The organism is Aquipseudomonas alcaligenes (genome assembly GCF_003205495.1).
GTDB classification, from domain to species: domain Bacteria; phylum Pseudomonadota; class Gammaproteobacteria; order Pseudomonadales; family Pseudomonadaceae; genus Aquipseudomonas; species Aquipseudomonas alcaligenes_B.
Genome location: NZ_QJRX01000001.1, coordinates 57,238 through 166,760 on the forward strand (window position 1 = coordinate 57,238; position 109,523 = coordinate 166,760).

106 protein-coding genes and 2 tRNA genes (2 of these 108 only partly in view) are annotated in these 109,523 nt (G+C 68.2%); 51 read left to right on the forward strand and 57 right to left on the reverse strand.

From position 1 onward, the window contains the following. Nucleotides 1-487 carry the final stretch of a bifunctional diguanylate cyclase/phosphodiesterase gene (locus DMO17_RS00255; protein ID WP_110680315.1) on the forward strand. 3,245 nt of this gene lie to the left of the window's left edge, so the window shows 487 of its 3,732 coding nt (coding positions 3,246-3,732); its start codon lies beyond the left edge, outside the window; it ends in the stop codon at nt 485-487. Between the two features lie 17 nt (nt 488-504). Further along, a tRNA-Ile gene (locus DMO17_RS00260) sits at nt 505-581 on the forward strand. 93 nt (nt 582-674) lie between these two features. On the opposite strand, the gene DMO17_RS00265 is transcribed toward DMO17_RS00260, so the two are convergent. Next, on the reverse strand, nt 675-1,979 hold the full coding sequence (locus DMO17_RS00265) for a diguanylate cyclase domain-containing protein (RefSeq protein ID WP_110680316.1): 1,305 nt from the start codon (nt 1,977-1,979) through the stop codon (nt 675-677). Between the two features lie 77 nt (nt 1,980-2,056). After that, nucleotides 2,057-3,847, reverse strand: coding sequence for an alkyl/aryl-sulfatase (locus DMO17_RS00270; RefSeq protein WP_110680317.1), 1,791 nt, complete (start codon nt 3,845-3,847; stop codon nt 2,057-2,059). Between the two features lie 99 nt (nt 3,848-3,946). Here DMO17_RS00270 and DMO17_RS00275 point away from each other — a divergent pair, with 99 nt between their 5' ends. Continuing rightward, a complete protein-coding gene (locus DMO17_RS00275; protein ID WP_110680318.1) occupies nt 3,947-4,861 on the forward strand; it encodes a LysR family transcriptional regulator in 915 nt (304 codons plus the stop codon). Between the two features lie 58 nt (nt 4,862-4,919). On the opposite strand, the gene DMO17_RS00280 is transcribed toward DMO17_RS00275, so the two are convergent. The 4 genes from DMO17_RS00280 to DMO17_RS00295 all read right to left on the reverse strand — a co-directional run bounded on the left by DMO17_RS00280 (nt 4,920) and on the right by DMO17_RS00295 (nt 8,946). Next, nucleotides 4,920-5,387, reverse strand: a complete 468-nt coding sequence (locus DMO17_RS00280) for an OsmC family protein (RefSeq protein WP_110680319.1) — start codon at nt 5,385-5,387, stop codon at nt 4,920-4,922. Between the two features lie 71 nt (nt 5,388-5,458). Beyond that, nucleotides 5,459-6,169: a substrate-binding periplasmic protein gene (locus tag DMO17_RS00285; RefSeq protein WP_110680320.1), complete on the reverse strand. Its 711-nt coding sequence runs from the start codon at nt 6,167-6,169 to the stop codon at nt 5,459-5,461. After that, entirely contained in the window at nt 6,156-7,835 is a 1,680-nt protein-coding gene (locus DMO17_RS00290; RefSeq protein WP_110680321.1) for an ABC transporter substrate-binding protein, read from the reverse strand. Before DMO17_RS00290 ends, DMO17_RS00285 begins: the two co-directional genes overlap by 14 nt. Nucleotides 7,836-7,887: 52 nt before the next feature. Beyond that, nucleotides 7,888-8,946: an NAD(P)H-dependent flavin oxidoreductase gene (locus DMO17_RS00295; RefSeq protein ID WP_110680322.1), complete on the reverse strand. Its 1,059-nt coding sequence runs from the start codon at nt 8,944-8,946 to the stop codon at nt 7,888-7,890. Between the two features lie 115 nt (nt 8,947-9,061). On the opposite strand from DMO17_RS00295, the gene DMO17_RS00300 reads away from it, so the two are divergent. From DMO17_RS00300 to DMO17_RS19650, 4 genes are all read left to right on the forward strand, one after another. Continuing rightward, nucleotides 9,062-10,981: a putative nucleotidyltransferase substrate binding domain-containing protein gene (locus DMO17_RS00300; protein WP_110680323.1), complete on the forward strand. Its 1,920-nt coding sequence runs from the start codon at nt 9,062-9,064 to the stop codon at nt 10,979-10,981. Next, nucleotides 10,978-11,670: a 3'-5' exonuclease gene (locus DMO17_RS00305; RefSeq protein WP_110680324.1), complete on the forward strand. Its 693-nt coding sequence runs from the start codon at nt 10,978-10,980 to the stop codon at nt 11,668-11,670. Before DMO17_RS00300 ends, DMO17_RS00305 begins: the two co-directional genes overlap by 4 nt. A gap of 97 nt (nt 11,671-11,767) precedes the next feature. After that, entirely contained in the window at nt 11,768-12,895 is a 1,128-nt protein-coding gene (locus DMO17_RS00310) for a PepSY-associated TM helix domain-containing protein (protein WP_110680325.1), read from the forward strand. Beyond that, complete coding sequence (locus DMO17_RS19650) at nt 12,892-13,050, forward strand: hypothetical protein (protein ID WP_181418705.1); 159 nt, start codon at nt 12,892-12,894, stop codon at nt 13,048-13,050. The genes DMO17_RS00310 and DMO17_RS19650 overlap by 4 nt, the downstream gene beginning before the upstream one ends. Nucleotides 13,051-13,058: 8 nt before the next feature. Here DMO17_RS19650 and DMO17_RS00315 read toward each other — a convergent pair whose 3' ends face one another. Next, nucleotides 13,059-13,436, reverse strand: coding sequence for a hypothetical protein (locus DMO17_RS00315; RefSeq protein ID WP_110680326.1), 378 nt, complete (start codon nt 13,434-13,436; stop codon nt 13,059-13,061). 411 nt (nt 13,437-13,847) lie between these two features. On the opposite strand from DMO17_RS00315, the gene DMO17_RS00320 reads away from it, so the two are divergent. The 4 genes from DMO17_RS00320 to dctM all read left to right on the forward strand — a co-directional run bounded on the left by DMO17_RS00320 (nt 13,848) and on the right by dctM (nt 17,444). Then, entirely contained in the window at nt 13,848-14,243 is a 396-nt protein-coding gene (locus tag DMO17_RS00320; protein WP_110680327.1) for a YkgJ family cysteine cluster protein, read from the forward strand. Between the two features lie 225 nt (nt 14,244-14,468). Then, complete coding sequence (gene dctP / locus DMO17_RS00325; RefSeq protein ID WP_110680328.1) at nt 14,469-15,464, forward strand: C4-dicarboxylate TRAP substrate-binding protein DctP; 996 nt, start codon at nt 14,469-14,471, stop codon at nt 15,462-15,464. A 67-nt stretch (nt 15,465-15,531) separates the two neighbouring features. Then, nucleotides 15,532-16,164, forward strand: coding sequence for a TRAP transporter small permease (locus DMO17_RS00330; protein ID WP_110680329.1), 633 nt, complete (start codon nt 15,532-15,534; stop codon nt 16,162-16,164). Next, the gene (gene dctM, locus DMO17_RS00335) at nt 16,161-17,444 is read left to right on the forward strand and encodes a C4-dicarboxylate TRAP transporter large permease protein DctM (RefSeq protein WP_110680330.1); all 1,284 of its coding nucleotides are present in this window, start codon (nt 16,161-16,163) and stop codon (nt 17,442-17,444) included. The genes DMO17_RS00330 and dctM overlap by 4 nt, the downstream gene beginning before the upstream one ends. Nucleotides 17,445-17,499: 55 nt before the next feature. Here dctM and cptA read toward each other — a convergent pair whose 3' ends face one another. From cptA to DMO17_RS00355, 4 genes are all read right to left on the reverse strand, one after another. Further along, entirely contained in the window at nt 17,500-19,218 is a 1,719-nt protein-coding gene (cptA, locus tag DMO17_RS00340; protein WP_110680331.1) for a phosphoethanolamine transferase CptA, read from the reverse strand. 90 nt (nt 19,219-19,308) lie between these two features. Then, the gene (locus DMO17_RS20165; RefSeq protein ID WP_110680332.1) at nt 19,309-21,369 is read right to left on the reverse strand and encodes a methyl-accepting chemotaxis protein; all 2,061 of its coding nucleotides are present in this window, start codon (nt 21,367-21,369) and stop codon (nt 19,309-19,311) included. A 194-nt stretch (nt 21,370-21,563) separates the two neighbouring features. Further along, nucleotides 21,564-22,340: a LytR/AlgR family response regulator transcription factor gene (locus DMO17_RS00350; RefSeq protein WP_110680756.1), complete on the reverse strand. Its 777-nt coding sequence runs from the start codon at nt 22,338-22,340 to the stop codon at nt 21,564-21,566. Further along, nucleotides 22,337-23,401 (reverse strand): sensor histidine kinase, encoded by a 1,065-nt coding sequence (locus DMO17_RS00355; RefSeq protein WP_110680333.1) that lies wholly within the window; start codon nt 23,399-23,401, stop codon nt 22,337-22,339. The genes DMO17_RS00350 and DMO17_RS00355 overlap by 4 nt, the downstream gene beginning before the upstream one ends. A gap of 220 nt (nt 23,402-23,621) precedes the next feature. On the opposite strand from DMO17_RS00355, the gene DMO17_RS00360 reads away from it, so the two are divergent. Both DMO17_RS00360 and DMO17_RS00365 read left to right on the forward strand, forming a co-directional pair. After that, complete coding sequence (locus DMO17_RS00360) at nt 23,622-23,954, forward strand: hypothetical protein (protein WP_110680334.1); 333 nt, start codon at nt 23,622-23,624, stop codon at nt 23,952-23,954. 110 nt (nt 23,955-24,064) lie between these two features. Next, a complete protein-coding gene (locus tag DMO17_RS00365) occupies nt 24,065-24,877 on the forward strand; it encodes a hypothetical protein (protein ID WP_110680335.1) in 813 nt (270 codons plus the stop codon). Between the two features lie 142 nt (nt 24,878-25,019). Here the strand turns inward: DMO17_RS00365 and typA are convergent, their stop codons facing one another. Next, the gene (gene typA, locus DMO17_RS00370) at nt 25,020-26,837 is read right to left on the reverse strand and encodes a translational GTPase TypA (RefSeq protein ID WP_110680336.1); all 1,818 of its coding nucleotides are present in this window, start codon (nt 26,835-26,837) and stop codon (nt 25,020-25,022) included. A 133-nt stretch (nt 26,838-26,970) separates the two neighbouring features. Beyond that, a complete protein-coding gene (gene thiI / locus DMO17_RS00375; RefSeq protein WP_110680337.1) occupies nt 26,971-28,428 on the reverse strand; it encodes a tRNA uracil 4-sulfurtransferase ThiI in 1,458 nt (485 codons plus the stop codon). Between the two features lie 330 nt (nt 28,429-28,758). On the opposite strand from thiI, the gene glnA reads away from it, so the two are divergent. Then, nucleotides 28,759-30,165, forward strand: coding sequence for a glutamate--ammonia ligase (gene glnA, locus DMO17_RS00380; protein WP_110680338.1), 1,407 nt, complete (start codon nt 28,759-28,761; stop codon nt 30,163-30,165). Between the two features lie 262 nt (nt 30,166-30,427). On the opposite strand, the gene DMO17_RS00385 is transcribed toward glnA, so the two are convergent. Beyond that, complete coding sequence (locus DMO17_RS00385) at nt 30,428-31,387, reverse strand: HlyD family secretion protein (RefSeq protein WP_110680339.1); 960 nt, start codon at nt 31,385-31,387, stop codon at nt 30,428-30,430. A 1-nt stretch (nt 31,388) separates the two neighbouring features. Next, nucleotides 31,389-31,775: a DUF3302 domain-containing protein gene (locus DMO17_RS00390; protein ID WP_110680340.1), complete on the reverse strand. Its 387-nt coding sequence runs from the start codon at nt 31,773-31,775 to the stop codon at nt 31,389-31,391. A 164-nt stretch (nt 31,776-31,939) separates the two neighbouring features. Here DMO17_RS00390 and DMO17_RS00395 point away from each other — a divergent pair, with 164 nt between their 5' ends. The 8 genes from DMO17_RS00395 to DMO17_RS00430 all read left to right on the forward strand — a co-directional run bounded on the left by DMO17_RS00395 (nt 31,940) and on the right by DMO17_RS00430 (nt 42,800). After that, nucleotides 31,940-32,308: a DUF5064 family protein gene (locus tag DMO17_RS00395; RefSeq protein ID WP_110680341.1), complete on the forward strand. Its 369-nt coding sequence runs from the start codon at nt 31,940-31,942 to the stop codon at nt 32,306-32,308. A 57-nt stretch (nt 32,309-32,365) separates the two neighbouring features. After that, nucleotides 32,366-34,171 (forward strand): sensor histidine kinase, encoded by a 1,806-nt coding sequence (locus DMO17_RS00400; protein ID WP_110680342.1) that lies wholly within the window; start codon nt 32,366-32,368, stop codon nt 34,169-34,171. Continuing rightward, nucleotides 34,168-35,526 (forward strand): sigma-54-dependent transcriptional regulator, encoded by a 1,359-nt coding sequence (locus tag DMO17_RS00405; RefSeq protein WP_110680343.1) that lies wholly within the window; start codon nt 34,168-34,170, stop codon nt 35,524-35,526. The genes DMO17_RS00400 and DMO17_RS00405 overlap by 4 nt, the downstream gene beginning before the upstream one ends. A gap of 432 nt (nt 35,527-35,958) precedes the next feature. Further along, nucleotides 35,959-37,386: an arginine-ornithine antiporter gene (arcD, locus tag DMO17_RS00410; RefSeq protein ID WP_110680344.1), complete on the forward strand. Its 1,428-nt coding sequence runs from the start codon at nt 35,959-35,961 to the stop codon at nt 37,384-37,386. A gap of 16 nt (nt 37,387-37,402) precedes the next feature. Continuing rightward, nucleotides 37,403-38,653 carry an arginine deiminase gene (arcA, locus tag DMO17_RS00415; protein WP_110680345.1) on the forward strand — a complete coding sequence of 417 codons (1,251 nt, stop codon included), beginning with the start codon at nt 37,403-37,405 and terminating at the stop codon, nt 38,651-38,653. 67 nt (nt 38,654-38,720) lie between these two features. Beyond that, entirely contained in the window at nt 38,721-39,731 is a 1,011-nt protein-coding gene (locus DMO17_RS00420) for an ornithine carbamoyltransferase (RefSeq protein WP_110680346.1), read from the forward strand. Between the two features lie 52 nt (nt 39,732-39,783). Beyond that, nucleotides 39,784-40,710 (forward strand): carbamate kinase, encoded by a 927-nt coding sequence (arcC, locus tag DMO17_RS00425; protein ID WP_110680347.1) that lies wholly within the window; start codon nt 39,784-39,786, stop codon nt 40,708-40,710. 206 nt (nt 40,711-40,916) lie between these two features. After that, a complete protein-coding gene (locus DMO17_RS00430) occupies nt 40,917-42,800 on the forward strand; it encodes a beta-ketoacyl synthase (protein ID WP_110680348.1) in 1,884 nt (627 codons plus the stop codon). Between the two features lie 46 nt (nt 42,801-42,846). Here the strand turns inward: DMO17_RS00430 and DMO17_RS00435 are convergent, their stop codons facing one another. The 3 genes from DMO17_RS00435 to nudE are packed head-to-tail and all read right to left on the reverse strand — an operon-like array spanning nt 42,847 to nt 44,693. Then, a complete protein-coding gene (locus tag DMO17_RS00435) occupies nt 42,847-43,296 on the reverse strand; it encodes a YiiD C-terminal domain-containing protein (protein ID WP_110680349.1) in 450 nt (149 codons plus the stop codon). Between the two features lie 15 nt (nt 43,297-43,311). Continuing rightward, entirely contained in the window at nt 43,312-44,133 is an 822-nt protein-coding gene (gene cysQ / locus DMO17_RS00440) for a 3'(2'),5'-bisphosphate nucleotidase CysQ (RefSeq protein WP_110680350.1), read from the reverse strand. After that, entirely contained in the window at nt 44,130-44,693 is a 564-nt protein-coding gene (gene nudE, locus DMO17_RS00445) for an ADP compounds hydrolase NudE (RefSeq protein WP_110680351.1), read from the reverse strand. Before nudE ends, cysQ begins: the two co-directional genes overlap by 4 nt. An 82-nt stretch (nt 44,694-44,775) precedes the next feature. Here nudE and yrfG point away from each other — a divergent pair, with 82 nt between their 5' ends. Further along, on the forward strand, nt 44,776-45,450 hold the full coding sequence (gene yrfG / locus DMO17_RS00450) for a GMP/IMP nucleotidase (protein ID WP_110680352.1): 675 nt from the start codon (nt 44,776-44,778) through the stop codon (nt 45,448-45,450). A 150-nt stretch (nt 45,451-45,600) separates the two neighbouring features. Next, a complete protein-coding gene (locus DMO17_RS00455) occupies nt 45,601-46,074 on the forward strand; it encodes a hypothetical protein (RefSeq protein ID WP_110680353.1) in 474 nt (157 codons plus the stop codon). A gap of 58 nt (nt 46,075-46,132) precedes the next feature. Here the strand turns inward: DMO17_RS00455 and DMO17_RS00460 are convergent, their stop codons facing one another. The 5 genes from DMO17_RS00460 to DMO17_RS00480 form a co-directional block, all read right to left on the reverse strand. Then, the gene (locus DMO17_RS00460; RefSeq protein WP_258371022.1) at nt 46,133-47,479 is read right to left on the reverse strand and encodes a DUF1329 domain-containing protein; all 1,347 of its coding nucleotides are present in this window, start codon (nt 47,477-47,479) and stop codon (nt 46,133-46,135) included. 154 nt (nt 47,480-47,633) lie between these two features. Then, nucleotides 47,634-48,353 carry a tRNA (guanosine(46)-N7)-methyltransferase TrmB gene (gene trmB / locus DMO17_RS00465; protein WP_110680355.1) on the reverse strand — a complete coding sequence of 240 codons (720 nt, stop codon included), beginning with the start codon at nt 48,351-48,353 and terminating at the stop codon, nt 47,634-47,636. Between the two features lie 13 nt (nt 48,354-48,366). Further along, entirely contained in the window at nt 48,367-49,158 is a 792-nt protein-coding gene (locus DMO17_RS00470; protein WP_110680356.1) for a thiazole synthase, read from the reverse strand. 17 nt (nt 49,159-49,175) lie between these two features. Continuing rightward, nucleotides 49,176-49,376, reverse strand: coding sequence for a sulfur carrier protein ThiS (thiS, locus tag DMO17_RS00475; protein ID WP_076582406.1), 201 nt, complete (start codon nt 49,374-49,376; stop codon nt 49,176-49,178). Between the two features lie 79 nt (nt 49,377-49,455). Then, nucleotides 49,456-49,833, reverse strand: coding sequence for a DUF423 domain-containing protein (locus DMO17_RS00480; RefSeq protein ID WP_110680357.1), 378 nt, complete (start codon nt 49,831-49,833; stop codon nt 49,456-49,458). A 65-nt stretch (nt 49,834-49,898) separates the two neighbouring features. Between DMO17_RS00480 and mtgA the strand changes: the two genes are divergently transcribed. Then, the gene (mtgA, locus tag DMO17_RS00485) at nt 49,899-50,642 is read left to right on the forward strand and encodes a monofunctional biosynthetic peptidoglycan transglycosylase (protein ID WP_110680358.1); all 744 of its coding nucleotides are present in this window, start codon (nt 49,899-49,901) and stop codon (nt 50,640-50,642) included. Here mtgA and DMO17_RS00490 read toward each other — a convergent pair. The 6 genes from DMO17_RS00490 to ftsY all read right to left on the reverse strand — a co-directional run bounded on the left by DMO17_RS00490 (nt 50,578) and on the right by ftsY (nt 56,033). Then, entirely contained in the window at nt 50,578-51,264 is a 687-nt protein-coding gene (locus DMO17_RS00490) for a lysoplasmalogenase (protein WP_110680359.1), read from the reverse strand. The genes mtgA and DMO17_RS00490 overlap by 65 nt on opposite strands. A gap of 88 nt (nt 51,265-51,352) precedes the next feature. After that, nucleotides 51,353-51,934: a hypothetical protein gene (locus DMO17_RS00495; RefSeq protein ID WP_110680360.1), complete on the reverse strand. Its 582-nt coding sequence runs from the start codon at nt 51,932-51,934 to the stop codon at nt 51,353-51,355. 59 nt (nt 51,935-51,993) lie between these two features. Then, nucleotides 51,994-52,848, reverse strand: coding sequence for an RNA polymerase sigma factor RpoH (gene rpoH / locus DMO17_RS00500; RefSeq protein WP_110680361.1), 855 nt, complete (start codon nt 52,846-52,848; stop codon nt 51,994-51,996). Between the two features lie 115 nt (nt 52,849-52,963). Then, the gene (gene ftsX / locus DMO17_RS00505) at nt 52,964-53,974 is read right to left on the reverse strand and encodes a permease-like cell division protein FtsX (RefSeq protein ID WP_110680362.1); all 1,011 of its coding nucleotides are present in this window, start codon (nt 53,972-53,974) and stop codon (nt 52,964-52,966) included. Further along, nucleotides 53,974-54,642: a cell division ATP-binding protein FtsE gene (gene ftsE / locus DMO17_RS00510; RefSeq protein WP_110680363.1), complete on the reverse strand. Its 669-nt coding sequence runs from the start codon at nt 54,640-54,642 to the stop codon at nt 53,974-53,976. Before ftsE ends, ftsX begins: the two co-directional genes overlap by 1 nt. Continuing rightward, nucleotides 54,639-56,033 (reverse strand): signal recognition particle-docking protein FtsY, encoded by a 1,395-nt coding sequence (gene ftsY, locus DMO17_RS00515; protein WP_110680364.1) that lies wholly within the window; start codon nt 56,031-56,033, stop codon nt 54,639-54,641. The genes ftsE and ftsY overlap by 4 nt, the downstream gene beginning before the upstream one ends. 372 nt (nt 56,034-56,405) lie before the next feature. On the opposite strand from ftsY, the gene DMO17_RS00520 reads away from it, so the two are divergent. The 6 genes from DMO17_RS00520 to DMO17_RS00545 all read left to right on the forward strand — a co-directional run bounded on the left by DMO17_RS00520 (nt 56,406) and on the right by DMO17_RS00545 (nt 61,689). After that, entirely contained in the window at nt 56,406-56,840 is a 435-nt protein-coding gene (locus DMO17_RS00520; protein WP_110680365.1) for a BLUF domain-containing protein, read from the forward strand. Between the two features lie 118 nt (nt 56,841-56,958). Continuing rightward, nucleotides 56,959-58,323 carry a M16 family metallopeptidase gene (locus DMO17_RS00525; RefSeq protein ID WP_110680366.1) on the forward strand — a complete coding sequence of 455 codons (1,365 nt, stop codon included), beginning with the start codon at nt 56,959-56,961 and terminating at the stop codon, nt 58,321-58,323. After that, on the forward strand, nt 58,320-59,798 hold the full coding sequence (locus DMO17_RS00530) for a M16 family metallopeptidase (protein ID WP_110680367.1): 1,479 nt from the start codon (nt 58,320-58,322) through the stop codon (nt 59,796-59,798). The genes DMO17_RS00525 and DMO17_RS00530 overlap by 4 nt, the downstream gene beginning before the upstream one ends. Beyond that, the gene (rsmD, locus tag DMO17_RS00535) at nt 59,798-60,385 is read left to right on the forward strand and encodes a 16S rRNA (guanine(966)-N(2))-methyltransferase RsmD (RefSeq protein WP_110680368.1); all 588 of its coding nucleotides are present in this window, start codon (nt 59,798-59,800) and stop codon (nt 60,383-60,385) included. Before DMO17_RS00530 ends, rsmD begins: the two co-directional genes overlap by 1 nt. Nucleotide 60,386: 1 nt before the next feature. Next, nucleotides 60,387-60,623: a hypothetical protein gene (locus DMO17_RS00540; RefSeq protein WP_258371028.1), complete on the forward strand. Its 237-nt coding sequence runs from the start codon at nt 60,387-60,389 to the stop codon at nt 60,621-60,623. A gap of 82 nt (nt 60,624-60,705) precedes the next feature. Then, a complete protein-coding gene (locus DMO17_RS00545; protein ID WP_110680369.1) occupies nt 60,706-61,689 on the forward strand; it encodes a hydrolase in 984 nt (327 codons plus the stop codon). On the opposite strand, the gene DMO17_RS00550 is transcribed toward DMO17_RS00545, so the two are convergent. The 5 genes from DMO17_RS00550 to DMO17_RS00570 form a co-directional block, all read right to left on the reverse strand. Continuing rightward, nucleotides 61,686-62,726, reverse strand: a complete 1,041-nt coding sequence (locus DMO17_RS00550; protein WP_110680370.1) for an efflux RND transporter periplasmic adaptor subunit — start codon at nt 62,724-62,726, stop codon at nt 61,686-61,688. The two genes, DMO17_RS00545 and DMO17_RS00550, sit on opposite strands and share 4 nt — an antisense overlap. Nucleotides 62,727-62,733: 7 nt before the next feature. Further along, complete coding sequence (locus DMO17_RS00555; protein WP_110680371.1) at nt 62,734-64,791, reverse strand: TolC family protein; 2,058 nt, start codon at nt 64,789-64,791, stop codon at nt 62,734-62,736. A 1-nt stretch (nt 64,792) separates the two neighbouring features. Next, nucleotides 64,793-66,121, reverse strand: a complete 1,329-nt coding sequence (locus tag DMO17_RS00560) for a glycosyltransferase family 2 protein (RefSeq protein ID WP_110680372.1) — start codon at nt 66,119-66,121, stop codon at nt 64,793-64,795. Nucleotides 66,122-66,124: 3 nt separating this feature from the next. Continuing rightward, the gene (locus DMO17_RS00565; protein ID WP_110680373.1) at nt 66,125-67,519 is read right to left on the reverse strand and encodes a TackOD1 domain-containing metal-binding protein; all 1,395 of its coding nucleotides are present in this window, start codon (nt 67,517-67,519) and stop codon (nt 66,125-66,127) included. 135 nt (nt 67,520-67,654) lie between these two features. Further along, on the reverse strand, nt 67,655-68,320 hold the full coding sequence (locus tag DMO17_RS00570) for a TetR/AcrR family transcriptional regulator (RefSeq protein ID WP_110680374.1): 666 nt from the start codon (nt 68,318-68,320) through the stop codon (nt 67,655-67,657). A 141-nt stretch (nt 68,321-68,461) separates the two neighbouring features. Between DMO17_RS00570 and DMO17_RS00575 the strand changes: the two genes are divergently transcribed. The 7 genes from DMO17_RS00575 to ggt all read left to right on the forward strand — a co-directional run bounded on the left by DMO17_RS00575 (nt 68,462) and on the right by ggt (nt 75,207). Further along, the gene (locus DMO17_RS00575) at nt 68,462-69,892 is read left to right on the forward strand and encodes a coniferyl aldehyde dehydrogenase (RefSeq protein ID WP_110680375.1); all 1,431 of its coding nucleotides are present in this window, start codon (nt 68,462-68,464) and stop codon (nt 69,890-69,892) included. Between the two features lie 9 nt (nt 69,893-69,901). Next, a complete protein-coding gene (locus DMO17_RS00580; RefSeq protein WP_110680376.1) occupies nt 69,902-70,447 on the forward strand; it encodes a twin-arginine translocation pathway signal protein in 546 nt (181 codons plus the stop codon). Nucleotides 70,448-70,602: 155 nt separating this feature from the next. Next, complete coding sequence (locus DMO17_RS00585; protein ID WP_110680377.1) at nt 70,603-72,195, forward strand: GMC family oxidoreductase; 1,593 nt, start codon at nt 70,603-70,605, stop codon at nt 72,193-72,195. 3 nt (nt 72,196-72,198) lie between these two features. Further along, nucleotides 72,199-72,570, forward strand: a complete 372-nt coding sequence (locus DMO17_RS00590; RefSeq protein WP_110680378.1) for a phosphopantetheine adenylyltransferase — start codon at nt 72,199-72,201, stop codon at nt 72,568-72,570. Between the two features lie 68 nt (nt 72,571-72,638). Then, nucleotides 72,639-73,118 carry a pantetheine-phosphate adenylyltransferase gene (coaD, locus tag DMO17_RS00595; protein WP_110680379.1) on the forward strand — a complete coding sequence of 160 codons (480 nt, stop codon included), beginning with the start codon at nt 72,639-72,641 and terminating at the stop codon, nt 73,116-73,118. 103 nt (nt 73,119-73,221) lie between these two features. Next, nucleotides 73,222-73,473: a YfhL family 4Fe-4S dicluster ferredoxin gene (locus DMO17_RS00600; protein WP_110680380.1), complete on the forward strand. Its 252-nt coding sequence runs from the start codon at nt 73,222-73,224 to the stop codon at nt 73,471-73,473. 63 nt (nt 73,474-73,536) lie between these two features. Further along, a complete protein-coding gene (gene ggt / locus DMO17_RS00605) occupies nt 73,537-75,207 on the forward strand; it encodes a gamma-glutamyltransferase (protein WP_110680381.1) in 1,671 nt (556 codons plus the stop codon). Nucleotides 75,208-75,256: 49 nt separating this feature from the next. On the opposite strand, the gene DMO17_RS00610 is transcribed toward ggt, so the two are convergent. The 4 genes from DMO17_RS00610 to DMO17_RS00625 all read right to left on the reverse strand — a co-directional run bounded on the left by DMO17_RS00610 (nt 75,257) and on the right by DMO17_RS00625 (nt 79,103). Beyond that, the gene (locus DMO17_RS00610; protein WP_110680382.1) at nt 75,257-76,705 is read right to left on the reverse strand and encodes an NAD(P)(+) transhydrogenase (Re/Si-specific) subunit beta; all 1,449 of its coding nucleotides are present in this window, start codon (nt 76,703-76,705) and stop codon (nt 75,257-75,259) included. Nucleotide 76,706: 1 nt separating this feature from the next. After that, on the reverse strand, nt 76,707-77,021 hold the full coding sequence (locus DMO17_RS00615; protein WP_021700956.1) for an NAD(P) transhydrogenase subunit alpha part 2: 315 nt from the start codon (nt 77,019-77,021) through the stop codon (nt 76,707-76,709). Nucleotides 77,022-77,032: 11 nt separating this feature from the next. Continuing rightward, entirely contained in the window at nt 77,033-78,154 is a 1,122-nt protein-coding gene (locus tag DMO17_RS00620; protein ID WP_110680383.1) for a Re/Si-specific NAD(P)(+) transhydrogenase subunit alpha, read from the reverse strand. 421 nt (nt 78,155-78,575) lie between these two features. Continuing rightward, entirely contained in the window at nt 78,576-79,103 is a 528-nt protein-coding gene (locus tag DMO17_RS00625) for an Mpo1 family 2-hydroxy fatty acid dioxygenase (RefSeq protein WP_110680384.1), read from the reverse strand. A gap of 84 nt (nt 79,104-79,187) precedes the next feature. Here DMO17_RS00625 and DMO17_RS00630 point away from each other — a divergent pair, with 84 nt between their 5' ends. Further along, nucleotides 79,188-79,880, forward strand: a complete 693-nt coding sequence (locus DMO17_RS00630; RefSeq protein WP_110680385.1) for a Crp/Fnr family transcriptional regulator — start codon at nt 79,188-79,190, stop codon at nt 79,878-79,880. Between the two features lie 7 nt (nt 79,881-79,887). Here DMO17_RS00630 and DMO17_RS00635 read toward each other — a convergent pair whose 3' ends face one another. Next, the gene (locus tag DMO17_RS00635) at nt 79,888-81,105 is read right to left on the reverse strand and encodes an HDOD domain-containing protein (protein ID WP_110680386.1); all 1,218 of its coding nucleotides are present in this window, start codon (nt 81,103-81,105) and stop codon (nt 79,888-79,890) included. Nucleotides 81,106-81,250: 145 nt separating this feature from the next. Next, nucleotides 81,251-81,811: a TetR/AcrR family transcriptional regulator gene (locus DMO17_RS00640; RefSeq protein WP_110680387.1), complete on the reverse strand. Its 561-nt coding sequence runs from the start codon at nt 81,809-81,811 to the stop codon at nt 81,251-81,253. 84 nt (nt 81,812-81,895) lie between these two features. Here DMO17_RS00640 and DMO17_RS00645 point away from each other — a divergent pair, with 84 nt between their 5' ends. Together DMO17_RS00645 and DMO17_RS00650 are read left to right on the forward strand one after the other, a co-directional pair. Beyond that, nucleotides 81,896-82,624, forward strand: coding sequence for an SDR family oxidoreductase (locus DMO17_RS00645; protein ID WP_110680388.1), 729 nt, complete (start codon nt 81,896-81,898; stop codon nt 82,622-82,624). Nucleotides 82,625-82,696: 72 nt separating this feature from the next. Continuing rightward, complete coding sequence (locus DMO17_RS00650; protein ID WP_110680389.1) at nt 82,697-83,293, forward strand: 2-hydroxychromene-2-carboxylate isomerase; 597 nt, start codon at nt 82,697-82,699, stop codon at nt 83,291-83,293. 257 nt (nt 83,294-83,550) lie between these two features. Here the strand turns inward: DMO17_RS00650 and gabT are convergent, their stop codons facing one another. The 3 genes from gabT to DMO17_RS00665 form a co-directional block, all read right to left on the reverse strand. Then, nucleotides 83,551-84,828 carry a 4-aminobutyrate--2-oxoglutarate transaminase gene (gabT, locus tag DMO17_RS00655; protein WP_110680390.1) on the reverse strand — a complete coding sequence of 426 codons (1,278 nt, stop codon included), beginning with the start codon at nt 84,826-84,828 and terminating at the stop codon, nt 83,551-83,553. Between the two features lie 202 nt (nt 84,829-85,030). Beyond that, on the reverse strand, nt 85,031-86,482 hold the full coding sequence (gene gabD / locus DMO17_RS00660) for an NADP-dependent succinate-semialdehyde dehydrogenase (RefSeq protein ID WP_110680391.1): 1,452 nt from the start codon (nt 86,480-86,482) through the stop codon (nt 85,031-85,033). A gap of 330 nt (nt 86,483-86,812) precedes the next feature. Continuing rightward, nucleotides 86,813-87,820, reverse strand: coding sequence for an AraC family transcriptional regulator (locus tag DMO17_RS00665; RefSeq protein WP_110680392.1), 1,008 nt, complete (start codon nt 87,818-87,820; stop codon nt 86,813-86,815). A 134-nt stretch (nt 87,821-87,954) separates the two neighbouring features. Here DMO17_RS00665 and DMO17_RS00670 point away from each other — a divergent pair, with 134 nt between their 5' ends. From DMO17_RS00670 to DMO17_RS00685, 4 genes are all read left to right on the forward strand, one after another. After that, the gene (locus DMO17_RS00670; RefSeq protein ID WP_110680393.1) at nt 87,955-89,010 is read left to right on the forward strand and encodes a fatty acid desaturase; all 1,056 of its coding nucleotides are present in this window, start codon (nt 87,955-87,957) and stop codon (nt 89,008-89,010) included. An 83-nt stretch (nt 89,011-89,093) separates the two neighbouring features. After that, entirely contained in the window at nt 89,094-89,813 is a 720-nt protein-coding gene (locus tag DMO17_RS00675) for an NAD(P)H-dependent oxidoreductase (protein ID WP_110680394.1), read from the forward strand. After that, the gene (locus DMO17_RS00680; protein WP_110680395.1) at nt 89,810-89,974 is read left to right on the forward strand and encodes a rubredoxin; all 165 of its coding nucleotides are present in this window, start codon (nt 89,810-89,812) and stop codon (nt 89,972-89,974) included. The genes DMO17_RS00675 and DMO17_RS00680 overlap by 4 nt, the downstream gene beginning before the upstream one ends. Nucleotides 89,975-90,029: 55 nt before the next feature. Next, nucleotides 90,030-90,106: transfer RNA gene (locus DMO17_RS00685), tRNA-Arg, on the forward strand. Nucleotides 90,107-90,192: 86 nt separating this feature from the next. On the opposite strand, the gene desA is transcribed toward DMO17_RS00685, so the two are convergent. Further along, nucleotides 90,193-91,383 (reverse strand): delta-9 fatty acid desaturase DesA, encoded by a 1,191-nt coding sequence (desA, locus tag DMO17_RS00690; RefSeq protein ID WP_110680396.1) that lies wholly within the window; start codon nt 91,381-91,383, stop codon nt 90,193-90,195. Between the two features lie 170 nt (nt 91,384-91,553). Between desA and dibA the strand changes: the two genes are divergently transcribed. Next, nucleotides 91,554-93,824, forward strand: a complete 2,271-nt coding sequence (gene dibA, locus DMO17_RS00695) for a phosphodiesterase DibA (RefSeq protein ID WP_110680397.1) — start codon at nt 91,554-91,556, stop codon at nt 93,822-93,824. Nucleotides 93,825-93,836: 12 nt separating this feature from the next. On the opposite strand, the gene DMO17_RS00700 is transcribed toward dibA, so the two are convergent. The 7 genes from DMO17_RS00700 to DMO17_RS00730 all read right to left on the reverse strand — a co-directional run bounded on the left by DMO17_RS00700 (nt 93,837) and on the right by DMO17_RS00730 (nt 99,534). Then, nucleotides 93,837-94,052 (reverse strand): TOBE domain-containing protein, encoded by a 216-nt coding sequence (locus DMO17_RS00700; RefSeq protein ID WP_021699106.1) that lies wholly within the window; start codon nt 94,050-94,052, stop codon nt 93,837-93,839. A gap of 104 nt (nt 94,053-94,156) precedes the next feature. Next, the gene (gene ssuB, locus DMO17_RS00705; protein ID WP_110680398.1) at nt 94,157-94,957 is read right to left on the reverse strand and encodes an aliphatic sulfonates ABC transporter ATP-binding protein; all 801 of its coding nucleotides are present in this window, start codon (nt 94,955-94,957) and stop codon (nt 94,157-94,159) included. After that, nucleotides 94,954-95,748 (reverse strand): aliphatic sulfonate ABC transporter permease SsuC, encoded by a 795-nt coding sequence (gene ssuC / locus DMO17_RS00710; protein WP_110680399.1) that lies wholly within the window; start codon nt 95,746-95,748, stop codon nt 94,954-94,956. Before ssuC ends, ssuB begins: the two co-directional genes overlap by 4 nt. Before the next feature lie 137 nt (nt 95,749-95,885). Further along, nucleotides 95,886-97,034 carry an FMNH2-dependent alkanesulfonate monooxygenase gene (gene ssuD, locus DMO17_RS00715; protein ID WP_110680400.1) on the reverse strand — a complete coding sequence of 383 codons (1,149 nt, stop codon included), beginning with the start codon at nt 97,032-97,034 and terminating at the stop codon, nt 95,886-95,888. A gap of 185 nt (nt 97,035-97,219) precedes the next feature. Continuing rightward, nucleotides 97,220-98,188 carry a sulfonate ABC transporter substrate-binding protein gene (locus tag DMO17_RS00720; protein ID WP_110680401.1) on the reverse strand — a complete coding sequence of 323 codons (969 nt, stop codon included), beginning with the start codon at nt 98,186-98,188 and terminating at the stop codon, nt 97,220-97,222. Between the two features lie 104 nt (nt 98,189-98,292). Continuing rightward, nucleotides 98,293-98,886, reverse strand: a complete 594-nt coding sequence (ssuE, locus tag DMO17_RS00725) for an NADPH-dependent FMN reductase (protein ID WP_110680402.1) — start codon at nt 98,884-98,886, stop codon at nt 98,293-98,295. 9 nt (nt 98,887-98,895) lie between these two features. After that, nucleotides 98,896-99,534: a peroxiredoxin gene (locus tag DMO17_RS00730; protein WP_110680403.1), complete on the reverse strand. Its 639-nt coding sequence runs from the start codon at nt 99,532-99,534 to the stop codon at nt 98,896-98,898. Between the two features lie 205 nt (nt 99,535-99,739). Here DMO17_RS00730 and DMO17_RS00735 point away from each other — a divergent pair, with 205 nt between their 5' ends. Continuing rightward, nucleotides 99,740-100,735 (forward strand): sulfate ABC transporter substrate-binding protein, encoded by a 996-nt coding sequence (locus DMO17_RS00735; protein WP_110680404.1) that lies wholly within the window; start codon nt 99,740-99,742, stop codon nt 100,733-100,735. A 43-nt stretch (nt 100,736-100,778) separates the two neighbouring features. On the opposite strand, the gene DMO17_RS00740 is transcribed toward DMO17_RS00735, so the two are convergent. Further along, nucleotides 100,779-101,180 carry a hypothetical protein gene (locus tag DMO17_RS00740; protein ID WP_110680405.1) on the reverse strand — a complete coding sequence of 134 codons (402 nt, stop codon included), beginning with the start codon at nt 101,178-101,180 and terminating at the stop codon, nt 100,779-100,781. Nucleotides 101,181-101,305: 125 nt separating this feature from the next. Between DMO17_RS00740 and DMO17_RS00745 the strand changes: the two genes are divergently transcribed. Both DMO17_RS00745 and DMO17_RS00750 read left to right on the forward strand, forming a co-directional pair. Beyond that, the gene (locus DMO17_RS00745) at nt 101,306-102,100 is read left to right on the forward strand and encodes an MmyB family transcriptional regulator (RefSeq protein WP_110680406.1); all 795 of its coding nucleotides are present in this window, start codon (nt 101,306-101,308) and stop codon (nt 102,098-102,100) included. 68 nt (nt 102,101-102,168) lie between these two features. After that, entirely contained in the window at nt 102,169-102,789 is a 621-nt protein-coding gene (locus DMO17_RS00750) for a LysE family transporter (protein WP_110680407.1), read from the forward strand. Nucleotides 102,790-102,836: 47 nt separating this feature from the next. Here DMO17_RS00750 and DMO17_RS00755 read toward each other — a convergent pair whose 3' ends face one another. The 4 genes from DMO17_RS00755 to DMO17_RS00770 all read right to left on the reverse strand — a co-directional run bounded on the left by DMO17_RS00755 (nt 102,837) and on the right by DMO17_RS00770 (nt 106,788). Then, nucleotides 102,837-103,556, reverse strand: coding sequence for an ABC transporter ATP-binding protein (locus DMO17_RS00755; protein WP_110680408.1), 720 nt, complete (start codon nt 103,554-103,556; stop codon nt 102,837-102,839). Nucleotide 103,557: 1 nt separating this feature from the next. Continuing rightward, complete coding sequence (locus DMO17_RS00760) at nt 103,558-104,388, reverse strand: ABC transporter permease (RefSeq protein ID WP_110680409.1); 831 nt, start codon at nt 104,386-104,388, stop codon at nt 103,558-103,560. A gap of 6 nt (nt 104,389-104,394) precedes the next feature. Next, nucleotides 104,395-105,384, reverse strand: a complete 990-nt coding sequence (locus DMO17_RS00765) for an aliphatic sulfonate ABC transporter substrate-binding protein (RefSeq protein WP_110680410.1) — start codon at nt 105,382-105,384, stop codon at nt 104,395-104,397. Nucleotides 105,385-105,462: 78 nt separating this feature from the next. Further along, a complete protein-coding gene (locus tag DMO17_RS00770) occupies nt 105,463-106,788 on the reverse strand; it encodes an OprD family porin (RefSeq protein WP_110680411.1) in 1,326 nt (441 codons plus the stop codon). A 343-nt stretch (nt 106,789-107,131) separates the two neighbouring features. On the opposite strand from DMO17_RS00770, the gene DMO17_RS00775 reads away from it, so the two are divergent. Next, nucleotides 107,132-108,106 carry an aliphatic sulfonate ABC transporter substrate-binding protein gene (locus tag DMO17_RS00775; RefSeq protein WP_110680412.1) on the forward strand — a complete coding sequence of 325 codons (975 nt, stop codon included), beginning with the start codon at nt 107,132-107,134 and terminating at the stop codon, nt 108,104-108,106. After that, nucleotides 108,096-109,322, forward strand: coding sequence for an acyl-CoA dehydrogenase family protein (locus DMO17_RS00780; RefSeq protein ID WP_110680413.1), 1,227 nt, complete (start codon nt 108,096-108,098; stop codon nt 109,320-109,322). Before DMO17_RS00775 ends, DMO17_RS00780 begins: the two co-directional genes overlap by 11 nt. 67 nt (nt 109,323-109,389) lie before the next feature. On the opposite strand, the gene DMO17_RS00785 is transcribed toward DMO17_RS00780, so the two are convergent. Continuing rightward, a protein-coding gene (locus DMO17_RS00785; protein ID WP_110680414.1) for a sigma-54-dependent transcriptional regulator crosses the window boundary here: on the reverse strand, nt 109,390-109,523 show its final stretch. It continues 772 nt past the right edge of the window; only the last 134 of its 906 coding nucleotides appear in the window; the start codon falls outside the window, past its right edge — the gene reads right to left on this strand; it ends in the stop codon at nt 109,390-109,392.

Below are 109,523 nucleotides of genomic sequence, written 5' to 3' on the forward strand. Positions count from 1 at the left end.
CCAGCTGACCGAACGCATCGCCGGCACCCTCAGCGACTTCGGCCTGAATGCCGACAAGCTGCAACTGGAGATCACCGAAAGCTTCATCATGACCCAGGCCGAAGAGGCGCTGGTGATCCTCCATGAGCTCAAGGCACTGGGCCTGCAGCTGGCCATCGACGACTTTGGCACCGGCTACTCATCGCTCAGCTACCTCAAACGCCTGCCGCTGGACATCCTGAAGATCGACAAGTCCTTCGTCCGCGGCCTGCCCGGCGACTCGGACGATGCCGCCATCACCCGCGCCATCATCGCCCTCGGGCGCAGCCTGCAGATGACGGTGATCGCCGAGGGCGTGGAGACCAAGGCCCAGGAAATCTTCCTCACCAGCGAAGGTTGCGAGCAGATCCAGGGCTACGTGGTCAGTCGCCCCCTCGACGCAGAGGCCTTCGCCAATAATTTCCTCGGGCCGCTGGCGATTGGCAGCACGGAAAAGGCGTCGGTATAATCCGCCGCTCCTTCTGAGGGCCTATAGCTCAGTCGGTTAGAGCAGAGGACTCATAATCCTTTGGTCCACGGTTCGAGTCCGTGTGGGCCCACCAAATCGATTCAGCATCCAGACCAGCCATGGCGCTGGTCTTTTTGTTTGCGGCCAGGCCACACCTGTATCGCCAGCGATTCAGCGCCAGGCCCGATCACTCGCCAAGCTCGAACGCCTGTCCGGCACGTTTCTCGCGATACATCGCGGCATCGGCATGCTTGAGCAGGGTTTCCAGCCGATCACCATCTTCGGGGTAGTGCGCCAGGCCGATGCTGGGGATGATGCGCAGCGGGTGGCCGTCGATGCACAGTCCGCGCCCCAGCTCCTGGCGCAGCTTGGCGGTGACCCGCTCGACACTTGCCAGATGTTCGACATCCTCCAGCAGCAGCACGAACTCATCGCCGCCGATGCGGGCCACCGAGTCGGCCTCGCGCACGCACTGCAGCAGGCGGCGAGCAACCTCCTGCAGCAGGCGGTCGCCGACGGTATGACCGTAGTTGTCATTGACCTGCTTGAACTTGTCCAGATCGAGGAACACCAGGCTGAACCTGCCGCCACTGCGTCGGGCGCGGGCCAGCGCGCTCTCGATGCGGTCATGCAGGAATGCGCGATTGAGCAGCCCGGTCAGCTCGTCGTGGCGTGCCATGCGCTGCAGACGCTCATACAGACGTTTGCGCTCGATCGCCGTCGCCACCTGGGTCGAGACGAAACGCAACAGTTCTCGACTGCTCTCACTGTAGCGAGCCTGGCCACAGGGGCTGCGCAACACCAGGGCACCGATCACCCCGGCTTCAGCGAGCAAGGGCGCGCCCAACCAGCTCTGCCCGGCCTCGGTTGCCAGCAATACGGGCTGGCCGGTGCTGAGCAGCTCGCGACAAAGCTCCACCGGCGGGCTCAGAGCAGCAGCTGGGCTGGCTCGACTGTCGACATGGTAAGGGAACTCCAGCCGGTCGCCATGGGGGTCGTACAGGGCCACACAAAACTCTGTCGCAGGCAGCAGCTGGTCGACGATCTGGTGAATCTGGCAGAACAGTGCCGGCAGGTCCCGGGCCGTGTGCGCCGCCTCGGAAACACGGTAGATGGCGGCCTGCAAGGCTTCCGCCTGCTTGCGTGCACTGATGTCGCGGGCCACGCCGATGCGCAGCTGATCGGCTTCCGACCAGCGCGCCGACCACATGATGTCGACCAGGCGACCATCCTTGTGCACGTAGCGATTCTCGAAATGCGCCTGCGCCTGCCCCGCCATCACCGCCTTTGCCGTGGCCAGGGTGCGCTCGATATCGGCGGGTGCGACGAAGTCGAGCATGCGCCTGCCGATCATTTCTTCCGGCCGATAGCCGAAGATGCGCTCGCAGGCCGCGCTGACGAAAACGAAGCGGCCCCTGCCATCGACCATGCAGACCGCGTCCAGGAGCAGATCGAGTGCATCGGCGGGAAAGGTCGGGATGTGATTGTTCATGGCCTACTACGGTGGCATGGGAGCACGCTGTCACTGACGGACAACTTAGCACGCGCCCATGCCTGATCGTAGCCCGGTCAGCGCAGGGTCAGCCCGAAGGGTTCATCGGCAAAGTCGAAGCAGGCAAGAAAGGTCTTCAGATCCAGCAGACTACCCTCGACCTCGACATCCCCCAGCAGCACGCCCTTGAGCAGGCCGCTGTCGCCGGTCAGCAGGCGCTCCATGAACACCTTGTCCATGCTCAGCCTGAGCGTGGTTCCCGCGGGAATGCCGCGGTGCAGCTGGGCCACGCCGCGGCGCACCTCCAGCGCCCACTGCTCGCCGATGTCGGGGAAGTCGAAGCCGAGGGTCAGCTGCACCTCGCCGGCCTTGTCCGGATCGACGCGAGTGATCCAGTTGTTGAGGAAGATCTGCGGGGTGAAGTTCCTCGCCATCTCCGGCGACAGCAGCACCCCGCGCAATACCTGGGCCTGCTCGCGCACGTCGTCGCCATCGAAGCGCCCCTCCAGCTCCATGGCGCTGCTCAGGTACCAGTTGCGCCAGTTGATGTTCATGCTGGCGTAGCCCAGCTTGCGCAGGCTGCGCGCCTTGATGTCGCGCGCCAGCTCATCCTCGCGATCGATGCGGATGGCATAACCGGCCAGTTCGGCGGCCCACTGGTAGTCGCCCTTGAGGTAGGCCTCGCCGGCCGCCAGCAGCACCTTCTCGCGGCCCCCCATCAGGGTGATCAGGCGCTGCGCTTTTTCGCGCGGCGGGAGCGGGTCGAGGTCCACCGGGTCGCCCTGGAACCAGCCCAGGTAGCCGTTGTAGATCTGCCGCACGCTGTGCTTGACGGTGCCGTAGTACTCGCGCAGGTAGGGCGTATAGCCGGCCAGGTGCGGCGGCAGCTTAACCTTCTCCACCAGCTCGTCCGGGGTCAGGCCCTTGTTCATCCAGCGCACCGTCTGGTCGTGGATGTAGGCGATGCCGTCGCGGGTCATGCGCAGCACTTCCTCCACCTGCGCCGCGCCGCTCACCGGGCGGCCGTGCAGCGGCACCATGTGCTCGGCCTGCAGCGAGCGCAGCAGGTCGAGGCTGGCCACCCACAGCACCGGGTCGCGGAACTTGGTGCCGCGCAGGGTGTGGATGTTCGGCAGGGTCGGCCCCTGGTCGACCTCGGCACTGATCAGCACGCGGTTGTCCGGCAGGTACAGGACAATCTCGTCCGGCGCCTCGCTGAGCGCGTGGAGCAATTGCACCGGCAGCCCGGCGATGCGGGTGTCCAGACGCTCCTTGAAGGTGATGGTCGGGGCGATGAAGGTGGACGGCTCGGCCTTGGCCAGCGGCCCTATGCCGGCGTTCATGTCGCGATTGTCGGCGGGCTCGAGGAAGGTGCCGAAACTGTAGGCCGAGCGCACGCCGAGAATCGGCCCGACCAGCGCGCCCTGCGCCACCACGTTGGCCAGCAGGCTCTCGTGGGCGTAGATCTGCACCTCGCCGCTGGCCACCTGCTCGGGGCTGACGAAGGCCTGCACACCGTTGATGTGATCCGGGTGGAAGTGGGTGTAGACCACCGCCTTGACCGGCTTGCTGCTGACCTTGCGCAGCTCGTCCATGATCTTGCGCGACTCGCTGACCGACTCGCCGGTGTCGACGATGATCAGCCCCTCGGGTGCGTCGATCGCCACCACGTTGCCGAGCTGCCAGCCGACCGCCGACCAGACGTTGTCGGCCACCTTGTACAGTTTCTGGGTGAAGTGCGCGGTGTGCTGCTTCAGCTCCGGGTGGATGCTCGGCTCGATGCGCTCGTCGGGCAGTTGCGCCAGGGCGGAAAACGGCAGGGCGGCGGCCAGCAGCAGGCCGCCGAGTCGGCAGGGGAACAGGGTCATGGGCACGGCTCATTGCAGTTATTGTCATGCTGTGCAGACTGGCCGAGCCCTGCTAATAATTCCAATGCATTCCAATCAACACTTAAATGCATTGCACGCATGAACGATCTACGCCAGCTCCGCCACTTCGTCGCCCTCGCCGAGCACGGTCACTTCGCCCGCGCCGCCGAAGCCGTGCACCTCAGCCAGCCGGCGCTGAGCCGCAGCATCCAGGCACTGGAAGCCAGCCTCGGCTGCGTGCTGGTCGACCGTCACAGCCGCGGCATCAGCCTCACCGCCCACGGCCGGCTGGTGCTGGAGCATGCCCGTCGCCTGCTGGCCGGCAGCCAGGCGCTGAGCAATGCGGTGGGCCAGCTGGGCAACCTGGCCAGCGGCGAGCTGCGCCTGGGGGCCGGCCCCTACCCCGCCGCGCGCCTGGTGCCCAGGGCTCTGGGCGTGTTCGCCGAGCGCCATCCGGGGGTGCGCCTGCAACTGCTGATCGACAACTGGCAGCAACTGCACCAGCGCCTGCTGGATGACCAGATCGAGATCTTCGTCGCCGACAGCCGCGAGCTCGAAGGCGATGCGCGCCTGCGCATCGAGCCACTAGCCAGTCACCCCGGCGTGCTGTTCTGCAACCCTGACCACCCGCTGCTGCGGCGCCAGCCGCTGCGGGTGGAAGACCTGCTCGACTACCCGCTGGCCGGCACCCAGCTGCCGGCCCAGGTGGCCGCGGAGCTGCGCCGGATGAGCGGCCGCGAACAGCCGCTGAGCATCGAGTGCGACAACTTCATGGTGCTCAAGGAGCTGGTCGCGCACAGCAGCGTACTGAGCATGGCGCCCTGGGACGTGGTGGCCGCCGACGTGGCCGCCGGCCGCCTGGCCGTGCTGCAGCTGCCCGGCGAGCGGCTGACCGCGCATTCGGCCTACGGCATCGTCAGCCGCGCCGGCCACAGCCTGTCGCCGGGCGCGGAGCGCTTCCGCCAGCTGCTGCTCGATCCGCGGCTCGATGCAGCCATGACGCCCTCTGGCTGAAAACACGACTGCATCGGCCGCCGCTGCACAGGCGGCTGCCCGTCCCGGCCGGGCGAGCTCAGTCCGGGTAAACCGGCTCGCAGAGCACCTCGGTCCGGACCGAGTTGGCGATGAAGCACTCCTCATGCGCCTCGTGGTGCAGGGCATCCAGCTGCTCGCGGCCCGGCGCGGCACCGGCGAAACTCACCGCCGGGCGCAGGGTGACACGGGTCATCGCCATCCGCCCCTCTGGGTTGCGCCCCATGCGCCCCTCGGCCAGGTCGTGGTAGCTGTCCACCCGCCAGCCATCACGCGCCGCCAGGGACAGGAACCACAGCATGTGGCAGCTGGACAGCGCGGCGACGAAAGCCTCTTCCGGATCCACCGCGTCCTCGCGTGACTGCGGCAGGGGCACCACGTGCGGCGAGGATGAGCCAGGTACCGTCACGCCGCCATCGAAACGCCACAGGTGACCCCGGCTGTACTGGTTGTCGAGAAAGTCCTGGCCATCGCGCGACCAGAGAATTTCGGCGGTATAGCACGCCATCACGAACCTCCTCTCATGGGCATGGCCGACCAGCATACCCAAGGGCGCAGCCGAATGGCTGCCCCTGCCAATCACTCCAGGGTCAGGCCATGCCGCTGGTACAGCCCCTGCACCCAACCGTCGCGGTACATCTGCAACAGCGCCTCGCGCAGGCGCTGCAGCTGCGCGGCGTCCACCTCGGGATGGCAGGCGATGTCCTCCATCAGGGTGAGGAAGGGCAGCACCTCGCGCGGCGCCGGACCGCCCTCGACGGCGGCGACCACCGCCGCGCTGGTCGCCCACAGGCGCGCGCGGCTGCGCTGCAGCATGCTCAGGTTGAGCGACTCCTTGTTCGAATAGATCACCTGCAGGCCGACCCCTTCCAGGTACTCGCCGGCACCCGAGCCCTGGTGGCTGAGGATGCGCAGGCCGCGGGCCTGTTCCAGGCTGCTCAGGCGCAGGTCATCGTCGGCCTTGGCATACAGCCCCAGGCGCGACACCAGCAGCGGGCCGACCCAGACATAGCGCGGTTCACGCTCCTGCTGGCGCTCCACCAATAGCACGCAGCTGCGTTCCTGCTGCTGGACCCGCAACAGGGCCCGCTGCAACGGCAGGAAATCGAGGCGGTAGGCGATGCCGGCGCGGCGGAACAGCTCGTCGGTCAACTCGGCCACCAACCCGCTGGCGCCGCCATCCTGGCGCTGCTGCATCAGCGGCGCGCGCTCCCAGGCGAACAACTGCAGCTCGGCGGCCGCCACCGGCATGCCGAGCAGGGCCAGCCACAGCAGGCTAATCCCACGCATGCAGCGCCTCCCGGTACGGCAGGGTGCGCCCCGGCGGCCGCTCGTTGTCCAGCTGCGGCCAGGGCGCGCCCGGCTGTGCCAGCCAGTGCTGGGCGCCGCGCGACGGATTGAGCTGCGGCGCGCAGGGGTGGCGCTGGCGCCGGCCGACCTGCTCCAGGTGGCGGTCGAATTCCGCCGCCAGGTTGCCCAGGGCCTGGCTGGCGCTGAGGCGCCCGGCCACCGCCGGGTGCAGCTGGCGCCACCACAGGCTGGCCATGCCGCTGTAGTCCGGCACGTTGGCGCCGGTGGGGGTCCAGCGGCGCGCCGCCGGGCTGCGGTAGAACTCCACCAGCCCGCCCAGGCGCGGCGCCGCGGCCAGCAGGGCAGGCGAATCGAGGTCGGAGCGGCGGATCGGCGTCAGCCCGACCAGGGTCTTGCGCAGCGACACGCTGCGCGAGGTGACGAACTGCGCGTACAGCCAGGCGGCCTGGCGCTGGCGCAGCGGCGTGGCCTTGAGCAGGGTCCAGGCGCCGACATCCTGGTAGCCGGACTTCATGCCGTCCTGCCAGTAAGCGCCGCGTGGCGACGGGGCGACCCGCCACTTCGGCCGGCCCTCGGCGTCCACCACCGGGCTGCCCGGCTTGGTGTAGTCGGCGGTGAAGGCGGTGTACCAGAAGATCTGCTGGGCCACCTGGCCCTGGGCGGCGACGTTGCCGGCCTGGTTGAAGCTCATCCGCTGCGCCTCCGGCGGGGCGTAGCGCTGCAGCCAGTCGACGTACTGCTGCACGGCGTAGACCGCCGCCGGGCTGTCCAGCGCACCACCACGGGCGACGCTGGCGCCGGCCGGGCGACAGCCTTCGACGCGGATGCCCCAGTCGTCCACCGGCAGGCCGTTGGGCAACCCCGGGTCGGCCACCCCGGCCATGCCCAGCCAGGCGTCGGACAGGCGCCAGCCCAGCGAGGGGTCGAAGCCGCCGTAGTCCATGTGGCCGTAGACGCGCTGGCCGTCGATCGCGCCGACCTGCTCGGTGAAGAAGGCGGCGATGTCCTCGTAGGCCGTCCAGTTCTGCGGCACGTCCAGCTCGTAGCCGTAGCGCTGGCGGAAGGCCTGGCGCAGCTCGGGGCGGGCGAACCAGTCCTGGCGGTACCAGTAGAGGTTGGCGAACTGCTGGTCGGGCAGCTGGTAGAGCTTGCCGTCGGGAGCGGTGACGAAGGGCAGGCCGATGAAGTCGTCCAGCTGCAGGGTCGGCGAGGTCACACCGGCGCCCTCGCCGGCCATGAAGTCGGACAGCACCAGCACCTGGTCGTCGCGGAAATGCTGGCCGAGCAGGTCGCTGTCGCTGACGTAGGCGTCGTACAGCGGCAGGCCGGTCTGCTGCTGGGTGCGCAGCTTGTTGACCACGTCGTCCTCGCCGCTGATCTCGTGGATCACGCGGATGCCGGTGAGGCGGCTGAACAGCGGCGCCAGCACCGTGGCCTCGTACCAGTGGGTGGGGATGCGCTCGGCGATCACCCGCACCTGCACGCCGGCGAACGGCTGCCCGGCCGCGGCGAACCAGGCCAGCTCGGCGCGTTGCTCGGTGAGGCTCAGGGAACTGGGCTGCAGCTCGGCCATCGCCTCCTGCAGCGGATCGGCAGCGTGCGTGGCCGCGCTCAGCAACAGGCCGAGCAAAATCGCAGCGCGCATCAAGGACTCCTTATTGTTGTCTGCAGAGTCTAGGCGGCGCCGGCAGATCGGCCTAGCGCGGCGCGGAAAAATCGCCGGCTTCCGCCACCAACGCCGCCAACAGCTCGGCCGCCGGCAGCTCGCGGGCCAGCGGCGCGCCCTGGCCGGCCCAGTGCGCGGCGAAGTCGTGGCAGCCCTGGGTGCTGGCCGCGGCATGCAGGGCCTTGGCCGCGTCGTAGGCGATCGGATAGTCCGGCAGGGCCGCGCCGAGGTCGCCATACAGGCGGTTGGGCAGGCCGCGCGCCGGGCGCCCGGAGATATTGGCGGTGATCTCGGTACGGGCCGCCCGTTCACCCTTCAATGCAGCGCGGTAGGCGGCGTTGGCGGCGGATTCCGGGCACAGCACGAAGGCGGTACCCAGCTGCACGCCGGCCGCGCCCAGGGCCAGGGCGGCGCGGATGCCGGCGCCGTCCATGATGCCGCCGGCGGCGATCACCGGCAGGCGGCTCTGCCGCACCAGCAGGCGGACCAGCGCCAGGGTGCCGAGGCCGGCATCGCCCTGCTGCGGATCGAACACGCCGCGATGGCCGCCGGCCTCGATGCCCTGGGCCACCAGCGCGTCGACCCCGGCCGCCTCGGCCAGTTTCGCCTCGGCCACCGTGGTGACACAGGCCAGCAGGCGGATGCCGGCGTCCTTGAGGCGCTCGATCCAGGCCTGCGGCGGCAGGCCGAAGTGGAAGCTGAGCACCGCCGGGCGCTGCTCCAGCAACAGCTCGAGCATGCCCGGGTCGGCCAGGAAGCTCGGGTAGATCTCGCGCAGCGTCGCCGGCGGCGCTGCGCCGAACTCGGCGAACAGCGGGCGCAGGCGTTCGCACCAGGCCGCCTCGCGCGCCGCGTCGGCCTGCGCCGGGGCATGGCAGAACAGGTTGTAGTTGACCGGCAGGCTGGTCAGCGCGCGGGTCTGCGCGATCAGCTCGCGGGCCTGCGCCGGGCTGCTGGCGCCCAGGCCCAGCGAGCCGAGGCCGCCGGCCGCGGATACCGCGGCGGCCAGCGCCGGGGTGGAGACCCCGACCATGGGCGCCTGGATGATGGGATGGCGGATGCCTAGCAGAGAGCAGAGGGCGGCGGACATGCGGGACTCCTGAGCCAAGGGTGCGCGCCATTATCGACGGCCTGCGACCTAGGTCCAATGGCCCGTGGCAGGTACGTGGCTAAGATGGAAGAACTCGAGCAGCGGAACCCCACCCATGTCGACCACCGCCGCGGGCAAGACGGCCGTGCTGCAGAACATCCATGGCACCATGGAGTTCCTGCGCAAGCACCCGCCGTTCAACCAGATGGAGAGCGCTCACCTGGCGTTCCTGGTGGAGCATTGCCAGCTGCGTTTCTACGCCGCCGGCGAGAGCATCCTCAAGCCCGGCGACGGCCCGGTGCAGCACTTCTTCATCGTCAAGCAGGGCCTGGTGGTGGGTGAGCGCCCGCACTCGGCCAAGCGCGGCAGCGAGACCACCTTCGAGATCGCCAGCGGCGAGTGCTTCCCCCTGGCCGCCCTGCTCGGCGAACGCGCCACCCGTACCGAGCACCTGGCCGGCGAGGACACCTTCTGCCTGCTGCTGCCCAAGGACGCCTTCGTCCGCCTGTTCGCCCAGTCCGCGCCATTTCGCGACTTCGCCCTGCGTGGCGTGTCCAGCCTGCTCGACCAGGTCAACCAGCAGGTGCAGCTGCGCGCGGCGGAGAACCTCGGCGCGCAGTACTCGCTGGACACCCCGCTGCACGAGCTGGCCATGCAGCAGCCGGTGGCCTGCGCCGCCGACCTGGCGCTGCGCGAGGCGGTCAGACGCATGCACGAGCAGCATGTCGGCAGCATCGTCATAGTCGATGCGGCGCAGCGCCCGCTGGGCATCTTCACCCTGCGCGACCTGCGCCGCGTGGTGGCCGCCGGCGAGTCGCTGGAGCAGCCGATCGCCGCGCTGATGACCCAGCGCCCCTTCCACCTGCCGCCCAGCGCCAGCGCCTTCGACGCCGCCCTGGCGATGACCGAGCGGCACATCGCCCACGTCTGCCTGGTCGAGCACGAGCGCCTGGTCGGCGTGGTTTCCGAGCGCGACCTGTTCTCCCTGCAGCGCGTCGACCTGGTGCACCTGGCGCGCACCATCCGCCATGCCGGGCGCATCGAGACCCTGGTGGCGCTGCGCAGCGACATCCGCCTGCTGGTCGAGCGCATGCTGGCCCACGGCGCCAGCTCCACGCAGATCACCCAGCTGATCACCCTGCTCAACGACCATACCGTGTGCCGGGTGATCGAGCTGGTGCTGGAGGAGCTGGGCGACCCCGGCGTGCCCTTCAGCTGGCTGTGCTTCGGCAGCGAGGGGCGCCGCGAGCAGACCCTGCACACCGACCAGGACAACGGCATCCTGTTCGACGCCGACAGCCCCGCGGAGGCCGAACGCATCCGCCAGCTGCTGCTGCCGCGCGCGCGGCGGATCAACCAGCTGCTGGCAGAGTGCGGCTTCAGCCTCTGCCCCGGCCAGATAATGGCCGGCAACCCGGCGCTGTGCCTGTCGCAGCGCGAATGGGCGCGGCGCTTCGCCGGCTTCGTCCGCGAAGCCACCCCGGAGAACCTGCTGGGCTCGAGCATCTACTTCGACCTGCGCGTGGCCTGGGGCGCCGAGGACGGCTGCGCGCAGCTGCGCGAGCAGCTGTTCGCCGACATCGAAGGCAACAGCATCTTCCAGCACCTGCTGGCGGCCAACGCCCTGCAGCACCGCCCGCCGCTGGGACGCTTCCGCGACTTCGTGGTGGCACGCAAGGGCGCCGAGAAGGACACCCTCGACCTCAAGGTGGAGGGTCTCACCCCCTTCGTCGACGGCGCCCGCCTGCTGGCCCTGGCCCATGGCATCGGCGACAGCAACACCCTGCGCCGCTTCGCCGAGCTGGTGCGCCTGGGCGTGATCGACGCGCAGGACGGCGCCGCCTTCGAAGAGGCCTACCACTTCATCCAGCAGACCCGCCTGCAGCTGCACCAGCAGCAGGCCAGCCAGGGCCTGCCCTTCTCCAACCGCCTCGATCCGGACAGCCTCAACCAGCTGGACCGACGCATCCTGCGCGAATCCTTCCGCCAGGCCCAGCGCCTGCAGGCCAGCCTGGCGCTGAGGTACCAGCTATGAAGAAGAAGCTGCTCGACTGGCTGCGTCCCGCCTGCGACCCGCGCTGCGCCCAGCTGTCGGCGCCGCGCCCGCTGGACGACCGCCCGCTGGCGCAGCAGCGCCTGGTGGTGGTGGACCTGGAAACCAGCGGCCTCAACCTGCAGCGCGACCAGCTGCTGGCCATCGGCGCGGTGGTGATCGAGGACGGCGCCATCGACCTGCGCCAGCAATTCGAATGCACCCTGCACCGTCCCGGCCACCAGGCCAGCGCCAGCACCCTGATCCACGGCATCGCGCCCAGCGCCATCGCCGCCGGGCGCGATCCGGCCGAGGCGCTGCTGGAGTTCATGGCCTTCGTCGGCGACAGCCCGCTGCTGGCTTTCCATGCCGCCTTCGACCAGCACATGCTGCAGCGCGCCCTGCGCGAGAGCCTGGGCTATCGCCTGCAGCACCCCTTCGTCGATGTCGCCGAGCTGGCCCCGCTGCTCTGCCCGCAAGGCCCGCGCCAGCGCGCCGGGCTGGACGACTGGCTGGCCCTGTTCCAGCTCCAGGCCAGCGAGCGCCACCACGCCAGTGCCGATGCCCTGGCCACCGCCGAACTGGCCCTGATCCTGTTCAGCAAGGCCCGCCGTCAGGGCCTGGACAGCCTGGCCGAGCTGCAGCGCCAGTGCCTGGCACGCCGGCGCCGACAGCTGGCGCCCTCGCTTTGATAGAGCGCATCGATATCATTGGTAAATAATTCTTGATTCCATCCTGACCTCATCGTCACTAGAATGCCGGCTTCCTGCAGCCGAAATCCATCCGCCCATGCGCTCCACCACCCTGCGTCGCTGGTCCTTCGTGCACACCTGGACCAGCCTGATCTGCACCCTGTTCCTCCTGCTGCTGGCACTGACCGGCCTGCCACTGATCTTCCACCACGAGATCGAGCACCTGCTGGGCGAGGCGCCGCAGCTGCGCGAGCTGCCGGCGGACAGCCCGCGCCTGTCGCTGCAGCAGCTGGTCGAGGCCGCCGAGCGCCACCGCCCCGGCGAAGTGGTGCAGTACCTGGGCTGGGAAGAGGACGAGCCCAACGGCGTGGTGACCATCATGGCCGCCACGGCCGGCACCGAGCCGAATTCCTCGCACACCTTCATGCTCGACGCCCGCACGGGTGAAGCAGTCGAGATGCCGGCGGCCAACGGTGGCTTCATGATGCTGATGCTGCGCCTGCACGTGGATCTGTTCGCCGGCCTGCCGGGCAAGCTGCTGCTGGCCTTCATGGGCATCCTCTTCGTGGTGGCGATGGTCTCCGGCGTGGTGCTCTACGCGCCCTTCATGCGCAAGCTGAAGTTCGCCGAGGTGCGCCGGGACAAGTCCACCCGCCTGCGCTGGCTCGACCTGCACAACCTGATCGGCATCGTCACCCTGACCTGGGCGCTGACCGTGGGCGTCACCGGGGTGATCAGCGCCTGCGCCGACCTGCTGATCGAAGCCTGGCGCAACGACACCCTGGCGACCATGGTCGAGCCCTACCGCGACGCCCCGCCGCTCACCGAGCGAGCGCCGGCCGACGAGCTGCTACGGATTGCCGGAGAGGCCGTGCCGGGCATGCGTCCGGACTTCATCGCCTTCCCCGGCACGCGCTTCTCCAGCGCGCACCACTACGCGGTGTTCATGGTCGGCAGCACGCACCTGACCTCGCACCTGTGGACCCCGGTGCTGATCGATGCGCGCAGCCTGGCCGTCACCGCCGTCGGCGACCGCCCCTGGTACATGGACGCCCTGGCCATGTCGCAGCCGCTGCACTTCGGCGACTACGGCGGCCGGCCGATGCAGATCCTCTGGGCGCTGCTGGATGGGCTGACCATCATCGTCCTCGGCAGCGGCCTGTACCTCTGGTGGGTGCGCCGCCGTGCACCACGCCAGGCGCTGCGCGACGAGGTGGCGGCATGAGGCAGTCGACCTTCGCCATCCCCGTGCTGCTGGCCGTGCTCGGCGCCGCCGGCCTGTTCGCTGCCCTGCTCGGCGACGGCGGCTGGGACGCCCTGGCCTGGCTCGGCCTGGGCCTGCCGGCCGTGCTCGGCAGCTGGCCGCTGCTGCGGCGCTAACGCACCGCTCAGGGCTTGCTCAGCATCTCGCGGTGAGCCTTCAGCTGTTCGAGCATCTGCTCCATGTGCTGGATGTGCTGATCCACCTGCTCCGGCGTGTCCAGCGGCATCATCATGCCGGCGCCCTTGCCCATGCCCATCTGCATGCCGCCATGCAGCGGGCAGCCGCCCATCATCTGCATGCCGCCGCCCATGGCCTGGCGGTGTTCCAGCATCAGCTTGTGCCGTTCCTCCGGCGACTTGCCGGCCATCCAGCTCTGATGCAGCTCGCGCATCTGGCTCATGTGCTGCTGCCACTGCTGTTCGCTGCCGGCATCCGTGGCGGCCCAGGCAACGCCTGCCAGGCTCAGCGCCAGCAGGCCAGGGAGAAGAGTCTTGGTGTTCATCGCATTGCCCTCTGCAAGGCTGGAAGAGCTTTCACTCTAGGCCAGCCTCCAGCCAGGGCGCTGATCTGGGTCAACCATCGCTCGGCTGGCCATGCGCTAGGCGAAAATGGCGGGGCCGGAAAAAAGAAAACCCCGCTTGCGCGAGGTTCTGCAGACTGGTCCTGACATCCGTGATCGGTGCGCCGTCCTGGCGAACAATCCCTCATGTCCCTGTTGTTGGCGGTGCGCTTCCTGCGCTAAGTCCTTGAACGGCAATTTAATCTGGCCGATAGCAGGTTGATAGCAGCGATCGTCAGCACACCCTGTAAGCCAATGCTTACACGGCCACCGAGCGGGAAAGGGTTCACAAAGACGGCCTGGCGGCTATCATCGCGCGCCTGATTCCTGCGCCCCGCGCAACCGAGCCCGAAGATGAAACCGCAACTGATCGCCGCCGCCGAAATCGACCGCCTGGAAACCTGGAGCAAGTACAACAAGGACATGTGCACCAGCTGCCATTCCACCTGCTGCACCCTGCCGGTGGAGGTGCGCATCGTCGACCTGATCCGCATTGGCGTGGTCGACGAGTTCGAGCGCGGCGAGCCGCCGAAGAACATTGCCAAGCGCCTGCAGAAGGAAGGGCTGATCGAGCGCTTCAACCAGAAGTCCGGCATCTTCACCCTGACCCGCATGAGCAACGGCGACTGCATGTACCTGGACCGCAAGACGCGCCTGTGCACCATCTACGACAAGCGCCCGGACACCTGCCGCAACCATCCGCGCATCGGCCCGCGCCCGGGCTACTGTGCCTGGCGGCCCAAGCAGTAAGGCCCGCTGGCGGAATTCCGCCAGGCAAAACCCCACACCTGGCGAAATCTCGCCACGCATTTCTCCCGGAGGCCCGAAAATCGGGCCCTGCAGCCGAGGCGACGGCTGGCATCCGGGTTGCTAATGCCCTACCCCGACAGCGCAGCGTCCGGCTCCGACTAGAGTGATAGAGGATCTGGACGAGCCGCTCTTCGCCCTAACAATCACAACAAAGGATCACTCCGCATGTTCAAGCAGACTGCCATGGCGCTCGCCTGCGCCCTGTCCTTCGGCATCGCCGGCCTGGCCCAGGCCGCCGACCCGATCATCATCAAGTTCTCCCACGTGGTCGCCGACAGCACGCCGAAAGGCCAGGGCGCCCTGCTGTTCAAGCAGCTCGCCGAGGAACGCCTGGCCGGCAAGGTCAAGGTCGAGGTCTACCCGAACTCCTCGCTGTTCGGCGACGGCAAGGAAATGGAGGCGCTGCTGCTCGGCGACGTGCAGATGATCGCCCCGTCGCTGGCCAAGTTCGAGCAGTACACCAAGCAGCTGCAGGTGTTCGACCTGCCCTTCCTGTTCGACGACATGGCCGCGGTGGACCGCTTCCAGCAGAGCGCCGAAGGCCAGCAGCTGCTGACCTCCATGGAGTCCAAGGGCATCACCGGCCTGGCCTACTGGCACAACGGCCTCAAGCAGCTGTCGGCCAACAAGCCGCTGCGCGAGCCGAAGGACGCCCGCGGCCAGAAGTTCCGCGTGCAGGCCTCCGCCGTGCTCGAGGAGCAGTTCAAGGCGGTGCGCGCCAATCCGCGCAAGATGAGCTTCGCCGAGGTCTACCAGGGCCTGCAGACCGGCGTGGTGAACGGCGCCGAGAACCCCTACTCGAACATCTACAGCCAGAAGATGCATGAGGTGCAGAAGTACATCACCGAGTCCAACCATGGCCTGCTGGACTACATGGTGATCACCAACACCCAGTTCTGGGACGGCCTGCCGGAGGACGTGCGCGGCGAGCTGAGCAAGATCATGGCCGAGGTCACCGTCGAGGTGAACAAGCAGGCCGACGCCCTCAACCAGGGCGACAAGCAGCGCATCCTCGAGGCCAAGACCACCGAGATCATCGAGCTCACCCCGGAGCAGCGCAACGCCTGGCGCGAGGCCATGCAGCCGGTGTGGCAGAAGTTCGAAGGCGAGATCGGCGCCGACCTGATCAAGGCCGCGCAGGCCGCCAACCAAGCTCCTTGATCCGCACCGCGCCGCTGCCCGCACGGCGGCGGCGCCCCGTCGACTCCGCCATCGGGAGATGCCATCCATGAACGCCCTGCGGCGCGTCTGGGACCACTTCGAGGAAGGCTTCATTGCCTTCCTGCTGGGGGCCATGACGCTGGTGACCTTCGTCTACGTCATCCTCAACAACCTCTACACCCTGTTCTACAACCTGGCCGACCGCTGGCCGGCGGCCAGCGACACGCTGTTCGCCATCGGCGACGGCATTCTCGCCGCGGCCCAGGCCATGACCTGGAGCAACGCGCTGACCAAGGCGCTGTTCGCCTGGCTGATCTTCTTCGGCCTGTCCTATGGCGTGCGCACCGCCGGCCATATTGGCGTGGACGCCCTGGTCAAGCTGGCGCCCAGGCATATCCAGCGGGTCATCGGGGTGATCGCCTGCCTGTGCTGCCTGGGCTATGCCGGGCTGCTCAGCGTGGCCAGCTTCGAGTGGATCCAGACCCTGTTCAAGGCCGCCATCGGCGCCGAGGACCTGGGCCACTACGGCATCATGCAGTGGCACATCGGCCTGATCGTGCCGCTCGGCTTCGCCCTGGTATTCATCCGTTTCGCCGAGATCCTGGTGCGCATCCTGCGCGGCCGGCAGACCGGCCTGGGCCTGGCCGACGAGGCGGCCGAGGCGATCAAGCTGACCGAACACGAGGAACACAAGCCATGACCGTCCTGTTCCTCTTCCTGCTGCTGTTCCTGCTGATGTTCATCGGCGTGCCGATCGCCATCTCCCTCGGCCTGGCCGGCTCGCTGACCATCATCCTGTTCAGCCCCGACTCGGTGCGCTCGCTGGCGATCAAGCTGTTCGAGACCAGCGAGCACTACACCCTGCTGGCCATTCCGTTCTTCCTCCTGGCCGGCGCCTTCATGACCACCGGCGGCGTGGCGCGCCGCCTGATCGACTTCGCCAACGCCTGCGTCGGCCACATCCGTGGCGGCCTGGCGATCGCCGCGGTGCTGGCCTGCATGCTGTTCGCCGCGCTGTCCGGCTCCTCGCCGGCCACGGTGGCGGCGGTCGGCTCCATCGCCATCGCCGGCATGGTGCGCTCCGGCTATCCCCAGGCGTTCGGCGCCGGCATCGTGTGCAACGCCGGTACCCTGGGCATCCTGATCCCGCCGTCGATCGTCATGGTGGTGTACGCCGCCGCCACCGAGACCTCGGTGGGCAAGCTGTTCATGGCCGGCGTGGTGCCGGGGATCATGCTCGGCGTGGTGCTGATGGTGGCGATCTACATAGTCGCGGTGAAGAAGAACCTGCCGGCGCTGCCGCGGGCGACCTTCCGCGAGTGGCTGGGCGCCGCACGCAAGGCCATCTGGGGCCTGCTGCTGATGGTGATCATCCTCGGCGGTATCTACTCCGGCATGTTCACCCCCACCGAGGCGGCCGCCGTGGCGGCGATCTACTCGGCCTTCATCGCCCTGTTCGTGTACAAGGACATGAAGGTCCATGAAGTGCCGCGGGTACTGGTGGAGTCGGCCAAGCTCTCCATCATGCTGATGTTCATCATCGCCAACGCCATGCTGTTCGCCCACGTGCTGACCACCGAGCAGCTGCCGCAGCAGATCACCGCCTGGGTGCTGGACGCCGGCCTGACGCCGATCACCTTCCTGCTGGTGGTGAACATCGTGCTGCTGATCGCCGGCGCCTTCATGGAGCCCTCGGCGATCATCCTGATCCTGGCGCCGATCCTCTTCCCCATCGCCATGGAACTGGGCATCGACCCGATCCACCTGGGCATCATCATGGTGGTCAACCTGGAGATCGGCCTGGTCACGCCACCGGTGGGGCTCAACCTGTTCGTCACCTCGGCGGTGACCGGCATGCCGCTGACCGCCACCATCCGCGCGGCCATGCCCTGGCTGATGATCCTGCTGGCCTTCCTGCTGCTGGTCACCTACGTGCCCTGGATCTCCCTGGCCCTGCCCAACTGGATCGGCATGAGCTAGGTCGAAGCGCCTCCCGCAACCCTGAGCCCGGCCCCGTGCCGGGCTTTTTCTGCCCTCAGTTCTGCGCCATGTCGTGTGGCGCCTGCGGCCGGATCAGGCTGAAGTCGATCAGGTTCTGCGGCTGGCGCGGGTCGCCGACCAGCAGCGGGCGCGCCTTGAACTCGGCGCTGACCAGGCTACGACTGCGGTCATGCTCGGCGAAGTCGAGGCCGGCCAGGTCCGCCCAGGTGTGCACCAGGCCGGAGCTGCTGAACGGCCGCGCCAGGGCCGGGCCGAAGTCGCGCGCCGGCCACTTCGGCGCCGTCCACAGGAGGAAGGGGATGGTGTACATCGGCCCGGTCGGCGCCGCCTCGTTGCGCCCCAGCACCTGCGGCCTGGGCGCATCGAACACCGCCTCGCCGTGGTCGGCCAGGTACAGCAGGAAGCCATTGGGGTCGCTGGCGGCGAAGCGCTTGATCAGGCTGGAGACCACGAAGTCGTTGTACAGCACCGCGTTGTCGTAGGCGTTGTAGGTCGGCAGCTGGTGCGCGGTGACGTGCGCCGGCACGCCCGTGCGGTCGGTGAAGCGCGCGAACTCCGGCGGGTAGCGGTACTGGTAGCTCATGTGGGTGCCGAGCAGGTGGACCACGATGAACTTGCGCGGTGCCGGGTCGGCCAGCACCCTGGCAAAGGGTTCGAGCACGTCGCCGTCGTACTGGCGGGCGTTCTGCTCGCGGTTGTTGTTCAGGTAGAACTGCTCGTCCGCCTGCCTGGAGAAGGTGGTGAGCATGGTGTTGCGCTTGGTGATGGTCTGCTGGTTGGTGATCCAGTAGGTCTTGTAGCCGGCCTGCTTCATCACGCTGACCAGTGACGGCGTGCTCAGGTAGGCGTCCGGGTTCTGCTGGTCGGCGAAGGTCAGCACCTGCTGCAGCGCCTCGATGGTGTAGGGCCGCGGGGTGACCGCGCCGGTGAACACCTGCAACTGGTCCCGCAGCTGGTCCAGCTCCGGGGTGGTCTGGCGGCCATAGCCGTACAGGCTCATGCGCTGGCGGTTGGTCGACTCGCCGATCACCAGCACCAGGGTCGCCGGCTGGCCGGCGTGGGCGTCGCGCAGGTCGGTCAGCGGCGCGATGCGCTCGCGCCCTTCCAGCAGCGCCTGCATGTTGGCCAGCTGGGCGCGGTACTGGCGGTAGCCGACCACCAGCTGCCAGGGCGTGGCCGGCTCGATGCGCTCCTCGAAGTTTTCCAGCGCCACCGCTGCATCGTCGTGCTTGCTGAACTGGCGCAGCGCCGGATAGCCGAGCGAGACGAACAGGAAGAAGGCCGCGGCCAGCGCCGCCAGCGGGCGCGGCAGGTACACGGGACGGACCCTGCGCCACAGCAGCCAGGCCCCCAGGCCGTAGGCGAGGAAGGCCGGCAGCATCCACCAGGCGAAGTACTGCGCCAGGTACTCGCTGCCCTCGCTGACGTTGGACTCGAAGAGGATGAAGATGACGCTCTGCGAGAACTCCTGGCCGTAGATCAGGAAGTAGCCGAAGCCGGCCAGCGAGCACAGCCACAGCGGCACGCCGAGCAGCGCCGCCAGCAGCCGCGCCCGCGCCGGGAACAGCAGCAGCGGCATCAGCCACAAAGCGCTGAGCAGGAAGGCCTGGCGGAACCCGGCGAAGCCGGCGGTGCCGGTCAGCTGGATCAGCAGCTGGGTCACCCCGGAGAAGTACCAGAAGAACAGGAACATCCAGCCCAGCCCGGCCCAGTCGAAACCGCCACCGCGCCTGCCCTGCGCCGTCGTCGCCATGCACCACACCCCGTCGAATCGGTGGCCGGAGGAATTCCGGCCCATCCGCCGATGGTGCCCAGGCGATGCTGAAGGCTTCCTTAAGACGCGCTACTCCAGCTGGAAATGCGCGGTGTTCTGCGCCAGGCTGCGGCTGCCGGCGCTGAGGCGGTCGGCCACGCCATGGACGGTCTGCGCGCCCTCCAGCAGGGCGGCGGCGGCCTGATCGACCTGCTGGATATTGCCGCTGACCTCCTCGGCGGTGGCGGCCTGCTGCTCCACGGCGGCGGCGATCTGGGTCAGCATGTCGCTGACCCGCTGCACGGCGCCGGCGATCTCGCCCAGGTGGTCGCCCAGCTCGGTGACCGCGCCGGCGTCCACCTCGGCCTGGCTGCAGGCGCTCTGCATCAGTTCCACCGACTGCAGCACCACGCGCTGCAGGGCCTCGACCGTGGCGCTGATCTCGCGGGTGGAGTCCTGGGTGCGCTGCGACAGCGAGCGCACCTCGTCGGCCACCACGGCGAAGCCGCGGCCCTGCTCGCCGGCCCGCGCGGCCTCGATGGCGGCATTCAGCGCCAGCAGGTTGGTCTGCTCGGCGATGCCCTTGATCACGTCCACCACCCGGTCGATCTGCTGGGCCTGCTCGCGCAGCTCGGCCAGCGCGGCGGCGGTGTCGCCCAGGCGCGCGGTGAGCTGGCGCATGCTGGCGGTGGTCTGCTGGCTGCGCTGGTTGCTCTGCTCGGCGATATGCCGGGTCTGGCTGGCGTCCTGCGCCGCCATCTCGCAGTTCTCCGCCACGCTCTGCGCGGTGGCCGCCATCTGCGTGGCGGCGGCGGCGATCTGGCTGACCTGCAGCTGTTGCTGCTCCACCGCGCCGAGGGCACGGCGCGCCTCGGCGCCGAGCACCTGCACGGTGTCGTCCAGCTCGGCGCTCTCGCGGTTGACCCCCTGCAGCGAGCCGCGCAGCTGGGCCACCGCATCGTTCAGCGCGGCGCCGATCAGCGCCAGCTCGTCCCGGCCGTGCACGGTGACATGGCGGCGCAGGTCGCCATCGCGCAGCGACTGCGCCAGCGAGGTGATGCGCCAGCTGCTGCCGCGGATCGAGGCCTGCAGGCAGACCAGGGCGTAGAGCGCCAGCAGCACCAGCACGCCGAAGGCGCCGAGGGTGATGATCAGCGCGCGCAGGGCCTTGTCGCGGTACTGGCCGAGGCGCGCGTCGAGCGCCTCCAGGGTGGCGCGCTGCAGCGCCTCGACATGCCCCTGGGCGCTGTCCATGCCCTGCTCGAAGCCGGCCACGTCGAGCTGGATGCCGCCGTCGCCGTACATCTTCTGGTCCAGCTCGGCGAGCCAGTCGTCCAGCCCGGCCAGGCTCTGGGCATAGACCTGGTTCCAGGCCGCCAGCGACTTCGGCAGCTCGCCCTGCAGGCGTTCGCCGAGCTTGCCCAGCTGCTGCCGCGACTCGCCGGTGGCGGCGCGGATCTCGCGCAGCTGCAGGCGGCTCTGCAGGCTGAACTGGCCGGCCGCCACGGCGCCCTGGCCGACGCTGGCCAGCACCCCGAGCTGCTGCTGCAGGCGCGGCGCGCCCTGGGTGCCGACCTGCATCAGCAGGTAGGTCTCCAGCCAGGGATCGAGGATCAGCCCGCTCTCGGTCGCCACCTGCTCGCGCAGGGTATTGAGCTGCTGCAGGGCGCGGGTGAAGCGCTCGTAGGCGTCCGGCCACCAGCCGATGCTGCCCAGGGCCTGGGCGCGCAGGCCGTCACGCTGCGCCTGCAGGGCCTGCAGGCTGGCCAGCACCTGCTCGCCGGCGCCCTCCTCGGCGAGCGTCTGGCGCAACTGGTCCAGGGCCTGGTCCAGCTCCGCCTCGCTCTGCTGCAGGCGGGCGATGGCCGCCTGGGTCTCGGCCGTGGCCTCGCGATTGCGTTCGGTGGCCTTCCAGCGCGCGGTCAGGTTGCGCTGACGCACCAGCACCAGCTCGACCCGGTCCAGCGCCTGCAGCTGCAGCACTCCGGAGTGCTCGTCGTCGACCACCCGCAGCTTGCTCAGGTAGTTATCCCCGATCGACCAGGCGGCGTAGGCCAGCGGCAGGATGAACAACAGCGCCAGCAGCTGGAACTTGCGGGCGAAACTGAACCTCTCGAGTGCATTAACACCGGGCAGCAACAACGCATTCATCGTCGAACTCCTGAATCGGACGAAACTGCGGAGCACCTGGACTAGCAATTGCCGAGCCATGCACTTCGCCACTTCGAGACTGTTCGTTACATATCGGAAGACTCACCGACTTCATGAGCTAAACGATAGAAGGCAATGCGCCATCGGGGTGCGAAAAGGCGTCACCGGCACCGGGCCGGCCCCCTCTGCGGCGCTCACTGCCGGCCGAGCAGGGCCCGCAGGGCGGCGCTGTAGGTCCGTCCCACGCGGCACTCGGTGCCGTCGGCCAGCACGGCGACCCAGGCGGCGAAGGGCGCGGGGCGGAGGCGCACGACGGCACCGCGGCGCACTATGGTGCTGCGGTGGATGCGGATGAACGCATCCGGGGCCAGACGCTGCTCCAGCGCGGTCAGGGTCTCGTGGAACAGGTAGTTGGCGTCGGCCAGGTGGATGCGCACATAGTCGCGCTCGGCCTGCAGGCGGATGATGTCGTCCTGCAGGATACGCCGGTGTTCGCCACGCACCTTGACCCAGAACTCCCCTGGCGGTCGAGCCTGGGCACCCAGGGCCTGCTTGAGCGAGGCGATCACCTCCTGCAGCTCGGCGAGACGATCCGCCTGACCACGCGAAAGCGCGGCCGTACGGGCGCGCGCCATGGCCAGGGCGAAACGCTCGGCATCGAGGGGCTTGGTCAGGTAGTCGACGGCGTTGACCTCGAAGGCGCGCAGGGCATGGTGGTCGAAGGCCGTGACGAAGACGAGCGCCGGCAATTCGCCGGCGAGCTGCTGCAGCACATCGAAACCGCTGCCACCCGGCATCTGGATATCGAGCAGCAGGATGTCCGGGGCGCTGTCCCTGGCCAGGCGCAGGGTCTCGCCGACATCCGCGGCCTCGTCGATGCGCCCGACCCAGTCGAGCTTGCGCAGCAGGCGGATCAGCCGGCGCCGGGCCAGCGGCTCGTCGTCGGCGACGAGAATGCTCAGGGCGCTCATGCGCAGCGCCACGGCAGATCGATGACCGCGCGGTAGCGATCCGCGCCCACCGGGCCGGAAGAGAACCGGCCATTGTCCTGGAAGCGCAGGCGCAGGCGCTCCGCCACGTTGCGCAAACCGACCCCCATGCCCGGCCGGCGCACCGCCGGCGCCGCCTCTGCGGCCATGCTGTTCTCCACGCTGATGTGCAGCCTTTCACCCTCGCGCGCGGCCCGCAGCGTGATATCCACCGGACCGGTCGCCACACCCACGCCGTGCTTGATCGCGTTCTCGATCAGCGGCTGCAGGATCAGGCTGGGCACCAGGGCATCGCGCGCCTCCTCGGCCAGCTCGACGCGAAAGCTCATGCGGTCGGAGAAGCGCTCGCGCTCGATCGCCAGGTACTCCTCCTGCAAGCCCAGCTCGTCGCCCAGCGGGACATCGTGCATGGGATCGAGCGACAGGGTGGTCCGCATGAAATTGGAAAGCGACATCAGCATGCGCTCGGCGCGGCTGGCGGCGCCCTCCTCGATCAGACCGGCAATCGAGTTGAGCGTGTTGAACAGGAAGTGCGGATTGACCTGGTAGCGCAGCGCCTGCATCTGCGCCGCCAGGGCCTCCTCGCGCACGGCCGCCAGGCGCCGCTCGCGATCGCGAACCTCGAAACAGTAGAGCAGGGCGATGAACAGGCAGGACCAGCCGAACAGCATCGAGGCGCCCTCGATCAGCATGTAGCCGGAGTACACCGGATCGAAGCTGACCGGCTCGGGGTACTCGCAGATCAGGTAGTTGAGGAAGTCGATGGCGACGAACAGGGGCGCCAGCGCCGCCGTCATCAGGAAGCTGAGAATGGCCTTGCTGGGGAATTCGAGCCCCCTCAGGCGAAACAGCAGCAGCGACATGCCGAAGGTCATCAGCGCACCGGCGCCGAACAGCACGAACTTCAGCGGCGCCGACTGCAACGGATCGATATTGATGAAGTAACCCAGAATGCTGTCGGCGACGAACATGCACGTCCAGTAGATGAGACTGAGCTGCAGGGTCGCCCGCACCAGCCCGTCGAATCCTTTCGTTTCCCTCATGCTGCCTCCGTGCCCATCCGCAGAGCCTGTGTCGCCGAGCCGCCGGTCGATGAAAAACCGCCATTGGCAGAAATCTCCGTCACTGGCGGCAACGCCGATAGCGCTTGGCCGAAAACCGCTTGGCCAGCCTCTCGCCGCCTACTTAGAGTCCCTCCACCCGGCCCGGCCGGGAAGTCGGAATCATTATCTTCACATGCGCAACGACAAACGAGGGACTGTCATGAACAAGCTTTTCCGCGCCACCCGCCTGCTCGCCCTGCTGGCCGCCGCACAATGGATCGCCGGCTGCGCGGCAATCGCCGAAAAGACCAACTCGCTGAGCGATGAGAGAATCGTCGCGGAAACGGCGGGGGTGCTCGGCTACTCTCCGAGCCAACTCGAACTGCTGGCACGGCGCACCAGCGGGACCAATACCTACGCCGAGCTGCGGGCCGACAATGGCAGCGAGTTCAACTGCATCATCAATGGCGGCAACCTGGCCACCTTCGGCGCCATCAATCCACCCAGCTGCGCGAAGAAGGGCGAAATCCTCAGGAGCGGACCGGGGCAGTGACGATTCAGGGGTGCGCACTGGCGAGGGTGTGCAGAGTTTTGTGTAACCGGGGTTAGGCTCTACCCTTTGACTCAGCCCCTGCAACAGCCCTCAACATGAATGGAATCCCGATGAAATTTCCTGTGTTCTTTGTATTGGTAGCGGTTGCTTTGATCGCGCAACCCGCATGGGCGAACTACCCGTGCCCGGGTGGTCCCGGGCCTGGCGAACAGCAGATCGGCGTTGGCGGTGGCTCGCATGGAATTGCCGCTGTTCCTCTGTGCGTGCAAACCGGTGGCGGGGCTGACAGCGCTGGTGGTGGAGGTACTGGCGGTGGGTACGCGGGCTACAGATGTGACGGCTGCAATATTTTTGCCGACCCCGGCCCGCCCAGCTACGACGCCATTGGCATCGCCATCGACAAGCAGACGGCCAGAAACGAGGAAATTCAGAAGAAAATGCTGGAAGCCGAAGCAAAACTGCAGAGGCTGGAGGCGGATCCGGACTACCAGCGCTACAAGCAGGGTGAATGGAAAATCTTTCAGGGCAAGAAGGATTCGGCCCCCGGGGACAATTGCACTGCCATGTGGAGCAAAGAGGGTGGCGCGGTCAGCATTGTCGGGCCCGGAAAAGCCTACAAGGGTGGCATGCTGATCTTCTGGAGCGCGGACATTCCCAGGCCATCGAACACACAAACCGTGGCGGTGACTCTTAAGCAGTCGAAGTATCAGGCGCAGTCGGTGAACGCGTTGAATTTTTCGGTACCGGGTATTCCGTTCGGCGCGATCGGCCTGACAGTGCCGAACATTGAAGCTGCGCTGAACACGATGCTGGATGTCGAACATTTCATCGTCGAGATGGGCGGGCGTGCCGTTGCAGATATCGACTGGACCGATGGCTTGGCAGCTCGCGCCAAGCTGAATCAATGCGTCAGTAACCGCTAGCGGCTCCTGCCACCAGACAGTCACCTCCGGCCAAGCTTGACTGCCTGGAAAAGAGGCACCGTCTTCTCATACATCCGGCCAATAAAAACCCCGCCAGATCACTCTGGCGGGGTTTTACTCGTCACGCAGAAATTGCGCCGGGTCAGACCTTGCTGCGCTCGTAGCGCTTGCGGTCGTTCTCGTTGAGCAGCTTCTTGCGCAGACGGATGGACTTCGGGGTCACCTCGACTAGTTCGTCCTCGTCGATGAACTCCAGCGCCTGCTCCAGGGTGAACTTCAGCGCCGGGGTCAGCTGGATGGTCTCGTCCTTGCCGGAAGCGCGCATGTTGTCGAGCTTCTTGGCCTTGGTCGGGTTGATCACTAGGTCGTTGTCGCGGCTGTGGATGCCGGCCAGCTGGCCTTCGTAGACTTCGTCGCCCGGGGACAGGAACAGCTTGCCGCGGTCCTGCAGGGTTTCCAGGGAGTAGGTCAGCGCGGTGCCGGTGGCCATGGAGACCAGTACGCCGTTCTGGCGGTGGGCGACGTCGCCGGCCTTGACCGGACCATAGTGGTCGAAGGTCGAGGTGAGGATGCCGGTGCCCGAGGTCATGGTCAGGAAGGCGTTACGGAAGCCGATCAGGCCGCGCGCCGGGATGATGTATTCCAGGCGGATACGGCCCTTGCCGTCGGGGATCATGTTGGTCATGTCGCCCTTGCGCATGCCCATCTGCTCCATCACCGGGCCCTGGTGCTGCTCCTCGATGTCGATGGTGACGTTCTCGTAGGGCTCCTGCTTGACGCCGTCCTTCTCGATGATCACCACTTCCGGGCGGCCCACGGCCAGCTCGAAGCCTTCACGGCGCATGGTTTCGATCAGTACCGACAGGTGCAGCTCGCCACGACCGGAGACCTTGAACTTCTCGGCGGAATCGCCCGGCTCGACGCGCAGCGCCACGTTGTGCAGCAGTTCCTTTTCCAGACGGTCCTTGATGTTGCGGCTGGTGACGAACTTGCCTTCCTTGCCGGCGAACGGCGAGTCGTTGACCTGGAAGGTCATGCTCACGGTCGGCTGGTCGACGGTCAGCGGCGGGCGGGCCTCGACGCAGGCCGGGTCGCACAGGGTGTCGGAGATGAACAGCTCTTCCATGCCGGACACGCAGACGATGTCGCCGGCCTCGGCTTCCGCCACTTCCACGCGCTGCAGGCCGTGGTGGCCCATGATCTTCAGCACGCGACCGTTGCGCTTGGTGCCGTCGTCGCTGATGGCCACCACCGGGGTGTTGGACTTGATGCGGCCACGCACGATGCGGCCGATGCCGATCACGCCGAGGAAGCTGTTGTAGTCCAGCTGCGAGATCTGCATCTGGAACGGGCCTTCGGTGTCGACCTGCGGGGCCGGCACGTGGTCGACGATGGCCTGGAACAGGGCATCCATGTTGTCGTCCATCTTCTCGTGGTCGAGGCCGGCGATGCCGTTCAGGGCGCTGGCGTAGACGATCGGGAAGTCGAGCTGCTCGTCGGTGGCGCCGAGGTTGTCGAACAGGTCGAAGATCTGGTCGATGACCCAGTCCGGACGCGCGCCCGGACGGTCGATCTTGTTGACCACGACGATCGGACGCAGGCCGGCCTTGAACGCCTTCTGGGTCACGAAACGGGTCTGCGGCATGGGGCCGTCCTGGGCGTCGACCACCAGCAGCACGGAGTCGACCATCGACATCACGCGCTCCACCTCACCGCCGAAGTCGGCGTGGCCGGGGGTGTCGACGATGTTGATGTTGTAGCCGTTCCACTTGATGGCGGTGTTCTTCGCCAGGATGGTGATGCCGCGTTCCTTTTCCTGGTCGTTGGAGTCCATCACGCGCTCGTTCTCCGCTTCTTTGCGGTCGAGGGTGCCGGAGAGCTTGAGGAGCTTGTCCACCAGGGTGGTCTTGCCATGGTCGACGTGGGCGATGATGGCGATGTTGCGCAGTTTTTCGATCACGATGTCGTCTCGATTGAAGATTCTGAAAGCTGTGGCCCGGCAGTGTGCCTGGCCGTTGTGAACTCGGGATTACGCGCCGCGACGCTGGTCGGGAGGGCGGTGGCGGATGCTGCCACCGAGCAGGCCGGCCCTTTTAATGCGGGCGATAGACGCGAACATTGGCATGCCCCTCGCTGAGCAGATGATGGGCATGCAGGCGGCTCATGACGCCTTTGTCGCAATACAGCAGGTACTGGCGGTTCTCATCCAGTTCCTTGAACTTGTTGTTCAGCGCGTAGAACGGCATGGTCTGCACCTCCACACCCTCGAGCTGCAGCGGCTCGTCCTCGGCGGCATCCGGGTGGCGGATGTCGAGGACGATCTGCCCGGCCAGCGCCTCGGCCACTTCCTCGACCTGCAGGTCCTCGCCCAGCTCGTCGATCACCCGGTCCACCGTGACCCGGCGCGCGCGTTCCAGGGCACGCTCGAGGATGGCCATGTCGAACTGCGCTTCCTCGTGCTCGATGCGGTAGGGCTTGGCCTTGGTCGTCGGGTTGACCGAGATCACCCCGCAGTACTCGGGCATGTTCTTGGCGAACTCGGCGGTGCCGATGCGCACGGCGGTATCGATGATGTCCTGCTTGTGCGCGGCGATCAGCGGGCGCAGCACCAGGGTGTCGGTGACCGCGTCGATCACCGAGAGGTTCGGCAGGGTCTGGCTGGACACCTGGCTGATCGCCTCGCCGGTGACCAGCGCATCGATGTGCAGGTCCTCGGCGATGCGGCTGGCGGCGCGTAGCATCATGCGCTTGAGCACCACGCCCATCTGGCTGTTGTCGACCTTGGACAGGATCTCGCCGACCACTTCCTCGAACGGCACGCTGATGAACAGCACGCGGTGCGAGCTGCCGAACTTCTGCCACAGGTGATGCGCCACTTCCATCACGCCCAGCTCGTGGGCGCGACCGCCGAGGTTGAAGAAGCAGAAGTGGGTGAGCAGGCCGCGGCGCATCATCTGGTAGGCGGCGACCGTGGAGTCGAAGCCGCCGCTCATCAGCACCAGGGTCTGCTCGATCGAGCCCAGCGGGTAGCCGCCGAGCCCCTCGTGCTGGGCATGGATGATCAGCAGGCGGTCGTAGCGCACCTCGAAGCGCGCCTCGACCTCGGGCTTCTTCAGGTCGATGCCGGCGGCTCCGCACTCGCGGCGCAGGCGGCTGCCGACGTGGGTCGCCAGGTCCACCGAGGAAAAATCATGGGTATTGCCGGCACGCTTGCAGCGCACGGCGAAGACCTTGCCGGCGATCTGTGCACCAAAATGCGCGCGGCACTTCTCGAAGGTGTCGTCGAAGTCGACATAGGGGTATTCGTGCACTTCGAGGAAGTGCGCGATGCCCGGCGTGCAGCGCAGGCGCTCGAACATCTCCAGCTGCACCTTGCGCTCGCTCACCCGGCTGATCAGGTCGAGGTTGTCCCATTCGCCCTGTACCTCCAGCTCGGGGTCCAGGTCACGCAGCACCGTGCGGATGTTCTTCGCCAGCTGGCGGATGAACTGCTTGCGCACCGGCCGGCTCTTGATGGTGATTTCCGCGAAGGGTTTGACGATCAGTTTCATGGAATAGCGGGTGCCGGGCGGGATGCCGAAAAACAGGGGCGCGGATTATAGCGGAAATTGTTCAAGCTTTGACCAAAAACAACTTCACAGGCGATTAGGCACCAAAATAGTGCTCTTTGTATTTATGGCGATCCATCTTGGTGCATAAAACTGCTCAAAAAATCGCCACAGGCCGCGCACCCCCTGGGTTTCAGGGCTCCAGCCCATTCCGGGGCACTGGCATGCAATTTGCTCCCTTGTGAGGCAGCCTGGTCTGGCGGACTATCCCGCCCGGCTTTGCACCTATTCCGGAGGCCGGCTCAGCCAGCTTCCTTCCACCTGGAGGACACCATGTCGAAGTCGCTTCAACTGATTAAAGAACACGACGTGAAGTGGGTTGACCTGCGCTTCACCGATACCAAAGGCAAGCAACAGCACGTGACCATGCCGGCTCGCGACGCTCTGGACGAAGAGTTCTTCGAAGCGGGCAAGATGTTCGACGGCTCCTCCATCGCCGGCTGGAAAGGCATCGAAGCCTCCGACATGATCCTTCTGCCGGACGACAGCACCGCCGTGCTGGACCCGTTCACCGAAGAGCCGACCCTGATCCTGGTCTGCGACGTGATCGAGCCGTCCACCATGCAGGGCTACGACCGCGACCCGCGCGCCATCGCCAAGCGCGCCGAGGAATACCTGAAGTCCACCGGTATCGGTGACACCGTATTCGTCGGCCCGGAGCCGGAGTTCTTCATCTTCGACGAAGTGAAGTTCAAGTCCGACATCTCCGGCTCGATGTTCAAGATCTTCTCCGAGCAGGCTTCCTGGAACACCGACGCCGACATCGAGTCCGGCAACAAGGGCCACCGTCCGGGCGTCAAGGGCGGCTACTTCCCGGTTCCGCCGGTCGACCACGACCACGAAATCCGTACCGCCATGTGCAACGCCCTGGAAGAAATGGGCCTGGTCGTGGAAGTCCACCACCACGAAGTGGCGACCGCCGGCCAGAACGAGATCGGCGTGAAGTTCAACACCCTGGTCGCCAAGGCTGACGAAGTTCAGACCCTGAAGTACTGCGTGCACAACGTCGCCGATGCCTACGGCAAGACCGTGACCTTCATGCCGAAGCCGCTGTACGGCGACAACGGCTCGGGCATGCACGTGCACATGTCCATCTCCAAAGATGGCAAGAACACCTTCGCTGGCGAAGGCTATGCCGGCCTGTCCGACACCGCCCTGTACTTCATCGGCGGCATCATCAAGCACGGCAAGGCCCTGAACGGCTTCACCAACCCGTCGACCAACTCCTACAAGCGTCTGGTCCCGGGCTTCGAAGCCCCGGTGATGCTGGCCTACTCGGCGCGCAACCGTTCCGCCTCGATCCGTATCCCGTACGTTTCCAGCCCGAAAGCCCGCCGCATCGAGGCGCGCTTCCCGGACCCGGCTGCCAACCCGTACCTGTGCTTCGCCGCGCTGCTGATGGCCGGCCTCGACGGCATCCAGAACAAGATCCACCCGGGCGATGCCGCCGACAAGAACCTGTATGACCTGCCGCCGGAAGAGGCCAAGGAAATCCCGCAGGTTTGCGGCAGCCTGAAAGAAGCCCTGGAAGAGCTGGACAAGGGCCGCGCCTTCCTGACCAAGGGCGGCGTGTTCTCCGACGACTTCATCGATGCCTACATCGAGCTGAAGTCCGAGGAAGAGATCAAGGTGCGCACCTTCGTGCACCCGCTGGAATACGACCTGTACTACAGCGTCTGATCCGGTTCGAACCGCCCCGGCGGTTTGCTTGAAAGAGGCCTCCTGCGGTAGGCCTCTTTTTTTGTCCGCGAAAAACCAGAGTCGCAGGGTGGGTTAGCCGCACCGGGGCGTACGGCGGTGCGGAACTGAGCACAGGTGTCCAGCAGGGGGCGCTGGGTTATGCCTACGGCTAACCCGCGCTAAACCTGGCCACCCCGGAACCAGCCGCCGCGGAGCATAAGAAAGGCCTCCCGCAGGAGGCCTCTTGGGTTGCTCGGGAAGACTAGTGGAAGGGGAAGATGTAGTTCATCCAGGCGGCCATGCGCAGGAGGATCTTGCGCATGATGGCGACATGGTGGAAATGCTCCGAGTAGAGCGCGGCCTGGCCGTAGGCGCCGCCGGGCATCAGGTCGCGGTAGGCGGCGAAGTCCGGGTCGGTCACCTCCAGTACCACCGGCACCCGGCCGGGCGGCGGCGAGCCGGTGAAGCCGACCAGGTTGCCGCTGGGTTGCACCTGGCCCTCGGCGATCACCGGCGTGACCATCGTCACCTTGGCCTGGAACACCTCGCCGGGGATGCCGTCGAAGGCGATCTCCGCCTCGTCGCCCAGGCTCAGGCGCAGCTGGCTGTTCTGCCGCATCCAGGCCACGTAGGTATAACTCTCCTGGGGAATGAAGATCATCGCCGGGCGCAGCGGCATCTTCACCGCATAGATGCCGGGGCGCAGCGATACCTGGGAGACATAGCCGCGCGACGGCGCCCGCACCACCGTGTTGTCCAGCTCGAACTGGGCGATGTTGAGCTGCGCCTGCAGGTCCGCTACGCGGGCCGAGGTGATATCCACATCGCGCCGGTTGCCGACGTTGCGCCGGGCCAGCTCGCTGGCCCGCGCCAGGTCGGCCCTGGCCGACACCAGCTGGGCCTTGAGCGACTTGACCCGGTTGTCGAAGGGGGTCGGGTCGATGCGGAACAGCACATCGCCCTTCTCCAGCATCTGGTGACCCTTGACCGGCACCTCGATCACCTGGCCGCTGACCGCCGGCACTATCGGCGTGCTGACGAAGTAGCTGCGCGCCACCTCGGAGTAGGGGTGGTTGTAGTTCATCAGGAAGATCAGCGTGCCGATGATGACCACCCCGCCGAGCACGGCGGTGGGCACCGTCCACTTGTTCAGCGGAATCCTGAAGATCTTGAAGATGGCGACGCAGATGGCGGTGTAGGTGAGGATCAGCAACAGGTCCATGTCAGGCCTCCGGCTTCGGCGTCGGTTCGGCGGGTACTGTGGCCACGGGCTCCGCAGGCGCTGGCGGCGGCGCCGGCAGCGCATCCAGGCGCGCCTGCAGTTCGCTCAGCTGCTGGGCCAACTGATCGAGGCGCGGGTCGGCCGGCGCCGCCCCGGCGCCGAAGCCCCAGCCGCGGTCCTCGCGGTAGAGGGTCGCCCAGATCCACAGGAAGGGCCAGATCGCATGCAGGGTGAACAGGCTGACCCAGCCCGCCACGTGGATGGCATCCTGCTGCGGATGCTTGCGATGCACGGCGATCTCGTAGGGGATGTCGTGAATGGCGATCACTCCGTAGAACAGCACGACACCGACGAAAATCAGTATTACCAGCGCAATGTAGTCCAGCACGTCCCGTCCCCCACTCCTGATGTCCCTGAAACTGAAAGGCAGCCTTTTCCCAGCACGGAGCCCGGCAATTGACCGGGGTCAAACCCTGCTCTTGCACGCTTGCGCTTTGAGCATAGGTCACTAGGGTTGCACATGAGATGAATCCAATCCTTGAGGAGACAGGCATGTTCGAGCCGGGCCATCTGCACCGCAGCAACACCCATGGCGCCCCGGGCGCGCCGGAATTCAGCATCGACGTGTTCTACGAGGTGCGACAGGACCCGAGCGAAGGCACCCTGTTGCATTTCCGGATCAGCGGGCAGATCGCCGGGCGCGAGTTCAGCGAGGAGTTCGACATGCACCGCGACACCGCCTTCAACTTCGCCACCCTGATCGCCAAGAAGGTGGTGAAGCATGGGCTGCCGGCCAACGCCAGCCCGATCATGCGCGCGCACCAGGAATACGATGCGATGTTCGCCGACATCCGCGACAAGCTGGGCATCAAGCCAGGCGACCCGATCAACCTCGACCACCTGGAGAAGGACGGTCTCTGACCCCGCGCCAGCTGCTGCAGTGCATATAATGCTCCCGAGTTCCCGGTGCCCTGCAGCATGACCCAAGCCCACCTTCACCGTCCCCGCTGGCGCAGCCTGGCCCTGCTGGCCCTGCTGCTGGCGCCCCTGCTATGGCCGCTGCAACAGCTGGCCGAGCGGTACTACCGCGACGAGCTGATCGAGCAGAATCGCCAGACCCTCGATCTCTACGTCGCCAACCTGCTCGGCACCCTGCGCCGCTACGAGGTGCTGCCGCCGATCCTCGGCGACCTGCCAGACCTGCGCGGCATGCTGCTCGACCCGCATAATCCGCAGGCCCTGGCGAAGGCCAACGCCCTGCTCAAGCGGGTGCGCGAGCAGACCGGCGCCGACGTGATCTACCTGATGGATGCCCAGGGCCTGACCCGCGCCGCCTCCAACCACGACCAGGCGGACAGCTTCATCGGCCGCAACTTCACCTTCCGTCCCTATTACCAGGCGGCGAGCGAGGGCCGCCTGGGGCGCTTCTTCGGCCTCGGCACCACCTCCGGCAAGCGCGGCTACTACTTCGCCGCCGGCATCCGCGACGGCGCGCGCAAGCTCGGCGTACTGGTGCTCAAGGTCGACCTCGACTACACCGAGCGCCTCTGGGGGCGCACCCCGGAACAGCTGCTGGTGACCGACGACAAGGGCGTGGTGATCCTCACCTCCAACCCCGCGTGGCGCTTCCGCGCCAGCCGCCCGCTGAGCAAGGAGGAGCTGGCGCGGATCGCCGCCGACCAGCCCTACCCGACCCGCCAGCCGCAGCCCCTGCAGCTGGACGACAACGCCTGGCTGACGCAGAGCCGCGAGCTGGCCGAGACCGGCTGGACGGTGAGCATCCTCGCCCCGCGCAGCCAAGTGGAACGCCCGGTGCAGACCGTGCTGGCAATCGGCGGCGCCAGCCTGCTGGCCCTGCTGGCCCTGCTCGGCCTGCTGCTGCAGCGCCGCCGCCACTACATCGAGCGCATCGCGCTGGACGCCAGGGCCAAGCGCGAGCTGGAAATCCGCGTGCTGGAACGCACCCGCGAGCTGGAGGCGCTGAACAACCGCCTGAAGGACGAGGTGCTGGAGCGCGAACAGGCCCAGCAGGAACTGGTGCGCACCCAGGACGAGCTGGTCCAGGCCGGCAAGCTCTCGGCCCTCGGCACCATGAGCGCGAGCATCAGCCACGAGCTCAACCAGCCGCTGGCGGCGATCCGCAGCTATGCCGACAACGCCGGCGTGCTGCTCGACCACCAGCGCCTCGACGACGCCCGCGGCAATCTCAAGCAGATCAGCGAGCTGACCGGACGCATGGCCTCGATCATCGCCCACCTGCGCGCCTTCGCCCGGCGCGACCGCCACGCCCCGGAAAGCGTGGCCCTGCAACCGGCCATCGACGACGCCCTGGCCCTGCTGGCCAAACGCCGCCGCGCCCTGGAAGTGGAACTGGTCCGCGACCTGCCGGACGCCACCCTGTGGGTGCAGGCTGGCGAGACGCGCCTGCGCCAGGTGCTCGGCAACCTGCTGGCCAACGCCCTCGATGCCCTGAGCGAGAAGGCGCCGCCAAGACGTATCTGGATCAGTGCCGAAGTCACCGCCGAGGGCGTCGATCTACAGTTGCGCGACAATGGTCCGGGCTTCTCCGCACAGGCGCTGCAACATGCCCGCGAGCCGTTCTTCACCACCAAGACACGTACCCAGGGCCTCGGCCTCGGCCTGGCCATCTGCGAGACCCTGATGCGCGCCCTGGGCGGCGAGCTGCTGCTGGCCAACCACCCGGACGGCGGCGCGCTGATCACCCTGCGACTGCGCAACAGCACCCCTGGTGCCAACCTGCAACCGCCCGAGGAGTTTTCATGACGGCCATCGACGCCCGCACCCAGGTCCTGCTGATCGACGACGACGAGCACCTGCGCCAGGCCCTGGCGCAGACCCTCGACCTCGCCGGCCTGCGCGTCCAGGCCCTGGCCGACGCCCGCGGCCTGGCCGAGCGCCTGGCGCCCGACTGGCCGGGTGTGGTGGTCAGCGACATCCGTATGCCCGGCATCGACGGCCTGCAGTTGCTGCAGCAGCTGCACGAGCGCGACGCCGAGCTGCCGGTGCTGCTGATCACCGGTCATGGCGACGTGCCGCTGGCGGTACAGGCCATGCGCGCCGGCGCCTACGATTTCCTGGAGAAACCCTTCGCCAGCGAGGCGCTGCTCGACAGCGTGCGCCGCGCCCTGGAGCTGCGCCGCCTGGTACTGGACAACCGCAGCCTGCGCCTGGCCCTGGCCGACCGCAACGAGCTGGGCGCCCGTCTGCTCGGCCAGTCGGCGCCGATGCAGCGCTTGCGCGAGCAGGTCGGTGCACTGGCGGCGATCCACACCGACGTGCTGATTCTCGGCGAGACCGGCGCCGGCAAGGAGGTGGTGGCGCGCGCCCTGCACGAGCTGTCGGCGCGCAAGAAGGGTCCCTTCGTGGCGATCAACGCCGGCGCCCTGGCCGAATCGGTGGTGGAGAGCGAGCTGTTCGGCCACGAGGCCGGCGCCTTCACCGGCGCGGCCAAGCGGCGCATCGGCAAGTTCGAGTTCGCCAACGGCGGCACCCTGTTCCTCGACGAGATCGAGAGCATGAGCCCGGACGTGCAGGTCAAGCTGCTGCGCCTGCTGCAGGAGCGAATGGTCGAGCGCCTCGGCGGCAACCAGCTGATCCCGCTGGACATCCGCGTGATCGCCGCGACCAAGGAAGACCTGCGGGTGGCCGCCGACCAGGGCCGCTTCCGCGCCGACCTGTACTACCGGCTGAACGTGGCGCCGCTGCGCATCCCGCCACTGCGCGAGCGCGGCGAGGACATTCTGCTGCTGTTCCAGCACCACGCCGAGGCCGCCGCCCTGCGCCACGGCCTGCCACCGCGCCAGCTGCAACCGGGGCAGCGTGCCCAGCTGCTGAGCCACGCCTGGCCGGGCAATGTGCGCGAGCTGCAGAACGCCGCCGAACGCTTCGCCATGGGCCTGGAGCTGGGCCTCGACCTGCCGGGCAGCGAGATGCCCGCCAGCCTGGTCGGCGAGAGCCTGGGCGAGCGCGTGGAGGCCTACGAGAAGGCCCTGATCGCCGCCGAAATGGCCAAGGGGCACGGCTCGTTGCGCAGCCTGGCCGAGGCCCTCGGCCTGCCGCGCAAGACCCTGCACGACAGGCTGCGCAAGCATGGCCTGGAGTTCGGCGGCGAGGACTAGGCCCTGCACGCGGCCGCTGCAGGCTCGTTGCCAATTCGCACGCGGCGCCTCTGCGGTCGACATGCTTCGGCTCGACGACGCGTTGCCGCTGCAGCAGGCCGGATGAAGTCCGCTTATAGCCGCTTTTGAAATAAGAAAATCGGCTGTTAATTGCCAATTGATAAAAGGCAATTCGCCACCAATTTTTCCGCCTTATTTCTGCAACTTGCAGCCGCTAGAACTTCCACTAACTTGAAGTTCACGCGCCGGAACCTTCGACGCGCAGGACGACGGCGCCGTTCTGGAGGTTCTCACAACAACTACCGCGCCTGATTGCCTTTTCAGCACCACCATTCAGACCGGTAGCTATCGCCCTTGATCGGGATCAATACCCGCACCGGCGCCGGCGCGCCCAATGACGACATGATTTCTCTCCATTGACGGAGGTATCCGATGTCCGCTTCTGCACAGAAACTCAAGTTGGGGGCGCTGATCGCGCTGGTGGTGGGTTCGATGGTCGGCGGCGGCATCTTCTCGCTGCCACAGAACATTGCCGCCAGTGCCGGTGCCGGCGCCACCCTGATCGGCTGGCTGATCACCGGGGTCGGCATGCTGACCCTGGCCTTCGTGTTCCAGACCCTGGCCAACCGCAAGCCCGAGCTCGACGGCGGGGTGTACGCCTACGCCAAGGCCGGTTTCGGCGACTACATGGGCTTCTCCTCGGCCTGGGGCTACTGGATCAGCGCCTGGATCGGCAACGTCAGCTACATGGTGCTGCTGTTCTCCACCCTCGGCTACTTCTTCCCGGTGTTCGGCGAGGGCAACACCCTGCCGGCGGTGATCTGCGCCTCGGTACTGCTCTGGCTGCTGCACTTTTTGGTGCTGCGCGGAATCAAGGAGGCCGCCTTCATCAACACCGTCACCACCATCGCCAAGATGGTGCCGCTGGTGCTGTTCATCGTGATCGCCGCCATCGCCTTCAAGCTGGACGTGTTCACCAGCGACTTCTGGGGCGCGGGCAACACCGAACTGGGCAGCGTGATGGACCAGGTGCGCAACATGATGCTGGTCACCGTCTGGGTGTTCATCGGCATCGAGGGCGCCAGCATCTTCTCCGCCCGCGCCGAGAAGCGCAGCGACGTGGGCAAGGCCACGGTGATCGGCTTCGTCGGCGTGCTCCTGCTGCTGGTGCTGGTCAACGTGCTGAGCCAGGGCATCATGGCCCAGGCCGAGCTGTCGGGGCTGAAGAACCCCTCGATGGCCGGGGTGCTGGAACAGGTGGTCGGCCCCTGGGGCGCCCAGCTGATCTCCATCGGCCTTATCGTCTCGCTGGCCGGGGCCCTGCTGTCCTGGACCCTGCTGTGCGCCGAGATCCTCTTCGCCAGCGCGCGCGACCACACCATGCCGGAGTTCCTGCGCAAGGAGAACGTCAACCACGTTCCGGCCAACGCGCTGTGGCTGTCCAACGGGTTGATCCAGCTGTTCCTGGTCATCACCCTGTTCAACGCCTCCACCTACCTCAGCCTGCTGTACCTGGCCACCTCGATGATCCTGGTGCCCTACTTCTGGTCCAGCGCCTACGCGCTGCTGCTGGCCTACCGCGGCGAGACCTACGAGAGCGCCGCGGGCGAGCGCAACAAGGACCTGTTCATCGCCCTGGTCTCGACCCTCTACGCGGTGTGGCTGGTGTATGCCGCCGGCGTCCAGTACCTGCTGCTCTCCGCCCTGCTCTATGCGCCCGGCGCCATCCTGTTCGCCAAGGCCAAGCGTGAGCTGGGCCAGCCCATCTTCACCGGCGTCGAGAAGATCATCTTCGGCGTCGTGCTGATCGGTGCCGCCATTGCCGCCTACGGGCTGTACGACGGTTTCCTGAGTCTCTAGCGAGAAGGAGTTCGACATGTCCAAGAAAGCCCTCGGCGTTCATTCCGAAGCCGGCAAACTGCACAAGGTGATGGTCTGCTCGCCGGGCCTGGCGCACCTGCGCCTGACCCCGAACAACTGCGACGAACTGCTGTTCGACGACGTGATCTGGGTGTCGCAGGCCAAGCGCGACCACTTCGACTTCATGACCAAGATGCGCGAACGCGGCGTCGAGGTGGTGGAGATGCACAACCTGCTGGAGGAAACGGTGCGGAATCCCGAGGCCCTGAAGTGGATCCTCGACCGCAAGATCACGCCGAACAGCGTCGGCCTCGGCCTGCAGCACGAGGTGCGCTCCTTCATCGAAGGCCTGGAGCCACGCCGGATCGCCGAGTACCTGATCGGCGGCGTCTCCGGTGCCGACCTGGCCAAGCACAAGGATTCCGAGGCGGCGAAGATGTTCAACGCCTACCTCGGCGAGTCCAGCTTCGTCTTCCCGCCGCTGCCCAACACCCAGTTCACCCGCGACACCACCTGCTGGATCTACGGCGGCGTCACCCTCAACCCCATGTACTGGCCGGCGCGGCGCCAGGAAACCCTGCTCACCAGCGCCATCTACAAGTTCCACCCGGACTTCGCCAACGAACAGTTCGAGATCTGGTACGGCGACCCGGACAAGGACCATGGCGCCGCCACCCTGGAGGGCGGCGACGTGATGCCGATCGGCAACGGCACCGTGCTGATCGGCATGGGCGAACGCACCTCGCACCAGGCCATCGGCCAGGTGGCCCAGGCCCTGTTCGCCAAGGGCGCGGCGCAGCAGGTGGTGGTCGCCGGCCTCGGCAAGTCGCGCGCCGCCATGCACCTGGACACCGTGTTCAGCTTCTGCGACCGCGACCTGGTCACCGTCTTCCCGGAAGTGGCCTACTCCATCGTGCCCTTCGTGATCCGACCGGACGAGAGCCGCCCCGGCGGCATCGACGTGCGCCGCGAGAACAAGTCGTTCATCGACGTGGTCGCCGCCTCGCTCAACCTGAAGAAGCTGCGCGTGGTGGAAACCGGCGGCGACAGCTTCGAGGCCGAGCGCGAGCAATGGGACGACGGCAACAACGTGGTCTGCCTGGAGCCCGGCGTGGTGGTCGGCTACGACCGCAACACCTATACCAACACCCTGCTGCGCAAGGCCGGCGTCGAGGTCATCACCATCAGCGCCAGCGAGCTGGGCCGCGGCCGCGGCGGCGGCCACTGCATGACCTGCCCGATCATCCGCGACCCGATCGACTACTGATCAAGCCAGCCCCGGCGGCCATCCGCCGCCGGGCGCCGTTTCCAGCTGCCCACGAGGAGAAAGAATCATGGCTTTCAACATGCACAACCGTAACCTGCTCAGCCTGATGCACCACAGCACGCGCGAGCTGCGCTACCTGCTCGACCTCTCGCGCGACCTCAAGCGCGCCAAGTACACCGGCACCGAGCAGCAGCACCTCAAGCGTAAGAACATCGCGCTGATCTTCGAGAAGACTTCCACCCGTACCCGCTGCGCCTTCGAGGTGGCCGCCTACGACCAGGGCGCCAACGTCACCTACATCGATCCGGGCTCCTCGCAGATCGGCCACAAGGAGTCGATGAAGGACACCGCCCGCGTGCTCGGGCGCATGTATGACGCCATCGAGTACCGCGGCTTCAAGCAGGAAATTGTCGAGGAGCTGGCCAGCTATGCCGGAGTGCCGGTGTTCAACGGCCTGACCGACGAATACCACCCGACCCAGATGCTCGCCGACGTGCTGACCATGCGCGAGCACAGCGACAAGCCGCTGCACGAGATCAGCTACGCCTACCTGGGCGACGCGCGCAACAACATGGGCAACTCGCTGCTGCTGATCGGCGCCAAGCTCGGCATGGACGTGCGCATTGCCGCGCCCAAGGCCCTGTGGCCGAGCGACGAGCACGTGGCCGCGTGCAAGAAGTTCGCCGAAGAAAGTGGCGCGCGCATCACCCTCACCGAGGACGCCAAGGCCGCGGTCAAGGGCGTCGACTTCGTCCACACCGACGTCTGGGTGTCCATGGGCGAGCCGGTCGAGGCCTGGGGCGAGCGCATCAAGGAGCTGCTGCCCTACCAGGTCAACATGGACATCATGAAGGCCACCGGCAACCCGCGGGCCAAGTTCATGCACTGCCTGCCGGCCTTCCACAACAGCGAGACCAAGGTCGGCAAGCAGATCGCCGAGCAGTACCCGAACCTGAAGAACGGCATCGAAGTTACCGAAGACGTGTTCGAGTCGCCCTACAACATCGCCTTCGAGCAGGCGGAAAACCGCATGCACACCATCAAGGCGATCCTGGTCTCGACCCTGGCCGACATCTAACCGCCGAGGCGGGCCGCCTTGCGGCCCGCACGACTGAGCAAGGAGAAGCACCATGCGACTCGTCATCGCCCTGGGCGGCAACGCCCTGCTACGCCGCGGCGAAGCCATGACCGCGGAGAACCAGCGCGAGAACGTGCGGATCGCCTGCGAGCAGATCGCCAAGGTGGCACCGGGCAACGAACTGGTGATCGCCCACGGCAACGGTCCGCAGGTCGGCCTGCTGGCCCTGCAGGGCGCGGCCTACGACGCGGCCAACCCCTACCCGCTGGACGTGCTCGGCGCCGAGACCGAAGGCATGATCGGCTACATGATCGAACAGGAGCTGGGTAACCTGCTGCCGTTCGAGGTGCCCTTCGCCACCATCCTCACCCAGGTCGAGGTGGACAGCGGCGACCCGGCCTTCCGCAAGCCGACCAAGCCGATCGGCCCGGTCTACCCCAAGGAAGAAGCCGAGCGCCTGGCCAAGGAGAAGGGCTGGAACATCGCCCCGGACGGCGACAAGTTCCGCCGCGTGGTGGCCAGCCCCCGGCCGCAGCGAATCTTCGAGATCCGCCCGATCAAGTGGCTGCTGGAGAAGGGCAGCGTGGTGATCTGCGCCGGCGGCGGCGGTATCCCGACCATGTACGACGGCAAGAAGCTGCGTGGCGTCGAGGCGGTGATCGACAAGGACCTGTGCTCGGCACTGCTGGCCGAGCAGCTCAACAGCGATCTGCTGGTGATCGCCACCGACGTCGACGCCGCCTACATCGACTGGGGCAAGCCGAGCCAGAAGGCCATCGCCCAGGCCCACCCGGACGAACTGGAGCGCCTCGGCTTCGCCGCCGGCTCCATGGGTCCCAAGGTCCAGGCCGCCTGCGAGTTTGCCCGCAATACCGGCAAGGTCGCGGTGATCGGCTCGCTGGCCAACATCGAGGCCATCGTCCAGGGCACTTCCGGCACCCGCATCAGCACGGCCGAGCCGGGCCTGAGCTACCGCTGATCGGCGCGGGCCCCGGCGCCCGCGCCTGACACGCAACCGAAGGGTCACGTACGTGACCTTTCGGTCACACCCTGCGTCACCCAGACATTCCGATTCATTTTGAGTCGCCATCCGGAAATTCCCGCTGGCTGGATCGCCATTGCCGCTGCCAAGGCAGCCGCGCGCCCCGCCTGTCCGGCCCGGAACGACCCCAGGAGTTCTGCGTGATGTCTCGATTACCCGTCATTGTCGGCTTCGGCGGTTACAACGCCGCGGGCAGAAGCTCGTTCCACCACGGTTTCCGCCGTATCGTCCAGGAGTCCCTGGACGCCACCACGCGCCAGGAGACCCTGGCCGGCCTGGCCGTGATGATGAAACTGGTGCAGGTGGTCGAAGGCCAGTTCCAGAGCGCCGACGGCCAGCCCCTGACCCCCGCCGAGATCGAGGCGCGGCATGGCGCCGAGATTCTCGCCGGCACGCTGGTGCGGCGCATCGAGAAGCGCCACCTGGACGTGGACGCCGCCCACTGGCAGAAGAACCTCGCCGTCAGCGGCGCCCAGTTCACCACCCAGCGCAAGCACCTGCCCGAGCCGCTGCCGGCCAGCTGGCAGGTCGAGGAGCTGGACGAGCAGCAGGTGCGCGTCACCCTGCTGGAGAGCTGCGAGTTCAAGGTCGACAGTTACCGTGCACTGCCGGTGAAGGCCGCCGGCCAGTTGCCCACAGGCTTCGAGCCGGGCGAGCTGTACCACTCGCACTTCCATCCGCGCGGCCTGCAGATGACCGTGGTCGGCGCCACCGACGCGCTGCGCTCCACCGGCCTGGACTGGCGCATCATCCAGGACCATGTGGCGCCGGACCAGATCGCCGTGTTCGCCGGTAGCGGCATGAGCCAGATGGACGAAAACGGCTTCGGCGGCATGCTGCAGTCGCGCCTCAGGGGCGGCCGGGTCACCGCCAAGCAGTGCCCGCTGGGCCTCAACACCATGCCGGCGGATTTCATCAACGCCTACGTACTGGGCAGCGTCGGCACCACCGGCAGCGTCACCGGTGCCTGCGCCACCTTCCTCTACAACCTGCAGAAAGGCATCGAGCAGATCGCCAGCGGCCAGGCCCGCGTGGTGCTGGTGGGCAACAGCGAGGCGCCGGTCACCCAGGAGTTCATCGACGGCTACGGTGCCATGGGCGCCCTGGCCACCGAGGAGGGCCTGCGCAAGATCGAGGGCCGCGACGAGGTGGACTTCCGCCGTGCCAGCCGGCCGTTCGGCGACAACTGTGGCTTCACCCTGTCCGAGTCGGCGCAGTTCATCGTGCTGATGGATGACGCCCTGGCCCTGGAGCTGGGTGCCGATATCCACGGTGCGGTGCCGGATGTGTTCATCAACGCCGACGGCTTCAAGAAGTCCATTTCCGCCCCCGGCCCGGGCAACTACCTGACCCTGGCCAAGGCCGTGGCCAGCGCCGCGCAGCTGGTCGGCATCGACGCCGTGCGCACGCGCAGCTTCGTGCACGCCCACGGCTCCAGCACCCCGGCCAACCGGGTCACCGAATCCGAGCTGCTGGACCGCATAGCCGAGGCCTTCGGCATCGAGGCCTGGCCGGTGACCGCGGTCAAGGCCTTCGTCGGCCACTCCCTGGCCCCGGCCAGCGGCGACCAGCTGATCGCCGCCCTCGGCACCTTCCACCACGGCCTGCTGCCGGGCCTGAAGACCATCGACAAGGTGGCCGACGATGTGCACCGCCAGCACCTGAGCCTGGACACCCGCGACCGCCGGGTGGAAAACATGGAAGTGTGCTTCCTCAACTCCAAGGGCTTCGGCGGCAACAACGCCACCGGCGTACTGCTGGCGCCGCAGGTAGCCGAGCGCATGCTGCGCAAGCGCCACGGCGAGGCCGCCTTCGCCGCCTGGCAGGCCAGGCGCGAGGCAACCCGGGCCGCCGCCGCACGCTACGACCAGCAGGCCCTGCGCGGCCAGTTCGACATCCTCTATCACTTCGGCCAGGGCCTGATCGACGATCGCGAGCTGCAGATCGACGCGCAACAGGTACGCATCCCCGGTTTCAGCCAGCCGCTGGTCTACCGCAAGGACGAGCGCTACGCCGACATGCTGTAGGAGATCGAGGCAGCCCGGCTGCCATCCGGGCTGCTCGTGAACGGACTCAGCGGTGCAGCACGTACTGCCCGCTGAAGCGCACCGCCTCGGTGGCGCCGACCAGAATGCGGCTGTGCAGCCCGATGCGCGCCAGGCCGCGGCGCCGGTACAGGGCGAGGAACCGCTCCCACTCGGCTGCCGGCGGCGCGGCGCACAGCGCCACGGCATCGCCGAGCACCGGCTCGCTGTAGTCGATCTGGCCCTGCTGAATGACGATATGGCCGTCGACTATGCCCGCCTCGCGCAGGCTCAGGTGCAGCCAGCCCCAGCCGGCCAGCACCGCGGCGCAATAAAGGCTGCCGCCGAACATGCTGCTCTTGTGGTTGAGGTTGGCCGCCAGCGGCAGGCTCAGGCGCAACTCGCCGTCCTGCCAGCCCAGCACGCCCAGGCCCATGGCCCGGGTCAGCGGGATGTCCTGGTGCAGCAGCCGCTCCAGGTGGGCGCGCGCGTCGCTCATCTGCCGCCCCGGCCGTCAGTCCAGGGCGCGCGCCAGCTGGATCAGCTCGGCGCGCCACGCGGCCGCCTGCGGCAGGCCGAGGAAGGACGGGTTGAGGTAGCTCTCGCGCGCCTCGTAGGTCAGCGCCTCGCCCTTGAGATCCAGCACTTCGCCACCGGCGCCTTCCAGCACGCCCTGGGCCGCGGCGGTGTCCCACTGCGAGGTGGGCGCCAGGCGCGGATAACAGTCGGCGTTGCCCTCGGCCAGCAGGCAGAACTTCAGCGAGCTGCCGACGCTGGCCAGCTGCAGGTCGCCGAAACGCTCGGACAGGCCCTCCAGCAGGCGCTCCTGGGCCGGGCTGGAGTGGCGCCGGCTGGCCACCAGGGTGAAGGCTTCGGCCGGTGCCAGGCGCACGGCGATGGCCTCTGGCTCGCCGCCCGCGTCTTGGCGCCAGGCACCCAGGCCGGCGCCGCCGAAGTAGCAGCGGCCACTGGCCGGGATGCCGACCACGCCGAACACCACGCGGCCGCGCTCGATCAGGGCGACGTTGACGGTGAACTCCTCGCTGCCGGAGATGAACTCCTTGGTGCCGTCCAGCGGGTCGACCAGCCACCAGCGCTGCCACTCGGCGCGCTCGGCCAGGGCGATGCCGGCGTCTTCCTCGGACAGTACCGGCACCTCGGGCGCCAGCTCGTGCAGACCGGCGGCGAGGATGTCGTGGGCGGCCAGGTCGGCGGCGGTGACCGGCGAGGCATCGGACTTCTCGCTGACAGCCACGTCGTTGCGCCAGAACGGCAAGGTAGCCTGGCCGGCACGTTGTACCAGGGCGATGACCGCCGGCAGATAGGGATGGCTCACTGGAATTCTCCACGTTGGGTCAGCAGGTCACGGACCAGATAGAGGGCGGCCAGGGCGCGCCCCTCGGAAAACTGCGGGTGCTGGATCAGGGTGCTGAGGTCGTGCAGGTTGACCTTGTCGACCCGCAGCGGCTCGGGCTCGTCGCCGGGCAGGCGCTCCTCGTACAGGTCGCGGGCCAGCACCACCTGGATCTTCTGGCTCATGTAGCCGGGCGACAGGCTCAGCTCGGTGATCAGCTCCAGGCGCTCGGCGCCGAAGCCGGCCTCTTCCTTGAGTTCGCGATTGGCCGCCACCAGCACGTCCTCGCCAGGCTCGACCAGGCCCTTGGGCAGCGACAACTGATAGTCGTCGGTGCCGCCGCAGTATTCCTCGACCAGCACCGCGTGCTCGGCGTCGAGCAACGCCACCACCATCACCGCGCCGTAGCCGGAGCCCTTGCCCACCAGGCGCTCGTAGGTGCGCTCCACGCCGTTGGAGAAGCGCAGCTGCAGCTCTTCGACGCGGAACAGGCGGCTGCTGGCGACTATCTCGCGGGCCAGCACCTGGGGTTTCTCGCGCATCATTCGCTCCTTGATTCGAACCGCTATCATACCCCGCTCCCCGCGCGGGATTCTTCCACTGCGTCTGTTTCCGGACTTTGCCATGCCTCAGCTGCCCTGGAGCGAAATCGATACCGTCCTGCTCGACATGGACGGCACCCTGCTCGACCTGCATTTCGACAACCATTTCTGGCTGCAGCACCTGCCGCAGCGCTACGCCGAGCTGCACGGGATCAGCCGCGCGGCCGCCGAGGCCGAGCTGCTGCCGCTGTTCCGCGAACACGCCGGCAAGCTGACCTGGTACTGCACGGATTTCTGGAGCCGCGAGCTGAACCTCTCGGTACGCGAGCTCAAGCGCGAGGTGGCGCACCTGATCGCCCTGCGCCCGGATGCCGATGTCTTCCTCCAGACCCTGCGCGCCGCCGGCAAGCGTGTGGTGCTGATCACCAACGCGCATCGCGACTCGCTGTCGCTGAAGCTGGAGCGGGTCGAGCTGGCGCCCTACTTCGACCGCCTGATCAGCTCCCACGACTATGGTTTCCCCAAGGAGGACCAGCAGTTCTGGTTCGCCCTGCAGCAGGACTGCCCCTTCGAACCGGCCCGCAGCCTGTTCATCGACGACAGCCTGCCGATCCTGCGCAGCGCCGGGCGCTACGGCGTCGCCCACCTGCTGGCGGTGCGCCAGCCGGACAGCCGCGCGCCGGACAAGGACACCGAGGAGTTCGCCGCCGTCGAGGACTACCGCCAGCTCAGCGCGCAACTGGCCGCCCCGGCCTGATCGCCGACCATCGCCACCCCGCGCGGTTCGTCGGCTGCGCCAGCTTTTGCGCAAGTCGTGAACCCTCTCGCAGCCTGACGATCTCATGCTTGCCCGGCGAAGCGGCACTGGCAGCATGTGCGCCATCCACCAACGGAGAGCCATCGTTAAATGAAGTATTCCTCCCTGCTCCTGCTCACCCTCGGCCTGGCCAGCGGCAGCGCTCTGGCCGGCAACACCTCGGCCGGCGTCGGCGGCGCCCTGGGCGGCGCCCTGGGCACCGTGGTCGGCGAGCAGATCGGCGGCAGCACCGGCGCCACCATCGGTGCCGGTGTCGGCGGCGCGGCCGGCAGCGCGGTGGGCGCCGACAAGGGCAGCCGCACCGAGGCGGCCATCGGCGGCGGCATCGGCGCGGCCGGTGGCCAGGTGATCGGCAGCAAGATCGGCGGCAGCACCGGCGGCGTGATCGGTGCGGCGGTCGGCGGCGGCGCCGGTGGCGCGCTGGGCAACGCCTACGGCGGCGATGACGACGACCATGACGGGCGTCGCTACCGGGATGGCGGTTATTACTACCACGACCACGACGGGCACCCCGGCCGTGCCCTCGGCCACAAGAAGCACAAGTGGCACAAGAAGCACCACTGAAACGACAAGGCCCGCATGATGCGGGCCTTGTGTTTTGCGAGGCGCTGAAACAGCCGAATCAGATACCTTCGCGGCGCAGGGCGGCGGCGGTGAAGTCGCTCTTCTTCAACTGCACATTGAAGTCGTACATCGGCTCGTTGTTGTCCAGGCCGTCGACGAAGTAGCGGTTACCCTTGAAGTCGTAGATGGTCTCCAGGGTGCTGAGGAACATCGGCACCTCGTAGTAGCTGATCGGATGGGCTTCCTGCAGGCCGATCAGCTGGCCGTCGCGGTCGTAGAGGTCGACGGCGAGAATCTGCCAGCTGTCCTCATCGATGTAGAAGCGACGCTTGCCATAGGGGTGGCTGTGGCCCTTGCGCAGGTTGGCATCGACCACCCAGACGCGATGCAGCTCGTGGCGCAGCAGCTCGGGATTGACGTGCTTCTTCTGCAGGATCTGCTCGTAGGGAATGCCCTTCTGGTGCACCGCATAGCTGTTGTATGGCATCAGCATTTCCTGCTTGCCCACCAGGGTCCACTCGTAACGGTCCGGCGCCCCGTTGTAGGCGTCCACCACGTCGGCGGTGGCCATGCCGTTGGTGTCCGGCTGCATGGCCTCGTAGGCCAGCATCGGCAGGCGGCGCACGCGGCGCTCGCCACGGCTGAAGCGCCAGGCCTTGCGGATCGCCAGCACCTGGTCGAGGGTTTCCTGCACCACCAGGGCGGAGCCGGCCAGCTTGCTCGGCGCGGTGACCACGTACTTGTAGAAGAACAGGGTGTTGTCCAGGTCGGCCGGGGTCATGCCCTCGCGACCGTAGATGAACAGGATGTCGCGCTCGCGCTTGACCAGCACGTAGTCGCCGCCCTGCAGCACCGCCGCATGGTTGGTCACCATGCGGGTCTGCTCGCCGCGGTAGCGGGTGATGTGGTTCCAGATCGCTTCCTGGCCGCTCTGCGGAATCGGGAAGGGGATGCCGGCCGCGGTGCCCTCGATGCCGTTGCCACCGGCAATCAGGCTGGCGTTGGTGGCGTTGTAGCGGGTGGCGTCATAGATGCGCTGCGGCGAGGCGGCGCTGCGCCGGGTCGGCAGCACGCGCAGGTAATAGTCCGGGTGCAGCTCCAGCATGCGCTGGTAGCCCGGACTCAGCAGGGCCTTGTACTGCGCCATGTTGGCCTGGCTGACGCGGTACAGCTCCTGGTCGGCGACGTAGGGGTCGGGGTGGTGCATACCCGGCTGGTAGTTGGCCGGCGGGGTGGCCAGGCCACCTTCCCAGGGCGGAATGGTGCCGGCGGCATTGCCGGCGCGCTCGCCGCCCAGCGGCGTCAGATCTTGTCCCAGGCGCGCGGCCTGGGCCGCGTCGACCCGGGCATGCGCCGGCAGGGTGACAGCGGCAGCCAAAGACAGGACTGCAATGGTTCTCAGCACAGCGTTCTCCTCGCGGCGTACGCAGACGCCGCTGTTCTTATTCGTACGACCAGTGTAGGCCGCGCTCGTCGATTGCCGTTGGGTGAGGTCTGCCATCCTGGCGCCGAGTGGTCCCGGTCGTGTCGGCCCCGCTCCCTGCGAGGCCCTGCATGAGCTATTGATCGCGCTGGAACTTGAGGTCCCAGACGCCGTGGCCGAGGCGCTCGCCGCGCTTCTCGAACTTGGTCACCGGGCGCTCGCTGGGGCGCTCCACGTAACCGGCAGCGCCGGCCAGGTTATGGTAGCCGGGCGCCGCGGACATGACCTCCAACATATGTTCCGCGTATGGCTGCCAATCGGTGGCCATGTGCAGCACTCCGCCGATCTTCAGCTTGCTGCGCACCAGCTCGGCGAAGGCCGGCTGGACGATGCGGCGCTTGTGGTGACGGGCCTTGTGCCAGGGATCGGGGAAGAACAGCAGGACGCGATTGAGGCTGGCATCGGCGACGCAGTCGCGCAGCACTTCCAAGGCGTCGCAGCTGTACACGCGGATGTTGCTGAGGTTCTGCGTGAGCATGCCGTTGAGCAGGGCGCCGACGCCCGGCTTGTGCACTTCCACGCCGATGAAGTCCTGCTCGGGGGCCGCGGCGGCCATCTCCAGGGTGGCATGGCCCATGCCGAAGCCGATCTCGAAGGTGCGCGGCGCGCTGCGGCCGAATACCTGGTCGAAGTCGCGCAGGCCGTCGGCCAGCTCCAGGCCGAACTTCGGCCAGCCCTGCTCCAGGCCGCGCTGCTGGCCCTCGGTCATGCGCCCGGCGCGCATGACGAAGCTCTTGATGGTGCGCAGGGGCCGCTGGGCCGCGCCTTCGCCGGCCTGCTGAATGTCGTCGCTCATGGAATTCTCTTGCTTACTTGATCAGGCCATCCAGCGGCGACGAGGCGCTCGCGTAGAGTTTCTTCGGCATGCGCCCGGCCAGGTAGGCCATGCGTCCGGCGATGATCGCGTGCTTCATCGCCGCGCCCATCAGGATCGGGTCCTGGGCGTGGGCGATGGCGCTGTTCATCAGCACCGCCTCGCAGCCCAGCTCCATGGCGATGGTGGCGTCGGAAGCGGTGCCCACGCCGGCATCGACCAGCACCGGCACGCTCGCCTCTTCGAGGATGATGCGCAGGTTGTAGGGGTTGCAGATCCCTAAGCCGGTGCCGATCAGGCCGGCCAACGGCATCACCGCGATGCAGCCCATGGCCGCCAGCTGGCGGGCGATGATCGGGTCGTCGCTGGTGTACACCATCACGTCGAAGCCTTCCTTGACCAGCACTTCGGCGGCCTTGAGGGTCTCGATCACGTTGGGGAACAGGGTCTTCTGGTCGGCCAGCACTTCCAGCTTGACCAACTTGTGGCCGTCGAGCAGCTCGCGCGCCAGGCGGCAGGTGCGCACCGCTTCCTCGGCGGTGTAGCAGCCGGCGGTGTTGGGCAGGATGGTGTACTTGTCCGGCGAGATCACGTCGAGCAGGTTCGGCTCGCCCGGGTTCTGCCCGATGTTGGTCCGGCGCACGGCCACGGTGACGATCTCGGCACCCGAGGCCTCGATGGCCAGGCGGGTCTCTTCGAGGTCCTTGTACTTGCCGGTGCCCACCAGCAGGCGCGACTCGTAGGTGCGGCCGGCGAGGGTGAAGGGCTTGTCGATGATGGCGCTCATGGCAGTTCCTCGGGCGACTAGCCGCCGCCGATGGCGTGGACGACTTCCAGCTGGTCGCCGTCGTGCAGGACGGTGGCGCCGTGCTGGCTGCGCGGCACTATGTCCAGGTTGAGCTCGACCGCCACCCGCTTGCCCGCTGCATCCAGGCGCACGAGCAGGTCGGCGACGGTGGCGCCGTCGGGCAGCTCGAAGGGTTGGCCGTTCAACTGGATGTGCATGGCTGGGCGGTCAGATCATGAAAGGGTCGGCATTCTAGCCCGATCGACCGGATCGACCAAGGTACGCGCGTACCATCGGTCAGGCCCGCCCGCCCCGCAGCGCGACCAGGCCCAGGCACAGCCAGCCGGCGAGGAAGCACACCCCACCCAGTGGGGTGATCATGCCGAGCTTGCCCAGGCCGCTCAGGGTCAGGGCATAGAGGCTGCAGGAGAACAACAGGATGCCGACGGCGAACAGGGTGCCGGCGGCCTTGACCAGGCCTCCGGGCAGGCGCTCGGCCAGCAGCGCCACGCCGAACAGGGCCAGGGCGTGGATCAGCTGGTAGTGCACGCCGGTCTGGAACACCGCCAGATACTCGGCACTGAGCTGCCCTTTCAAGCCATGGGCGGCGAAGGCGCCCAGCGCCACGCCGGTGAAGCCGGCCAGGGCCGCCAGCAGGAGAAAGACTCGCAACATGATGGATTTCCGAACTGCGTCGATGCGGCCGCTATAATGGCCCGCTCTTCCTACCGGGCCAAGCCATGCTGCGCACCCTGCTCCGTCGCCTGACCAAACTGCTGCTGTGGTTCGCCGCCACCAGCGCCCTGCTGGTACTGGCGCTGCGCTGGATCGACCCGCCCGGCACGGCGCTGATGGTCGAACGCAAGGTGCAGTCCTGGATCGACGGTGAGCCGATCGACCTGCAACGCAGCTGGCGCCCCTGGCGCGAGCTGCCGGATGACCTGAAGATCGCGGTGATCGCCGCCGAGGACCAGAAGTTCGCCGAGCACTGGGGCTTCGACGTCGCCGCCATCCGCCAGGCCCTGGCGCACAATGCGGGCGGCGGCAACCTGCGCGGCGCCAGCACCATCAGCCAGCAGGTGGCCAAGAACCTGTTCCTCTGGTCCGGCCGCAGCTGGCCGCGCAAGGCGCTGGAGGCCTGGTTCACCGGGTTGATCGAGCTGCTCTGGCCGAAGCAGCGCATCCTCGAGGTGTACCTCAATAGCGTGGAATGGGGCGACGGCGTGTTCGGCGCCGAGGCCGCCGCGCGCCATCACTTCGGGGTCGGTGCGCCCTACCTGTCGCGCCAGCAGGCCAGCCTGCTGGCCGCCGTGCTGCCCAACCCGCGCGCCTGGAGCGCCAGCCGCCCGGGCCCGCGCGTGCAGCGCCGGGCCAACTGGATCCGCCGGCAGAGCCAGCAGCTCGGTGGCAGCCACTACCTCAACCAGCTGTCCGGGCCGCTGCCGCTGGCGCAGTGGTGGCCGGACTGGCTGCCGAAGCCCTGAGCAGGCCCCAGGCGATCAGCGCCTGGCCGCTGAAGTAGCAGCTCACTATCACCTCGACCGCATACGGGAAGGGCTGGACGAACTTATTCAGCCCGATCAGCGAGTCCGCCACCACGAACAGCATGGCGCCCAGCCACAGCGGCCCGGGGCGCGGCTCCAGGCGGCCGGCCAGCAGGGCCATGGCCAGCAGGCAACCCAGGTAGATCGCCACCGGAACCTGCAGGGCACCGGCCGCCGGCAGCATCCAGGCCGCCATCGCCAGCGCGTAGAGCAGCACCGGCAGGCCGCGCCAGCGCCACAGCGGTCGGCCGCGGCCAAGCAGGACGAAGGCGACGCTGAAGGCCAGCTGGTTGAGCAGGAAGGCCAGCAGGGCCTGGAGGAACAGGCCGTCGCGCTCGCCGAAGTCGAGGAAGAAGTCGCCCGCCGCCGCGCCCAGGTAGCCCAGCGCCAGCCAGCGCCCGGCCGCCCCCGGAAAGGCACGCCAGGCCAGCACGGCGAAGATCAGCATGGGCAGCGGCTTGAGCAGCCAGCCCAGCGGATAGGGCTTGAGCGGCAGCAACAGCAGGTAGAGCAGGCCGAGGGCAATGGCCAGGGCATAGAGGCGGTAGGGATGGCTGGTCATGTCGGACTCCCGCGGGTGGAGGCCCGATCCTGTCGCGGCGCCGCCCTGTCCGCCAGTCGCCACGCGCCAGCCACGGGGGCCGCAGGCGTCAGTGCTGCAGCAAGCGCTTGGGCACAGCGCGCAGCGCCAGCACCAGGTCGTCCTGCAGGTGGGCGGTCAGCCCCTGCTGCGGGTAGACCCAGGCCTCGCCATCCTGCAACTGCAGGCGCAGGCGCGGCGCGCCCAGGCTGGCGCTCAGGCGCGCGGCCGGCACGGCCTGGCGGGGCCGCAGGTCGACAGCCGCGATGGGCCGATCGGCCAGCTGTTCCAGCAACTGCGCGGACTGCGGCTGCTCCGCCGCATCCGCACCGATGCCACTGGCCTCGACCAGGCTGACACGCTGCGCCTCGCTCAGCGCCAGATCGCCCTCCACCTGCCAGCCGTCCAGCTCGCCACGCAGCAGCAGGCGCGGCCCCGGCTGCAGCCACAGCTCGGTGGCGGACAGCTGCCGACCGAGCTGGGCGACGCTCAGGCGCTCCGCCAGCAGGGGCTGGAACACTTCGGCATCCCACTGCTGCATCCACGCCAGGGGCTCGCTCCTGTCCGCGCGCGGGGTCAGCAGCCAGTAGCCGAGCAGGCAGCTGGCCAGGGCCACTATGGTGAACAGCAGGGCGGGGGGACGGCGGCTCAAGGCAATACTCCGGGCAGAAAAAAGCCGCACCAGGGTGCGGCTTCTCGGGGTGGTGGTGCTTACGCCTGGATCGAGCCTTTCAGCTTGTTCATGGCGTTCTTCTCCAGCTGGCGGATGCGCTCGGCGGAGACGTTGTACTTGGCGGCCAGGTCGTGCAGGGTGGCCTTCTCCTCGGCCAGCCAGCGCTGGTAGAGAATGTCGCGGCTGCGCTCGTCCAGGCTCTCCAGAGCCTCGTGCAGGCTGGCGCTGGAGCTGTCGCTCCAGTCGGCGTCCTCGAGCTGGCGCGCCGGGTCGTAGCGGTGGTCTTCCAGGTAGTGGGCCGGCGACTTGAAAGCACTCTCGTCGTCATCCTCGGCGGCCGGATCGAAGGCCATGTCCTGGCCGGACAGACGGCTCTCCATCTCGCGCACTTCGCGCGGCTCCACGCCCAGGCTCTCGGCCACGGCATGCACTTCGTCGTTGCTCAGCCAGGCCAGACGCTTCTTCTGGCTGCGCAGGTTGAAGAACAGCTTGCGCTGCGCCTTGGTGGTGGCGACCTTGACGATACGCCAGTTGCGCAGGATGAACTCGTGGATCTCGGCCTTGATCCAGTGCACGGCGAAGGACACCAGGCGCACGCCCATTTCCGGGTTGAAGCGCTTGACCGCCTTCATCAGACCGACGTTGCCTTCCTGGATCAGGTCGGCCTGGGACAGGCCATAGCCGGCATAGCTACGGGCGATGTGCACGACGAAGCGCAGGTGGGCCAGCACCATCTGGCGCGCGGCTTCCAGGTCCTGCTCGTAGTAGAGACTCTCGGCCAGCTCGCGCTCCTGCTCGGCGGTCAGCAGCGGGATGCTGTTCACCGCATGCACGTAGGCCTCCAGGTTGGCGCCTGGGACTAGGGCATGGACAGGTTGCAGGGCAGTGGTCATCAAAAACCTCCGGTATTACAAGGCGGGTGCAGTCTAGCACTGCCGATTCTGAGCGGGGAACCTGTGGAAAAGTTCCCTTACAGTTGCTCAGAAATTGATCAGAATCAACGAATTGCTAGCGTGGCGCGAGCTCGCTCAGGTGCCGCGCCACCGCCAGCCAGGCGCCAATATAGCCGAGGAACAGCGCGCCCAACAGCAGCGACAGACCATCGGCGACCGGCACCCCGCCCAGGGCGAAATCGCTGCCGTAGAGGCCGGCCAGGCGCACCACCGCATCGTTCAGCCAGTCCAGGCCGAAGGCCAGCAGGCCCCAGGCCAGCAGGCCGGCGCCGAAACCGTAGAGCGCGCCCATATAGAGGAAGGGGCGGCGCACGTAGCCGTCGGTGCCGCCGACCAGCTTGATCACCTCGATCTCGCTGCGGCGGTTCTCGATGTGCAGGCGGATGGTGTTGCCGATCACCAGCAGCAGGGCCAGCACCAGCAGCAGGGTCAGGCCGAAGACGAAGCGGTCGCCCAGGCCGAGGATGGCGGTCAGGCGCTCCACCCACTGCAGGTCGAGCTGCGCCTGGTCGACCCCGGGCAGCTCGGCCAGGCGCTGGCGCAGGGCCTCGAGGGCAGCCTTGTCGATCTCCTTGGGCGTCACCACCACCACCGCGGGCAGCGGGTTCTCCGGCAGCTCGCGCAGCGCCTGGCCGAGCCCGGACTGCTGCTCGAACGCCGCCAGGCCGGCCTCGCGGCCGATGAACTCGGCCTCGGCCACGTCGGCCATGGCGGCGATCTCGTCGCGCAGCTGCAGACCGGCGTCGTCGCCGGCCTCCACCTGCAGGTAGAGGGAAATCTGCGCGGCCTTCTGCCAGGAGCCACCGAGGCGCTCGACGTTGTCCAGCAGCAGGGCCAGGCCCATCGGCAGCGACAGCGCCACGGCCATCACCAGGCAGGTGAAGAAGCTGCCGATCGGCTGGCGCACCAGGCGCCCGAGGCTGTCGACCAAGCTGGCGCGGTGGCTCTCGACCCAGGCGGCGAACAGGGCGGAGAAGCCCGGGCCTTCCTTGATCGGCTTGTCGGCCTTGCTCTGTACGGCGCCGACCCGTTCGGCGGCCTTGATATTGCGCTGGTTGTCGCTCATCAGCCGGCCTCCCCGTCGCCGATCAGTCGGCCGCGTTGCAAGGTCAGCATGCGGTGGCGCATGCGCGCGATCAGGGCCAGGTCGTGGCTGGCGATCAGGACCGTGGTGCCGAGGCGGTTGATGTCCTCGAACACCCCCATGATCTCCGCGGCCAGGCGCGGGTCGAGGTTGCCGGTGGGTTCGTCCGCCAGCAGCAGGGCCGGGCGGTGCACCACCGCGCGGGCGATGCCGACGCGCTGCTGCTGGCCGGTGGACAGGTCGGCCGGGAACTGCTCGGCCTTGTCGGACAGCGACACGCGCTCCAGTGCCGCGCCGACCCGCTTGGCGATGTCCGGCTTGGACAGGCCGAGGATCTGCAGCGGCAGGGCGACGTTGTCGAACACCGAGCGGTCGAACAGCAGCTGGTGGTTCTGGAACACCACGCCGATCTGCCGGCGCAGGAAGGGAATCTGCGCATTGGTGATCTGCGCCAGGTCCTGGCCGGCCAGCAGCAGCTTGCCGCTGCTCGGCCGCTCCATCGCCAGCAGCAGGCGCAGCAGGGTCGACTTGCCGGCTCCGGAGTGGCCGGTGACGAAGAGGAACTCGCCGCGGCGCACGCGGAAACTCAGTTCGTGCAACCCGACATGGCCGTTGGGATACCGCTTGCCGACCTGCTCGAATCGAATCATCCCTGTTCCTTCTCTGCAAAGAGTGCCTGGACGAAATCCTCGGCGACGAAGGTGCGCAGATCGTCGATGCCTTCGCCGACGCCGATGTAGCGGATCGGCAGGCCGAACTGCTTGGCCAGGGCGAAGATCACCCCGCCCTTGGCGGTGCCGTCAAGCTTGGTCAGGGCCAGGCCGCTGAGGGCCACGGCCTGGTTGAACTGCTTGGTCTGGTTGATCGCGTTCTGCCCGGTGCCGGCGTCCAGCACCAGCAGCACCTCGTGCGGCGCGCTCTCGTCCAGCTTGCCGATGACCCGACGGACCTTCTTCAGCTCCTCCATCAGGTTGTCCTTGGTGTGCAGGCGCCCGGCCGTGTCGGCGATCAGCACGTCGATGCCGCGCGCCTTGGCGGCCTGCACCGCGTCGAAGATCACCGAGGCGGAGTCGGCGCCGGTGTGCTGGGCGATCACCGCGATCTGGTTGCGCTCGCCCCACACCTGCAGCTGCTCGACGGCGGCGGCGCGGAAGGTGTCGCCGGCGGCGAGCATGACCTTCTTGCCCTCGCCCTGCAGCTTCTTGGCCAGCTTGCCGATGGTGGTGGTCTTGCCGACGCCGTTCACGCCGACCACCAGGATCACGTAGGGCTGCTTCTCGGCATTGATCAGCAGCGGCTGCTCGACCGGCTTGAGCAGGGCACCCAGCTCTTCCTGCAGGGCCTTGTACAGCGCGCCGCTGTCGGCCAGCTCCTTGCGCGCCACGCGCTTGGTCAGGCTGCCGATGATGGCGCCGGTGGCCTCGACGCCGACGTCGGCGGTGAGCAGGCGGGTCTCCAGTTCCTCGAGCAGGTCGTCGTCGATCGCCTTCTTGCCGAGGAACAGGCTGGCCATGCCCTCGCCCAGGCTGGCGCTGGTCTTCGACAGGCCCTGCTTGAGGCGGGCAAACCAGCCGCCCTGGTTGTCGCCGGGCTTGCTCTGCTCGACCTGCGGCGCGGCCACCGGCTCGGGCTGCGGCTCGGGCTGCGCGGGCTGCTCATGAACCGGGTGGGTGACTTCGCTGCCGACGTTGAGGCGAAAGCGCGAGAAGGCCGGGCGCGCCGCCTCATCCGCCGCGGCGGGCGCCTGGGCACTGGCGGCAGGCTCGATGGCGGCTGGCGCGGGTGCGACGGGCGGCACCACCGCTGCGGGTTCGGCCACGGCCGGCGCCGCAGGCACCTCAGCGGGGGCGACTTCGAGCGCCGCAGGCACAGGCGCGGCAACCGGCTCCGCAGGGGCAGCGGCCGCCTCTGCCACGGGCGCAGGCGGGGCCTGCTCGGGCGCTGCCGCGCTGTCCTGCGGCTTCTTGCGCAGCCAGCCGAACAGGGATTTCTTCTCGCCGGGTTGTTCGGGCGAGGGCTTGTCGTCTTGGGAACCGAACATGAGTCATCTCAAAGGAGGCCGGCCTGAGGCCCGCCCCGAAATAGCTAGCCATGAGCCTTGCCGGGCTCACTCTGGGTCACCGTGCCTGGCGCAACCTTTCGCTGCAGGCCGACAGCTGTACCGGAACGAAGCGGAGCTGGCACGACACGAATCTGGGCAGGCGACTTTATCACTTTAGGCGCGCCCCGCGCAGCGTTAGCTGAGTCGCCCGGGCGGCGACGCCGAGAATGCCAGCGCAAGGCGGTGGGCGGGATGACTGAGGCGAGAAAACCAGTACAGGAAAAATGCAGTCGTGATTTTTGTACAAGAAAATTGTACAACTCAAGCATCATGGACCACCGTACCGCCCCCGAACACTGCGAGGTTGTAGATATGCTCGTTCGCCTTACCTATGCCAGCCGCGCACTGAATGGCGTCTCTTCACAGCTGATCCGCGAAATTCTCGAAGTTTCGCAACGCAACAACCCCCGTCGCGGCCTGACAGGCATCCTCTGCTGCAATGCGGACACCTTCCTGCAGGTACTCGAGGGACCACGGGCCGCGGTGAACGAGCTGTACAACAGCCTGGCTCACGATCAGCGCCACAAGGACCTCACCGTGCTCGACTACGCCGAGATCAGCGCCCGCCGCTATGCCGGCTGGAGCATGGGCTGGGCCGGCGCCAAGCAGGCCAATCGCGAGCTGTTCCTCAAGTATTCCTGCAGCGACCGCTTCGACCCGTTCAGCATGAGCGCCCTGCAGATCGCCGGCCTGCTGCAGGAGCTGGAGGCCGGCATCAGCGCCATCAACCCGCCCGCCATCGAGTAGCGCCCGCACCGGAGGCTGCGATGCGCATCGCGGCCTCGTGGCCCGGATGGGGTATCCTGACGCCCCATCGCCAACGGGTGGACTCGTCGCCCGGGCTACCAAACAGGACTGATCATCCATGAATGTCACTGTCCGCCGTGTCCTCGGCGCGGCTCTGAATCTGCTTTGCCTGCCCCTGGCGGCCATCGCCGCCGAACCCCAGGCCACCCATGAATTCCAGCTGGACAACGGCCTCAAGGTCATCGTCCGCGAGGACCACCGCGCCCCCGTGGTGGTCTCCCAGCTCTGGTACAAGGTCGGCTCCAGCTACGAGACGCCCGGCCAGACCGGCCTGTCCCACGCCCTCGAGCACATGATGTTCAAGGGCAGCCGCAAGCTCGGTCCCGGCGAGGCCTCGCGCATCCTGCGCGAACTCGGCGCCGAGGAAAACGCCTTCACCAGCGACGACTACACCGCCTACTACCAGGTGCTGTCGCGCGACCGCCTGGCCGTGGCCTTCGAGCTGGAGGCCGACCGCCTGGCCAGCCTGCGCCTGCCGGCCGACGAGTTCGCCCGCGAGATCGAGGTGATCAAGGAGGAGCGCCGCCTGCGCACCGACGACAAGCCGACCTCGCTGGCCTACGAACGCTTCAAGGCCCTGGCCTACCCGGCCAGCGGCTACCACACCCCGACCATCGGCTGGATGGCCGACCTCGAACGCATGACCGTCGAGGAACTGCGCCACTGGTACCAGGCCTGGTACGCGCCGAACAACGCCACCCTGGTGGTGGTCGGCGACGTCACCCGCGACGAGGTGCAGGGCCTGGCCCAGCAGTACTTCGGCGCCATCCCGCGCCGCGACGTGCCGCCGGCCAAGGCGCCGCGCGAGCTGGCCGAGCCCGGCGAGCGACGCCTCACCCTGCACCTCAAGACCCAGCTGCCGAGCCTGCTGATGGGCTTCAACGTGCCCGGCCTGGCCACCGCCAAGGAGGCCCGCCAGGTGCATGCCCTGCGCCTGATCGCCGCGCTGCTCGACGGCGGCTACAGCGCGCGCCTGCCGGCGCGCCTGGAGCGCGGCGAGGAACTGGTGTCCGGCGCCTCGGCCGGCTACGACGCCTTCCAGCGTGGCGACAGCCTGTTCCTGCTCTCCGCCACCCCCAACGTGCAGAAGGGCGTGACCCTGGAGCAGGCCGAGGCCGGCCTGTGGCGCCAGCTGGAGGACCTCAAACAGAACCCGCCCAGCGCCGAGGAGCTGGCGCGGGTGCGCGCCCAGGTGATCGCCGCGCTGGTCTACGAGCGCGACTCGATCACCAGCCAGGCCACCACCATCGGCTCGCTGGAGACCGTCGGCCTGTCCTGGACCCTGATGGACCAGGATCTCGCCGCCCTGGAGGCCGTGACCCCGGCCGATATCCAGCAGGCCGCGCGCACCTACTTCACCCGCTCGCGCCTGGCGGTCGCGCATATCCTGCCCGAGCAAGCCCAACAAGGAGTACAGCCATGAACGAGCGCAACGGCCTGCGTTACGGCCTGCTCGGCCTCGGCCTGGTCCTGCTGATCGGCCTGCTCGCTCTGATCGCCAGCCGCAGCGCCCAGGCGCCGGCGCCCGCCACCGAGCCCGCGGCCCAGCTGCAATCCCTGGCCGCCCTCAACGGCCAGGCGCCGAGCAGGCGCACCCTGGAGATCCAGCAGTGGCAGACCGCCGAGGGCGCCAAGGTGCTGTTCGTCGAGGCGCGCCAGCTGCCGATGTTCGACCTGCGCCTGACCTTCGCCGCCGGCAGCAGCCAGGATGGCGGCGCGCCCGGCCTGGCCACCCTGACCAACGCCATGCTCAACGAGGGCGTGGCCGGCAAGGACGTCAGCGCCATCGCCGAGGGCTTCGAGAACCTGGGCGCCCAGTTCGGCAACGGCGCCTACCGCGACATGGCCATCGCCAGCCTGCGCAGCCTCAGCGCGCCGGCCCAGCGCGAGCCGGCGCTGCAGCTGTTCGCACAGGTGGTCGGCCAGCCGACCTTCCCCGAGGACTCGCTGGCGCGGATCAAGAACCAGCTGCTGGCCGGCTTCGAGTACCAGAAGCAGAACCCCGGCAAGCTGGCCTCGCTGCAGCTGTTCGAGCGGCTCTACGACGACCATCCCTACGCCCACCCCAGCGAAGGCACCGAGCGCTCCATCCCGGCAATCGGCAGCACCCAGCTGCGCGCCTTCCATGCCAGGGCCTACGCCGCCGGCAATGCGGTGATCGCCCTGGTCGGCGACCTCTCGCGCGCCGAGGCCGAAGCCATCGCCGCGCAGGTCTCCGCCGCCCTGCCCAAGGGCCCGGCGCTGCCGCGCATCGCCCAGCCCGAGGAACCCACGGCCGGCCCCAGCCATATCGAGTTCCCGTCCAAGCAGACCCACCTGCTGCTGGCCCAGCTCGGCATCGACCGCCGCGCGCCGGACTATGCCGCGCTGATGCTGGGCAACCAGATCCTCGGCGGCGGCGGCTTCGGCACCCGCCTGATGGAGGAGGTGCGCGAGAAACGCGGGCTGACCTACGGCGTGTACTCCGGCTTCAGCGCCATGCAGGCGCGCGGCCCGTTCATGATCAACCTGCAGACCCGCGCCGAGCTGAGCCAGGGCACCCTGCAGCTGGTGCAGGACATCCTGCGCGAGTTCATCGCCCAGGGCCCGACCCAGAAGGAACTGGACGACGCCAAGCGCGAGATGCTCGGCAGCTTCCCGCTGACCACCGCGAGCAACGCCGACATCGTCGGTCAGCTCGGCGCCATGGGCTTCTACGACCTGCCGCTGACCTACCTGGACGATTTCATGGCCGAGACCCAGGCCCTCGGCGTCGAGCAGGTCAGGGCCGCCATGGCCAGGCACCTGGACGTGAACAAGCTGGTGATCGTCACCGCCGGCCCTACGGTCGCGCAGCAGCCGCTGCCGCCGCCCACCGCCAAACCAGCCGAGCGCCCCGCCGGCCCGCCGGAGCACTGATGCGCAAGCCCAGCCCCACACCCAAGCACGGCGGCAGCGGCCAGCTGCGCATCATCGCCGGGCAATGGCGCTCGCGGCGCTTCGCCTTCCCCGAGGGCCCGGGCCTGCGCCCGACCCCGGACCGGGTGCGCGAGACGGTATTCAACTGGCTGATGCCCTATGTCGAGGGCGCCCGCGTGCTCGACTGCTTCGCCGGCAGCGGCGCCATGCTGCTGGAGTCGCTGTCGCGCGGCGCCGCCAGCGCCCTCGGCCTGGACCTCAACCCGCAGTCGGTGGCGGCCCTGCGCGGCCACCTGGGCAGCCTGGGGTGCACGGCCGGCCAGGTGCAGCAGGTCGACGCCCTGCGCTACCTGGAAAGCCAGGTGGCGACCCCCTTCGACCTGGTGTTCCTCGACCCGCCCTTCCACCAGAACCTGCTGGCCCCGGCCTGCACCCTGCTGGAGGAGCGCGGCTGGCTGGCCCCGCGGGCCTGGATCTACTGCGAGAGCGAGGCCGCGCCCTCGGCCCTGGGCCTGCCGGGCAACTGGCGCCTGCACCGCGAGAAGCAGGCCGGGCAGGTCTACTACTCGCTGTGGCAGCGCGGCTGAGATGGCCCGCCGCCCCTCGCCGCTGCGCGACTTCATCTACGACAACCTGCTCTACCTGCTCCTGGCCCCGCTGGCGCTGGCCCTGCTGCTGGCCGAGCAGGAAATCGGCCTGAGCCTGTCCCGGCGCATCCAGGAGCCCTCGGCGGGCCTGACCCTGGGCCTGGCGACGCAGCGGGCGATTGCCCTGCTAGTGCTGATCTACAGCCTGCGTCGTCTTTGGCTCGGCCAGCGCCGCTGAGCGGGCATTCGTCCGGCCAATGGTGCTTCCGCTTTGCCGGCGTAGGCCCTAGCCTGAGACTTTCGGCACGACTGCAACCTCCATGCACGACGACTTCCAACCCGCCTGGTGGCTACCCGGCCCGCACCTGCAGACCCTGTTCGGCGCCCTGTGCCGCACCCCGCCGCGCCTGCAGCGCCAGCGCGAGCGCCTGTGGCTGGACGACGGCGACTTCCTCGACCTCGACTGGCACGGCCCGCACGAAGCCGAGGCGCCGCTGGTCCTGGTGCTGCACGGGCTGACCGGCTCGTCCGCCTCGCACTACGTGCTCGGCCTGCAACAGCAGCTGGCCGCGCGCGGCTGGGCCAGCGTGGCGCTGAACTGGCGTGGCTGCTCCGGCGAGCCCAACCTGCTGCCGCGCGGCTACCACTCCGGGGTCAGCGAGGACGTGGTCAGCGTGGTGCGCCACCTGCAGGCGCAGCGGCCACTGGCGCCGCTGTACGCGGTGGGCTACTCGCTGGGCGGCAACGTGCTGCTCAAGTACCTCGGCGAGAGCGGTGAGGACTCCGGCCTGCAGGCGGCGGTGGCGGTGTCGGTGCCGTTCCGCCTGGATCACTGTGCCGAGCGCATCGACCGCGGCTTCTCCAAGGTCTACCAGGCGCATTTCATGCGCCAGCTGGTCGCCTACGTGCGCGACAAGCAGCAGCGCTTCAGCACCGAGGGCCACCACGAGCGCCTGGCGGCGCTGCAGCAGCTCGGCCCGCTGCAGGGCATGCGCACTTTCTGGGACTTCGACGGCCGCTTCACCGCGCCGCTGCACGGCTATGCCGACGCCGACGACTACTACCGGCGCGCCTCCAGCCGCTTCTACCTGGAGCGCATCCGCACCCGCACCCTGATCATCCAGTCCAGCGACGACCCCTTCGTCTTCGCCCACAGCGTGCCACCGGCCCACGAGCTGTCGACCAGCACCCGCCTGGAGCTGCACCAGCAGGGCGGGCACGTCGGCTTTATCGGCGGCTCGCTGCGCCAGCCGGAGTTCTACCTGGAGCGGCGCATCCCCGCCTGGCTCGCCGACGGGCGCTAATCGGCCCAGGCGTCGAGCCAGCCCCAGCGGTGCGGGAAACGCGCGACCAGGCCGAGGCGATCGACACGCCAGCGCGGCGGCAGCTCGCCGAGGATGCGCGCCTGCAGGCGCAGGTGGCGGCTCGGCGCGCTGAACGCCGGCTGCAGCTCGGCCGGCACCGCGATGCTGTCCTCCACCTGGCGTACCACCTCGGCCGGCAGCCGGCTGCCGTCGGGCAGCAGCAGGCTCAGGCGCTGGCCGGGCAGCGCATACTCGGCGTGGCGCGGATCGAGGTAGATCCACAGCTGGACGGCGTCCGGGCGCTGCTGGCGCAGCAGCAGGGTGCCGGGGCCGACGTTCTCGCCCTCGGCCACCAGCACCTCGCTGACCACGCCCGCCTCCACCGCGCGCAGGCTCAGGCCCTGCAGCCGTGCCAGCAGCCAGGCACGTTCCAGCTCGCGCTGCTGCAGGGCGCCATCCTGCGGGGCCTGCACGGCCAGGCGCTGGTCGAACTGCAGCAGGTCAAGGCGCCGGCGGTCGAGTTCGTCGCGCGCGGCCTGCTCCTCGCCGCGGGTCGCCGCGCCGGCGGCACGCAGGGCCTGCAACTGGGTCAGGCGCTGCGCCGTGCTGTCCTGCAGGCGCAGCAGGGTGTCGCGCTCGCGCTGCAGCAGGGCGCTCTGCTGCGCCGTGGCGGCGGCCACGGGCTGTGCCGGCTCGGCCAGCAGGGCCAGGCGCGCGCGCCACTCCGGGTTGTCCAGTTCCAGCAGCGGCTGCCCGGCCGCCACCCGTTCGCCGGGGCGCACCAGGATCTGCCGCACCTGGCCGGGCTCGCGGGCACGCAGCTCGCTGGCGGGCAACAGCAGCTGGGCCGGCGCCTCGATCAGCCAGACGCTCAGCAGGGCGCGCCCGACCAGCCACAGCAGCGGACTGGTGACGGCCAGCAAGATCAGGTACCAGCGCAGCTTGAAGGCCAGGCGCTTGCCTGGTGCGTAGAGCACCTTGAGGCCCTGCTCGCGGGTCGGCTGCTGTTCTTTCGGGCTGCTGAAACGGATCTTCATGAAGGGCTCAATGCGGGTAGTGGGTCCAATCCTGCCAGTCGATGCCGGTGACTCCCACCGGCTGCAAGCGCACGCGCCAGCGCTCGACCTGTTGCTGCAGCTGGCGCGCCGGCACGCCGGCCCAGCTCTCTTCGGCCGACAGCTGCGGCTCGACGCTCTGCGCCAGGCGGAAGCGCAGGGCCGGCCAGCGCTGGGCGATCTGCTCGGCCAGCTCGGCGCTGCGTTCGGCGTTGCGCGTATAGATCATCAGGCTGACCTGCTGCACGCCGCGCTGTGGCAGGGCGCAGGGCACGCAGGTCTGCCCCGCCTGTGGCGCGGCGAACCAGCGGTGGTGGCTGGACAACTCCAGTGGCCAGGGATTGAGGCTGGCCACCGCGGCCAGGGTGTCGAGCCAGTCCTGCAGGCGGCTGTCCGGCACAGGCCAGCCCAGCTGCTCGACCTCGAGGTCGAGGTGCAGGGCATCGAACGGCAGGCCCTGCAGCTGGCCGAGCAGGTCGAGCAGACCCTGGCGCCCGGCCGGCTCCAGCCAGGCCGGATCGCCCAGCAGCAGGGCCACTTCCAGGCCCTGGGCATGGGCCTCGTCGAGGCTGCTCTGGAGGCGCTGGCGCAGCAGCGGGATGTCCGCCACCTGGGCAGCGGACAGGCCCAGGTAGAGGCGCTGCATGCCGGCCCGGCGCAGGTCGCGCAACTCGGCGCGGCGGCTGCCGGCCTGCAGCAGGCGGCGGCTGTCCCAGACATAGGTGCCCTGGCGCCAGTCGCCGGCGGTGCTGGCCAGGCTCCAGTATTCGCGGGTCACGCCCAGCAGTTCGGCCAGGCCACCGTCGTCCTCGACGAACAGGCGCAGCGCCGCCTCGCGCAGCCAGGCCGCATGCCAGGCGGCGATCAGGCGCAGGCCGGCGGCCTGCTGCTCCAGCTCGGCGGCCAGTTCGCCCTGCACGCCGCGCTCCAGTTCGGCGTCGCGGCGCAGGCGCTGCTCGCGCAGGGCCTGCTCGGCCACCGCCAGCTCCTCGCGGGCGCTGGCCAGCGCCTGGATGGCGCTGCGCTGCTCGCGCAGGGCCTGGCCGAGGCCGAGCAGCAGCTGTTCGCGCTCGGCCTCCAGGCGTGCCTGGGCGGCCTGATGCCGGGCCTCGCGCTCGCGGGCGCGGTCACGGCCGTAGCCGAGCGGATCGAGCGGCGCGGACAGGCTGAGGCTGGCCACCAGGCCGTCGCCCGGCTTGGCCGCGCCGCTGCGGTCCTCGTAGCTCTGCGCCAGGCTGAGGCTGGAGTCGACCCCGGCGTACCAGGGCGACTGGCGCTCGCGCTCGGCCTGGCGCAGCTCGTCCTGACGCTCGCGCAGGCGCGGGTGGGCGTCCAGGGCGCGCTGCCAGCTGCTCAGCGGCAGCACCCGGCTCGCCAGGGCCTCGGCCGTGGGGCGCTGGCGCTCGTCGAGCGCGCGCCCGGCCAGGCCGGCCACGGCGGCGCGGGTTTCCTCGAGCAGCGCCGCGGCCTGCTGGCAGCGCCGCTCCAGGCTCTGCCACTGGCCCTGCTGCTGGCGCGCCTCGGAGGCCAGCAGCCAGCCTTCCTGACTGCGCCGCTGCAGGCGTTCGCGGGCCGCCCGCGCGGCCGGCAGCAGGGTGGCGCACCAGCGCTGCTCCTGTTCGGCGCGCCACCAGTCGGCATAGGCGCTGCGCAGCGCCAGGCGCTGCTCGGCGCGCGCCAGCAGGTCGCGGGCGCGTTGGCGCTGCTGCTCCAGTTCGACCGCCTCGACCGCGCGCAGCTGCCGGTGCAGGCTGCCGAGCAGCGGATGGCGCAGGCCCAGGGCCAGGTCGCGGCCGTAGTAGTCGTCGCGCAGGTCCTCGGTGACCAGCTCGCGGTAGTGCCCGGTGCCGGCGGAGGCGAACCACTGCCAGCCGGCCTCGGCCTCGCGCTGGCGCTTGAGTGCGTCGAGGGCGTCCTGCTCGGCGCGCCCGGCCCGCGCCAGGGCGCTGTCATCGAGGCCGGCCAGCAGTTCGCCCAGCGCCAGCGTCTCGCCGCGCGCCAGGCTGGCAGCCAGCAGCAGGCCGATCAGGGAAAGGGTACGCAGCATCTCAGAACCTCTTGGCCTTCTTCAGCACCCACCAGGGCGCCATGCTGGATTCCTCGTGGCCGCGGCGCAGGGCCTCGTTGAGCATGGCCACGGCGCTCCAGCAGCGCATCACCAGCATGAACAGGGGGAACAGGAACACGATGGGCAGCAGGCGCAGGTCCTGGCGCGGCCGCTCGGAGACCATCGCCAGCATGGCCAGGTACATCAGCAGGGTCACGCCCAGGTAGACCAGGTAGATCAGCCCGGCCAGGGCCAGGTAGTGCGGCAGCGGCAGGACGAACAGGCCGACCACCAGGTAGCCGAAGATGATGAAGGGCAGCACCAGCTGGAAGAAGAAGCCGCTGACCAGGGTCATGAGGAAGTTGGGCCAGCCGAGCAGGCGCGGGTTGAAGCTGTGGCGGTGCTTGCGGATGTACAGGAAGTACAGGTCGCCGTCCCAGCGCAGACGCTGCATGAGGAACTGGCGGAAGGTGGTCGGCGCGTCGGTGTGGCCGATGGCGGTGGGCTCGAAAGGGATGCGCAGGGGCTGGCGGCCGAAGTAGTTCTTGATGCGCAGGGTGATGTCGAGGTCCTCGGCGGTGTGGGTGTCCCAGCCGCCGACCTTGTCCAGGAAGCTGCGGCGGAAGGCGCCGAAGGCGCCGGAGACGTTGTTCACCAGGTTCCACTCGCTCAGGCCGATCTTCGCCATGTGGATCGACAGCAGGTACTCCAGGGCCTGCATGGCGGTGGTCAGCGAGGCCTTCCAGTTGCGCACGCGCAGGCTGCCGGCCACGGCCGGCACGTCGGGGTCGGCGAAATGGCGGACGATGTTGACCACCATGTCGTTGTCGAACGAGGTGTCGCCGTCCAGGGCCATGACGATCTCGCCGGTGCAGTGGGCCAGGCCGGCATTCAGCGAGGACACCCGGCCGCCGCGCTGCCACTTGGCGATCGGCCGCAGCAGGCGGCGCGGGTAGAGCTGGCGGTCGACGCGGAAATCGCGCACCGCCTGCATGGTGGTCTGGTTCACCGCGGCGCCATCGACCACCGGGATCATCTCGATCTCGCCCTGGTAGGTCTGCTCACACAGGCTGCTCAGGGTGCTCTGCACGTCGCGCCCTTCGCTGTAGCAGGTAATCACGCAGGACACCCGCGGCCGGTAGCCGTTGTCCGGTGGCAGCTCGAAGGGCTTGCGCAGGAACCAGCGCAGCACGCCGAGCAGCACCAGCAGGTTGAGCGGCACCTCCAGCAGCAGGAAGGCCGGCAGCAGGCTCACCAGCAGGCGGATGCCGCCGTCGGCCTTGCCCAGCTCGGTGAGCAGCAGCTGCCACTGCAGGAGCACGGCGTCCATGGGTCAGCCCAGCTGGCCGCCCAGGCGGGCCAGCAGCAGCGCGGCATCCTCCTGGTCGAGCAGTTCATCCGGAGCGACGAAACCGAGCTGGCGCACCTCGATGCGCGTCTCGCCACTCTCGCCCAGGCGCTCGGCGCCCTTGGCCAGGCGCTTCTTGACCACCTCCAGGCCGGCCGCGTCGGTGTGCGGCATGAGCAGCCAGAGCACCTCCTCGTTCAGTCGGCAGCAGCGATCGGTTTCGCGCACAGCCTCCTGCAGGCGCTCGACCAGGCCGTCGATCAGGGCATGGCCGCGCATCTCGCCGAGGCGGTCGAGGGTCTCCAGCAGGTTGACGAAGCGCACCCCGAGCAGGGCGAAGGGCGGTTTCTTGTGCCGCCGCACCAGTTGCAGCTGCCAGTTGAGCAGCTCGTAGAAGCTGCGGTGCGAGAGCAGATCGAGGCGGCCGAACTGGTCGTTCTCCACCGGGCTGGTGTTGAAGCCCTGGCGGCAGCGCAGGCGGCCGGCCTCGGCCAGGCGGAAGTGGCGCACCTCGCGCACGCGCAGCTTGTCCGGTGCATGGGCCTGGCCACAGTCCAGGCAGCGCGCCTCGACGCTGGCGTCGACGAAGAACGCCTGGCAGCTGCGGCAGCGGTAGTTCTCCAGCGGCCGGTCGTAGTCGCTGCCGATGTGGCGCAGGCGGCTCAGGCAGTTCGGACAGAGCAGCAGGCCGTCCTTGAGGAAGTGCTCCTGGGGGCCGACATGGCCGCAGGTGAAGCAGTGCAGCGAGGGCTGGCGGGAGATGTCCAGGGCCTGGCACTCGGGGCACACGTCGACGTAGTTGAGGCGCCCGGAGCCGCAGTCGGTGCACAGGCGCACGCGGTCGATCAGCGCGCCCTCCTCCAGCCAGCCCTGCTGCAGCATCAGCTGCAGCCAGGCGAAGTCGTTGACCGTCTCGCCGTCGCCGAGGGCCTCCAGCAGCGGGTAGCGGTAGTGCTGGGCCACGCTGGCGTCGCGCAGCGCATGCACGTCGCCGCGCGAGCGCAGCCACAGCCAGGCCAGCACGCGGGCGTCGAAGCGCTCCGGGGCGACGCCGCGGTTGAACAGGCCGAAGCGCTCGCGCCACAGCCGCCACAGTGGCGTGATGGCGCCCAGATCGGCCGGCGGGCGGCCGTCGCCGAGGGCCTCGCACCAGGCATCCTGGTCCTGGCAGCAGTAGATCAGGGCGAAGCGGTAGGCCTGTTCCATGCGCAGGCTGCGCAGCAGCTGGCCGGCGCTGGCGCCCGGCAGGTCGAGCAGCAGCACATCGTAGGCGGGCACCGCAAGGAGAGCGGCCAGGTCGGCGAAACGGTCCGGCTCCAGGCCGTGGAAACGCGAGTGGGCGGTGCCCAGGACGGCAACTCGGGGCGTAGGGGTCGGCATGGCAGCAACTCGTAGATCGACAAGGGCGGCGGAAAACCGCCGCGACTGTGTCGGAAATCTAGCACAGCGGCGCTGGCGCGAGGCTTTTTCTGACGCCCTACTCAACTATTCCGGAGACGTCACGCATGTGCGTACTCAGCCGAGCAGCACCGCCGGCATGGGTACGTGCAGTTCCTGCAGCAGGGCCTGTACCGCCGCGCGTGCCGAGTCGGTGACGTAGCCGCTTTCCAGGGCGAGGATCTGGTACACGCCACGGCGCATCAGCTCCTCGCTGAGATCGCCGGGGTTGCTGCGCACGGTGCAGAGGAAGCGCACCCAGGAAGTGAGGATGATCCAGCTGTTGAGCACCAGCGCCTCGATCTGCTGCTCGTCCATGGCCAGGATGCCGGCGGCGACGAAGCCGCGGTAGATCTCGCCGGCGGCCTGCAGGCAGCGGTGGGCGAAGGCGCGGTAGCGCTCGGCCAGCTGCTCGTCGGTCTCCAGCAGGTGCTCCAGGTCGCGATGCAGGAAGCGGTAGTGCCACATGGCCGCGAGCAGGGCCTGCAGGTAGAAGGTCTTGTCCGCCACCGTCAGCGCCCGTCCCTCGGGCAGGCGCAGGAAGGCGTCGACGCGGTCTTCGTACTGGGCGAACAGCTCGGCGATGATCGCCTGCTTGTTGCGGAAGTGGTAGTACAGGTTGCCCGGCGACATGCCCAGGTGCGCGGCGATGTGGTTGGTGGTGACGCTGCGCTCACCCTGGGCGTTGAACAGCTCCAGGCTGGCTTCGATGATGCGCTCGCGGGTCTTGTTCTTCGGGGCCATGGTTCGGCTCACGCGGTAAAGGGACAAAAATACAGGCACACGCCCGATCTGACGACCGGCACAGGCCTCGATTGACAGTTTAGAGCAATTACTCTAAAAATCATTCCACTCCATTCCGCCGCTCCCCGTGAGGACGCCACCATGGTCGCCGACGTTGCCTATCTCCAACAAAACCAACAGCAGATAGACGCCCTGGAGCCGCTGCTGGCCGCCCAGCGCGCCGCCTACCGGACCAACCCGATGCCCTCGGCCGAGCAGCGCCGCGCCTGGCTCAAGGCCCTGCGCGAGCTGATCCTCGGCGAGCAGCAGGCGCTGATCGAGGCGGTCTCCCGCGACTTCAGCAACCGCGCCGCCGAGGAGACCCTGCTCGCCGAGATCATGCCCAGCCTGCACGGCATCGACTACGCCAGCAAACGCCTGGGCAAGTGGATGAAGCCATCGCGGCGCAGCGTCGGCCTGGCCTTCCAGCCGGCCGCGGCCAAGGTGGTGTACCAGCCGCTCGGCGTGGTCGGCGTGATCGTGCCGTGGAACTACCCGCTGTACCTGGCCTTCGGCCCGCTGATCGGCGCCCTGGCCGCCGGCAACCGGGTGATGATCAAGATGAGCGAATCGACCCCGGCCACCTCGCAGCTGGTCAAGGAGCTGCTGGCGCGCATCTTCCCCGAGAACATGGTCGCCGTGGTGTTGGGCGAGGCCGAGGTCGGCATGGCCTTCTCCAAACTGCCGTTCGATCACCTGCTGTTCACCGGCGCCACCAGCATCGGCAAGCATGTGATGCGCGCCGCCGCCGAGAACCTGGTGCCGGTGACCCTGGAGCTGGGCGGCAAGTCGCCGGCCATCGTCTCCGCCGACGTGCCGCTGGCAGACGCCGCCGAGCGCATCGCCTTCGGCAAGACCATGAACGCCGGGCAGACCTGCGTGGCCCCCGACTATGTGCTGGTGCCGCAGGACCGCGTGGAGGGCTTCGTCGCCGCCTATCGCGCCGCCGTGCAGCGCTTCTACCCCAAGCTGGAGAACAACCCGGACTACACGGCCATCATCAACGAGCGCCAGCTCGGCCGCCTCAAGGGCTACATCGCCGACGCCGAGGCCAAGGGCGCGCAGCTGGTGCCGCTGTTCCCCGGCGACCAGGGCCGCCGCCTGGCGCACAGCCTGGTGCTGAACGTGTCGGACGAGATGAAGCTGATGCAGGAAGAAATCTTCGGCCCGCTGCTGCCGATCGTGCCCTACCAGCGCCTGGACGAGGCCTTCGCCTACATCAACGACCGTCCGCGGCCGCTGGCCCTGTACTACTTCGGCTACGACAGGGGCGAGCAGCAGCGCGTGCTGCACGAGACCCACTCCGGCGGCGTGTGCCTCAACGACACCCTGCTGCACGTGGCCCAGGACGACATGCCGTTCGGCGGCGTCGGCCCCTCCGGCATGGGCCACTACCACGGCCACGAGGGCTTCCTCACTTTCAGCAAGGCCAAGGGCGTGCTGATCAAGCAGCGCTTCAACGCCGCGCGGCTGATCTACCCGCCCTACGGCACGGCGATCCAGAAGCTGATCCAGAAGCTGTTTATCCGCTGAGGGCTGCCGATGAACGATATCGCCAACGCCGCGCCGCAGCTGTCGCGCCGCGGCCTGCTCAAGGTCGGCCTGCTCGGCGGCGCCTTCCTCGCCACCGCCGGCGTCACCGCCAGCCTCAGCGGCTGCTCCAGCGAGACCCTGGCGCGCGGCTTCGCGCTGCTGCGCGAGAGCGACCTGCCGTTCCTGCGCGCCCTGATCCCGGTGCTGCTCGACGGCGCCGTGGCCGAGGGCAGCATGGCGGAGGCGGTGGACGCCACCCTGCTGGGCATCGACCACAACCTGCAGTACCTGTCGCCGGAGCTGCTCAAGCTGACCCGTCAGCTGTTCGACGTGCAGGCCATGGCCATCACCCGCGGCCCGCTGACCGGCGTCTGGGGCGGTTGGGAGCACGCCGACGCGGAAGAGGTGCGGCGCTTCCTGGCACGCTGGGAACACAGCTCGCTGGACCTGCTGCGCATGGGCCATGCCTCGCTGCTGCAGCTGGTGCTGATGGCCTGGTACGCCCGGCCGCAGGCCTGGGCCCATTGTGGCTACCCCGGCCCACCCCAGTTCTAACGGCCGGCTGCGCGTCGGCCAGGCGTTGTTGCAAGTACGCTCGGGCTGCTCATTTACCATTCGTAAACTCCGCGCCCTCGCGCACTTGCGCCTAGCCTGACTCTAGCTCGCTCGGCCTCAACTCCGAGCAGAATTACAAGAATGAGAGCCTGAACATGCCTGTACCCGATATCTTCCGCGACGGCCTGGCCCGCGGCTGGACCACCTACGACGGCTCGCGCCTGGACAAGGACCTGCTGCTGGAGGCCGACGTCGCCATCATCGGCAGCGGCGCCGGCGGCGGCACCACCGCGGAGATCCTCAGCGCCGCCGGGCTCAGGGTGCTGCTGATCGAGGAAGGCCCGCTGAAGACCAGCACGGACTTCAAGATGCAGGAGGCCGAGGCCTACCCGCAGCTGTACCAGGAGGGCATCGGCCGCCTGAGCAAGGACGGCGCCATCACCATCATGCAAGGCCGTGCCGTGGGCGGCACCACCCTGGTCAACTGGACGTCCAGCTTCCGCACCCCGGAGCCGACCCTGCAGCACTGGGCTGACGCCCATGGCGTGCAGGGCCACAGCGCCGCGGAGCTGGCGCCCTGGTTCGAGAAGATGGAGCAGCGCCTGGGCGTAGCGCCCTGGGCCATCCCGCCGAACCCCAACAACGCGGTGATCAGCGCCGGCTGCGAGAAGCTCGGCTACGCCTGGAAAATCATCCCGCGCAACGTGCGCGGCTGCTGGAACCTGGGTTACTGCGGCATGGGCTGCCCGACCAACGCCAAGCAGTCGATGCTGGTCACCACCATCCCGGCCGCCCTCGACCAGGGCGGCGCCCTGCTCTACCTGGCCCGCGCCGAACGCCTGATCCACGACGGCAGCCGCGTCAGCGGCCTGGAATGCCTGGGCATGGACGCGCGCGCGGTGGCGCCCAACGGCCGCCGCATCATGGTCAAGGCGCGCCACTACGTACTGGCCGGCGGCGGCATCAACAGCCCGGCGCTGCTGCTGCGCTCGCAGGCGCCGGACCCGCACCAGCGGGTCGGCAAGCGCACCTTCCTGCACCTGGTGAACTTCTCCGCGGCGCAGTTCGAGCAGGTCATCAACCCCTTCTACGGCGCACCGCAGTCGGTCTACTCCGACCACTTCCAGTGGGACGACGGCGCCACCGGGCGCATGTCCTACAAGCTCGAAGTACCGCCGCTGCAGCCGGCCCTGGCGGCCACCCTGCTGGGCCGCTTCGGCGTCGACAACGCCCTGCGCATGGAGCAGCTGCCGCACACCAACGTGATGCTGGCGCTGATGCGTGACGGCTTCCACCCGGACAGCGCCGAGGGCAGGGTGGAGCTGCGCGGCGACGGCACGCCGGTGCTCGACTACCGCATGACCGACTACACCTGGGACGGCATCCGCCGCGCCTTCCACAGCATGGCCGAGATCCAGTTCGCCGCCGGCGCCAGAGCCGTGCTGCCGCTGCACGCCGCGGCCGACTACGCGAAGAGCCTGGGCGAGGCCAAGGCCTTGATCGATCGCCTCGACCTGCGCCTGTTCCAGACCCGCCTGGGCAGCGCCCACGTGATGGGCGGCTGCGCCATGGGCGAGGACGCCAAGAACGCGGTCACCGACAGCCTGGGCCGCCACCACCAGCTGGAGAACCTGTCGATCCACGACGGCTCGCTGTTCCCCACCAGCATCGGCGCCAACCCGCAGCTGTCGATCTACGGCCTCACCGCCAAGCTCTCGACTCTGCTGGCCGAGCGCCTGCGGACCTAGACCATGAGCAAGCTGATCGCCGCCCTGCTGCTGGTCGCCGGCCTCATCCACCTGCTGCCGCTGGCCGGCGTGCTCGGCGGCGAGCGGCTCAACGCGCTGTATGGGCTGACCCTGGACGAACCCAACCTGCAGATCCTGATGCGCCACCGCGCCGTGCTGTTCGGCCTGCTCGGCGCCCTGCTGGCGGCTGCCGCCCTGCGCCCCGGGCTGCGCGGCCTGGCGCTGTTCGGCGGGCTGGTCAGCGTGCTCAGCTTTCTCCTCCTGGCCTGGAGCGCGCCGCTCTACAACGAGGCCCTGCAGCGCGTGGTGGTGGCCGACTGGGTGGCCCTGGCTTGCCTGCTGCTGGCCCTGCCCCTGCACCTGCGCAACCCCTGAGGGTTTTCCCGGGGGGAAACGCTGCGCTACCATCCGCGCACTCCAACCGCTCCGAGCAGGACTTCGCGATGAATCGAGTGTTGTACCCGGGTACCTTCGACCCCATCACCAAGGGCCATGGCGACCTGGTGGAGCGCGCCTCGCGGCTGTTCGATCACGTCATCATCGCCGTGGCCGCCAGCCCCAAGAAGAACCCGCTGTTCCCCCTGGAGCAGCGCGTAGCCCTGGCACGCGAAGTCACCGCGCACCTGCCGAACGTCGAGGTGGTGGGCTTCTCCACCCTGCTGGCGCACTTCGTCAAGGAGCAGAACGCCAACATCCTGCTGCGCGGCCTGCGCGCGGTGTCGGACTTCGAGTACGAGTTCCAGCTGGCCAACATGAACCGCCAGCTGGCACCGGACGTGGAAAGCATGTTCCTCACCCCGTCGGAGAAGTACTCCTTCATCTCCTCCACCCTGGTGCGCGAGATCGCCGCGCTGGGCGGCGATATCACCAAGTTCGTCCACCCGGCGGTGGCCGAAGCCCTGGCCGAACGCTTCAAAGGCTGAGGCGGCAGTCGCCTGTGCATGGCGCGCAGGCACTCGATCCGGCACAATTCGCCCATCGAATGCCTGAAAGTGCCATGCCCCGCGGCCTGGCAGGAGTTACCCGATGTCCCTGAAGATCACCGACGACTGCATCAACTGCGACGTCTGCGAACCCGAGTGCCCGAACGGCGCCATCTCCCAGGGGGAAGAGATCTACGTGATCGACCCCAACCTGTGCACCGAATGCGTCGGCCACTACGACGAGCCGCAGTGCCAGCAGGTCTGCCCGGTGGACTGCATTCCGCTCGACGAGAACCATGTCGAGAGCAAGGACGAGCTGATGCAGAAGTACCTGATCATCACCGGCAAGGCCTGATCGGCATCCGCTGACGGGCGATCTTCGCTAGGCTATAGGGGCTGTCCCGCACGGATCATCCCCATGCCCGCCAAGCTTTTCCTCAGCGCCCTGCTGCTGGCCTGCGCGCTAGCCGCCCAGGCCGCGCCAAGTCGGCCCGAACAGGCCGCCGTCGCCACCGCCCACCCGGCCGCCACCGTCGCCGGCCTGGAAACCCTGGCCCACGGCGGCAACGCCTTCGATGCCGCCGTGGCCATCAGCGCCGCCCTGGCGGTGGCCGAGCCCTATGGTTCCGGCCTCGGTGGCGGCGGCTTCTTCCTGCTGCGCCAGGCCGGCGAGCAGCCGACCTACCGCTTCATCGATGCCCGCGAACGCGCGCCGCTGGCCGCCGGCCCCGACCTCTACCGGCGCGGCGGCACGGTGCAGCGCGAGCTGTCGCTGAACGGCGCGCTGGCCGCCGCCATCCCCGGCCTGCCCGCCGCCCTGGCGCACCTGGCCGAGCGCTACGGCAAGCTGCCGCTGCACGACTCGCTGACCCCGGCCATCCGCCTGGCCCGCGACGGCGTGGGCATCGACCGGGTCTATCGCGAGCGCGCCGAGTGGCGCCACACCGCCATGCAGGCCGATGCGGAAACCGCGCGCCTGTTTCTCGACCAGGGGCGCATCCCGCCCCTGCACGGCCTGCTGCGCCAGCCGGAACTGGCGCGCACCCTCGAGCGCCTGGCCGAGGCGGGCCATGCCGGCTTCTACCAGGGCGAGACGGCCAGGCGCCTGCTGCAGGGCGTGCAGGCCGCCGGCGGCATCTGGACGGCAAGCGACCTGCGCGACTACCGGGTGGTCGAGCGCCTGCCGCTGCGCTACCCGCTGCAGGATGGCCGCGAGCTGATCAGCGCACCGCCGCCCTCCGCCGGCGGCGTGGCCCTGGCGCAGAGCCTGGGCATGCTGCAGCAGCTGCCCTGGCGCGAGGCCGGCGCCCTGCAGCGCAGCCACTACGTGATCGAGGTATTGCGCCGCGCCTACCGCGACCGCGGCCTGCTCGGCGACCCGGACCAGGTGGACAACCCGCTGTCGCAGCTGCTCGCGCCCAGCTACCTGAGCCACCTGGTGCAGAGCGTACAGGTGGACAAGGCCAGCGCCAGCAGCAGCCTGCCGCCGGCACTGGCCTGGCGCGAGGGCGACCACACCACCCACTTCACCGTGCTCGACCGCGAGGGCAACGCGGTGAGCGCCACCCTGTCGATCAACCTGCCGTTCGGCGCCGCCTTCACCGTGCCCGGCACCGGCGTGCTGCTCAACAACGAGATGGACGACTTCGCCGCCGACCCGCAGGGCAGCAATGTCTATGGCCTGGCCGGCAGCCACGCCAACGCCATCGCCGGCGGCAAGCGGCCGCTGTCGTCGATGAGCCCGACCTTCATCGAGAGCGAGGCGGAACTGGCCAGCTTCGGCACCCCGGGCGGCAGCCGCATCCCCAGCATGGTGCTGCTGGCCGTGCTCGACTACCTGGACGGCAAGCCGGTGGCCCAGTGGCCGGCCACGCCGCGCTACCACCAGCAGTACCTGCCGGACGTGGTCGAGTACGAGCCCGGCGCCTTCAGCGCCAGCCAGCTGCACAGCCTGGAAATGCGCGGCCACCGCCTCAAGCCGGTGGAACGCCGCTACGGCAACCAGCAGGTGCTGCTGTGGCGCAAGGGCAGCGGCCAGGTGGAAGCGGCCAGCGACCCGCGCGGGGTCGGCCGCGCCGCGCTCTGGTAATAAAAAACCCGGCACAAGGCCGGGTTTTTATTGGCTTGGAGAAAGCGCCTTACTCGACTGCCTTGACCATGTCCTCGATGACCTTCTTGGCGTCGCCGAACACCATCATGGTCTTGTCCATGTAGAACAGTTCGTTGTCCAGGCCGGCGTAGCCGCTGGCCATGGAGCGCTTGTTGACGATGATGGTCTTGGCCTTGTAGGCCTCGAGGATCGGCATGCCGGCGATCGGCGACTTCGGATCGTTCTTCGCCGCCGGGTTGACCACGTCGTTGGCGCCGAGCACCAGCACCACGTCGGTCTGACCGAACTCGGAGTTGATGTCTTCCATCTCGAACACCTGCTCGTAGGGCACCTCGGCCTCGGCCAGCAGGACGTTCATGTGGCCCGGCATACGACCGGCGACCGGGTGGATCGCGTACTTCACGGTCACGCCGCGGTGGGTCAGCTTCTCCGCCAGTTCCATCAGCGCGTGCTGGGCACGGGCTACCGCCAGGCCGTAGCCCGGAACGATGACCACGGTGTCGGCGTTGGTCAGCAGGAAGGCGGCGTCGTCGGAGGAACCCGACTTCACGTTGCGCTCCTGCTGGGCACCAGCCGGGCCGCCGGCATCGGCGTCGGCGCCGAAGCCGCCGAGGATGACGTTGAAGAACGAGCGGTTCATCGCCTTGCACATGATGTACGAGAGGATGGCACCGGACGAACCCACCAGCGAACCGGCCACGATCAGCATCGAGTTGTTCAGCGAGAAGCCGATACCGGCAGCCGCCCAGCCCGAGTAGGAGTTCAGCATGGACACCACCACCGGCATGTCGGCACCGCCGATCGGGATGATGATCAGCACGCCGATGACGAAGGCCAGCGCCACCAGGATGGCGAAGGCGGTGATGTTGCCGGTGAAGGTGAAGTACAGGCCCAGGGCCAGGATCGCCAGGCCGATGACCAGGTTGACCATGTGCTGGCCCTTGAACACCACCGGGGCGCCCTGGAACAGACGGAACTTGTACTTGCCCGACAGCTTGCCGAAGGCGATCACCGAACCGGAGAAGGTGATGGCACCGATGGCCGCGCCGAGGAACAGCTCCAGGCGGTTGCCGGCCGGGATGGCGTCACCCAGGTTGGCGACTATGCCCAGCGACTGCGGCTCGACGACCGCGGCGATGGCGATGAACACGGCAGCCAGGCCGATCATGCTGTGCATGAAGGCGACCAGTTCCGGCATCTTGGTCATCTCGACGCGCTTGGCCATGATCGAGCCGGCGGTGCCGCCGACCAGCAGGCCGACCAGTACGTAGGCGAGGCCCTTGGCAGCGCCACCCTCGGCCATCTCGGCGCCCAGCTTGAACACCAGGAAGATGGTGGTGACCACGGCGATGGCCATGCCGACCATGCCGAAGGCGTTGCCCTGGCGCGAGGTGGTCGGGTGGGAGAGGCCCTTCAGCGCCTGAATGAAGCAGACGGAAGCGACCAGGTACAGCAGGGTGATCAGGTTCATGCTCATCTTATTTGCCCTCCGCCTTGGCCTTGGGCGCCTTCTTCTTGAACATTTCCAGCATGCGGCGGGTGACCAGGAAGCCACCGAACACGTTGACCGCGGCCAGGGCCACGGCCAGGGTGCCCATGGCCTTGCCCAGCGGGGTGACGGTCAGGGCGGCGGCCAGCATGGCGCCGACGATGACGATCGCGGAAATGGCGTTGGTCACCGCCATCAGCGGGGTGTGCAGGGCCGGGGTGACATTCCACACCACGTGGTAGCCCACGTAGATGGCCAGCACGAAGATGATCAGGTTGTAGATGCTGGGGGAGATCAGTTCCATCTCGCGACTCCTTAACCGTTCTTGCGCACGACTTCACCGCCCTTGCACATCAGGCAGGCAGCGACGATGTCGTCTTCGAGGTTGAGCTGGAACTGGGCTTCCTTGTCGATCACGAGCTTGAGGAAGTCCAGCAGGTTGCGGGCGTACAGGGCGGAGGCATCCGCCGGCACCATGGCGGCCAGGTTGGTGTGGCCGACGATGGTCACGCCATGCTTGACCACGACCTGATCGGCCTCGGTCAGCGGGCAGTTGCCACCCTGGGCAGCGGCCAGGTCGATGACCACGGAGCCCGGCTTCATCTCGGCGACGGTGGCCTCGTGCAGCAAGGTCGGCGCCTTGCGGCCGGGGATCAGCGCAGTGGTGATGACGATATCGGCCTGCTTGGCGCGCTCGTGCACCGCCTTGGCCTGGCGCTCCATCCACGACTGCGGCATCGGGCGGGCATAGCCACCGACACCCTGGGCGCACTCGCGCTCTTCATCGGTCTCGAACGGCACGTCGACGAACTTGGCGCCGAGCGACTCGATCTGCTCCTTCACCGCCGGACGCACGTCCGAGGCCTCGATCACCGCCCCCAGGCGCTTGGCCGTGGCGATGGCCTGCAGGCCAGCCACGCCGGCGCCGAGGATCAGCACGCGGGCGGCCTTCACGGTACCGGCGGCGGTCATCAGCATCGGCATGAAGCGTGGGTAGTGGTTGGCGGCGAGCATCACGGCCTTGTAGCCGGCGATGTTGGCCTGCGACGACAGCACATCCAGGCTCTGCGCGCGGGAGGTACGCGGCGCGGCCTCCAGGGCGAAGGCGGTGATGCCGCGGGCATTCATGCGCGCGATGGTGTCGTTGCAGAACGGGTTGAGCATGCCGACCAGCACGGCGCCGGACTTCATGTGGGCCAGTTCGGCTTCGGTCGGGGCGACCACTTTCAGCACCAGGTCGGCACCGAAGGCGGCGGCATCGTTGCCGATGGTCGCGCCGGCGGCTTCATAGGCGCTGTCCGGGATACTGGCGCTGACGCCGGCACCGGCCTGAACGGTCACCTGGTGGCCCTGGCCAACCAGCTTCTTGACGGTTTCGGGCGTCGCGGCAACCCGCGTCTCCCCGGCGTGGGTCTCGAGAGGAACACCGATGTGCACTTCAAATCTCCTGCGTGATCTTTTAGGTGAACCTGCGCGCTACGCTGGCACGCGGGCAAAAGGGGATCAGCACAAAGCCGCACCGGAAGGGGGCGGGCGCGGCATTTTGCAGGCGATTGCCTGGGCCTTCAAGAAATTCTGAAGCGGTACTGATTGGTAACTACAAGTCACACCGTGACCTGTAGTTCCTTATCCATCCCGGAAAGTCCCGTTGTTGCTGGGATGCCGGGCCATTTCGCGAGGATCGCGGCGCAGAGCGGCATTCGGGGCGTGAATGGCCGTTCGTCGATTTATCCGAATGGGCGGGAGCGGCCTAGGCGCGCGGCAGAAAATGTCGCGGAGGCGACGCTTTGTAGTAGCCGGCGCGCGAGGACTACGCTGCGCGCCGGCGCAGCGGCCGCCTGGGGCGCGGCCGCGGGGGTCAGGAGGCCAGAGGCTTGTGCGGGCGGATGCAGGTGGGGCCGGCACGCTTTTCGACGGCCGCTTCCACTTCCGCGCGCAGGCCGAGCAGGAAGCCCAGCTCGGCGACCACGAACAGCGGGCCGACCACCAGGCCCATCAGGTCGTCGACGAAGGCCGGCTTGCGCCCCTCGTAGTAGTGGCCGATGAACTGGATGATCCAGCCGACCACGAACAAGCCGAGGCCCGCGCCCAGCCAGACCAGGGTGCCCTGTTGCGCCAGCGCCGCGCCGGCCCACAGGCACAGGCCCAGCAGCAGCGCCATGACCAGGCCGAAACGCAGGTCCAGGCGCAGGTAGAAGATCCCGGCGGCCAGCGCCGTGAGCAGCGCCGGCGAGGCCCACAGGCCGGCAACCTCCCAGCCCGGGCGCGACAGCAGCACGGCCACCGCCACCACTATCATCGGAATGCCGATGAAGTGGCTGAAGATGTTGCGCCGGTCGCGGTGGTATTCGGCATACTGGCCGAGATGGTCGACGAGGGTTTTCATTATCGGAGTTCCTCAGCAAGGCAGGCTTGGTGGCATCATCACGCCAGCCCCCGGTGCACGACTGTCAGCTAGGCGACAAAGCCCATGAGCGAGAGCCCATCCCACTATCGACCCCTGCTGGAACACGGCCAGTGGTTCAGCCACCTGTCGCCGGCGCTGCGCGACACCCTGCTGGGCGAGGCGCGCCTGCTGCGCCTGGAGCCGGGGCAGCGCCTGTTCCGCCGCGGCGACCCGCCCTGCGGCCTGTACGCGGTGCTGGAGGGCATGATGCGGGTCGGCGCGGTCGGCCGCGACGGCAAGGAGGCGCTGCTGACCCTGGTCGAGCCGCCCTACTGGTTCGGCGAGATCTCCCTGTTCGACGGCCAGCCGCGCACCCACGACGCCTATGCCGAGGGCCCGACCCTGCTGCTGCAGGTGCCGCAGGCGGCGCTGCTCGCCCTGCTGGCCCGCGAGCCGGGCCACTGGCGCGACTTCGCCCTGCTGATGAGCCAGAAGCTGCGCCTGGCGTTCATCGCCCTGGAGGAGATGAGCCTGCTGCCGGCCGCGCCACGCCTGGCCCGGCGCCTGCTGATGATGGCCGAGGGCTACGGCGAGACCGGCCCGCGCCGGGTGCTGCACCTGGCCCAGGAGCAGCTGGCGCTGATGCTCGGTCTGTCGCGACAGACCACCAACCAGATCCTCAAGGAGCTGCAGGCGCGCGGCGCCCTGCACCTGACCTACGGCGAGATCGAGATAGTCGACGTGGAGCTCCTGCGCCAGGCCGCCGGGGTCGCCTGAGCGCGCCTCAGCCAGCGGCCAGCAGCGGCTGCGGTATGCGCAGGAGGAATTCCGGGCGCAGGCCGAGCATGCGCGCCGGGCGGCTCTCGGCCAGCTCGCCGATGCTGCGGCTGGCCGGCAGGCCGAGCAGCTGGCCGCACAGGTTGAGCACCAGCGCCTCGCGCGAAAAGACACCGGCACCCAGGCCGTAGAAGGCGGCGATCAGCTCGCGCAGGCCGAACGGCAGGCGCCAGCGGATGCGCAGCGCCGAGCCGAAGCCGGCTGCGCGCTGGCGCAGCGCCTGCTCGATCTGCTCGTTGCCCAGGGCGCCACCGGCGTCCTGCCAGTCCTGCAGGCAGCGCAGCAGGGCCAGCTCGCCGATGTTGTGCAGCAGGCCGGCGGTGTAGCACAGCTCATGGTCGAGGCGCAGCTGCGCCGCCAGCCAGTGGGCCAGCTCGGCGCTGCGCTGGGCGCGCTCGCCGACCACGCCGGCCAGTTCGGCCAGGCGCGGGTCCTGCAGGCGCGCACTGCGCTGCAGCGCCAGTCCCAGCACCAGGTTGAGGGCACGCGCCACGCCCAGGCGCTGCAGGGCCTGGGCCAGGGTCTGGCAGATGCCGCCGCGCTGCTCGGCGGCGCTGTTGGCGGCAGCGATCAGGCGCGCGGTGATCTGCGGGTCGCGGGAGAATTCGCGGGCCAGCTGGCCCAGGTCGGTCTCGCTGGCTTGCAAGCTGTTGGCCACCGCGCCGCGCACGTCGGCCAGCAGCGGCGCGCCCTGGCCTTCCTCGCGCACGCCGTCGAGGTACTGCTCGAGGTCATCCACCAGCAGCGGTGCGGCGACAGCGGCACCGTCGTTGCTGGCGGCCGGCAGCAGGCCGGCCAGGCGCTGGCGCAGGTGTTCGGCATTGAACGGCTTGGCCAGGTAGGCCGCCGGCGCCAGCGGCAGCACGGCGCGCACGCTGCCGGCGTCGACGCGGTTGCTGATCAGGATGTACGGCATGGCCGGCGTGCGCGGGTGGCGGCGCACCTGGCGCAGCAGCTCGATGCCATCCAGCCCCGGCAGCTCGCCATCGGCGATGATCAGGTCGGGCAGGCGCCGGCGGCAGCGCGCCAGCGCCGCCTCGCCATCGCTGCAATGCTGCACCCGGGCATCGCTGCGAATATCCAGCACCAGCTGGGTGAGCAGATCGGCGGTCCAGGGGTCGGCTTCGGCTATGAGAACTTCCGGTACTGCAGCCGGGGCGGACATGGGGACCTCAATGATGGCGAAATAATGGCGTCATGTTTGCGGCGCGCATTCTACCTGCCGCAAGTGTCCAGACCAGTGCCGGCCGACGAAATGCTGGCCGCTGGGTCAGACTATCTAAACGCGCCGTCGCGGCCCGCGCACGGTGTCATTTCGCCGCAGCCAGGCTGGCGCCGATCAGTGCCCGGCTCGCGGTCAGCACCTCTTCCTGGCACTGCGGCGTGGCCAGCATGCGCGCCACCACCAGGGCGCCGACGCACTGGGCGAGGATGGCCCAGGCCAGCTGCGGGTCCTCCAGGACCTCGCCCCAGGCCTGCTGCAGGCGCACCAGCCAGTGCTCGGCGCGCGCCCGCACGGCGAGGTCGGCCCGGGCGATCTCCGCACCCAGGGTGGGGATGGCGCAGCCGCTGTCCGGCTGCTCGACATGCGCCATGCTCAGGTAGCTGGCAAGGCAGCGCTGCAGCCGCTCGCGGCCGGCTTCGCCATCGCCGAGCCTCTTCAGGCTGTGGCTCAGCTCGCGCTCGACGATCTCGGCGAACAGCTCGTCCTTGGAGGAGAAATGCCCGTAGAAGGCGCCTCCGGTGAGGCCGATGGCCTTCATCAGGCCGTCCACCCCGGTCGCGGAAAAACCGCCGCGCTTGGCCAGCGCGCCGCTGCTGGCCAGCAGCTTCTCGCGGGTCTGGGCCTTGTGCTCGGCGGAATAGCGCATGATGGAACTCCTGCTTGACGGATGTCGGAAGCTTAGCATAACGTCCGTTAACTAAACGATCGTTTATCAAAAGAGGTGAGCGGCATGAGCGACAAGAAAGTGGTCCTGGTGATCGGCGCGGGCGACGCCACCGGCGGCGCCATCGCCAAGCGCTTCGCCCGCGAGGGCTATGTCGCCTGCGTGACCCGGCGCAGCGCCGACAAGCTGCAGCCGCTGGTCGACGAGATTCGTGCCGGCGGCGGCGAGGCCCATGGCTTCGCCTCCGACGCACGCAAGGAAGAGGAGGTGGCCGCGCTGGTCGAGGGCATCGAGCGCGACATCGGGCCGATCGAGGCCTTCGTCTTCAACATCGGCGCCAACGTGCCGTGCAGCATCCTCGAGGAAACAGCGCGCAAGTACTTCAAGATCTGGGAAATGGCCTGCTTCTCGGCCTTCCTCACCGCCCAGGCGGTGGCGCGGCGCATGGTCACCCGCGGGCGCGGCACCATCCTCTTCACCGGCGCCACCGCCGGGCTGCGCGGCGCCGCCAACTTCGCCGCCTTCGCCGGCGCCAAGCACGGCGTGCGCGCCCTGGCGCAGAGCATGGCGCGCGAACTGGGGCCGCGGAACATCCATGTCGCCCACGTGGTGGTAGACGGCGCCATCGACACCGCCTTCATCCGCGACAGCTTCCCCGATATCTACGCACGCAAGGACCAGGATGGCATCCTCGACCCAGCGCACATCGCCGACAACTACTGGTTCCTGCACACCCAGCCGCGCGATGCCTGGACCTTCGAGCTGGATCTGCGCCCCTGGATGGAGCGCTGGTAACGGCTGGCTGCGCGCCGCTCGCTCAGCCTCGACTCCAGGCCGATAACAACAAGCACAAAAGAGAGCAACTCCATGAGCAAGACCGTCGAGTTCTACTTCGATTTCGGTAGCCCCACCACCTACCTGGCCTGGACCCAGCTGCCCAGGCTCTGCGCCGAGGAAGGTGCCACCCTGGTGTACAAGCCGATGCTGCTCGGCGGGGTGTTCCAGGCCACCGGCAACGCCTCGCCGGTGACCATTCCGGCCAAGGGCCGCTTCATGCTGCAGGACCTGGCGCGCTATGCCCGGCGCTACCAGGTGCCGCTGCAGTTCAACCCGCACTTCCCGATCAACACCCTGCCGCTGATGCGCGCCGCGGTGGCCGTGCAGCAGCGCCTGCCGGAGCGTTTCGAGGCCTTCCTCCAGCTGATCTTCGAAGCCATGTGGGTGCAGGCGCGCAATCTCGGCGACCCGGCCGTGCTGGCCGAGGTGCTGGCCACCGGCGGCTTCGATCCTCAGCAGCTGCTGGGGCTGATCGCCGAGCAGGCGATCAAGGACGCGCTCAAGGCCAACACCGACGAGGCGATCAAGCGCGGCGTGTTCGGGGCGCCGAGCATGTTCGTCGGCAACGAGCTGTTCTTCGGCCAGGACCGCCTGGACTTCGTGCGCGAGGCGCTGCAGGCGGGGTGAGATCTTTTCTCACCCCCGTCCCAGCCCGCGAAGCGCTGCAGGCCTGAGCGCTGGTGTAGCCCGGATGCAATCCGGGGACGGTGTTGTCTGCTTCCCGGATTGCATCCGGGCTACAGGAAGCGGCAGGTAAAAAAAGACCCGCCGAAGGGCGGGTCATGAGGGAGACGCCTGGCCTGGTGAGCCACAGGCGAATCGGGCATCGCCCCGCGAGGGCGACACGCAGGATCGAGGCTCCCGACGTGCGGGAGCCATGACGCTTAGGCCAGCTCGTCGAAGCACTCGGCGACGATGGCGATGCCTTTTTCCAGCTGGGCATCCGGGATGGTGACCGGCATGAGGAAACGGATCACGTTGTAGTAGGTGCCGCAGGACAGCAGGATCAGGCCCTTCTCGCGCGCACGGGCAACGATCTTGCCGACCAGCTCGGCGGCCGGCTTGTTGTGATCGCCACCCTCGAACAGCTCGATGGCGACCATCGAACCCAGGCCGCGCACGTCACCGATCACCTTGTGCTTGGCGGCGATGGCATTCAGGCCAGCCTTGAGCTTCTCGCCCACGGCCTGCGAACGCTCCAGCAGCTTCTCTTCGTCGAATACCTTCATCACGGCCAGGGCCGCGGCGCAGGCGATCGGGCTGCCGGCATAGGTGCCGCCCAGGCCGCCGGGGGCGATGCTGTCCATGATCTCGGCCTTGCCGCACACGCCGGAGATCGGGAAGCCGCCGCCGACCGATTTGGCGAAGGTGGTCAGGTCCGGCACGATGCCCAGCTGCTCGGTGGCGAAGAAGGTGCCGGTACGGCCAGCGCCGGTCTGCACTTCGTCGGCGATCAGCAGGATGCCGTGCTGGTCGCACAGGGCGCGCAGGCGCTGCATGAACGGCTTGGAGTTGACGTAGAAGCCACCCTCGCCCTGCACCGGCTCGATGATGATGGCGGCGATGTCCTGCGGCTGCGCGTCGTTCTTGAAGATGCGCTCGATGCTGGCGATCGACTCGTCTTCGCTGATGCCATGCAGCGGGCACGGCGCCAGGGCGCGGAACACACCGCCCGGCATCAGGCCCATGCCGGCGGAATAGGGAACCACTTTGCCGGTCAGGCTCAGGGTCATCATGGTGCGGCCGTGGTAGGCGCCGGTGAAGGCGATCACGCCGGCGCGGCCGGTGGCGGCACGGGCGATCTTCACGGCGTTCTCGACGGCCTCGGAGCCGGAGGTGACCAGCAGGGTCTTCTTGGCGAAGTTGCCCGGCACGCGCTTGGCGATTTCCTCGCACAGGGCGATGTAGGGCTCGTAGGCCAGCACCTGGAAGCAGGTGTGGGTCAGCTTGGTCAGCTGCTCCTGCACGGCGGCGATCACCTTCGGATGCAGGTGGCCGGTGTTCAGCACGGCGATGCCGCCGGCGAAATCGATGTACTCGCGGCCGTCGACGTCCCACACGGTGGCGTTCTCGGCGCGCTCGGCGACGATCGGGTGGATCTGGCTGACGCCACGGGCCACGGCGGCCTGGCGACGTTGCAGGAGGGATTCGTTCTTGCTCATTGTGGTCCTCATAAGCCGCAGTTCACGGCTCGTTCCAAGGATGATGACGGGGCGGGCGACGCTGCAGCTAACGATGATCGAACTGCCGTCTACCCGCTGGCCGTCGGCTGGGTTAGCCGGTGCCACCACCGGAAACGCCGACGCCGGGTGACCACGACTCCTGCCTGTCACCCGACACCCACGGATTCGTTACCCGGGCGGCTTATACGCCGCCGAGGCACATGTATTTGATCTCGAGGTAGTCCTCGATGCCGTACTTGGAGCCTTCGCGACCCAGGCCGGAAGCCTTCACGCCGCCGAACGGCGCCACCTCGGTGGAGATCAGGCCGGTATTGATGCCGACCATGCCGTACTCCAGGGCCTCGGCCACGCGGAACACGCGGCCCAGGTCACGGGCGTAGAAGTAGGAAGCCAGGCCGAACTCGGTATCGTTGGCCAGGCGGATCACTTCGGCCTCGTCCTTGAAGCGGAATACCGGGGCCAGCGGGCCGAAGGTCTCTTCCTTGGCCACGGCGGCGTTGTTCGGTACGTCGACCAGGATGGTCGGCTCGAAGAAGCTGCCGCCCAGGGCGTGCGGCTTGCCACCGAAGGCCAGCTTGGCGCCTTTGCCCAGGGCGTCGGCGATGTGCTCCTCGACCTTGGCCACGGCCTTGCTGTCGATCAGCGGGCCGGTGGTGGTGCCTTCTTCCAGGCCGTTGCCGATCTTCAGCTTGGCCACGGCCGCCTTGAGCTTGTCGACGAAGGCGTCGTACACGCCGTCATGCACGTACAGGCGGTTGGCGCAGACGCAGGTCTGGCCGTTGTTGCGGTACTTGGAGATCAGCGCGCCTTCCACGGCGGCATCCAGGTCGGCGTCGTCGAAGACGATGAACGGCGCGTTGCCGCCCAGCTCCAGGGACACCTTCTTGATGTCGTGGGCGCATTCGGCCATCAGCTGGCGACCGATCTCGGTGGAGCCGGTGAAGGTCAGCTTGCGCACGATCGGGTTGCTGGTCAGCTCGCCGCCGACTTCGCCGGCGCTACCGGTGACCACGCTGAACACACCGGCCGGGATGCCGGCACGCTGCGCCAGTTCGGCCAGGGCCAGGGCGGAATACGGGGTCTGCGAGGCCGGCTTGAGCACCATGGTGCAGCCGGCGGCCAGGGCCGGGCCGGCCTTGCGGGTGATCATCGCCGCCGGGAAGTTCCACGGGGTGATGGCCGCGGTCACGCCGATCGGCTGCTTGATCACGATGATGCGCTTGTCCGGCTGGTGGCCGGGGATGGTGTCGCCGTAGATGCGCTTGGCTTCCTCGGCGAACCACTCGATGAAGGAGGCGGCATAGGCGATCTCGCCCTTGGCCTCGGCCAGCGGCTTGCCCTGCTCCAGGGTCATCAGGCGGCCCAGGTCGTCCTGGTTGGCCATGATCAGCTCGAACCACTTGCGCAGCTTGCCTGCACGCTCCTTGGCGGTCAGCGCACGCCAGGCCGGCAGGGCGCGCTCGGCGGCCTCGATGGCGCGGCGGGTCTCGGCGCGGCCCATCTTCGGCACGCTGCCGAGGATCTCGCCCGTGGCCGGGTTGTTCACGGCGATGGTCTGGCCGCTGTCGGCGTCCAGCCACTGGCCGTCGATGAAGGCCTGTTGGCGGAACAGCTGGGCGTCTTTCAGTTGCATGGCGTTCTCCTGTACGCGCCACCACGGAGGCAAGGCAGTAAGGGCATAAAGGTAGCCCGCCAAGAGGCGGGCGGGCGTTTGAAATGTCAAACGAATCCTAGGGCCAGCGTCGACAAAGGGCAAGAGCCTTGTTCGATAAAACCAACAAAATAACCAAAAAGTATGAGGGCCACGCCGCTCCCCGATATTTCCCCGCCAACCTTGCGGCAGCCATGGCCGGAGTTGGATCGCAGGGTCGCCGCGGGTAGCGCTGCCGGCCGCCCCACGTGTTCGATATAAAGAACGCCCATATCACAACGGCCTGTAGTGCCGTTCGCCACACGCTACAGCTCAGCCGCGCAGCGAGTCGCGGTACTGGCTGGGGCTCTGCCCGGTCCAGCGCTTGAAGGCGCGGCTGAAGCTGCTGCTGTCGGCGAAGCCGAGCAGGTAGGCCACTTCGCCGATGGCGCAGTCGGCCTCGGCCAGGTGCTGCAGGGCCAGGTCGCGACGGGTGTCGGCCAGCACCTGCTCGTAGCTGCTGCCTTCCTCGCTGAGGTGCCGTTGCAGGCTGCGCAGGCTCAGGTGCAGGCCATGGGCCAGGGCCTCGGCGGAGGGCTCGCCGTTCGGCAGGCACTGCTCCAGGGCACGGCGCAGGCGGCGCGCCACGGTGTCGGGCTGCAGCGCCTCCAGGCGTTTACGCAGCACCGCCTCGTTATGGGCGGCCAGCTCCGGGTTGCCGTCGGCGAGCGGTTGGTCGAGGTCGGCACGGGCGAAGCACAGCATGTCTTCGGCGGCGGCGAAGTGCACCGGCGCGCGAAACACCGCCTGCCAGGGCCGCGCATCGGCCGGCGGCGGCCGGCGCAGGTACACGGCCAGCGGCGCGTAGCCGCGACCCAGGCGATTGCGGCAGGTGCGCACGTAGATCGCGGCGAAGGCGTCGATGGCCTCCGGCGCCGGTGCCGGCGCGCCCGGTGGCAGGCGGAAATGCAGCTCACAAGCCTCGCCGACCTCGCGCAGCTCCAGCACCAGAGCGTCGCTGACCACCTGGTGGTAGCGCACGATGCGCTCGAACACTTCGCGCAGGCTGCCGCTGGCCATCACCGCCAGCCCCAGGGCGTGGAAGGTGGTGGGCGCGACGTGACGCGAGGTGTGCAGGCCGAGGGTCGGATCGCCGCTGGCGTCGACCGCCAGCTGCCACAGGCGGGTGGTGGCGTGCAGCGGGTAGCGCGCGTTGGGGTCGTCCATCAGCGTCGGGTCGAGCCCGGCGACCTGGCACAGGGCGGCGCTGTCCAGGCCGAGGGCGTCGAGCTGGCGGCGCAGGGCGCGGGTCCAGCTGGCCAGGGTGGAGGCTTCAGTCATGCAGCTTGGCATTCTCGGTCAACAGGTTGGCGTTGTCGGTCAGGCGGGGTGGTGCCGACGGGGGCACTCTAGCCTGGTCGAATCCAACAACAGTCCGCGGTGCCTGGCAGGGCATCGAACAAGAGGATGCGTGCATGACCCCGACTCCTGCAACCCATCAACAACGCTCGGCGCATATCCGCGCCGTGGTGATGGCCCGTGGCGACGAGCTGCGCCGGCGCTACCCGCTCCTGCAGCACCAGGACGCCCTCGGCGCCGGCATCCTGGCCTTCGCCCTGGCCGGCATGCTCGGCAGCGCCTGGCTGTATGCCGAGGGTGCCATCGCCTGGTGGGCCTGCCTGCTGGCCAACGCCTTCTTCGCCTCGCTGACTCACGAGCTGGAGCACGACCTGATCCACTCAATGTACTTCCGCAAGCAGCGCCTGCCGCACAACCTGATGATGGCGCTGGTGTGGTTGGCGCGGCCGAGCACCATCAACCCGTGGATCCGCCGCCACCTGCACCTGAATCACCACAAGGTGTCCGGCACCGAGACCGACATCGAGGAGCGCGCCATCACCAACGGCGAGCCCTGGGGGCTGGCGCGGCTGCTGATGGTCGGCGACAACGTCATGTCTTCGCTGATCCGCTTCCTGCGCGCCAGGACCTGGGCCCATCGCAAGATGATCGCTACGCGCACCCTGGTCGGCTACGCGCCGCTGGGCCTGTTCAACTGGGGCACCTGGTATGTGCTCCTCGGTTTCCACCTGATCGACTTCATCGCCTCCGTCGCCGGCGCACCGATCACCTGGTCGGCCACCACCCTGGCGGTGATGGATGGCGTGACCTTCGCCGTGGTGGTGCTGGTCGGCCCCAACGTGCTGCGCACCTTCTGCCTGCACTTCGTCAGCTCCAACATGCACTACTACGGCGACGTCGAGCTGGGCAACGTGATCCAGCAGACCCAGGTGCTCAACCCCTGGTGGCTGTGGCCGCTGCAGGCGTTCTGCTTCAATTTCGGCAGCACCCACGGCATCCACCACTTCGTGGTCAAGGAGCCCTTCTACATCCGCCAGCTGACCGCGCCGGTGGCGCACCGGGTGATGCGCGAGATGGGCGTGCGCTTCAACGACTTCGGCACCTTCGCCCGCGCCAACCGCTGGCAGGCGCAAGAGAAGCCGACCAGCGCCACGACCCAACAGGTCGCCTGAGCCCTGCTGTTAGTCCCCTCTCCCATTTATGGGAGAGGGCCAGGGAGAGGGTTGCTCTCCTATTGCCGCTCCCGGAATTGCCCATGAACACCCTGATCGTTCACGCCCACCCCGAGCCGCAGTCCTTTTGTAGCGCCATGAAGGACCTGGCCGTCGCCACCCTGGAGGGCGCCGGCCATGCCGTGCAGGTCTCCGACCTCTATGCGATGAACTGGAATCCGGTGGCCAGCGCCGCCGACTTTCAGGCTCGCAGCAATCCCGATTACCTGGTCTATGCGCTGGAACAGCGCGAGGCGGTCAAGGCTGGCGTTATCGCCGCAGACATTGCCGCCGAGCTGGACAAGCTGCTGTGGGCGGATCTCGTGATCCTTAACTTTCCGCTGTTCTGGTGTTCGCTGCCGGCCATGCTCAAGGGCTGGATCGACCGCGTGCTGGTCTCCGGTACCTGCTACGGCGGCCTGCGCTTCTACGACCGCGGCGGCCTGGCCGGCAAGCGTGCGCTGCTGAGCTTCAGCCTCGGCGGCCAGCAGCACATGTTCGAGGACGAAGATGCCGTGCACGGCGACTGGGAGCCCATGCTGCGCCCGCTGCAGCGTGGCACCCTGGCCTATGTCGGCATGCGCGTGCTGCCGCCGTTCGCCGCCTACCACGTGCCCTATATCAGCCCCGAGGCGCGTGGCGTGATCCTCGATCAGTACCGCGACTACCTGCTGCGACTGGAAAGTATCGAACCGCTGCGCTTTCCCTCGCTGGCCAACTTCGACCGCGGCCTGCGCCCGCTCGGGCAGCAGGTGCCGGCATGAAGACCTGGATCTGCATCATCTGTGGCCTGATCTACGACGAAGCCACGGGCTGGCCGGACGATGGCATTCCCGCCGGCACGCCCTGGGCCGAGGTACCCGACGACTGGCTGTGCCCCGACTGCGGCGTGAGCAAGGCCGACTTCGCCATGCAGGAGCTCTGACCGACAGCCCGCATGGACGCCCGCGAAGCGGATGCGTATGATTGCGCCCCGCAACGCATCCGTAGCTCAGCTGGATAGAGTACTGCCCTCCGAAGGCAGGGGTCGTGGGTTCGAATCCCGCCGGATGCGCCAGACAGAAAAAAGCCCCGAGGCATTCGCCCCGGGGCTTTTTTTTTACGGCCCCGCCGAATGGCGGGTTCCGCTGCAACGCTGCTGGCTCAGGCCGTGGCCGTGGCCGGACGCAGCGAGTAGGTCTTGAGCTGCTCGGCGAAGTCGCGCAGCGACTGGATGCCGCTGGCCTCGGCCTCGTGCACCCACTGCTTGATCGCTTCGAGCATGTCGTGGCCGTTGCTGCTGGTTTTGACCCAGATCTGCTGCAGGGCGATGCGCTTCTCGTAGATCACCTTGAGCGCCTGGCTCTGCTCCAGCATGGCGGCGATGCGCGCCTGGTGGCGCTCGTCGAGCAGGCTGGTCTCGCGCGACAGCAGGCGCTTGGCGCGGCGGAACAGGTGGCGGGCCGAGGCATCGGCCTTGGCCAGCTCCTGCTGCACCAGCGGCTTGATCACCAGCTTGCGGTACTGCGCCATGATCTGGAAGCGGTTGTTGAGGATGGCCATGGCGGTGTCCATGTCCAGGCTGCGCTTGCCCTCGACGCGGTGGGCGATGGGCGCCACGCGCTGCACCTTGGCCATGCCGAGGAAGCTGAACAGCTGAATCCAGGCCCAGCCCAGGTCGAACTCCCACTTCTTCACCGACAGCTTGGCGCTGTTCGGGTAGGTGTGGTGGTTGTTGTGCAGCTCCTCGCCGCCAATCAGGATGCCCCAGGGCACCAGGTTGGTGGCGGCGTCGCGGCACTCGAAGTTGCGGTAGCCAATGGCATGGCCGAGACCGTTGATCACGCCCGCCGCCCACACCGGGATCCACATCATCTGGATCGCCCATACGGTCATGCCGAGCACGCCGAACAGGGCCAGGTCGATGATCGCCATCAGGGTCACGCCGCCGATCGGGTAGCGGCTGTAGACATTGCGCTCAATCCAGTCATCCGGGCAGTTCTTGCCGTAGATGCGCAGGGTTTCTTCGTTGCGCGCCTCTTCCTGGTACAGCTCGGCGCCCTTGCGCAGCACGGTGCTCAGACCCTTGATCACCGGGCTGTGCGGGTCATCGACGGTTTCGCACTTGGCGTGGTGCTTGCGGTGGATGGCGGTCCACTCGCGGGTGTTCTGGCCGGTGGTCAGCCACAGCCAGAAGCGGAAGAAGTGCTTGAGTGCCGGGTGCAGCTCCAGCGCGCGATGCGCGGAGTAGCGGTGCAGGTAGACGGTGACGCTGACGATGGTGATATGGGTCAGCACCAGGGTGACCGCCACCAGTTGCCAGGGCGACAGGTCGAGTAAACCGTTGTACCACATGTAGGGTGTAGCCTCGCGGGGAAGAGAACGACTGTAAACTCAGTCTCTCCGGCATTATCCCCAAGATGATGGAGAATGCCAGTGCGCCGTTAGACGAGAATGCACTGGATGCCGTCTTATCTATAATGTGCGGCAGTGCACACTCCCGATGCCATGGCTGGCCCCCCTTGATGATCTTTCGGCGCAACCCGCTGCAACTGACCCTGCTCTACCTGTCCATCGCCTCCCTGTGGATTCTCTTCAGCGACGCCCTGCTGCTGTGGCTCGGCCTGGATCGCGACGCGCTGGCCCATTATCAGTCGCTCAAGGGCTTCCTCTTCGTGCTGGTCAGCGGCCTGGCCCTGTACTACGCGCTGGCCCAGCACTGGCGCGAACAACACCTCGCACGCGCGGCGCTGAAAGGCAGCGAGGAACGCCTGGCCCTGGCCCTCGACTCGGCCCAGGAGGGCATGTGGGACTGGGACATGCAGAGCGACCGGGTGTTCTACTCACGACGCTACTGCGAGATGCTCGGCTACAGCCCCGAGGAGTTCGGCGCCGACCGCGAGGCCTGGCTGTCGCGCCTGCACCCGGAAGACCGCCACCTGGCCGAGGAGCGCCTGCGCGCCCTGGTCGAGGAGCGCCCGCCCTACTACGAGGGCATCTTCCGCCTGCGCCACCGCAGCGGCGACTACCGCTGGCTCTATGCCCGTGGCCAGCTGCTGCTGGGCGAGGACGGCGAGCCGAGCCGCTTCATCGGCACCTCCAGCGACATCACCCAGCGCCGCGCCGACGAGGAGAGCCTGCGCCAGGCCGCCGTGGTGTTCGACAGTACCCTGGAAGGCGTGCTGGTCACCGACCGCGAGCTGAAGATCGTCCACGTCAACCCGGCCTTCAGCCGTATTACCGGCTATTCCAGCGACGAAGTGCTGGGCAAGTCGCCGAACATGTTCAAGTCCGGCCACCATGACCCGGACTTCTACCGCAGCCTGTGGCACGCCCTGGAGCAGCGCGGCGCCTGGAGCGGGGAAATCTGGAACCGGCGCAAGGGCGGCGACGTGTTCCCCATCTGGCAGTGCATCCGCAGCATCCACGACGAGAACGGCAACCTCAGCCACTACGTCGCGGTGTTTTCCGACATCAGCGCGATCAAGCACTCGCAGCAGGAGCTGGACTACCTGGCCCACCATGACCCGCTGACCACCCTGCCCAACCGCCTGCTGTTCAGCGAGCGCATCGATCAGGCCTTGCAGCGCGCGCGCCAGGATGGTCACCGGGGCGCGCTGCTGCTGGTCGACCTGGACAACTTCAAGATCGTCAACGAGAGCCTCGGCCACAACACCGGCGACCAGCTGCTCAAGCTGATCGGCGAACGACTGAACAATGCCTTCGGCCCTGGCGTCACCCTGGCTCGTCTGGGCGGCGACGAGTTCGGCCTGCTCAGTGGCGACTGCGCCCAGGCCGAACAGGCCTCGCTGCTGGCGCAGCGCCTGCTCGACTGCCTGGGCCAGCCGTTCAGCATCGGCGGCGAGACCCTGTTCGTCGGCGCCAGCATCGGCATCAGCCTGTTCCCCGGCGATGGCGACAGCGTCGAACAGCTGTTGCGCAATGCCGACTCCGCCCTGTTCCGCGCCAAGAGCAGCGGGCGCCAGACCTTCAGCTTCTACAGCCAGGAGATGACCGCCCAGGCGCGCCAGCGCATCAAACTGGAGGCCGAACTGCGCCAGGCCCTGGAGCAGGAGCAGCTGCGCGTGTATTACCAGCCGATCCACCGCCTGGACGACGGCGCCATGCTCGGCGTCGAGGCCCTGGTGCGCTGGCAGCACCCCGAGCGCGGCCTGGTGCCGCCGGGCGAGTTCATCCCGATCGCCGAGGACAGCGGCCTGATCGGTGCCATCGACGCCTGGGTGCTGGAGCAGGCCTGCGCGCAGATGGTGCGCTGGCTGGCCGAGGGCAGCGCACTGCAGTTCGTCGCGGTCAACGTCTCCAGCCGCCTGTTCAGTCGCGGCGAACTGGATCGCCGGGTCGAGCGTGTGCTGCGCGAGACGGGCCTGGCGCCGGCGCGCCTGGAACTGGAGGTGACCGAGAGCGCGGTGATGGACAACCCCGAGCGCGCCCAGGAGCTGCTCAGCCATCTGCAGGGCCTGGGCGTGCGCCTGGCCATCGACGACTTCGGCACCGGATACTCCTCGCTGGCCCGCCTCAAGCGCCTGCCGGTGCACAAGCTCAAGCTCGACCAGAGCTTCGTCAGCGGCCTGCCACAGGATGGCGAGGACGCCGCCATCGCCCGCGCCGTGGTCACCCTCGGCCAGAGCCTGGGCCTGCGCGTGCTGGCCGAGGGCATCGAGACCGCCGAGCAGGCTGCCTACCTGCGCGAGATCGGCTGCAACCTGGGCCAGGGCTACTGGTTCGGCCGCCCGCAGCCGGCCGAGCAGCTGCTGGCGGTGTCGGCGCACGCCTGACGGGCGCCAGCCTCAGAGCTTGGCGATCGACACCTCGGTGGATTTGACGAAGGCGATCACCTCGCTGCCCACCCGCAATTCCAGCTCACGCACGGAGCGGGTGGTGATCACCGAGGTGACGATGCCGGCGGCGGTCTGCACGTCGATCTCCGACAGCACGTCGCCAATCACGATTTCCTTGATGGTGCCCTTGAACTGGTTGCGTACGTTGATGGCTTTGATGGTCATGGTGGTGCTCCTTCATCTCTCAAGTAGCCCGGATGCAATCCGGGTGATGGTTGGCACCGCTCCCGGATAACCTCCGGGCTGCGGGCTTGCTGCTCGTTGGCCGACTACAGCGCCCAGCGCAGTTGCGTCGGCAGCGGCGAAACGGGTTCGGGCGGCGCTGGCGTGGCCGGCAGCGCCAGCACGCGTTCCAGTACCTCGGCTTCCAGCGCGGCCAGGCGCGCCGAGCCGCGCTGGCGCGGGCGCGGCAGGTCGACGGCCAGGTCCAGGCCGATGCGACCCTCCTCGATCAGGATCACCCGGTCGGCCACCGCCACCGCCTCGGCCACGTCGTGGGTCACCAGCAGCACGGTGAAACCATGCTGCTGCCACAGGCGCTCGATCAGCTGCTGCATCTCGATGCGGGTCAGGGCGTCCAGTGCGCCCAGCGGCTCGTCGAGCAGCAGCAGGCGCGGCTGGTGGATCAGCGCGCGGGCCAGCGCCACGCGTTGCTTCTGCCCACCGGACAGGGCCGCCGGCCATTCCTGCGCTCGGTCGGCCAGGCCGACGGCGGCCAGCGCCTCACGGGCCCTGGGCTGCCAGTCACCGGACAGGCCCAGGCCGACGTTGTCGATCACCCGCTTCCACGGCAGCAGGCGGGCGTCCTGGAACATCAGCCGGGTATCCTCGCGGGCGGCGGCCAGCGGGCCGTTGCCGGCCAGCAACTGGCCGGCGCTGGGCTGGTCGAGGCCGGCCAGCAGGCGCAGCAGGGTGCTCTTGCCGCAACCGCTGCGACCGACCACGGCGACGAACTGCCCGGCCGGGATGTGCAGGTCGATGCCCTGCAGCACCTCGCGCTCGCCGAACGCCTTGCGGATGCCTGCCACCGCGAGGGGAATGCCCTGGCGGATGCTGTGCAGGGCGGTCATCGCGCACCTGCCTTGGCCTGGTAGGCCGGGTGCCAGCGCAGCCAGGTACGTTCGAGCAGACGGGCGGCCAGATCGGCCAGTTTGCCCAGCACCGCATAGAGCAGGATGGCCAGCACCACCACGTCGGTCTGCAGGAACTCGCGGGCGTTCATCGCCAGGTAGCCGATGCCCGCGCTGGCGGAAATGGTCTCGGCGACGATCAACGTGAGCCACATGAAACCGAGGGCGAAGCGCACGCCGACCAGGATCGACGGCAGCGCGCCGGGCAGGATCACCTGCCAGAACAGGGCGAAGCCTTTAAGGCCATAGCTGCGCGCCATTTCCACCAGCGCCGGGTCGACGTTGCGGATGCCGTGGTAGGTGTTGAGGTAGATGGGGAACAGGGTGCCGAGGGCGACCAGGAAGATCTTCGCCGCCTCGTCGATGCCGAACCACAGGATCACCAGCGGGATCAGCGCCAGGTGCGGCACGTTGCGGATCATCTGCACCGAGCTGTCGAGGAAGCGCTCGCCCCAGTTGGACAGGCCGGTGATAAAGCCGAGCAGCAGCCCCAGGCCGCCGCCGATGGCGAAGCCGATGGCGGCGCGCTGACCGCTGATGGCCAGGTGGGTCCAGATCTCGCCGCTTTCCAGCAGCGCCCAGCCGGCCGTGATGACCGCGCTCGGCGCCGGCAGGATGCGGGTGGACAACCAGCCGGCCACCACCGCGCCCTGCCAGATCGCCAGCAGGGCCACGGGCAGGGCCCAGGGTGCCAGGCGGCGACCGATGTTGTGTAGCCTGTGCGTCGACATGGCAACGCTCCTTCTTTCGATTCGTTGCGGTGGGGCGATGGCTCCGCCCCTCTCCCTAACCCTCTCCCCGGAGGGGCGAGGGGATGTTCTGTGTTGCCGGTGACCACACCCCCACCCACATAGGGAGGGGGTGCCTTTCAACTCGCCGAGGCGGCCTTGGGCAGGATGTCGCTAGAGATCATTTCGCCGAACGGGCTGACGTAGCCGCGCGACGCCGGGCGTTCCGGCTGGGCGATGTCCAGGTGCGGGAACAGGAGCTCGGCGACCCGATACGACTCCTCCAAGTGCGGGTAGCCGGAGAAGATGAAGGTGTCGATGCCGAGGTCGGCGTACTCCTTCACCCGCGCGGCCACGGTCGGGCCATCGCCGACCAGCGCGGTGCCGGCGCCGCCACGCACCAGGCCGACCCCGGCCCAGAGGTTGGGGCTGACTTCCAGGTTGTCCTTCTTGCCGCCATGCAAGGCGGCCATGCGCTGCTGGCCCACCGAGTCGAAGCGCGCCAGGGACGCCTGGGCACGGTCGATGGTGTCCTGATCGAGGTGGCTGATCAGGCGGTCGGCGGCGGCCCAGGCCTCCTCGTTGGTTTCGCGCACGATCACGTGCAGGCGGATGCCGAAGCGCACCTCGCGACCCTGGGCCGCGGCTTTCGCGCGCACCTGGGCGATCTTCTCGGCCACCGCGGCCGGCGGCTCGCCCCAGGTCAGGTACAGCTCGACCTGCTCGGCGGCGAGGTCTTGGGCGGCCTCGGAGGAGCCGCCGAAATACAGCGGCGGGCGCGGCTGCTGGAGCGGCGGGTAGAGCAGCTTGGCGCCCTGCACCTGGATGTGCTTGCCGGCGTAGTCGACCGTCTCGCCCTCCAGCACGCGGCGCCAGATGCGGGTGAACTCGACGGAGGCCTGGTAGCGCTCCTCGTGCGACAGGTGCAGACCGTCGCCGGCCAGCTCGTCCGGGTCGCCGCCGGTGACCAGGTTGAACAGCGCGCGGCCGCCCGACAGGCGATCCAGGGTAGCCGCCTGGCGCGCGGCCACGGTGGGCGAGATGATCCCCGGGCGCAGTGCGACCAGGAACTTGAGGTTCTGCGTCACCGGGATCAGCGAGGCGGCCACCAGCCAGGAGTCCTCGCAGGAACGCCCGGTGGGGATCAGCACGCCGCCGAAGCCAAGGCGGTCGGCAGCCTGGGCGATCTGGGTGAGGTAGCCGTGGTCGACGGCGCGCGCGCCTTCGGCGGTGCCGAGGTACTTGCCGTCGCCATGGGTGGGGAGGAACCAGAAAATATTCAGGCTCATGGAGTGGTCTCCTTGGTTATGCAGGGCCCGGATGCAATCCGGGTCGGAATTCCCGGATTGCATCCGGGCTAGTCGAATTCGTTGTGCTGTCTGCCCCCTCTCCCGGCCCTGCGGGCCACCCTCTCCCGCCAGCGGGAGAGGGAAGAGCCGGTGCCACAGTCAGGGGCTGGGAATAGGGTTGGCCGTTACTGCTGCGCCACCTTGGCCGAGGCCGGAGGAGTCCAGATCACGTCCTTGATGCTCAGGCGCTTGGGAGTCAGCTTGAGGTCGCTGAAGGTGTCGGCGATCTGCTGTTGCGCCTCGACCACATCCGGGGTGATGAGCTGCGCACCGTAGGCCTGGCGCTCGACCGCCGTGCGGGTAATTTCCGGCGACAAGCCGAGCAGCGGCGCCACCTGGGCAGTCGCCTCGGCGCTGTTGGCGCGGGTCCACTCGCCAATGCCACGGATTTCCTCGACCAGCACGCTGACCACTTCCGGGTGCTTCTCGGCGTAGGGCCTGGCGGCCAGGTAGAACTGGTGGTTGGCCACCAGACCTTCGCCATTGCGCAGGGTACGGGCCTGCAGCTGATGCTCGGCGGCGGCCTGGAAGGGGTCCCAGATCACCCAGGCATCGACGCTGCCACGCTCGAAGGCGGCCCGGGCATCGGCCGGCGGCAGGTACACGGGCTGGATGTCGCTGTACTTCAGGCCGGCGTCCTCCAGGGCGCGCACCAGCAGGTAATGCACGTTGGAGCCCTTGTTCAGGGCGATCTTCTTGCCCTTCAGCTCGCTCACCGATTTCAGTGCCGAGTCCTTGGGCACCAGGATCGCCTCGCTGGTCGGCGCCGGCGGCTCGTGGGCCACGTACAGCAGGTCGGCACCGGCAGCCTGGGCGAAGATCGGCGGCGCCTCGCCGGTGGTGCCGAAGTCGATCGAGCCGACGTTCAGCCCCTCGAGCAGCTGCGGGCCGCCGGGGAATTCGGTCCACTGCACCTCGATGCCCTGCTCGGCCAGGCGCTTCTCCAGCGAGCCCTTGGCCTTGAGCAGCACCAGGGTGCCGTATTTCTGATAGCCGATCCGCAGGGTCTCGGCCTGAGCTTGAGTGATGGCGCCGAAGGAAATGGCCGCGGCAAACAGGGCGACCAGGCTCCGACGCAAAGTGATAGTGCGCATGGCGCTCTCCTTTGCAATTCGTGATTTGGGTGTCGGCCTGCTCGCCCGTTGGCGGGTGAGTAAGGAAGGGCGTTGCGTGTTTCGCGGGTTTCACCCGCGTCGGTTCAGATACTCCAGCGGGCATTCACCAGCCGGTCGTTCAACAGCTGCGGGTCGATCGGCCGGGGCCGGCGCGCCAGGGCGGAGAGCAACTGGTCCAGCGACTCGTCGAGACGCTCGCGCAGTTCGTCGTCGATGCGCGCGGGGAGGTCCCCTTCCGCATAGGCGATCTGCTTGTCCACGGCGAACACGCCGGGGAGCATTTCCTGGGCCTTGAGCGCGGCCAGCACCGGCTTCAGCGCATAGTCCACGGCCAGCAGGTGGGCCGGGCTGCCGCCACTGGCCAGCGGCAACACCGCCTTGTGCGCCAGGGCGCGTTCCGGCAGCAGGTCGAGCAGCACCTTCAGCGCACCGGTGAACGACGCCTTGTACACCGGCGTCGCCACCACCAGGCCGTCGGCACTGGCCACCGCTGCCTGCAGCTGCTGCACGGCGGGGCTGGCGAAGTCGGCGTGCAGCAGGGCCTCGGCCGGGAAATCACGCACGCGCAGCAGGCTGACTTCCAGGCCGTGACCTTGCAGATGCTGGCGGGCGTACTCCAGCAGCAGCTCGGTGCGCGAGCGCGCCGAGGGGCTGCCGGACAACAGAACCACGTGCATGGCGGCTCCTCAGCGGTTCGGCTGCGGGGTCAGACGCAGGTAAGGCTTCACCGCGCGATAGCCCCTGGGGAAACGCTGGGCGATTTCCGCCTCGTCCTTCAGCGACGGCACGATCACCACCTCGTCGCCGTCCTGCCAGTTGGCCGGGGTGGCGACCTTGTGCTGGTCGGTCAGCTGCAGCGAGTCGATGACGCGCAGGATCTCGTGGAAGTTGCGCCCGGTGCTGGCCGGGTAGGTGATGATCAGGCGCACCTTCTTGTGCGGATCGATGATGAACAGCGAACGTACGGTCAGGGTGTCGTTGGCGTTGGGGTGGATCAGGTCGTACAGGCCAGAAACCTTGCGGTCGGCGTCGGCGATGATGGGGAAGTTGACCCGGGTGTTCTGCGTCTCGTTGATGTCGTCGATCCATTTCAGGTGCGAGTCCACCGGGTCCACGGAGAGGGCGATGACCTTGACCCCGCGCTGGGCAAAGTCGTCCTTCAGCTTGGCGGTGAATCCCAGCTCGGTGGTGCACACCGGAGTGAAATCGGCCGGGTGGGAGAACAGCACGCCCCAGCTGTCGCCCAGCCAGTCGTGGAAACGGATGCGGCCTTCGCTGGAGTCCTGCTCGAAATCGGGGGCGATATCGCCCAGACGGATGCTCATGGTGTTGCTCCTTGGCGGTTCGTTGCGTGGGGCTCACTATTGCTCAGGAACGAAATGGAATAAAAGAATAAATAACGATTTATTTATTCCATAAAGAGATATGCGAGCTCCGATAAAAAGACATAAGCATCTAATCAATTATTCTTTCAAAGAATAAAAATCCGCTTCTATAGTCGGCGGCGTTATCCGAATCCAAGGACGTCCGATGAAACGCCTACTGCCCCTTTCCCTGCTGGCCGCCGGCTTCGCCCTGGCCACTTCCGCCCAGGCGGCGACCCTGCTCAACGTCTCCTACGACGTGATGCGCGACTTCTACAAGGACTACAACGCCGCCTTCCAGAAGCACTGGCAGGCCGAAGGCGGCCAGCCGCTGCAGATCCAGATGTCCCACGGCGGTTCGAGCAAGCAGGCGCGCGCTGTGATCGACGGCCTGGCCGCCGATGTGATCACCATGAACATGGCCACCGACATCAACGCCCTCGCCGACCACGGCGGCCTGGTGCCGCATGACTGGGCCGCGCGCCTGCCGGACAACAGCGCGCCCTTCACCTCCGCCACCGTGTTCATCGTGCGCAAGGGCAACCCCAAGGGCCTGCAGGACTGGCCGGACCTGCTCAAGGACGGCGTGCAGGTGGTGGTCCCCAACCCCAAGACCTCGGGCAACGGCCGCTACACCTACCTGTCCGCCTGGGGCTACGTGCTGCAGAACGGCGGCGACGAGAGCAAGGCCCGCGACTTCGTCGGCAAGCTGTTCAAGCAGGCGCCGGTGCTGGACACCGGCGGCCGCGCCGCCACCACCACCTTCATCCAGAACCAGATCGGCGATGTGCTGGTGACCTTCGAGAACGAGGCCGAGATGATCGCCCGCGAGTTCGGCCGCGGCAGCTTCGAGGTGGTCTACCCGACGGTTTCCGCCGAAGCCGAGCCGCCGGTGGCGGTGGTCGACAAGGTGGTGGACAGGAAGGGCACCCGCGCCGAGGCCGAGGCCTACCTGAAGTACCTGTGGTCGGAGCAGGGCCAGCGCATCGCCGCCAACAACTACCTGCGCCCGCGCAACGAGAAGATCCTCGCCGAGTTCGCCGACCGCTTCCCCACGGTGACCTTCTTCAACGTGAACCAGACCTTCGGCGACTGGCCGAGCATCCAGAAGACCCACTTCAACGATGGCGGCGTGTTCGACCAGATATACACCGCACAGTGACACCAGGAAGCCCGGCAAATGCCGGGCTTCCTGTTTGCGCCCCTCATACCACCACCGGCTCGGAGCGTTTCAGGCCCATCAGCTCCAGCTCGATGAACAGCAGCACCAGCAGCGCCTGGCCGATGACGAAGATGTGGCCGAGCAGGTTGGGCGCGATCCAGCCGGCAATCAGCAACAGCAGGCTGTCCACCACCCACAGCGCGTTGACGGCCAGCACGGCCCACACCAGCAGGCGGTTGACCGTCTCGCCACTGCTCAGCCACAGCAGGAACAGCCCGAGCGGCAACAGGGCCAGGCCGCTGCCGAGCAGCAGCTCACGCGGCAGCGCCAGCAGCTCGGCCAGCCAGGCGCTGGCCAGCACCAGCAGGGAGCCGGTGGCCAGGCCGACCAGGCCATCGGCGAACAGGGCGCGGCGCAGCAAGGGTGAAGCATTCAGGGTATGCATGGCGAATCCTCCAGAAGAGAGCGCCGGATTGGCGCCTGGGCATAGGGTTCTCCCACTGCGGGCAGCGCGTCGATTACCTGGCAGGTAATGGTCGCCGTGCAGCTGCTGGTCTATCGTCCGAACCCATGAACACAGCCAATCACCCCGTCGGCGCCCTGTTGCGCCAGTGGCGCCAGCGTCGCCGCCTGAGCCAGCTCGACCTGGCCTGCGAGGCGGACATCTCCACCCGCCACCTGAGCTTCGTCGAGACCGGCCGCGCCCTGCCCAGCCGCGAGATGCTGCTGCACCTGGCCGAGCAGCTGGAAATTCCCCTGCGCGAGCGCAACCGCCTGCTCAGTGCCGCCGGCTACGCGCCGCTGTACAGCCAGCACACGCTGGACGACCCGGCCCTGGCCGCCGCCCGCGCCGCCATCGAGCAGCTGCTCAAGGCCCACGAGCCCTACCCGGCGCTGACCATCGACCGCCAGTGGAACCTGCTGGCGGCCAACGCCGCGGTGGCGCCCTTCCTCGCCGGCGTGCCGGCCGAGCTGCTCGGCCCGCCGCTCAACGTGCTGCGCATTTCCCTGCACCCGCACGGCCTGGCGCCACGCATCGTCAACCTGGCGCAGTGGCGCGCCTACCTGCTGATGCGCCTGCAGCACGACATCGACATCAGCGGCGACCCGCAGCTGGTGGCGCTGCAAGAGGAGCTGCTGAGCTATCCCGCGCCGGCCGAGAAGGCCGAGCCGCAGCCGGAGAACGTGCTGATGCCGCTGCAGCTGCGCACCGAGCAGGGTGTGCTCAGCATGATCAGCACCGTCACGGTGTTCGGCACGCCCAACGACGTGACGCTGGCCGAGCTGGCGCTGGAGACCTTCTTCCCGGCCGACGAGAGCAGTGCCGCGTATCTGCGCCAGCTGGCCGCTTCGTCGCCCGGCTGAGGCCGGCGCTTGCAGGGCGCCAGCGGAGCCGCCATCCTGACCGCCCCCTCAGGAACGCGGACTGCACCATGCTCGAACTCGTCTCGGTCATCACCATCACCCTGCTCGCGGTGATCAGCCCCGGCGCCGACTTCGCCATGGTCAGCCGCAACAGCATGTTCCTCTCGCGCCGCGCCGGCCTGCTCACGGCGCTGGGCATCAGCCTCGGCGTGCTGGTCCATGTGACCTATTCGATGCTCGGCATCGGCCTGCTGATTTCGCAGTCGATCCTGCTGTTCAACCTGGTCAAGTTCGCCGGCGCCGCCTACCTGATCTGGCTCGGCATCGGCATGCTGCGCAGCCGCAAGCTCGACCCGCAGCAGGTAGTCGCCGCGCCGCAGCTGAGCGACTGGCAGGCGCTGCGCGTGGGCTTCCTGACCAATGCACTGAACCCCAAGACCACGCTGTTCGTGGTCGCCCTGTTCACCCAGGTGATCAGCCCGGACACCGCCCCCCTGACCCAGCTCGGCTACGGCCTGTTCATGGCCGTCGCCCACCTGTTCTGGTTCGCCCTGGTGGCCTACGGCCTGTCCTCGGAGGCGGCGCGCGGCTTCGTCGCCCGCAGCCGGCACCTGATCGAACGCGCCATCGGCGGCGTGCTGGTAGCGCTGGGCCTGGGCCTGGCCGCCTCGTCGTTGCAGCGCAGCTAAAAAAACCGGGCCATAGGGCCCGGAAATGCTTCCACCTTGAGGTTCGTTTACAGCGTCAGCTCGGTCAGCGCCTCGCCACGCAGGTACGCCAGCTCAGCCGCGCGGCGGTCGCGCGGGTGGGGCAGCGGCACCGCCAGCTCGCGCTGGATGCGACTGGGGCTGCCGCCGAGGATCAGCACCCGGTCGCTGAGATAGAAGGCTTCGTCGAGATCGTGGGTGACCAGCAGCAGGGCGATGCCATAGCGGTCCGCCAGGCCCACCACCAGGTCCTGCAGCTTCATGCGGGTGAAGGCGTCCACCGCGCTGAACGGCTCGTCCAGCAGCAGCACCTGCGGGCGCTGGTACAGGCCGCGGGCGATGGCCACGCGCTGGGCCATGCCGCCGGAGAGCTGCTTGGGCAGCTTGCCGCCCTGGCCGGCCAGGCCGACATCCTCCAGCAATTGCTCGATCCACTGCGCATCGGCGCCACGGCCATCGGCGAAGCCGACGTTCTGCGCCACGTTCAGCCAGGGCAGCAGGCGCGGCTCCTGAAACACCACGCCGATTCCCGTGCCACCACCGAAATCCAGCAACGGGTTATGCGCCAGGCCGCCGGTGAAATCCTGGTCGAGGCCGGCAGCGATGCGCAGCAGCGTGCTCTTGCCGCAGCCGCTGGGGCCGAGCAGGCTGACGATTTCGCCCGGTGCCAGGCTCAGGTCGATATCGTCCAGCACGCGCTGGCCGGCGAAGGCCTTGCGGATGCCACGTAGCTCCAGCAATGCGCTCATCTCAGCCCTCCCCGCCGACGAAGCTGTCGCGCCAGTGCAGCGCGCGGGTCTCCAGCCGTTTGAGCAGGCCGTCGCTGAGCTTGCCGAGCACGGCCAGCAGGAGGATGGCGGCGATCACCAGGTCCGGTCGCGAAGTCTCGCGGCCATCGCTGAGCAGGTAGCCAAGGCCCTGGGTGGCGGCGATCAGTTCGGCGGCAACGAGGAACATCCAGCTCAGGCTGAGCGCCCCGCGCAGGCCGGTGAACAGGCTCGGCAGCGCCGCCGGTAGGAGGATGCGCCGGGTCAGCTCGACGCCGGACAGGCGATGCAGGCGGCCCACCTCGACCAGCTTGCGGTCGACATTGCGGATGCCGGCGAGCAGCGCCAGGTAGACCGGGAAGAAGGCACCGAGGGCGATCAGCACCACCTTGGGCGTTTCGTCGATGCCCAGCCATAGCAGCAGCAACGGCACCCAGGCCAGGCTGGGAATCGCCCGCAGGGCCTGGAAGGTCGGTTCCAGGTAGCTCTCGGCGCGCCGGCTGAGGCCGACCCAGGCGCCGATCAGCACGGCCAGCGCCGCGCCGATGGCGAAGCCGGCGGCGACCCGCGCCAGGCTGACGCCGATATGCCCCCACAGCTCACCCCCGGCGGCCAGCCACCAGAGGGTCTGGCCGACCTGGCTGGGCGCCGGCAGCTGGTGCGCGGGTATCCAGTCCAGGCGTACCAGCGCCTCCAGCAGCACCAGCACGGCCAGCGGCAGCACCAGTCCGCGCCAGTGGCCCAGCCATGGGCGCCGGACGATCAGTGCGGCGTCGCTGTCGACGCGCGCGCCGAGCAGGCTACTCGCGGGCATGGCTCACTACTCCGTCTTGGCCAGCGGCTGGCCAATCACGCCGGCGGCCAGCTGCGGACTGATCAGCTGGTCGACCACCGCAGCCACGTCGGTACCCGGGCGCACCAGCTGCTCGTCGAGCAGGATCGGCGCGGCGGCCTTCAGCGCGGCGACGTGCTCGGCCCCCGGCTGCGGGTTGCTGAAGTCGGTGCGCGACAGCTGCAGCCTGGCCACTTCCAGCGGCAGCTTGGCCTCCCTGGCCAGCAGTTCGGCAGTCTGCTGCGGATGGGCGAGGGTCCACTGGCGCGCCTCTTCATAGGCGGCGATGACCTTGCCGATCAGCTGCGGCTGCTCCTTGAGGAAGCGGTCGCTGACGTTGAGCACGCCGTAGCTGTTGAACGCGACGTTGCGATAGAGCAGACGCGAGCCGGCCTGCAGCTGGCTGGCGGCCAGGTGCGGATCGAGGCCGGACCAGGCGTCCACGTCGCCGCGCTCCAGGGCAACGCGGCCGTCCGGGTGCTGCAGGTGGACGATCTCCACGTCGCCCTTGCCCAGGCCGGCCGTGTTCAGGCTGCGCAGGAGGAACAGGTAGGGATCGGTGCCCTTGGTGGCGGCGATCTTCTTGCCCTTGAGGTCGGCCAGGCTCTTGATCGACGAGTCCTTGGGCACGGCCAGGGCGGTCCATTCCGGACGGCTGGCGATGTACACGGTCTTCACCGGGCTGCCGTTGGCACGGCTGAGCACGGCGGCCAGGCCGGCGGTGGAGGCGAAGTCGATGCTGCCGCCATTGAGGTATTCGAGGGAACGGTTGCTGCCCTGGCTGAACACCCACTTCACGGCGATGCCATCGGCGGCCAGGCGTTTTTCCAAAATGCCCTGGTCTTTCAGCACCAGGCTGGTCGGCGCGTAGTAGGCGTAGTCGAGACGGACTTCCTGGGGCGCGGCGGCCTGCGTGCCCAGCGGCAGGGTGGCGGCCAGCAGCGCGGCGAGCAGATGACGGGGTTTGAAGCTTTTCATGGGGAATCTCCCTGGACTCTGGGTGAGACCTTCCCGGCCGATGGCGGCCGGGTCAGGAGAAAGGTGAGGCCTGGCCGGTCAGAGGATCGGCAGGCTGTAGCTGAGGATCAGGCGGTTCTCGTCCTGGTCCGCCGCGCTGGTATTGCCGCGCAGGGTGGCGTTGCGCCAGGAGACGCCGAGGCCCTTGAGCGCGCCCTCCTGCAGCACGTAGTCGAGGCGGAAGTCGCGCTCCCATTCCTTCTGTTCGCCGGTGGCCGAATCGATGTTGTCACCGGACAGGTAGGTGATGGTAGCCTTCAGGCCCGGCACGCCGACCTTGCTGAAGTCGTAGGCGTACTCGGCCAGCCAGGTGCGCTCGCCGGCGGAGAGGAACTTGCCGATCTGGCGGTCGGTAATCAGATAGGCGGTGGCGCCGTCACCCTGGTTGAGGAAGGGGAAGTTGCTGTCGCCTTCGACCTGCTGGTAGCCGGCGCTCAACGCATGGCCGCCGAGGCTGTAGGTGAACAGGGCGCTCCAGGTGTCGTTGTCGACCTCGCCCTTGGTCACGCCGTAGCCGTAGTAGCCGGTGCTGACGTAGCCATCGGCACGGCCGCTGGCACTGCCGTTGGCGCCGTCGGAGTCGCTGTGGAAGTAGCGCAGGTCGGACTTCAGCGCGCCGGGGCCGATGGCCCAGTTGTGGGTCAGGCCGAGGAAGTGCTGCTGATAGAAGTCTTCCAGGTTGCCGTAGTAGTACTGCGCCAGCAGGTCCTTGCTGATCTTGTAGTCGGCACCGGCGTAGTAGAACGTGTTGCTGAACTGGCCGGTCTCGGCATTGTTGGCGCCGCCGATGGACAGCCCCTCGGTGTTGCTCGAATTGCGCCCCTTGGCATGTTCCAGCTGGCCGCCGATCAGGGTCAGGTTGTCGATCTCGGCGGAGGTGATCTGGCCGCCCTCGAAGGTCTGCGGCAGCAGGCGACCGTCGTTGAAGGTGACCACCGGCAGCTTGGGCTGCAGGGTGCCGATACGCGCCTCGGTCTTGGAGATGCGCACCTTGCCGGTCAGGCCCAGGCTGCTGAAATCGTCCACCGCGCGGCCGTTCTCGTCGGTGGGGAACACCGTACCGCCGTACTTGCTGGAATCCGGGTTGCCGTGGCGGCCCTTGCCGGAGTCCAGCTTCACGCCGAGCAGGCCGAGGGCGTCGACGCCGAAGCCGACGGTGCCTTCGGTGTAGCCGGAGATGTAGTTGAACTGGAAGCCCTGGCCCCATTCTTCCTGGGTGTTGGCGTCCGCGTTGCGGGTGTCCTGGTTGATGTAGAAATTGCGCAGGCCGAGGGTGGCCTTGCTGTCTTCGATGAAACCGGCAGCGGATGCCTGCTGGGCGATCACGCCGAGGGCGACGGCCAGGGCCAGGGTGGACTTGTTCATGCTCGATGCTCCAGATGCTGTTCTTGGTCTAGTGCTGGGGCTCGAGTTGGCGGGGAGCCCCTGATTGATCGGGCTCGGTGCGGTGGTCCGCTGGCGGCTTGGCGGCCAATCTAGGGGATTTTCTTAATCCCTAAAAAGAATTGTTTTTCACTTTTATAAAACTAAAAAGAATAAACGCTGAATCCAGCGCTACGCATAAGCTAATGCCCAAAAAGTATTTGAGAGCTGATTTTTAGATCGCTTAGCTTGATTGATACCGGACCACCGGACTTCCTGCCTTCACCCGAAGTTTCCCGTGTTCCGCCGCCTCGCCTGGCCGGGACACCCCACTACGAGGTCCGTCATGTCCCGCTTTCCCTTCTCCCGCCGCAGCCTGCTCGGCCTTGGCCTGAGCCTCGGCCTGCTCGCCGCCCTGCCCGCCCAGGCCGAAACCCAGCTGCGCATCGGCTACCAGAAGTCCTCCACGCTGATCAGCCTGCTTAAGAGCCAGGGCACCCTGGAAAAAGCCCTGGCCGACCAGGACATCCGCGTCAGCTGGCACGAGTTCGCCAGCGGCCAGCCGCTGCTCGAAGCACTCAACGTCGGCAATATCGACCTGTCCGCCGATGTCGCCGACACCGTGCCGGTGTTCGCCCAGGCCGCCGGCGCGCAACTGGCCTATTTCGCTCGCGAAACGCCATCGCCGGCTGCCCAGGCGATTCTGGTGCGGGACGGCTCGCCGCTGCGCAACCTGGCCGACCTCAAGGGCAAGAAAGTGGCGGTGACCAAGGCCGCCGGTGCCCACTACCTGCTGATCGCCGCCCTGGCCAAGGCCGGGCTGAAGTTCAGCGACATCCAGCCGGCCTACCTGACCCCGGCCGACGGCCGCGCCGCCTTCGAGAACGGCAAGGTCGACGCCTGGGTGATCTGGGAACCCTTCCTCAGCGCCGCCCAGCGCCAGCTGCCGACCCGCACCTTGGAGGGCAGCCAGGGCCTGGCCAGCTACCAGCGCTACTACCTGACCAGCAGCCGCTTCGCCGCCGCGCACCCGCAGGTACTGCAGACCGTCTACCACGAGCTGGCCGAGGCCGGCGACTGGCTGCGCGCCAACCCGGCCGAGGCGGCGCGGATTCTCGGCCCGCTGTGGGGCAACCTCGACCCGGCCATCGTCGAGCAGGCCAACGGCCGGCGCAGCTACCAGGTGCGCCCGGTGGAGCCGGACGGCCTGGGCGAGCAACAGAAGATCGCCGATGCCTTCTTCGCCGAGGGCCTGCTGCCCAGGGCCGTCGACACCCGCGCCGTGGCCACCTGGCAGCCGGAGGCCGAACATGTCCAGTGAAGCCCGTCATCTGCACCCGCAGGCCGAGCCGCTGCTGGATGCGCGGCTGTTCCCCGCCGACTTCGGCAACCTCACCGTCAAGGTCGAGCGCCTGGCGCGCAAGCTGGCCGAGAGCGCGGTGGAGCGCGACCGCCGTGGCGGCCATGCGCGTGCCGAGCGCGAGCTGATCCGCGACAGCGGCCTGCTGAATCTGGCCATCCCGCAGCGTTTCGATGGTGCGGAACGGCCCTGGCCGGAGATCTACCGCATCGTCCGCCACCTGGCCGCCGCCGACAGTTCGCTGGCCCACCTGTTCGCCTTCAACCACCTGCAGGTGGCCACCGTCCTGCTGCACGGCAGCGCCGAACAACAGCGCCACTGGCTGACCCGCGCGGCGCGCGAGCGCTGGTTCTGGGGCAATGCCAGCAATGGCCGCGACCTCGGCCTGCAGCTGCAGGCGCGCGAGGAACACTTCGAGCTGAACGGGCGCAAGTCGTTCTGCTCCGGTGCCCTCGGCGCCGACGCACTGGTGGTCAGCGCGCCGCGCACTGGCAGCGCCAGCGAGCGGGTATTCCTGGTGCTGCCGGCGCAGCGCGAGGGCCTGGCGATCAACGACGACTGGGATGCCTTCGGCCAGCGCCAGACCGACAGCGGCACGGTGCAGTTCGAGAATGTCTTCGTCGACCGCGACGAGCTGCTGCTCTCCGGCGGCCAGAGCCCGCGCAGCAGCCTGCGGGTGTGCGTGTCGCAGCTGATCCTCACCCAGCTCTACCTGGGCAACGCCCAGGCCGCCCTGGACGGCGCCCTGCGCTACGTGCGCGAACAGGCGCGGCCCTGGGCCGGCGCGGGGGTCGAGGCCGCGGTCGAAGATCCCTTTATCCAGAAACGCTTCGGCGAGCTCTGGCTGCTCTACCGCGGTGCCCTGCTGCTCGCCGAGAACGCCGCCGAGCGCCTGCAGCGGGCCTGGGACAAGCCGGCGCTGGGCGCGGCCGAACGCGGCGAGCTGGCGCTGCTGATCGCCGAGGCGCGGGTCGCCTCGGCCCGCACGGCGCTGGAGATCAGCAGCCAGGTGTTCGAGGCCATGGGCGCCCGCGCCAGCGCCTCGCGTTACGGCTTCGACCGTTTCTGGCGCAACGTGCGGGTGCACAGCCTGCATGACCCGCTGGACTACAAGGTGCGTGACATCGGCCAGTGGCTGACGCGCGGCGTGGCACCGACGCCTTCGCTGTATTCCTGAATCCGCGTTTTGCACGGGGGCCGTCCGGGCAGGGCGGCTCCCGTTTTTTTGCGCCCACGGGCGTGGCCTAGGCCCCCAGGCGGCGCGACAGTTCCGCCCGCTCCTGCGGCGTCAGCAGCCCCAGTTGCCGCTCGATCAGCGGCAGCGATGCAGCGCCAGGCAGATCGAGGTGCTGCGGCAGTATCTCCGCACCACCGCACA

Excerpts from the sequence above, each read along its gene's own strand:
- DMO17_RS00265 (WP_110680316.1), bottom strand. The coding sequence starts at position 1,979 with ATGAACAATCACATCCCGACCTTTCCCGCCGATGCACTCGATCTGCTC.
- DMO17_RS00270 (WP_110680317.1), bottom strand. The coding sequence starts at position 3,847 with ATGACCCTGTTCCCCTGCCGACTCGGCGGCCTGCTGCTGGCCGCCGCC.
- DMO17_RS00275 (WP_110680318.1), top strand. The coding sequence starts at position 3,947 with ATGAACGATCTACGCCAGCTCCGCCACTTCGTCGCCCTCGCCGAGCAC.
- DMO17_RS00280 (WP_110680319.1), bottom strand. The coding sequence starts at position 5,387 with ATGGCGTGCTATACCGCCGAAATTCTCTGGTCGCGCGATGGCCAGGAC.
- DMO17_RS00285 (WP_110680320.1), bottom strand. The coding sequence starts at position 6,169 with ATGCGTGGGATTAGCCTGCTGTGGCTGGCCCTGCTCGGCATGCCGGTG.
- DMO17_RS00290 (WP_110680321.1), bottom strand. The coding sequence starts at position 7,835 with ATGCGCGCTGCGATTTTGCTCGGCCTGTTGCTGAGCGCGGCCACGCAC.
- DMO17_RS00295 (WP_110680322.1), bottom strand. The coding sequence starts at position 8,946 with ATGTCCGCCGCCCTCTGCTCTCTGCTAGGCATCCGCCATCCCATCATC.
- DMO17_RS00300 (WP_110680323.1), top strand. The coding sequence starts at position 9,062 with ATGTCGACCACCGCCGCGGGCAAGACGGCCGTGCTGCAGAACATCCAT.
- DMO17_RS00305 (WP_110680324.1), top strand. The coding sequence starts at position 10,978 with ATGAAGAAGAAGCTGCTCGACTGGCTGCGTCCCGCCTGCGACCCGCGC.
- DMO17_RS00310 (WP_110680325.1), top strand. The coding sequence starts at position 11,768 with ATGCGCTCCACCACCCTGCGTCGCTGGTCCTTCGTGCACACCTGGACC.
- DMO17_RS19650 (WP_181418705.1), top strand. The coding sequence starts at position 12,892 with ATGAGGCAGTCGACCTTCGCCATCCCCGTGCTGCTGGCCGTGCTCGGC.
- DMO17_RS00315 (WP_110680326.1), bottom strand. The coding sequence starts at position 13,436 with ATGAACACCAAGACTCTTCTCCCTGGCCTGCTGGCGCTGAGCCTGGCA.
- DMO17_RS00320 (WP_110680327.1), top strand. The coding sequence starts at position 13,848 with ATGAAACCGCAACTGATCGCCGCCGCCGAAATCGACCGCCTGGAAACC.
- dctP (WP_110680328.1), top strand. The coding sequence starts at position 14,469 with ATGTTCAAGCAGACTGCCATGGCGCTCGCCTGCGCCCTGTCCTTCGGC.
- DMO17_RS00330 (WP_110680329.1), top strand. The coding sequence starts at position 15,532 with ATGAACGCCCTGCGGCGCGTCTGGGACCACTTCGAGGAAGGCTTCATT.
- dctM (WP_110680330.1), top strand. The coding sequence starts at position 16,161 with ATGACCGTCCTGTTCCTCTTCCTGCTGCTGTTCCTGCTGATGTTCATC.
- cptA (WP_110680331.1), bottom strand. The coding sequence starts at position 19,218 with ATGGCGACGACGGCGCAGGGCAGGCGCGGTGGCGGTTTCGACTGGGCC.
- DMO17_RS20165 (WP_110680332.1), bottom strand. The coding sequence starts at position 21,369 with ATGAATGCGTTGTTGCTGCCCGGTGTTAATGCACTCGAGAGGTTCAGT.
- DMO17_RS00350 (WP_110680756.1), bottom strand. The coding sequence starts at position 22,340 with ATGAGCGCCCTGAGCATTCTCGTCGCCGACGACGAGCCGCTGGCCCGG.
- DMO17_RS00355 (WP_110680333.1), bottom strand. The coding sequence starts at position 23,401 with ATGAGGGAAACGAAAGGATTCGACGGGCTGGTGCGGGCGACCCTGCAG.
- DMO17_RS00360 (WP_110680334.1), top strand. The coding sequence starts at position 23,622 with ATGAACAAGCTTTTCCGCGCCACCCGCCTGCTCGCCCTGCTGGCCGCC.
- DMO17_RS00365 (WP_110680335.1), top strand. The coding sequence starts at position 24,065 with ATGAAATTTCCTGTGTTCTTTGTATTGGTAGCGGTTGCTTTGATCGCG.
- thiI (WP_110680337.1), bottom strand. The coding sequence starts at position 28,428 with ATGAAACTGATCGTCAAACCCTTCGCGGAAATCACCATCAAGAGCCGG.
- glnA (WP_110680338.1), top strand. The coding sequence starts at position 28,759 with ATGTCGAAGTCGCTTCAACTGATTAAAGAACACGACGTGAAGTGGGTT.
- DMO17_RS00385 (WP_110680339.1), bottom strand. The coding sequence starts at position 31,387 with ATGGACCTGTTGCTGATCCTCACCTACACCGCCATCTGCGTCGCCATC.
- DMO17_RS00395 (WP_110680341.1), top strand. The coding sequence starts at position 31,940 with ATGTTCGAGCCGGGCCATCTGCACCGCAGCAACACCCATGGCGCCCCG.
- DMO17_RS00400 (WP_110680342.1), top strand. The coding sequence starts at position 32,366 with ATGACCCAAGCCCACCTTCACCGTCCCCGCTGGCGCAGCCTGGCCCTG.
- DMO17_RS00405 (WP_110680343.1), top strand. The coding sequence starts at position 34,168 with ATGACGGCCATCGACGCCCGCACCCAGGTCCTGCTGATCGACGACGAC.
- arcD (WP_110680344.1), top strand. The coding sequence starts at position 35,959 with ATGTCCGCTTCTGCACAGAAACTCAAGTTGGGGGCGCTGATCGCGCTG.
- arcA (WP_110680345.1), top strand. The coding sequence starts at position 37,403 with ATGTCCAAGAAAGCCCTCGGCGTTCATTCCGAAGCCGGCAAACTGCAC.
- DMO17_RS00420 (WP_110680346.1), top strand. The coding sequence starts at position 38,721 with ATGGCTTTCAACATGCACAACCGTAACCTGCTCAGCCTGATGCACCAC.
- arcC (WP_110680347.1), top strand. The coding sequence starts at position 39,784 with ATGCGACTCGTCATCGCCCTGGGCGGCAACGCCCTGCTACGCCGCGGC.
- DMO17_RS00430 (WP_110680348.1), top strand. The coding sequence starts at position 40,917 with ATGTCTCGATTACCCGTCATTGTCGGCTTCGGCGGTTACAACGCCGCG.
- DMO17_RS00435 (WP_110680349.1), bottom strand. The coding sequence starts at position 43,296 with ATGAGCGACGCGCGCGCCCACCTGGAGCGGCTGCTGCACCAGGACATC.
- nudE (WP_110680351.1), bottom strand. The coding sequence starts at position 44,693 with ATGCGCGAGAAACCCCAGGTGCTGGCCCGCGAGATAGTCGCCAGCAGC.
- yrfG (WP_110680352.1), top strand. The coding sequence starts at position 44,776 with ATGCCTCAGCTGCCCTGGAGCGAAATCGATACCGTCCTGCTCGACATG.
- DMO17_RS00455 (WP_110680353.1), top strand. The coding sequence starts at position 45,601 with ATGAAGTATTCCTCCCTGCTCCTGCTCACCCTCGGCCTGGCCAGCGGC.
- trmB (WP_110680355.1), bottom strand. The coding sequence starts at position 48,353 with ATGAGCGACGACATTCAGCAGGCCGGCGAAGGCGCGGCCCAGCGGCCC.
- DMO17_RS00470 (WP_110680356.1), bottom strand. The coding sequence starts at position 49,158 with ATGAGCGCCATCATCGACAAGCCCTTCACCCTCGCCGGCCGCACCTAC.
- thiS (WP_076582406.1), bottom strand. The coding sequence starts at position 49,376 with ATGCACATCCAGTTGAACGGCCAACCCTTCGAGCTGCCCGACGGCGCC.
- DMO17_RS00480 (WP_110680357.1), bottom strand. The coding sequence starts at position 49,833 with ATGTTGCGAGTCTTTCTCCTGCTGGCGGCCCTGGCCGGCTTCACCGGC.
- mtgA (WP_110680358.1), top strand. The coding sequence starts at position 49,899 with ATGCTGCGCACCCTGCTCCGTCGCCTGACCAAACTGCTGCTGTGGTTC.
- DMO17_RS00490 (WP_110680359.1), bottom strand. The coding sequence starts at position 51,264 with ATGACCAGCCATCCCTACCGCCTCTATGCCCTGGCCATTGCCCTCGGC.
- rpoH (WP_110680361.1), bottom strand. The coding sequence starts at position 52,848 with ATGACCACTGCCCTGCAACCTGTCCATGCCCTAGTCCCAGGCGCCAAC.
- ftsX (WP_110680362.1), bottom strand. The coding sequence starts at position 53,974 with ATGAGCGACAACCAGCGCAATATCAAGGCCGCCGAACGGGTCGGCGCC.
- ftsE (WP_110680363.1), bottom strand. The coding sequence starts at position 54,642 with ATGATTCGATTCGAGCAGGTCGGCAAGCGGTATCCCAACGGCCATGTC.
- ftsY (WP_110680364.1), bottom strand. The coding sequence starts at position 56,033 with ATGTTCGGTTCCCAAGACGACAAGCCCTCGCCCGAACAACCCGGCGAG.
- DMO17_RS00520 (WP_110680365.1), top strand. The coding sequence starts at position 56,406 with ATGCTCGTTCGCCTTACCTATGCCAGCCGCGCACTGAATGGCGTCTCT.
- DMO17_RS00525 (WP_110680366.1), top strand. The coding sequence starts at position 56,959 with ATGAATGTCACTGTCCGCCGTGTCCTCGGCGCGGCTCTGAATCTGCTT.
- DMO17_RS00530 (WP_110680367.1), top strand. The coding sequence starts at position 58,320 with ATGAACGAGCGCAACGGCCTGCGTTACGGCCTGCTCGGCCTCGGCCTG.
- rsmD (WP_110680368.1), top strand. The coding sequence starts at position 59,798 with ATGCGCAAGCCCAGCCCCACACCCAAGCACGGCGGCAGCGGCCAGCTG.
- DMO17_RS00540 (WP_258371028.1), top strand. The coding sequence starts at position 60,387 with ATGGCCCGCCGCCCCTCGCCGCTGCGCGACTTCATCTACGACAACCTG.
- DMO17_RS00545 (WP_110680369.1), top strand. The coding sequence starts at position 60,706 with ATGCACGACGACTTCCAACCCGCCTGGTGGCTACCCGGCCCGCACCTG.
- DMO17_RS00550 (WP_110680370.1), bottom strand. The coding sequence starts at position 62,726 with ATGAAGATCCGTTTCAGCAGCCCGAAAGAACAGCAGCCGACCCGCGAG.
- DMO17_RS00555 (WP_110680371.1), bottom strand. The coding sequence starts at position 64,791 with ATGCTGCGTACCCTTTCCCTGATCGGCCTGCTGCTGGCTGCCAGCCTG.
- DMO17_RS00560 (WP_110680372.1), bottom strand. The coding sequence starts at position 66,121 with ATGGACGCCGTGCTCCTGCAGTGGCAGCTGCTGCTCACCGAGCTGGGC.
- DMO17_RS00565 (WP_110680373.1), bottom strand. The coding sequence starts at position 67,519 with ATGCCGACCCCTACGCCCCGAGTTGCCGTCCTGGGCACCGCCCACTCG.
- DMO17_RS00570 (WP_110680374.1), bottom strand. The coding sequence starts at position 68,320 with ATGGCCCCGAAGAACAAGACCCGCGAGCGCATCATCGAAGCCAGCCTG.
- DMO17_RS00575 (WP_110680375.1), top strand. The coding sequence starts at position 68,462 with ATGGTCGCCGACGTTGCCTATCTCCAACAAAACCAACAGCAGATAGAC.
- DMO17_RS00580 (WP_110680376.1), top strand. The coding sequence starts at position 69,902 with ATGAACGATATCGCCAACGCCGCGCCGCAGCTGTCGCGCCGCGGCCTG.
- DMO17_RS00585 (WP_110680377.1), top strand. The coding sequence starts at position 70,603 with ATGCCTGTACCCGATATCTTCCGCGACGGCCTGGCCCGCGGCTGGACC.
- DMO17_RS00590 (WP_110680378.1), top strand. The coding sequence starts at position 72,199 with ATGAGCAAGCTGATCGCCGCCCTGCTGCTGGTCGCCGGCCTCATCCAC.
- coaD (WP_110680379.1), top strand. The coding sequence starts at position 72,639 with ATGAATCGAGTGTTGTACCCGGGTACCTTCGACCCCATCACCAAGGGC.
- DMO17_RS00600 (WP_110680380.1), top strand. The coding sequence starts at position 73,222 with ATGTCCCTGAAGATCACCGACGACTGCATCAACTGCGACGTCTGCGAA.
- ggt (WP_110680381.1), top strand. The coding sequence starts at position 73,537 with ATGCCCGCCAAGCTTTTCCTCAGCGCCCTGCTGCTGGCCTGCGCGCTA.
- DMO17_RS00610 (WP_110680382.1), bottom strand. The coding sequence starts at position 76,705 with ATGAGCATGAACCTGATCACCCTGCTGTACCTGGTCGCTTCCGTCTGC.
- DMO17_RS00615 (WP_021700956.1), bottom strand. The coding sequence starts at position 77,021 with ATGGAACTGATCTCCCCCAGCATCTACAACCTGATCATCTTCGTGCTG.
- DMO17_RS00625 (WP_110680384.1), bottom strand. The coding sequence starts at position 79,103 with ATGAAAACCCTCGTCGACCATCTCGGCCAGTATGCCGAATACCACCGC.
- DMO17_RS00630 (WP_110680385.1), top strand. The coding sequence starts at position 79,188 with ATGAGCGAGAGCCCATCCCACTATCGACCCCTGCTGGAACACGGCCAG.
- DMO17_RS00635 (WP_110680386.1), bottom strand. The coding sequence starts at position 81,105 with ATGTCCGCCCCGGCTGCAGTACCGGAAGTTCTCATAGCCGAAGCCGAC.
- DMO17_RS00640 (WP_110680387.1), bottom strand. The coding sequence starts at position 81,811 with ATGCGCTATTCCGCCGAGCACAAGGCCCAGACCCGCGAGAAGCTGCTG.
- DMO17_RS00645 (WP_110680388.1), top strand. The coding sequence starts at position 81,896 with ATGAGCGACAAGAAAGTGGTCCTGGTGATCGGCGCGGGCGACGCCACC.
- DMO17_RS00650 (WP_110680389.1), top strand. The coding sequence starts at position 82,697 with ATGAGCAAGACCGTCGAGTTCTACTTCGATTTCGGTAGCCCCACCACC.
- gabT (WP_110680390.1), bottom strand. The coding sequence starts at position 84,828 with ATGAGCAAGAACGAATCCCTCCTGCAACGTCGCCAGGCCGCCGTGGCC.
- gabD (WP_110680391.1), bottom strand. The coding sequence starts at position 86,482 with ATGCAACTGAAAGACGCCCAGCTGTTCCGCCAACAGGCCTTCATCGAC.
- DMO17_RS00665 (WP_110680392.1), bottom strand. The coding sequence starts at position 87,820 with ATGACTGAAGCCTCCACCCTGGCCAGCTGGACCCGCGCCCTGCGCCGC.
- DMO17_RS00670 (WP_110680393.1), top strand. The coding sequence starts at position 87,955 with ATGACCCCGACTCCTGCAACCCATCAACAACGCTCGGCGCATATCCGC.
- DMO17_RS00675 (WP_110680394.1), top strand. The coding sequence starts at position 89,094 with ATGAACACCCTGATCGTTCACGCCCACCCCGAGCCGCAGTCCTTTTGT.
- DMO17_RS00680 (WP_110680395.1), top strand. The coding sequence starts at position 89,810 with ATGAAGACCTGGATCTGCATCATCTGTGGCCTGATCTACGACGAAGCC.
- desA (WP_110680396.1), bottom strand. The coding sequence starts at position 91,383 with ATGTGGTACAACGGTTTACTCGACCTGTCGCCCTGGCAACTGGTGGCG.
- dibA (WP_110680397.1), top strand. The coding sequence starts at position 91,554 with ATGATCTTTCGGCGCAACCCGCTGCAACTGACCCTGCTCTACCTGTCC.
- DMO17_RS00700 (WP_021699106.1), bottom strand. The coding sequence starts at position 94,052 with ATGACCATCAAAGCCATCAACGTACGCAACCAGTTCAAGGGCACCATC.
- ssuB (WP_110680398.1), bottom strand. The coding sequence starts at position 94,957 with ATGACCGCCCTGCACAGCATCCGCCAGGGCATTCCCCTCGCGGTGGCA.
- ssuC (WP_110680399.1), bottom strand. The coding sequence starts at position 95,748 with ATGTCGACGCACAGGCTACACAACATCGGTCGCCGCCTGGCACCCTGG.
- ssuD (WP_110680400.1), bottom strand. The coding sequence starts at position 97,034 with ATGAGCCTGAATATTTTCTGGTTCCTCCCCACCCATGGCGACGGCAAG.
- DMO17_RS00720 (WP_110680401.1), bottom strand. The coding sequence starts at position 98,188 with ATGCGCACTATCACTTTGCGTCGGAGCCTGGTCGCCCTGTTTGCCGCG.
- ssuE (WP_110680402.1), bottom strand. The coding sequence starts at position 98,886 with ATGCACGTGGTTCTGTTGTCCGGCAGCCCCTCGGCGCGCTCGCGCACC.
- DMO17_RS00730 (WP_110680403.1), bottom strand. The coding sequence starts at position 99,534 with ATGAGCATCCGTCTGGGCGATATCGCCCCCGATTTCGAGCAGGACTCC.
- DMO17_RS00735 (WP_110680404.1), top strand. The coding sequence starts at position 99,740 with ATGAAACGCCTACTGCCCCTTTCCCTGCTGGCCGCCGGCTTCGCCCTG.
- DMO17_RS00740 (WP_110680405.1), bottom strand. The coding sequence starts at position 101,180 with ATGCATACCCTGAATGCTTCACCCTTGCTGCGCCGCGCCCTGTTCGCC.
- DMO17_RS00745 (WP_110680406.1), top strand. The coding sequence starts at position 101,306 with ATGAACACAGCCAATCACCCCGTCGGCGCCCTGTTGCGCCAGTGGCGC.
- DMO17_RS00750 (WP_110680407.1), top strand. The coding sequence starts at position 102,169 with ATGCTCGAACTCGTCTCGGTCATCACCATCACCCTGCTCGCGGTGATC.
- DMO17_RS00755 (WP_110680408.1), bottom strand. The coding sequence starts at position 103,556 with ATGAGCGCATTGCTGGAGCTACGTGGCATCCGCAAGGCCTTCGCCGGC.
- DMO17_RS00760 (WP_110680409.1), bottom strand. The coding sequence starts at position 104,388 with ATGCCCGCGAGTAGCCTGCTCGGCGCGCGCGTCGACAGCGACGCCGCA.
- DMO17_RS00765 (WP_110680410.1), bottom strand. The coding sequence starts at position 105,384 with ATGAAAAGCTTCAAACCCCGTCATCTGCTCGCCGCGCTGCTGGCCGCC.
- DMO17_RS00770 (WP_110680411.1), bottom strand. The coding sequence starts at position 106,788 with ATGAACAAGTCCACCCTGGCCCTGGCCGTCGCCCTCGGCGTGATCGCC.
- DMO17_RS00775 (WP_110680412.1), top strand. The coding sequence starts at position 107,132 with ATGTCCCGCTTTCCCTTCTCCCGCCGCAGCCTGCTCGGCCTTGGCCTG.
- DMO17_RS00780 (WP_110680413.1), top strand. The coding sequence starts at position 108,096 with ATGTCCAGTGAAGCCCGTCATCTGCACCCGCAGGCCGAGCCGCTGCTG.